At 71.7% G+C, this 113,383-nt stretch carries 101 protein-coding genes and 4 pseudogenes (1 of these 105 running past the window's edge); 33 read left to right on the forward strand and 72 right to left on the reverse strand.

Features of this window, described 5'->3' with window-relative positions; genetic code table 11:
- Positions 1-87 precede the first annotated feature (87 nt).
- Both ACSUPV_RS13825 and ACSUPV_RS13830 read left to right on the forward strand, forming a co-directional pair.
- On the forward strand, positions 88-1,203 hold the full coding sequence (locus tag ACSUPV_RS13825; RefSeq protein WP_037766276.1) for a magnesium and cobalt transport protein CorA: 1,116 nt from the start codon (positions 88-90) through the stop codon (positions 1,201-1,203).
- A 23-nt stretch (positions 1,204-1,226) separates the two neighbouring features.
- Complete coding sequence (locus ACSUPV_RS13830) at positions 1,227-1,742, forward strand: hypothetical protein (RefSeq protein ID WP_037766273.1); 516 nt, start codon at positions 1,227-1,229, stop codon at positions 1,740-1,742.
- A gap of 4 nt (positions 1,743-1,746) precedes the next feature.
- Here ACSUPV_RS13830 and ACSUPV_RS13835 read toward each other — a convergent pair whose 3' ends face one another.
- Complete coding sequence (locus ACSUPV_RS13835) at positions 1,747-2,502, reverse strand: hypothetical protein (RefSeq protein WP_436947571.1); 756 nt, start codon at positions 2,500-2,502, stop codon at positions 1,747-1,749.
- 213 nt (positions 2,503-2,715) lie between these two features.
- Here ACSUPV_RS13835 and ACSUPV_RS13840 point away from each other — a divergent pair, with 213 nt between their 5' ends.
- From ACSUPV_RS13840 to ACSUPV_RS13850, 3 genes are read left to right on the forward strand one after another with little or no spacing between them, the layout of a single operon-like run.
- Positions 2,716-4,002: a magnesium transporter MgtE N-terminal domain-containing protein gene (locus tag ACSUPV_RS13840; RefSeq protein WP_436947572.1), complete on the forward strand. Its 1,287-nt coding sequence runs from the start codon at positions 2,716-2,718 to the stop codon at positions 4,000-4,002.
- Positions 3,992-4,591 (forward strand): DUF1003 domain-containing protein, encoded by a 600-nt coding sequence (locus tag ACSUPV_RS13845; protein WP_382614003.1) that lies wholly within the window; start codon positions 3,992-3,994, stop codon positions 4,589-4,591. The genes ACSUPV_RS13840 and ACSUPV_RS13845 overlap by 11 nt, the downstream gene beginning before the upstream one ends.
- 43 nt (positions 4,592-4,634) lie before the next feature.
- Positions 4,635-5,768, forward strand: coding sequence for an Mrp/NBP35 family ATP-binding protein (locus tag ACSUPV_RS13850; RefSeq protein ID WP_031119152.1), 1,134 nt, complete (start codon positions 4,635-4,637; stop codon positions 5,766-5,768).
- 126 nt (positions 5,769-5,894) lie between these two features.
- On the opposite strand, the gene ACSUPV_RS13855 is transcribed toward ACSUPV_RS13850, so the two are convergent.
- The 5 genes from ACSUPV_RS13855 to sigE form a co-directional block, all read right to left on the reverse strand.
- Positions 5,895-6,566, reverse strand: coding sequence for a hypothetical protein (locus ACSUPV_RS13855; protein ID WP_037766267.1), 672 nt, complete (start codon positions 6,564-6,566; stop codon positions 5,895-5,897).
- A 226-nt stretch (positions 6,567-6,792) separates the two neighbouring features.
- Positions 6,793-7,233 (reverse strand): sec-independent translocase, encoded by a 441-nt coding sequence (locus ACSUPV_RS13860; protein ID WP_031119154.1) that lies wholly within the window; start codon positions 7,231-7,233, stop codon positions 6,793-6,795.
- A 194-nt stretch (positions 7,234-7,427) separates the two neighbouring features.
- Entirely contained in the window at positions 7,428-9,149 is a 1,722-nt protein-coding gene (locus tag ACSUPV_RS13865; protein WP_436949900.1) for a trypsin-like peptidase domain-containing protein, read from the reverse strand.
- A gap of 619 nt (positions 9,150-9,768) precedes the next feature.
- Complete coding sequence (locus tag ACSUPV_RS13870; protein WP_436947573.1) at positions 9,769-10,818, reverse strand: anti-sigma factor family protein; 1,050 nt, start codon at positions 10,816-10,818, stop codon at positions 9,769-9,771.
- Positions 10,815-11,513: an RNA polymerase sigma factor SigE gene (sigE, locus tag ACSUPV_RS13875; RefSeq protein ID WP_037766263.1), complete on the reverse strand. Its 699-nt coding sequence runs from the start codon at positions 11,511-11,513 to the stop codon at positions 10,815-10,817. Before sigE ends, ACSUPV_RS13870 begins: the two co-directional genes overlap by 4 nt.
- A 234-nt stretch (positions 11,514-11,747) precedes the next feature.
- Here sigE and ACSUPV_RS13880 point away from each other — a divergent pair, with 234 nt between their 5' ends.
- Complete coding sequence (locus tag ACSUPV_RS13880) at positions 11,748-12,446, forward strand: O-methyltransferase (protein WP_359786788.1); 699 nt, start codon at positions 11,748-11,750, stop codon at positions 12,444-12,446.
- 118 nt (positions 12,447-12,564) lie between these two features.
- Here ACSUPV_RS13880 and ACSUPV_RS13885 read toward each other — a convergent pair whose 3' ends face one another.
- Both ACSUPV_RS13885 and ACSUPV_RS13890 read right to left on the reverse strand, forming a co-directional pair.
- The gene (locus ACSUPV_RS13885; RefSeq protein ID WP_003966491.1) at positions 12,565-12,732 is read right to left on the reverse strand and encodes a DUF3117 domain-containing protein; all 168 of its coding nucleotides are present in this window, start codon (positions 12,730-12,732) and stop codon (positions 12,565-12,567) included.
- 152 nt (positions 12,733-12,884) lie between these two features.
- Positions 12,885-13,049: a hypothetical protein gene (locus tag ACSUPV_RS13890; RefSeq protein WP_359786546.1), complete on the reverse strand. Its 165-nt coding sequence runs from the start codon at positions 13,047-13,049 to the stop codon at positions 12,885-12,887.
- 67 nt (positions 13,050-13,116) lie between these two features.
- On the opposite strand from ACSUPV_RS13890, the gene ACSUPV_RS13895 reads away from it, so the two are divergent.
- Positions 13,117-13,920: an enoyl-CoA hydratase/isomerase family protein gene (locus tag ACSUPV_RS13895; protein ID WP_436947575.1), complete on the forward strand. Its 804-nt coding sequence runs from the start codon at positions 13,117-13,119 to the stop codon at positions 13,918-13,920.
- A 35-nt stretch (positions 13,921-13,955) separates the two neighbouring features.
- Here ACSUPV_RS13895 and ACSUPV_RS13900 read toward each other — a convergent pair whose 3' ends face one another.
- Complete coding sequence (locus ACSUPV_RS13900) at positions 13,956-14,576, reverse strand: DNA-3-methyladenine glycosylase I (protein WP_051649136.1); 621 nt, start codon at positions 14,574-14,576, stop codon at positions 13,956-13,958.
- Entirely contained in the window at positions 14,573-14,962 is a 390-nt protein-coding gene (locus ACSUPV_RS13905) for a DivIVA domain-containing protein (protein ID WP_359786542.1), read from the reverse strand. Before ACSUPV_RS13905 ends, ACSUPV_RS13900 begins: the two co-directional genes overlap by 4 nt.
- A gap of 162 nt (positions 14,963-15,124) precedes the next feature.
- Between ACSUPV_RS13905 and folP the strand changes: the two are divergent.
- Positions 15,125-15,984: pseudogene (gene folP, locus ACSUPV_RS13910) on the forward strand (dihydropteroate synthase).
- 42 nt (positions 15,985-16,026) lie between these two features.
- Here folP and ACSUPV_RS13915 read toward each other — a convergent pair.
- Together ACSUPV_RS13915 and dapE are read right to left on the reverse strand one after the other, a co-directional pair.
- Entirely contained in the window at positions 16,027-16,785 is a 759-nt protein-coding gene (locus tag ACSUPV_RS13915) for a TIGR00730 family Rossman fold protein (protein WP_037766257.1), read from the reverse strand.
- 119 nt (positions 16,786-16,904) lie between these two features.
- Positions 16,905-17,984 (reverse strand): succinyl-diaminopimelate desuccinylase, encoded by a 1,080-nt coding sequence (dapE, locus tag ACSUPV_RS13920; RefSeq protein ID WP_037766254.1) that lies wholly within the window; start codon positions 17,982-17,984, stop codon positions 16,905-16,907.
- Between the two features lie 85 nt (positions 17,985-18,069).
- Here dapE and ACSUPV_RS13925 point away from each other — a divergent pair, with 85 nt between their 5' ends.
- On the forward strand, positions 18,070-19,050 hold the full coding sequence (locus ACSUPV_RS13925) for a heavy metal transporter (protein ID WP_436947576.1): 981 nt from the start codon (positions 18,070-18,072) through the stop codon (positions 19,048-19,050).
- A 346-nt stretch (positions 19,051-19,396) separates the two neighbouring features.
- A complete protein-coding gene (locus ACSUPV_RS13930; protein ID WP_031119168.1) occupies positions 19,397-19,843 on the forward strand; it encodes a hypothetical protein in 447 nt (148 codons plus the stop codon).
- Positions 19,844-19,920: 77 nt separating this feature from the next.
- On the opposite strand, the gene ACSUPV_RS13935 is transcribed toward ACSUPV_RS13930, so the two are convergent.
- Both ACSUPV_RS13935 and fdxA read right to left on the reverse strand, forming a co-directional pair.
- Positions 19,921-21,012: a bifunctional succinyldiaminopimelate transaminase/glutamate-prephenate aminotransferase gene (locus tag ACSUPV_RS13935; RefSeq protein ID WP_037766249.1), complete on the reverse strand. Its 1,092-nt coding sequence runs from the start codon at positions 21,010-21,012 to the stop codon at positions 19,921-19,923.
- A gap of 129 nt (positions 21,013-21,141) precedes the next feature.
- The gene (fdxA, locus tag ACSUPV_RS13940) at positions 21,142-21,462 is read right to left on the reverse strand and encodes a ferredoxin (protein WP_030929316.1); all 321 of its coding nucleotides are present in this window, start codon (positions 21,460-21,462) and stop codon (positions 21,142-21,144) included.
- A 140-nt stretch (positions 21,463-21,602) separates the two neighbouring features.
- Between fdxA and ACSUPV_RS13945 the strand changes: the two genes are divergently transcribed.
- From ACSUPV_RS13945 to ACSUPV_RS13955, 3 genes and pseudogenes are all read left to right on the forward strand, one after another.
- Positions 21,603-22,619 (forward strand): GNAT family N-acetyltransferase, encoded by a 1,017-nt coding sequence (locus ACSUPV_RS13945; RefSeq protein WP_436947577.1) that lies wholly within the window; start codon positions 21,603-21,605, stop codon positions 22,617-22,619.
- A gap of 30 nt (positions 22,620-22,649) precedes the next feature.
- Positions 22,650-23,501 (forward strand): transglutaminase-like domain-containing protein, encoded by an 852-nt coding sequence (locus ACSUPV_RS13950; protein WP_359786527.1) that lies wholly within the window; start codon positions 22,650-22,652, stop codon positions 23,499-23,501.
- 48 nt (positions 23,502-23,549) lie between these two features.
- Positions 23,550-23,654, forward strand: a pseudogene (locus ACSUPV_RS13955) (DNA-binding response regulator); the annotation flags it as partial.
- Here the strand turns inward: ACSUPV_RS13955 and ACSUPV_RS13960 are convergent.
- From ACSUPV_RS13960 to ACSUPV_RS13980, 5 genes and pseudogenes are all read right to left on the reverse strand, one after another.
- Positions 23,651-23,791, reverse strand: a pseudogene (locus ACSUPV_RS13960) (ABC transporter ATP-binding protein); the annotation flags it as partial. The pseudogenes ACSUPV_RS13955 and ACSUPV_RS13960 sit on opposite strands and share 4 nt — an antisense overlap.
- Before the next feature lie 113 nt (positions 23,792-23,904).
- Entirely contained in the window at positions 23,905-26,703 is a 2,799-nt protein-coding gene (locus ACSUPV_RS13965; protein WP_436947578.1) for a hypothetical protein, read from the reverse strand.
- A gap of 156 nt (positions 26,704-26,859) precedes the next feature.
- Complete coding sequence (locus ACSUPV_RS13970) at positions 26,860-27,270, reverse strand: DUF6113 family protein (protein WP_031119174.1); 411 nt, start codon at positions 27,268-27,270, stop codon at positions 26,860-26,862.
- Positions 27,267-28,127, reverse strand: a complete 861-nt coding sequence (gene mshB / locus ACSUPV_RS13975) for an N-acetyl-1-D-myo-inositol-2-amino-2-deoxy-alpha-D-glucopyranoside deacetylase (protein WP_037757772.1) — start codon at positions 28,125-28,127, stop codon at positions 27,267-27,269. The genes ACSUPV_RS13970 and mshB overlap by 4 nt, the downstream gene beginning before the upstream one ends.
- A gap of 28 nt (positions 28,128-28,155) precedes the next feature.
- The gene (locus ACSUPV_RS13980) at positions 28,156-28,350 is read right to left on the reverse strand and encodes a hypothetical protein (RefSeq protein ID WP_030842840.1); all 195 of its coding nucleotides are present in this window, start codon (positions 28,348-28,350) and stop codon (positions 28,156-28,158) included.
- Between the two features lie 177 nt (positions 28,351-28,527).
- Here ACSUPV_RS13980 and ACSUPV_RS13985 point away from each other — a divergent pair, with 177 nt between their 5' ends.
- A complete protein-coding gene (locus ACSUPV_RS13985) occupies positions 28,528-30,651 on the forward strand; it encodes a prolyl oligopeptidase family serine peptidase (protein WP_436947579.1) in 2,124 nt (707 codons plus the stop codon).
- Between the two features lie 233 nt (positions 30,652-30,884).
- On the opposite strand, the gene ACSUPV_RS13990 is transcribed toward ACSUPV_RS13985, so the two are convergent.
- The 8 genes from ACSUPV_RS13990 to ACSUPV_RS14025 form a co-directional block, all read right to left on the reverse strand.
- Complete coding sequence (locus ACSUPV_RS13990) at positions 30,885-32,033, reverse strand: ABC transporter ATP-binding protein (RefSeq protein ID WP_037757765.1); 1,149 nt, start codon at positions 32,031-32,033, stop codon at positions 30,885-30,887.
- A complete protein-coding gene (locus tag ACSUPV_RS13995; RefSeq protein ID WP_031119178.1) occupies positions 32,026-33,084 on the reverse strand; it encodes an ABC transporter ATP-binding protein in 1,059 nt (352 codons plus the stop codon). Before ACSUPV_RS13995 ends, ACSUPV_RS13990 begins: the two co-directional genes overlap by 8 nt.
- Before the next feature lie 11 nt (positions 33,085-33,095).
- On the reverse strand, positions 33,096-34,058 hold the full coding sequence (locus ACSUPV_RS14000) for an ABC transporter permease (protein WP_031119179.1): 963 nt from the start codon (positions 34,056-34,058) through the stop codon (positions 33,096-33,098).
- Positions 34,051-34,980 (reverse strand): ABC transporter permease, encoded by a 930-nt coding sequence (locus ACSUPV_RS14005; protein WP_031119180.1) that lies wholly within the window; start codon positions 34,978-34,980, stop codon positions 34,051-34,053. Before ACSUPV_RS14005 ends, ACSUPV_RS14000 begins: the two co-directional genes overlap by 8 nt.
- A 131-nt stretch (positions 34,981-35,111) precedes the next feature.
- The gene (locus ACSUPV_RS14010; RefSeq protein WP_031119181.1) at positions 35,112-36,725 is read right to left on the reverse strand and encodes a peptide ABC transporter substrate-binding protein; all 1,614 of its coding nucleotides are present in this window, start codon (positions 36,723-36,725) and stop codon (positions 35,112-35,114) included.
- A gap of 637 nt (positions 36,726-37,362) precedes the next feature.
- Positions 37,363-39,270: a translational GTPase TypA gene (gene typA, locus ACSUPV_RS14015; protein ID WP_037757763.1), complete on the reverse strand. Its 1,908-nt coding sequence runs from the start codon at positions 39,268-39,270 to the stop codon at positions 37,363-37,365.
- Positions 39,271-39,414: 144 nt separating this feature from the next.
- Positions 39,415-39,624 carry a hypothetical protein gene (locus ACSUPV_RS14020; RefSeq protein WP_436947580.1) on the reverse strand — a complete coding sequence of 70 codons (210 nt, stop codon included), beginning with the start codon at positions 39,622-39,624 and terminating at the stop codon, positions 39,415-39,417.
- Between the two features lie 105 nt (positions 39,625-39,729).
- Positions 39,730-41,910 (reverse strand): ABC transporter family substrate-binding protein, encoded by a 2,181-nt coding sequence (locus ACSUPV_RS14025; protein WP_359794847.1) that lies wholly within the window; start codon positions 41,908-41,910, stop codon positions 39,730-39,732.
- A gap of 288 nt (positions 41,911-42,198) precedes the next feature.
- Here ACSUPV_RS14025 and ACSUPV_RS14030 point away from each other — a divergent pair, with 288 nt between their 5' ends.
- From ACSUPV_RS14030 to ACSUPV_RS14045, 4 genes and pseudogenes are all read left to right on the forward strand, one after another.
- Positions 42,199-42,489 carry a hypothetical protein gene (locus ACSUPV_RS14030; protein ID WP_020277543.1) on the forward strand — a complete coding sequence of 97 codons (291 nt, stop codon included), beginning with the start codon at positions 42,199-42,201 and terminating at the stop codon, positions 42,487-42,489.
- 55 nt (positions 42,490-42,544) lie between these two features.
- A complete protein-coding gene (locus ACSUPV_RS14035; protein ID WP_436947581.1) occupies positions 42,545-43,381 on the forward strand; it encodes a hypothetical protein in 837 nt (278 codons plus the stop codon).
- A gap of 16 nt (positions 43,382-43,397) precedes the next feature.
- Positions 43,398-45,337 (forward strand): annotated as a pseudogene (locus ACSUPV_RS14040) (fumarate reductase/succinate dehydrogenase flavoprotein subunit).
- Positions 45,334-46,110 carry a succinate dehydrogenase/fumarate reductase iron-sulfur subunit gene (locus tag ACSUPV_RS14045; protein ID WP_031119185.1) on the forward strand — a complete coding sequence of 259 codons (777 nt, stop codon included), beginning with the start codon at positions 45,334-45,336 and terminating at the stop codon, positions 46,108-46,110. The pseudogene ACSUPV_RS14040 and the gene ACSUPV_RS14045 overlap by 4 nt, the downstream one beginning before the upstream one ends.
- On the opposite strand, the gene ACSUPV_RS14050 is transcribed toward ACSUPV_RS14045, so the two are convergent.
- A complete protein-coding gene (locus ACSUPV_RS14050) occupies positions 46,085-47,146 on the reverse strand; it encodes a phosphotransferase family protein (protein ID WP_359794849.1) in 1,062 nt (353 codons plus the stop codon). The two genes, ACSUPV_RS14045 and ACSUPV_RS14050, sit on opposite strands and share 26 nt — an antisense overlap.
- On the reverse strand, positions 47,143-48,252 hold the full coding sequence (locus ACSUPV_RS14055) for a glycosyl hydrolase family 18 protein (RefSeq protein WP_037757751.1): 1,110 nt from the start codon (positions 48,250-48,252) through the stop codon (positions 47,143-47,145). Before ACSUPV_RS14055 ends, ACSUPV_RS14050 begins: the two co-directional genes overlap by 4 nt.
- A 204-nt stretch (positions 48,253-48,456) precedes the next feature.
- Between ACSUPV_RS14055 and ACSUPV_RS14060 the strand changes: the two genes are divergently transcribed.
- The 6 genes from ACSUPV_RS14060 (at position 48,457) to ACSUPV_RS14085 (ending at position 54,749) form a co-directional block, all read left to right on the forward strand.
- A complete protein-coding gene (locus ACSUPV_RS14060) occupies positions 48,457-51,294 on the forward strand; it encodes a hypothetical protein (RefSeq protein WP_436947582.1) in 2,838 nt (945 codons plus the stop codon).
- Between the two features lie 2 nt (positions 51,295-51,296).
- Entirely contained in the window at positions 51,297-52,154 is an 858-nt protein-coding gene (locus tag ACSUPV_RS14065) for an immunity 49 family protein (protein WP_436947584.1), read from the forward strand.
- Positions 52,155-52,234: 80 nt separating this feature from the next.
- A complete protein-coding gene (locus tag ACSUPV_RS14070; RefSeq protein ID WP_436947585.1) occupies positions 52,235-52,468 on the forward strand; it encodes an Imm49 family immunity protein in 234 nt (77 codons plus the stop codon).
- Positions 52,469-52,559: 91 nt separating this feature from the next.
- Positions 52,560-53,300, forward strand: a complete 741-nt coding sequence (locus ACSUPV_RS14075; RefSeq protein ID WP_436947586.1) for an immunity 49 family protein — start codon at positions 52,560-52,562, stop codon at positions 53,298-53,300.
- A 123-nt stretch (positions 53,301-53,423) separates the two neighbouring features.
- Complete coding sequence (locus ACSUPV_RS14080) at positions 53,424-54,215, forward strand: immunity 49 family protein (RefSeq protein WP_436947587.1); 792 nt, start codon at positions 53,424-53,426, stop codon at positions 54,213-54,215.
- Between the two features lie 105 nt (positions 54,216-54,320).
- Positions 54,321-54,749: a toxin-antitoxin system YwqK family antitoxin gene (locus ACSUPV_RS14085; RefSeq protein ID WP_436947588.1), complete on the forward strand. Its 429-nt coding sequence runs from the start codon at positions 54,321-54,323 to the stop codon at positions 54,747-54,749.
- A 427-nt stretch (positions 54,750-55,176) separates the two neighbouring features.
- Here ACSUPV_RS14085 and ACSUPV_RS14090 read toward each other — a convergent pair whose 3' ends face one another.
- From ACSUPV_RS14090 to ACSUPV_RS14215, 26 genes are all read right to left on the reverse strand, one after another.
- Positions 55,177-55,614, reverse strand: a complete 438-nt coding sequence (locus tag ACSUPV_RS14090; RefSeq protein ID WP_436947589.1) for a hypothetical protein — start codon at positions 55,612-55,614, stop codon at positions 55,177-55,179.
- Between the two features lie 25 nt (positions 55,615-55,639).
- A complete protein-coding gene (locus tag ACSUPV_RS14095; RefSeq protein WP_436947590.1) occupies positions 55,640-56,218 on the reverse strand; it encodes a GNAT family N-acetyltransferase in 579 nt (192 codons plus the stop codon).
- Between the two features lie 74 nt (positions 56,219-56,292).
- Entirely contained in the window at positions 56,293-58,932 is a 2,640-nt protein-coding gene (locus ACSUPV_RS14100) for a SpoIIE family protein phosphatase (protein ID WP_037757747.1), read from the reverse strand.
- A 252-nt stretch (positions 58,933-59,184) separates the two neighbouring features.
- Positions 59,185-59,592: an ATP-binding protein gene (locus tag ACSUPV_RS14105; RefSeq protein WP_031119608.1), complete on the reverse strand. Its 408-nt coding sequence runs from the start codon at positions 59,590-59,592 to the stop codon at positions 59,185-59,187.
- A gap of 158 nt (positions 59,593-59,750) precedes the next feature.
- On the reverse strand, positions 59,751-60,182 hold the full coding sequence (locus tag ACSUPV_RS14110; RefSeq protein WP_037757745.1) for a (deoxy)nucleoside triphosphate pyrophosphohydrolase: 432 nt from the start codon (positions 60,180-60,182) through the stop codon (positions 59,751-59,753).
- A gap of 111 nt (positions 60,183-60,293) precedes the next feature.
- Complete coding sequence (locus ACSUPV_RS14115) at positions 60,294-60,491, reverse strand: SPOR domain-containing protein (RefSeq protein ID WP_436947591.1); 198 nt, start codon at positions 60,489-60,491, stop codon at positions 60,294-60,296.
- Positions 60,492-60,832: 341 nt separating this feature from the next.
- Positions 60,833-61,585: a GntR family transcriptional regulator gene (locus tag ACSUPV_RS14120; protein ID WP_031119611.1), complete on the reverse strand. Its 753-nt coding sequence runs from the start codon at positions 61,583-61,585 to the stop codon at positions 60,833-60,835.
- Positions 61,586-61,732: 147 nt separating this feature from the next.
- A complete protein-coding gene (locus ACSUPV_RS14125) occupies positions 61,733-62,881 on the reverse strand; it encodes a DUF4190 domain-containing protein (protein WP_436947592.1) in 1,149 nt (382 codons plus the stop codon).
- A 109-nt stretch (positions 62,882-62,990) separates the two neighbouring features.
- Positions 62,991-64,361 carry a CHAT domain-containing protein gene (locus ACSUPV_RS14130; protein WP_359792710.1) on the reverse strand — a complete coding sequence of 457 codons (1,371 nt, stop codon included), beginning with the start codon at positions 64,359-64,361 and terminating at the stop codon, positions 62,991-62,993.
- A 3-nt stretch (positions 64,362-64,364) separates the two neighbouring features.
- On the reverse strand, positions 64,365-68,690 hold the full coding sequence (locus tag ACSUPV_RS14135) for a hypothetical protein (RefSeq protein ID WP_436947593.1): 4,326 nt from the start codon (positions 68,688-68,690) through the stop codon (positions 64,365-64,367).
- A gap of 199 nt (positions 68,691-68,889) precedes the next feature.
- A complete protein-coding gene (locus tag ACSUPV_RS14140; protein WP_436947594.1) occupies positions 68,890-70,470 on the reverse strand; it encodes a S8 family peptidase in 1,581 nt (526 codons plus the stop codon).
- Positions 70,471-70,664: 194 nt separating this feature from the next.
- Positions 70,665-71,495: an oxidoreductase gene (locus ACSUPV_RS14145; protein WP_436947595.1), complete on the reverse strand. Its 831-nt coding sequence runs from the start codon at positions 71,493-71,495 to the stop codon at positions 70,665-70,667.
- A gap of 222 nt (positions 71,496-71,717) precedes the next feature.
- Positions 71,718-74,003, reverse strand: a complete 2,286-nt coding sequence (locus ACSUPV_RS14150) for an ATP-binding cassette domain-containing protein (RefSeq protein WP_031119619.1) — start codon at positions 74,001-74,003, stop codon at positions 71,718-71,720.
- Positions 74,004-74,056: 53 nt separating this feature from the next.
- Positions 74,057-74,539 carry a glutathione peroxidase gene (locus ACSUPV_RS14155; RefSeq protein WP_037757871.1) on the reverse strand — a complete coding sequence of 161 codons (483 nt, stop codon included), beginning with the start codon at positions 74,537-74,539 and terminating at the stop codon, positions 74,057-74,059.
- A 158-nt stretch (positions 74,540-74,697) separates the two neighbouring features.
- Positions 74,698-75,528 carry an ABC transporter permease gene (locus ACSUPV_RS14160; protein WP_037757733.1) on the reverse strand — a complete coding sequence of 277 codons (831 nt, stop codon included), beginning with the start codon at positions 75,526-75,528 and terminating at the stop codon, positions 74,698-74,700.
- A complete protein-coding gene (locus ACSUPV_RS14165; protein ID WP_031119622.1) occupies positions 75,525-76,514 on the reverse strand; it encodes a daunorubicin resistance protein DrrA family ABC transporter ATP-binding protein in 990 nt (329 codons plus the stop codon). The genes ACSUPV_RS14160 and ACSUPV_RS14165 overlap by 4 nt, the downstream gene beginning before the upstream one ends.
- 75 nt (positions 76,515-76,589) lie before the next feature.
- Positions 76,590-77,573 (reverse strand): dTDP-glucose 4,6-dehydratase, encoded by a 984-nt coding sequence (gene rfbB, locus ACSUPV_RS14170; RefSeq protein WP_359792695.1) that lies wholly within the window; start codon positions 77,571-77,573, stop codon positions 76,590-76,592.
- A 22-nt stretch (positions 77,574-77,595) separates the two neighbouring features.
- Complete coding sequence (locus tag ACSUPV_RS14175; protein ID WP_359792692.1) at positions 77,596-78,876, reverse strand: activator-dependent family glycosyltransferase; 1,281 nt, start codon at positions 78,874-78,876, stop codon at positions 77,596-77,598.
- A gap of 34 nt (positions 78,877-78,910) precedes the next feature.
- Positions 78,911-80,161 carry a cytochrome P450 family protein gene (locus ACSUPV_RS14180; protein ID WP_436947598.1) on the reverse strand — a complete coding sequence of 417 codons (1,251 nt, stop codon included), beginning with the start codon at positions 80,159-80,161 and terminating at the stop codon, positions 78,911-78,913.
- A gap of 143 nt (positions 80,162-80,304) precedes the next feature.
- Positions 80,305-81,354, reverse strand: coding sequence for an acyltransferase domain-containing protein (locus ACSUPV_RS14185; protein WP_382612595.1), 1,050 nt, complete (start codon positions 81,352-81,354; stop codon positions 80,305-80,307).
- Positions 81,351-82,385 (reverse strand): ketoacyl-ACP synthase III family protein, encoded by a 1,035-nt coding sequence (locus ACSUPV_RS14190; protein WP_436947599.1) that lies wholly within the window; start codon positions 82,383-82,385, stop codon positions 81,351-81,353. Before ACSUPV_RS14190 ends, ACSUPV_RS14185 begins: the two co-directional genes overlap by 4 nt.
- Positions 82,382-83,626 carry a ketosynthase chain-length factor gene (locus ACSUPV_RS14195; RefSeq protein WP_436947601.1) on the reverse strand — a complete coding sequence of 415 codons (1,245 nt, stop codon included), beginning with the start codon at positions 83,624-83,626 and terminating at the stop codon, positions 82,382-82,384. Before ACSUPV_RS14195 ends, ACSUPV_RS14190 begins: the two co-directional genes overlap by 4 nt.
- Positions 83,623-84,891 carry a beta-ketoacyl-[acyl-carrier-protein] synthase family protein gene (locus ACSUPV_RS14200; protein WP_436947602.1) on the reverse strand — a complete coding sequence of 423 codons (1,269 nt, stop codon included), beginning with the start codon at positions 84,889-84,891 and terminating at the stop codon, positions 83,623-83,625. The genes ACSUPV_RS14195 and ACSUPV_RS14200 overlap by 4 nt, the downstream gene beginning before the upstream one ends.
- Positions 84,888-85,223, reverse strand: a complete 336-nt coding sequence (locus ACSUPV_RS14205; protein ID WP_031119631.1) for an antibiotic biosynthesis monooxygenase family protein — start codon at positions 85,221-85,223, stop codon at positions 84,888-84,890. Before ACSUPV_RS14205 ends, ACSUPV_RS14200 begins: the two co-directional genes overlap by 4 nt.
- Before the next feature lie 116 nt (positions 85,224-85,339).
- The gene (locus tag ACSUPV_RS14210) at positions 85,340-86,317 is read right to left on the reverse strand and encodes a hypothetical protein (protein WP_436947603.1); all 978 of its coding nucleotides are present in this window, start codon (positions 86,315-86,317) and stop codon (positions 85,340-85,342) included.
- 116 nt (positions 86,318-86,433) lie between these two features.
- Positions 86,434-86,997, reverse strand: a complete 564-nt coding sequence (locus tag ACSUPV_RS14215) for a PadR family transcriptional regulator (protein ID WP_031119633.1) — start codon at positions 86,995-86,997, stop codon at positions 86,434-86,436.
- Between the two features lie 246 nt (positions 86,998-87,243).
- Here ACSUPV_RS14215 and ACSUPV_RS14220 point away from each other — a divergent pair, with 246 nt between their 5' ends.
- The 4 genes from ACSUPV_RS14220 (at position 87,244) to ACSUPV_RS14235 (ending at position 91,649) form a co-directional block, all read left to right on the forward strand.
- Complete coding sequence (locus ACSUPV_RS14220; protein WP_031119634.1) at positions 87,244-88,536, forward strand: activator-dependent family glycosyltransferase; 1,293 nt, start codon at positions 87,244-87,246, stop codon at positions 88,534-88,536.
- Between the two features lie 73 nt (positions 88,537-88,609).
- Complete coding sequence (locus tag ACSUPV_RS14225; protein WP_031119635.1) at positions 88,610-89,236, forward strand: dTDP-4-dehydrorhamnose 3,5-epimerase family protein; 627 nt, start codon at positions 88,610-88,612, stop codon at positions 89,234-89,236.
- A complete protein-coding gene (locus ACSUPV_RS14230) occupies positions 89,203-90,207 on the forward strand; it encodes an NAD-dependent epimerase/dehydratase family protein (protein WP_031119636.1) in 1,005 nt (334 codons plus the stop codon). Before ACSUPV_RS14225 ends, ACSUPV_RS14230 begins: the two co-directional genes overlap by 34 nt.
- Positions 90,204-91,649 carry an NDP-hexose 2,3-dehydratase family protein gene (locus ACSUPV_RS14235; RefSeq protein ID WP_051648283.1) on the forward strand — a complete coding sequence of 482 codons (1,446 nt, stop codon included), beginning with the start codon at positions 90,204-90,206 and terminating at the stop codon, positions 91,647-91,649. The genes ACSUPV_RS14230 and ACSUPV_RS14235 overlap by 4 nt, the downstream gene beginning before the upstream one ends.
- A gap of 86 nt (positions 91,650-91,735) precedes the next feature.
- Here ACSUPV_RS14235 and ACSUPV_RS14240 read toward each other — a convergent pair whose 3' ends face one another.
- From ACSUPV_RS14240 to ACSUPV_RS14250, 3 genes are all read right to left on the reverse strand, one after another.
- Entirely contained in the window at positions 91,736-92,845 is a 1,110-nt protein-coding gene (locus ACSUPV_RS14240) for a DegT/DnrJ/EryC1/StrS family aminotransferase (RefSeq protein ID WP_382612608.1), read from the reverse strand.
- Positions 92,842-93,570 carry a class I SAM-dependent methyltransferase gene (locus ACSUPV_RS14245; RefSeq protein ID WP_031119639.1) on the reverse strand — a complete coding sequence of 243 codons (729 nt, stop codon included), beginning with the start codon at positions 93,568-93,570 and terminating at the stop codon, positions 92,842-92,844. The genes ACSUPV_RS14240 and ACSUPV_RS14245 overlap by 4 nt, the downstream gene beginning before the upstream one ends.
- Before the next feature lie 70 nt (positions 93,571-93,640).
- Positions 93,641-94,420 (reverse strand): cyclase family protein, encoded by a 780-nt coding sequence (locus ACSUPV_RS14250; RefSeq protein ID WP_031119640.1) that lies wholly within the window; start codon positions 94,418-94,420, stop codon positions 93,641-93,643.
- A gap of 148 nt (positions 94,421-94,568) precedes the next feature.
- On the opposite strand from ACSUPV_RS14250, the gene ACSUPV_RS14255 reads away from it, so the two are divergent.
- Together ACSUPV_RS14255 and ACSUPV_RS14260 are read left to right on the forward strand one after the other, a co-directional pair.
- Positions 94,569-95,006, forward strand: a complete 438-nt coding sequence (locus ACSUPV_RS14255; RefSeq protein ID WP_051648278.1) for a nuclear transport factor 2 family protein — start codon at positions 94,569-94,571, stop codon at positions 95,004-95,006.
- 24 nt (positions 95,007-95,030) lie between these two features.
- Positions 95,031-95,762 carry an SDR family NAD(P)-dependent oxidoreductase gene (locus ACSUPV_RS14260; protein WP_031119643.1) on the forward strand — a complete coding sequence of 244 codons (732 nt, stop codon included), beginning with the start codon at positions 95,031-95,033 and terminating at the stop codon, positions 95,760-95,762.
- Between the two features lie 87 nt (positions 95,763-95,849).
- Here ACSUPV_RS14260 and ACSUPV_RS14265 read toward each other — a convergent pair whose 3' ends face one another.
- Genes ACSUPV_RS14265 through ACSUPV_RS14285 form a run of 5 tightly spaced genes read right to left on the reverse strand, consistent with a single transcriptional unit; the run spans position 95,850 to position 101,778 of the window.
- Positions 95,850-97,208 (reverse strand): nuclear transport factor 2 family protein, encoded by a 1,359-nt coding sequence (locus ACSUPV_RS14265; protein WP_382612613.1) that lies wholly within the window; start codon positions 97,206-97,208, stop codon positions 95,850-95,852.
- Between the two features lie 8 nt (positions 97,209-97,216).
- On the reverse strand, positions 97,217-98,002 hold the full coding sequence (gene fabG / locus ACSUPV_RS14270) for a 3-oxoacyl-ACP reductase FabG (RefSeq protein ID WP_031119646.1): 786 nt from the start codon (positions 98,000-98,002) through the stop codon (positions 97,217-97,219).
- A gap of 7 nt (positions 98,003-98,009) precedes the next feature.
- Positions 98,010-99,311, reverse strand: coding sequence for a lipopolysaccharide biosynthesis protein RfbH (gene rfbH, locus ACSUPV_RS14275; RefSeq protein ID WP_037757701.1), 1,302 nt, complete (start codon positions 99,309-99,311; stop codon positions 98,010-98,012).
- Positions 99,312-99,322: 11 nt separating this feature from the next.
- A complete protein-coding gene (locus tag ACSUPV_RS14280; RefSeq protein WP_031119649.1) occupies positions 99,323-100,642 on the reverse strand; it encodes an activator-dependent family glycosyltransferase in 1,320 nt (439 codons plus the stop codon).
- A complete protein-coding gene (locus ACSUPV_RS14285; protein WP_436947604.1) occupies positions 100,639-101,778 on the reverse strand; it encodes a hypothetical protein in 1,140 nt (379 codons plus the stop codon). The genes ACSUPV_RS14280 and ACSUPV_RS14285 overlap by 4 nt, the downstream gene beginning before the upstream one ends.
- 162 nt (positions 101,779-101,940) lie before the next feature.
- On the opposite strand from ACSUPV_RS14285, the gene ACSUPV_RS14290 reads away from it, so the two are divergent.
- Positions 101,941-102,975 carry a Gfo/Idh/MocA family protein gene (locus tag ACSUPV_RS14290; protein ID WP_359795097.1) on the forward strand — a complete coding sequence of 345 codons (1,035 nt, stop codon included), beginning with the start codon at positions 101,941-101,943 and terminating at the stop codon, positions 102,973-102,975.
- A gap of 256 nt (positions 102,976-103,231) precedes the next feature.
- On the opposite strand, the gene rdmE is transcribed toward ACSUPV_RS14290, so the two are convergent.
- The 5 genes from rdmE to ACSUPV_RS14315 are packed head-to-tail and all read right to left on the reverse strand — an operon-like array spanning position 103,232 to position 108,100.
- Positions 103,232-104,827 (reverse strand): aklavinone 12-hydroxylase RdmE, encoded by a 1,596-nt coding sequence (rdmE, locus tag ACSUPV_RS14295; RefSeq protein ID WP_359795099.1) that lies wholly within the window; start codon positions 104,825-104,827, stop codon positions 103,232-103,234.
- Between the two features lie 43 nt (positions 104,828-104,870).
- Positions 104,871-105,620, reverse strand: a complete 750-nt coding sequence (locus tag ACSUPV_RS14300) for a class I SAM-dependent methyltransferase (RefSeq protein WP_382612624.1) — start codon at positions 105,618-105,620, stop codon at positions 104,871-104,873.
- On the reverse strand, positions 105,617-106,513 hold the full coding sequence (locus ACSUPV_RS14305) for an alpha/beta fold hydrolase (protein WP_382612627.1): 897 nt from the start codon (positions 106,511-106,513) through the stop codon (positions 105,617-105,619). The genes ACSUPV_RS14300 and ACSUPV_RS14305 overlap by 4 nt, the downstream gene beginning before the upstream one ends.
- Before the next feature lie 4 nt (positions 106,514-106,517).
- Positions 106,518-107,621 carry a methyltransferase gene (locus tag ACSUPV_RS14310; RefSeq protein WP_436947606.1) on the reverse strand — a complete coding sequence of 368 codons (1,104 nt, stop codon included), beginning with the start codon at positions 107,619-107,621 and terminating at the stop codon, positions 106,518-106,520.
- A 41-nt stretch (positions 107,622-107,662) separates the two neighbouring features.
- The gene (locus ACSUPV_RS14315) at positions 107,663-108,100 is read right to left on the reverse strand and encodes an ester cyclase (protein ID WP_359795103.1); all 438 of its coding nucleotides are present in this window, start codon (positions 108,098-108,100) and stop codon (positions 107,663-107,665) included.
- A gap of 187 nt (positions 108,101-108,287) precedes the next feature.
- Here ACSUPV_RS14315 and ACSUPV_RS14320 point away from each other — a divergent pair, with 187 nt between their 5' ends.
- A complete protein-coding gene (locus ACSUPV_RS14320; RefSeq protein WP_037757689.1) occupies positions 108,288-109,145 on the forward strand; it encodes a class I SAM-dependent methyltransferase in 858 nt (285 codons plus the stop codon).
- 86 nt (positions 109,146-109,231) lie between these two features.
- Here ACSUPV_RS14320 and ACSUPV_RS14325 read toward each other — a convergent pair whose 3' ends face one another.
- Positions 109,232-110,119, reverse strand: coding sequence for an AfsR/SARP family transcriptional regulator (locus tag ACSUPV_RS14325; protein ID WP_435850633.1), 888 nt, complete (start codon positions 110,117-110,119; stop codon positions 109,232-109,234).
- A gap of 152 nt (positions 110,120-110,271) precedes the next feature.
- Positions 110,272-110,526, reverse strand: coding sequence for an acyl carrier protein (locus tag ACSUPV_RS14330; protein ID WP_031119660.1), 255 nt, complete (start codon positions 110,524-110,526; stop codon positions 110,272-110,274).
- A 286-nt stretch (positions 110,527-110,812) separates the two neighbouring features.
- Between ACSUPV_RS14330 and rfbA the strand changes: the two genes are divergently transcribed.
- A complete protein-coding gene (gene rfbA, locus ACSUPV_RS14335) occupies positions 110,813-111,688 on the forward strand; it encodes a glucose-1-phosphate thymidylyltransferase RfbA (RefSeq protein WP_078650605.1) in 876 nt (291 codons plus the stop codon).
- Positions 111,689-111,749: 61 nt separating this feature from the next.
- Here rfbA and ACSUPV_RS14340 read toward each other — a convergent pair whose 3' ends face one another.
- Complete coding sequence (locus tag ACSUPV_RS14340; protein ID WP_436947607.1) at positions 111,750-112,604, reverse strand: aldo/keto reductase; 855 nt, start codon at positions 112,602-112,604, stop codon at positions 111,750-111,752.
- A gap of 26 nt (positions 112,605-112,630) precedes the next feature.
- Positions 112,631-113,383, reverse strand: the end of a protein-coding gene (locus ACSUPV_RS14345) for an FAD-binding oxidoreductase (protein WP_078650604.1). It continues 858 nt past the right edge of the window; the window shows 753 of its 1,611 coding nt (coding positions 859-1,611); its start codon lies beyond the right edge, outside the window; the stop codon is at positions 112,631-112,633.

The raw sequence follows: 113,383 nt of genomic DNA on the forward strand, positions 1-113,383 counted from the left end.
CAAACATCCCCAGTCACAACGTCCTCATTCCGGGTAGCTCCACCCGACGCCGGCGTCTTTCGTTGCCCGCCCGCGAAGGAGCCCGCCATGTCGATGATCCGCGACCTGCGCGCCGTCGTCCGCCCGTCCCGCGTGTCGCTCCGCAAGGACAGTGGGACGTACGACGCCACCCGCAGCCCCGCGACGGCGTCCGCCGTCGTCGACTGCGCCGTCTACCGGGACGGCCGCCGCATCGAGACCGAGACCCCGCTGACCCCGCACGAGGCGGTGCGCCTGGTGCGCCGCGACGGCGGCTTCGTGTGGATCGGCCTCCACGAGCCGACCGAGGCCGAATTCTCCGGCATCGCCAGTGAGTTCGGGCTGCACCCGCTGGCCGTGGAGGACGCCGTCCAGGCCCACCAGCGGCCCAAGCTGGAGCGCTACGACGACTCCCTCTTCACGGTCTTCAAGACCATCCACTACGTGGAGCACGACCAGCTCGACGCCAACAGCGAGGTCGTCGAGTCCGGCGAGGTGATGTGCTTCACCGGTCGGGAGTTCTTCATCACCGTCCGGCACGGCGGGCAGGGCTCCCTGAGGGCCCTCAGGCACCGTCTCCAGGACGACCCGGAGCTGCTCGCCAAGGGCCCCTCCGCCGTGCTGCACGCCATCGCCGACCACGTCGTCGACGGGTACATCGCGGTCGCCGACGCGGTGCAGGACGACATCGACGAGGTCGAGACCGAGGTGTTCTCCCCGGGCCGCAAGGGCGCGCCGCGCGGCACGGACGCCGGCCGGATCTACCAACTCAAGCGCGAGGTGCTGGAGTTCAAGCGGGCCGTGTCGCCGCTGCTGCGCCCCATGCAGCTGCTGAGCGAGCGGCCGATGCGGCTGATCGACCCGGACATCCAGAAGTACTTCCGGGACGTCGCCGACCACCTCGCCCGCGTCCAGGAGCAGGTCCTCGGCTTCGACGAACTGCTCAACTCCATCCTCCAGGCCAACCTCGCGCAGGCGTCCGTGGCGCAGAACGAGGACATGCGGAAGATCACCTCGTGGGCCGCGATCATCGCCGTGCCGACGATGGTGTGCGGGGTGTACGGCATGAACTTCGACCACATGCCGGAGCTGCACTGGCGGTACGGCTACCCGGCGATCATGGGCATCACGGTGGTCATCTGTCTGGGCATCCACCGCACGCTGAAGCGGAACGGCTGGCTGTGAGCGGCGCGGATAGGCTGGTGCCCATGACAAGCGAGCTGCTCGACCGGGCCCTCGTCGAGGAGGCCACGAAGAAGTCCGGCCTCGTCTGGGTCCAGGGCCCGGACGCCCCGGCGCGTGCCCTCTGGCACGTGTGGCACGAGGGTGCCGCGTGCCTGGTCGGCGACGGGCCGGGCGAGCAGCCGCTGCCGGGGCTGGCCGACGGTGCCGAGGCCCGGGTGACGGTCCGCAGCAAAGACAAGGGGGGCCGGCTGGTCTCCTGGACGGCGCGGGTCACCCAGCTCGCGCCGGGCACCGAGGCGTGGGACGCGGCGGTCGCCGAGCTGAAGGGCAAGCGGCTGAACGCGCCCGACGGCGAGGCCATGACCGACCGCTGGGCCCGTGAGTGCCGGGTGCTGCGCCTGGAGCCGACCGGGGCGACGGCACCGCTGCCCGACGACTCGCTGTCCGAGCCCCCGCTGCCGTCCCCGGCCATCACCCGCCGGCCGATCCCGGCGGGTCTGCCCCGCCTGCTGCTGAAGAAGCGCAAACGCGGGCGGTGACGCCTCAGGACGTCGGCAGCTGCTTGCCGTAGTCCACCGTCTCGTTCCTCTCCGGCTCCCTGAGGGAGAAGTCCTCCCCCCAGGCGGAGAACGTGAGGGTGCCCGCACCGCCGGCCCGCTCCAGGCGCAGCGGGTACGGCTTGCCCTCCAGGGAGACCTCCAGGGTGCCGCCGGAGCCCTTGTCGCCGGTGACCCGGATGGTGCGGACGCCCGCCTGCTCGTCGTGGCCGTCCGTGGCGAGGGTGCCGTGCAGGGTCAGCAGACCGTCGAGGAGGACCGCCTTGTCCGTGAAACCGCTGAACTTCTTGTACGAGGGGTCGCCCTGCGGCACCTTGACGAACTTGCCGCCGAGCTTGAAGGCCGCCGCCGCGTCCCCCGTGCCGCCCTCGCCCTGGCCGCTGCCGTGACTCCAGAACTCCGCACCGGCCTTGACGTAGAGCTGCTCGCCGATGCGCAGCAGCTCGAAGGTCGCGCCCTGCGTGGTCACCGAGCCGGTGCCGCCGTCGTCCTTCAGCCGCATGTCGAGCGCGTACGTCCGTCCGCCGCTGACGACGTTGCCGTGCACGCGGACCGCCCCGGCGGACTCGGCGGCCGCGCGGGTCTTGCCCTGGATCTTCTGGGCGGGCAGCCGGCCGACGCCGTTGGTGCCCTCGTTCGGATCCTCCGCGCAGCCCGTGAGCACCGTTCCCGTCACGAGCAGTGCGCACATCGCGCTCGCGAGCGCGGCACTGCGGCTACGGCCCTGGCGAATCGGAGTCACAGGTGGGGCTGCCTCTCTGACGGGAGACCTGAACGGCGTACGGCAGGGTACCGGGGTCGTGGCGGCCGATCGGAGCCGGTCCGTCCGGACCGGCCGCCGACGCAACCCCGATCGGGACGGGCTAGCCTGAAGCCCACCCGAGCGGGCAATTCGGAGAAGACAGGCACAAAGGCAAGCAACAGGAAACACCCCGCACGTAAAGGAGCCGCGGCCATGGCAGCGGGCGCCCCCCGGATCTTCGTATCGCACCTCTCCGGTGTCGCCGTCTTCGACCCCGCCGGCGACCAGGTGGGGCGGGTGCGCGATCTGGTCGTCATGCTGCGGGTCGGCCAGAAGCCGCCGAGGCTGCTCGGTCTCGTCGTCGAACTCGCCACCCGCCGCCGCATCTTCCTGCCCATGACCCGGGTCACGGCCATCCAGTCCGGCCAGGTCATCACCACCGGCGTGCTCAACGTCCGGCGCTTCGAGCAGCGGCCCACCGAGCGGCTGGTCTTCGGGGAGCTGCTGGACCGGCGCGTCACGCTCACCGAGACCGGCGAGGAGGTCACCGTCCTCGACCTGTCGGTGCATCAGCTGCCCGCCCGCCGGGACTGGGAGATCGACCGGGTCTTCGTCCGCAAGGGCAGGAAGGGCGGTGCCTTCCGGCGCGCCAAGGGCGAGGCGCTGACCGTCGAGTGGTCCGCCGTCACCGGCTTCTCCCTGGAGGAACAGGGGCAGGGCGCCGAGAGCCTGCTCGCCACGTTCGAGCAGCTGCGCCCCGCCGACCTGGCCAACGTCCTGCACCACCTCTCCCCCAAGCGCCGCGCCGAGGTCGCCGCCGCCCTGGACGACGACCGGCTGGCCGACGTGCTGGAGGAGCTGCCGGAGGACGACCAGATCGAGATCCTCGGCAAGCTGAAGGAGGAGCGCGCCGCCGACGTCCTGGAGGCCATGGACCCGGACGACGCGGCCGACCTGCTCGGCGAACTGCCGACGGACGAGCAGGAGCGGCTGCTGAGCCTGATGCAGCCGGGCGACGCGGCCGACATGCGGCGCCTGATGTCGTACGAGGACCGTACGGCGGGCGGTCTGATGACCACCGAGCCGATCGTGCTGCGCCCGGACTCCACCGTCGCCGACGCCCTCGCCCGGATCCGCAACCCCGACCTCTCCCCCGCCCTGGCCGCCCAGGTGTACGTGTGCCGGCCACCGGACGAGACGCCGACCGGCAAGTACCTCGGCACGGTCCACTTCCAGCGCCTGCTGCGGGAGCCACCACCCGCCCTGGTCAGCTCGATCGTGGACAGCGACCTGCAACCGCTCGACCCCGACGCGGACCTGCCCGCCATCGCCGGGTTCTTCGCCACGTACGACATGGTCGCGGCGCCCGTGGTGGACGAGGCCGGGTCGCTGCTGGGCGCGGTGACCGTGGACGACGTGCTCGACCACATGCTCCCGGAGGACTGGCGGGAGACGGAGTTCCAGATGGACGAGGAGGAGGTGGCGACCGATGGTTCCTGAGCGCGAGAGCCTGCGCGAACGCACGCCGGCGGGTGCCACGGCGGCTTCCCGGCCGCGCACCGCCCGCCTCGACCAGCCGGGTGTGCCGAGGCGCCGCATCCTGCCCGAGTACGACCCGGAGGCCTTCGGGCGGCTGTCGGAACGCATCGCGCGCTTCCTCGGCACCGGGCGGTTCCTGGTCTGGATGACGGCCGCCATCATCCTGTGGGTGGCCTGGAACACCCTCGCCCCGCGCGACCTGCGCTTCGACGAGTACCCGTTCATCTTCCTGACCCTGATGCTGTCCCTCCAGGCCTCCTACGCCGCCCCGCTGATCCTGCTCGCGCAGAACCGGCAGGACGACCGCGACCGGGTCAACCTGGAGCAGGACCGCAAGCAGAACGAGCGGTCGATCGCGGACACCGAGTACCTGACCCGCGAGGTCGCCGCGCTGCGCATCGGCCTGGGCGAGGTCGCCACCCGCGACTGGATCCGCTCGGAACTCCAGGACATGGTCAAGGAACTGGAGGGACGGCAGAACGGCCACCGTCACGACGCCGTCGTATTCCCGGCGGAACGGTCACGGGGACGTGACGCAGACGACCGCTGACGGGCTTTCCTACGCACCGGTACGGCGCCGTACCATCGTCCTTATGGCTACGGAAGACGCGGTGCGCGAGGCACTGGCGACGGTGAACGACCCCGAGATCCACAAGCCCATCACCGAACTCGGGATGGTCAAATCCGTGGAGATCGGCGCGGACGGGGCGGTCGCGGTCACCGTGTACCTCACGGTCTCGGGCTGCCCGATGCGGGACACCATCACGCAGCGCGTGACCGAGGCGGTCTCCCGCGTCGAGGGCGTCACCCGCGTCGACGTCACGCTCGACGTGATGAGCGACGAGCAGCGTCGCGAGCTGGCCTCCGCCCTGCGCGGCGGCCAGACCGAGCGCGAGGTCCCCTTCGCCAAGCCGGGCAGCCTGACCCGCGTCTACGCGGTCGCCTCCGGCAAGGGCGGCGTCGGCAAGTCCTCGGTGACGGTCAACCTGGCCGCGGCGATGGCGGCCGACGGCCTGAAGGTCGGTGTCGTCGACGCCGACATCTACGGCCACTCGGTGCCGCGCATGCTGGGCGCCGACGGCAGCCCGACCCAGGTCGAGAACATGATCATGCCGCCGTCGGCGAACGGCGTGAAGGTCATCTCCATCGGCATGTTCACCCCGGGCAACACCCCGGTCGTCTGGCGCGGCCCGATGCTCCACCGCGCCCTCCAGCAGTTCCTGGCGGACGTGTACTGGGGCGACCTGGACGTCCTCCTCCTGGACCTGCCGCCGGGCACCGGCGACATCGCGATCTCCGTCGCCCAGCTGGTCCCGAACGCCGAGATCCTGGTCGTCACGACCCCGCAGCAGGCCGCTGCCGAGGTCGCCGAGCGCGCCGGCTCCATCGCCGTCCAGACCCATCAGAAGATCGTCGGCGTGGTCGAGAACATGTCCGGCCTGCCCTGCCCGCACTGCGGCGAGATGGTCGACGTCTTCGGCACGGGCGGCGGCCAGGCGGTCGCCGGCGGCCTGACCCGCACGACCGGCACCAACGTCCCGGTCCTCGGCAGCATCCCCATCGACGTCCGCCTCCGCGAGGGCGGCGACGAGGGCAAGCCGGTCGTCCTGACGGACCCGGACTCCCCGGCGGGCTCGGCCCTGCGCGCGATCGCGGGCAAGCTGGGCGGCAGGCAGCGGGGGCTGTCGGGCCTGTCGCTGGGGATCACTCCGCGGAACAAGTTCTAGATCCCTTGGGGCAGCGTCCCTCAGGGGCGCGGGGAACTGCGCGAGCAACCACAGACGGCCCGCAGCCGCCCGACGGCAGGATCCCCCACGGCGAAGGGGCGCCGAAAACCCGGCGCCCCAGGGAACTCACGCGTACGCGGCGATGTCCTTCACCACGGCGAAACCGAGCCCGTACGCGCTCATGCCACGCCCGTACGCACCCACATGGACCCCTGCCGAAGTCGACCCGGCCAGAACCCAGCCGAACTCCGACTCCCGGTAGTGGAACGCCGTCGGCACCCCGTCCACGGGAAGCGACAGCGTCGACCAGTCGGCCCCGTCGAGGTCGTCCGCCAGCACCCACGCCGTCTCGGTCTGCTGCTCCAGCCAGTCGTCCCGCAGCGCGTGGTCCATCTGCCCGGGCCAGGTGAAGGACAGCAGCCCCACACCGGCGAGCCACGCCGCGGACGACACCGACGTGGCCTCCAGCAGCCCCGTGCCGTCGGCACTGCGTCGTGAGGGATTCGCCGCCACGGTCACGACGACCGCGAACTTCTCCTTGGCTTCCTGATCGCCCCCGGCGGCATGCTCGTTGCGCACCGTGGGCTCGTCACCGTGCCCGATCGACCCGTGTTCGACGGCCCCGTCGGCCGTCATACCGACCTGCATCAGCCAGCGCGGCCCCGTGAAGGCCTCGTCGAGGCCGTACCACGGGAAGGGCGCGCGCAGGTAGCCGTCGACCGTACGCCGGGCGGAGGGGACCTGCTGTCCGCCCTCCGCGGCCGACGCCTGCGCGACTGCCCGACTCGTCGTCTCCATGTGCCCGGACGCCTCCTCGCTCTAGTCGGACCGGAGCGGCCCGCCCCCCATCGGGCGTACTCGTCCCGTCCGCACAACAACTCGGCAGCATAGCCACACCGCTGCGAGCAGCAGGGAAACCGCCCGGCGCGTGGGCCGCACGGGCGCCTTGTTCAGGCCGTACACAGCCCGACCGGAGTATGAGACGCGTCACGCGCGCCGGGGCGCGCACCCCGGGGCGTGTCGCTCAGGTGGCGTCGGCGTCGAAGGGCGGCCGGTCGTCCCGGTCGGGCGTCTCGGGCTTCTTGGTCATGTCGATCCGGCCGCCGGAGGAGCCGGACGACGAGGAGGACGAGGTGTCCGAGTCGCGGCCGTGGACGGCGTCGGTGACCTCGGCCATCTCCTTCTTCAGGTCGAAGCCGTTGCGGATCTCCTTGAGCCCCAGGTCCTCGTTGTCCAACTGCTTGCGGATGAACGTCTTGGGGTTGAGGTCCTCGAACTCGAAGTCCTTGAACTCCGGGCCGAGTTCCTCCCGGATGTCCTGCTTGGCGCTCTCCGAGAACTCACGGATCTTCCGGATCGTGCGCGTCACGTCCTGGATGACCTTGGGGAGCTTGTCCGGACCGAAGACGAGCACGGCAAGGACGATGAGCGTCACCAGCTCGAGTGGTCCTATGTCATTGAACACCTGAAGCTCCTTGCGATGTCCTCGGTCCTCGGCCCTCGGTGGTCGGTGCGGGTGTTGCCGTGGTCCGGGCCGGCTCCACGGTACCCGGCGATCCTGTCCGACCGGTACCGTCCCGAGACCTCCGAGTGCGGCCGGTGGGAGCGCTTTCCCGATTGTTTGCCTTGTTCGTCCCTGTAAGCCCCGGTCATCACGGCTCAGTCCCCGCCGGAGGAGCCGAGGACGAGCGACACCGTCCGCTCCTTGCCGCCCCGCTCCAGGGTCAGCTCCAGCCGGTCGCCGGGGCGGTGCGCACGGGTCTTGACGATCAGTTCCTCGCCGGAGTGGACGCGCTGGCCGTCGACCTCGGTGATGACGTCACCGGCCTTGATGCCGGCTTCGGCGCCCGGGCCGCCCGCGGTGACCGGCGGCCCGCCCTCGCTGCCCCGGGCGGCGACGCGGGCACCGTCGCCGCCGTACTCCATGTCCAGGGTGATGCCGATCACCGGGTGAGTCGCCTTCCCGGTGTTGATCAGCTCCTCGGCGACGCGCTTGCCCTGGTTGATGGGGATGGCGAAGCCGAGGCCTATCGAGCCGGACTGTCCGCCGTCCAGGTCGGAGCCGCTGTCCGCCGAGCGGATCGCCGAGTTGATGCCGATGACCCGGGCCTTGGCGTCGAGCAGGGGGCCGCCGGAGTTGCCGGGGTTGATGGGCGCGTCGGTCTGCAGCGCGTCGACGTACGACACGTCGCTGCCGTCGCCCTTCTCGCCACCGGCCGTGATGGGCCGCTCCTTGGCGCTGATGATGCCGGAGGTGACGGTGCCGGCCAGGTCGAAGGGGGCGCCGATGGCCACGACCGGGTCACCGACCTGCACGTTGTCGGAATTGCCGAGGGGCAGGGGGGTGAGTCCGCGGACGCCCTTCACCTTCACGACGGCGAGGTCGTAGCCGCTGTCCCGGCCGACGAGCTCGGCCTGGGCGGTCTCCCCGCCGTTGAAGGTCACGGTGATCTCGCCGCCGGATCCGGCGGGCCGCACGACGTGGTTGTTGGTCAGGATGTGCCCGCGGGTGTCGAGCACGAAGCCGGTGCCGGTGCCCTGTTCGCCGGAGCCGCTCACGTGCAGGGTGACCACGCTGGGCAGGGCCCGCCCGGCGATCCCGGCCACACTGTCCGCGTCCCGCCCGGCGGCCTCCTTCCCGGCCTGCGGCAGCTCGACGGTCCCGACGCCCCCGTTGCGCTCCAGATACGTCCCTATGGCACCCCCGATGCCCCCCGACACGAGCGCGAGCAGCACGGCCCCGCCCACCAGGGCCTTCCGGCCCCGCTTGCGCCGCTGTTCCGTGGTGGGGACGGCGGCGCCGTTCTGCTGGAGCGGGGCGAGGCCCCCGGGCGGCGCGGGAGCGGCCCAGGGGTCGTAGCGCTGCCAGGGGTCGGGGGCGGGTGCCGGGGGCGGGACATCGGCGTGGACCGGGGCGGCCGGCACCGGTGCGGGGACGCCGGGCGCCTGCGGCTGCGGCTGCGCAGCGGGGACGTGGGAGGACTGCGCCGGTACCACCGGCGGGGCGGGCGGGCCCGGGGCGCTCGCCTGCCCTGGCACCGCCACGCCCTGCGTCGCCGTCGCGGCCGGGTGCTGAACCGGCGGCGCGGGCGCCCAGGGACCGGGTTCACCGTAGGGCGGTGTGCTGTACGGGTCGGGATCGTGCAGGGGCTTGGGCGCGACGTCGACCGGCACGGCGGGCGGTCCGGACGGGGCGGAGGCGGAGGCCGGAACGCCGCCCCTGGGCTCGGCGGAGGCCGTCTCGATACCGGCATCCGCGGCACTCCCGGCGACGGAAGCCCCGGCGGACGCGCCCGCGTCGACCCGCGCAGCGGGCAGTCCGGACGGAGCGGAGACGGAAGCAGGAACGCCGCTCCCGGCCTCGGCCGAGGCGGAAGCCATCCCGCGGCCGGCATCCGCGGCACTCCCGGCGACGGAAGCCCCGGCGGACGCGCCCGCGTCGACCCGCGCAGCGGGCAGTCCGGACGGAGCGGAGACGGAAGCAGGAACGCCGCTCCCGGCCTCGGCCGAGGCGGAAGCCGTTTCGACACCGGCATCCGCGGGGCTCGCGGCGGGCGAAGCCGTCTCGGTGCCGGAGCCCGTGGCGCTCGCGACGACGGGAGCACCGGCCGGCGCATTCTCGGCCGCCGCCTCCTCGGGGCGCCTCAGCTCGTAGTCACCGGCGTCGTCCTGCTGCCGTACGGCGGGCCGGGCCAGCTCGAAGTCCCCGTCGGTGTCGACGGAGGTCGGCGGGGGCGTCGCCCGCCCCGCGGCCTCGGCCGGCTCCGCCGCCACGGGCCCGTCCGTGCTCTCCGGCTCCCCCGACGGGCCCTGCGGGCGTGGACGGCTCCACCACTTCGCTTTCGTGGGCTTCCCCTCGTTCATGCTCTCCCCACAGCACAGCCGCGGCACGGCTCGTCGGCGGTGGCCGCAGTTCGTCGAATCGGCGCCCGGCCGGCCCTCGGCCGGGGCGCCACCCCCGGGATTCAATCAGGTTCGCGGGCCGGTGCGCAGAGGCCGGTCAGCGGGCCGCGTGCGAGGAGGAGGGCGGAGAGGGGGACGAGGTGGTGTCCGGGAGGGGCACGGCGAGCAGGGGCGCCGTGATCTCGGGGACCGCCGCCCATGAGTGCAGGGGGGCCGGCGGGGCCGCATCCAGCGGGCGTATCAGCGGGGACATGACGGCCGCGCCGGCCACCACCGGGGCGGTCAGCGCGTGCACCACCTGGTGCCGGGCGGCGGAGTGCGGCACTCCGGGCAGCAGGGGCGCGGACACCTCGGTCGGCGCGGCGGCGGTGTCGCCGAGCGCGCTCTGGCCGTGCACCTGCCCGAGCAGCGGCGCCACGGCCCGGCGCCGCTGGGATTCGGGCGCCGTGGCGGCGCCCGTGCCCGGCGTGCGCATCGGGGTCACGTTGCTTCCCGTGCCGGAGCCGCCGCGGGCTTCCGCGTCGGTCGGGCTGCCGGTGGTGACGCCGCCGAGGGCGATCGCCGCCAGGGACACGGCCCCGGCGGCCACGAAGGCGAACCGCAGCCGCGAGGAGGATCGGTCCGTCTCGTGCCGGCCGACGTCGTGGATCCGGAAGCCCCGGCTTCCCGACGGCAGGCCGCGCTGGTCGGAGGGGAGGCCGCGGTCGCCCCCGGGGCGGCGCCCGTCCCCCGCGGAGGACGGCAGCACGGGCAGGTGCGGCCGGGACGGGGCGTACCCGAACTCGAACCGGTCGCCGCGCTTCACCCCGAAGGCGCCGGACGATCCGAACCGTCCGGACAGTCCACCGGGCAGCCCTCCCCCGCCCGGCGGCAGGTCGTCACCGTCCGGGCCGCCGCCCGCGGGTAGTCCCTGCAGGCGGGCCAGGAAGCTTTCGGAGGGAGGCGGCGGGGCCGCTTCCGCGAAGACGTTCTTCAGCCGGCGCTGGGCGTCCACCTCCGCCTTGCACTTCGGGCAGGTGGCCACGTGCGCCAGTACGCGCTCACGCGCGTCATGACCGAGCTCTCCGTCCACCAGGGCGGAGAGTCGGTCTCCCAGGTGCTGCTCTGCGAGGTGTCCCTCGGAAGCTTTCGGCCGTGATCCGCTCACGCGCTCGCGCCCCCTCCTCCCAGGGCGGGAACACGCGGCACGAAGGAGCGGCGCTCGGCGCGCGCCTCCGGGGAGCGGTGCGCGAGGGCCTTGCGCAGCTGGGAGCGGCCGCGGTGGATCCGCGAGCGGACCGTGCCGAGCTTGACGCCGAGGGTCGCGGCGATCTCCTCGTACGACAGTCCTTCGATGTCGCACAGGACGACCGCGGCGCGGAACTCGGGGGCGAGGGTGTCGAGGGCCTGCTGGACGTCCGCGTCGAAGTGCGCGTCGTTGAAGACCTGCTGGGGCGTGGGCTCCTTGCTGGGCAGCCGCTCGGCCGCGTCCTCGCCGAGCGCGTCGAAGCGGATGCGCTGCTTGCGGCGGACCATGTCCAGGAACAGGTTCGTGGTGATGCGGTGCAGCCAGCCCTCGAAGGTGCCGGGCGTGTACGTCGACAGGGAGCGGAAGACGCGGACGAAGACCTCCTGCGTGAGGTCCTCCGCGTCGTGCTGGTTGCCGGTCAGACGGTAGGCGAGCCGGTAGACCCGGCCGCTGTGCGTGCTGACGATCTCCTCCCACGTGGGCGGAGTCCACGCCTGCCCGTCCGCGTCGGTGGTGAAGGTCGCGGTCTGGGCGAAGCCGGCGGCGTGGTGGTCAGCAGCGGTGTCGTTCACGGATGTCGGCCTGCCCGCTGATCCGAGGAAGCGCCGGAGCACTCCTCCGCGATCCACAGGCGCAGCCGCACCTCCCCTGTCAGCTCTGGTGGTGTCCAGTGGAGCCCCTACCATAGCCACCTCGCCCGTTAGGACCGGATAAGCGGTTTTACGAGAATTTGATCTGGGCTGATACGCCTCGTACTGCTGCGTCGGCACTTGCTCGGCGTCCTGATCCACTGCCTGCCCCCCGTCCCGGCCCGCGCCGCTTGCTCATCCCTCTAAACGACCGGTCCCATCTGCGGGTTCCCGGGCCCAACGGATACAGTCACGCCCAGGCATTCACGGGGACAGGAGAGGGTCATTACCGGCAACCGGCAGACGAGCTGGGCGTTCGCCGACGCCTATGTCGCCGAGGACGAAGCGCTGCGCTGGGCCCGGGACCGGGCCCGTGAGGCAGGGCTGCGCTCGGTGTCGCCCGGCACGGGCGCCGCGCTGCGGTTGCTGGCCGCGTCCGTCGACGCGAAGGCCGTCGCGGAGATCGGGACCGGCTGCGGCGTCTCCGGCATCCACCTCCTGCACGGCATGCGGCCCGACGGTGTGCTGACGACCGTGGACCCGGAGCCGGAGCACCAGCAGTTCGCCCGCCAGGCCTTCCGCGCCTCGGGCTTCGCCAGCAACCGGGCCCGCTTCATCCCGGGCCGCGCCCTGGACGTGCTGCCCCGCCTGGCCGACGCCGGCTACGACCTCGTCTTCTGCGACGGCGACCGCCTCGAGGTGATGGACTACCTCGCTGAATCGTTGCGGCTGCTCCGCCCCGGTGGCCTGGTCGTCTTCGAGGGCGCCTTCGCGAACGGCCGGACCGTGGACTCCGGCCCGCAGCCCACCGAGGTGCTGCGACTGCGGGAGCTGCTGCGCGCGGTGCGCGAGAGCCAGGAGCTGGTGCCGTCGCTGCTGCCGGTGGGCGACGGTCTGCTGTGCGCGGTGAAACGGTAGCCCGCGGGCACGTTAGCGGAACGCAAGCCGGGGCAGGCGAAAGTCAGCGGTGAGAAAACAGCCGCCCCGGCACCTCATGTGATGCCGGGGCAGCTGAAAGGGTATGGTCGCTTGCGCGTCAGCCGACGACCTTCTTGAGGGCGTCGCCCAGGGCGTCGGCCTCGTCCGGGGTCAGCTCGACGACGAGCCGACCGCCGCCTTCGAGCGGAACGCGCATGACGATGCCCCGCCCCTCCTTGGTCACCTCGAGCGGGCCATCGCCCGTCCGCGGCTTCATGGCCGCCATGCTCGTTCCCCTTCCTGAAACCCAGCTCATCGTCAAAGCCGACGGCCCTGAGAAGGGCACACGTGCGGTCCTTGTGGCAGGACACGCGACACCGGCATCGAACACATTGCTTCCAAGCCATTATCCCGCATCGCAGGACCCGATGACCAACATCAGTAGGCATCGCTTGGGCAACGCACGCGAGCAAAACCACTCAATTCGGCGATGAGACTGCGATACTCCGCCGCCGTGCTCACATCCACCGAACGGATCCGGGTGAGAATTCTTTGACGCAGGTCACACGTCCGGTCCGGTCCGCGGTCGGCGATCTCCGTCATGCTGTCCTGCAGACCCGGGACGTACCGGCCGGTACGTCCCCGAGCCGCGACACGGAGGGGATACGCCATGGCCGACACCGTGCTCTACGAGGTGAGCGACGGACTCGCGACGATCACGCTGAACCGCCCGGAGGCGATGAACGCGCTGAACGTGGCGGCCAAGGTCGCCCTGCGGGAGGCGGTCGAGTCCGCGGCGGGCGATCCCGCCGTACGGGCGGTGCTGCTGACCGCCGCCGGTGACCGGGCGTTCTGCGTCGGACAGGACCTCAAGGAGCACATCGGCCTGCTGGTCCAGGACCGGGAGACCGGCTCGGGGCAGACCATGAGCACGGTGCGGGAGCACTACAACCCGATCGTGCGGGCACTGGCCGGGGCGGCGAAGCCGGTCGTCGCCGCGGTGAACGGGGTGGCGGCGGGGGCGGGCTTCGGTTTCGCGCTCGCCGCGGACTACCGGATCGTGGCGGACACGGCGGCGTTCAACACATCGTTCGCGGGGGTCGCCTTGACCGCGGACTCCGGGATCTCCTGGACGCTGCCCCGGGTCGTCGGACCGGGACGCGCCACCGACCTGCTGCTTTTCCCGCGGAGCATCAGCGCGCAGGAGGCGTACGACCTCGGTGTCGCGAACCGGCTGGTGCCCGCCGGTGAGCTGCGGGCGGAGGCCGAGAAGGTGGCGTGGGCGCTGGCCGAGGGGCCGACGGTGGCGTACGCGGCGCTGAAGGAGTCGGTGGCGTTCGGGCTGACGCACTCCCTGGAGGAGGCGCTGGAGAAGGAGGACGAGCTGCAGACGCGGGCCGGGTCCTCCGAGGATCACGCGATCGCCGTGCAGGCCTTCGTCAACAAGGAGAAGCCCAAGTATCTGGGCCGGTGAGCTCGGGGCCTTCGCGTCGTGGGGAGCTGCGGGTGCTACGGGGTCGATCGCGCAGTTCCCCGCGCCCCTGAAAGGGCGCTTCTCGCCACGCATGCTGCCAGGTGATCGTCGACCAGGCCGCACGCCTGCATCAGGGCGTACGCCGTCGTCGGGCCCACGAAGCGGAGGCCTCGCTTCTTGAGGGCCTTGGACAGGGCCGTCGACTCCGGGGTGACGGGCGGTACGTCCGCGAGCGTCTTCGGGGCCGGGCGGGTGGCCGGGTCCGGGGCGTGGGACCAGATCAGGGCGTCCAGATCGCCGGGGGACCACTCGGCGAGCACGCGCGCGTTGGCGAGGGTCGCGTCGATCTTGGCCCGGTTGCGGATGATGCCGGCGTCGGCCAGGAGGCGCTCGCGGTCCTCGTCCGTGAAGGCGGCCACCGAAGCGATCTTGAAGTCGGCGAAGGCGACGCGGAAGCCCGGCCGACGGCGCAGGATCGTGATCCAGGACAGACCGGACTGGAACGCCTCCAGGCTGAGGCGCTCGAACAGCGCGTCGTCGCCGTGGACCGCGCGGCCCCACTCCTCGTCGTGGTACGCCACGTACTCCGGGGCGGACAGGGCCCAGGGGCAGCGCAGCGCGCCGTCCGGGCCGGCGAGGGCGGCGCCGTCGCTCACGGCCGGTCCTCCTGCCTCGGGGCGGGCTTGTCCATGGAGACGTGGTGCTCCCCGGACGCGTGCATCGGGCCGTGGGCGGAGGCCGCTCGGGCGCCCGCCAGGGCCGACTCCAGGTCGGCGATGCGGGCGTCGCGTTCGGCGAGCTCGGCGCCCAGGCGGCTGAGGGCGTCGTCCACGTCCGCCATGCGGTAGCCGCGGGCGGCGAGCGGGAAGCGCAGGCCCTCCACGTCCGCGCGGTCGACCGGGCGGTCCGGCGGCAGCGGGTCACGCAGCCGCTCGGGGGCGGCCTCGGGCAGCGGGCCGTTCTCTCCGCCGCCCACCACGGCGAGGGTCACCGCGGCGACCACGACGGCGAGCGCGACGACCAGGAACAGGAACATAACCATCGCGGGGCCCCCACGGTCGGATGGATCGGACTCCACGGACTCCTCGAAGCCCTCGGAGTCCTCCGAGTCGGATGTTGTCAGGCTCCGATCGTGCCATGCGACTCCGACAGTTAGGGTCGCAGGCGGCGGAAGACGGGGACGTACCAGGAAAGGTCACAGGGAATGCTCAGGCTGGGCAGGCGGGAATTCGGGCCGCACGAGCCGGTGATCATGGCGATCGTGAACCGGACCCCGGACTCCTTCTACGACCAGGGCGCCACCTTCCGCGACGAGCCGGCCCTCGCGCGCGTGGAGCAGGCCGTGGCCGAGGGCGCCGCGATCATCGACATCGGCGGGGTCAAGGCGGGGCCGGGCGAGGAGGTCACGGCCGCGGAGGAGGCCCGGCGGACGGTCGGGTTCGTGGCGGAGGTACGGCGGCGGTTCCCGGACGTGATCATCAGCGTGGACACGTGGCGGGCCGAGGTCGGCCAGGCCGTGTGCGAGGCCGGGGCGGACCTGCTGAACGACGCGTGGGGCGGGGTCGACCCGGGGCTCGCGGAGGTCGCCGCGCGCTACAAGGTCGGGCTCGTGTGCACGCACGCGGGAGGTGCGGAGCCGCGGACCCGGCCGCACCGGATCGAGTACGACGACGTCATGGCCGACATCCTTCGGGTGACGGTCGGGCTGGCCGAGCGGGCGTTGGCGCTGGGCGTGCCACGGGAGTCGATCATGATCGACCCCGGGCACGACTTCGGGAAGAACACGCGGCACAGCCTGGAGGCGACGCGGCGGCTGGACGAGATGGTCGCCACGGGGTGCCGGTGCTGGTGTCGCTGTCCAACAAGGACTTCGTCGGGGAGACGCTGGACCGGCCCGTGAAGGAGCGGGTGGTCGGCACGTTGGCGACGACGGCCGTGTCCGCGTGGCTGGGGGCGCAGGTGTACCGGGTGCACGAGGTCGCGGAGACGCGGCAGGTGGTGGACATGGTCTCGGCGATCGCGGGGCATCGGGGTCCTGCCGTCGCCCGGCGCGGGTTGGCCTGACCGAGTACCAGGGGGCTCCATCCCCCCCGGGGCCCCGGGCCCCTACCTGCCCGCCTCCTTCGACACCAGCGCCACCGCCTCGTCCACGTCGTCCGTCACGTGGAACAGCAGCAGGTCCTTCTCCGCCGCCTTGCCCTGCGCGATCACCGTGTCGCGGAGCCAGTTCACCAGGCCGCCCCAGTACTCCGTGCCGAAGAGCACGATGGGGAAGCGGGTGACCTTCTGGGTCTGGACGAGGGTGAGGGCCTCGAAGAGTTCGTCGAGGGTGCCGAGGCCGCCGGGCAGAACGACGAATCCCTGGGCATACTTGACAAACATCATCTTCCGCACGAAGAAGTAGCGGAAGTTGAGGCCGATGTCGACGTACGGGTTCAGCCCCTGCTCGAACGGCAGCTCGATGCCCAGGCCGACCGAGATGCCGCGCGCCTCGACGGCGCCCTTGTTGGCCGCCTCCATCGCGCCGGGGCCGCCGCCCGTGATGACCGCGAAGCCCGCGTCCACCAGCCCTCGCCCGAGCCGGACCCCGGCCTCGTACTCGGGCGAGTCCGCCGGCGTCCGGGCCGAGCCGAACACGCTGATCGCGGGCGGGAGTTCGGCGAGGGTGCCGAAGCCCTCGATGAACTCCGACTGGATGCGCAGTACGCGCCAGGGGTCGGTGTGGACCCAGTCGGAGGGGGCCCGCTCGTCCAGCAGCCGCTGGTCGGTCGTGCTGGCCTGTACCTGATCCCGCCGCTGGAGGACCGGGCCCAGGCGCTTCTCCTCCGGCGGCTGCTTCTTCCCCTCGGGGTTGCCGGTCGCCATGTGCGCTCCCTCCGTCGTGCCTGTCGTTCCACCTCAGCGTAGATCTACGCGGGTTACGAACGAGGGACGTGAGCATGTCCGCGATGAAGCGCCGTAAACACGATGGCGTCCCGGCGAGGTCAGGCGGTCAGCCAGTTCCGCAGCCGCTCCTCGCCCGCGAGGATCTTCGCGACCTCCACGCGCTCGTCCCGCTTGTGCGCCAAGTGGGGGTTGCCCGGGCCGTAGTTGACCGCCGGGACGCCCAGGGCCGAGAAGCGGGAGACGTCGGTCCAGCCGTACTTCGGCATCGGGGTGCCGCCGACCGCCTCGATGAACGCCTTGGCCGCCGGGTGGGACAGGCCGGGCATCGCCGCGCCGCTGTGGTCGACGACCTCGAACTCCGCCACCCCGCAGTCCGCGAAGACCTCCCGGACGTGGGCGACGGCCTCCTCGGGCGTGCGGTCGGGCGCGTAGCGGAAGTTGACGGTGACGACGCACTCGTCGGGGATGACGTTGCCGGCCACTCCCCCGGTGATACCGACCGCGTTCAGGCCCTCGCGGTACTCCAGGCCGTCGATCACCGGCCACCGGGGCTCGTAGGAGGCGAGGCGGGCCAGGATCGGGGCCGCCGCGTGGATCGCGTTGGAGCCCATCCAGCCGCGTGCCGAGTGGGCCCGCTCGCCCGTGGTCTTCAGCAGCACCCGCAGCGTGCCCTGGCAGCCGCCCTCGACCTGGCCGTCCGACGGCTCCAGGAGGACCGCGAAGTCGCCCTCCAGCCACTCGGGGTGCGCCTCGGAGACGTGCTTGAGGCCGTTCAGCTCCGCGGCGACCTCCTCGTTGTCGTAGAAGACGAAGGTCAGGTCGCGGTTCGGGGCCGGGACCGTGGCCGCGATGCGCAGCTGCACGGCGACGCCCGACTTCATGTCGCAGGTGCCGCAGCCCCACAGGACGCCGTCCTCGTCGAGCCGGGAGGGGACGTTGTCCGCCACGGGGACGGTGTCGATGTGTCCGGCCAGGATCACCCGCTCCGCGCGGCCCAGGTTCGTGCGGGCCACGACGTTGTTGCCGTACCGGTCGACCGTCAGGTGGGGCAGCGCGCGCAGCGCGGTCTCGATCGCGTCCGCGAGCGGCTTCTCGGTGCCGCTCTCGGAGCGGAAGTCGACGAGCCGGGCGGTGAGCTCCGCGGCGTCCAGCGTGAGGTCAAGCGAGGTGTCGGCCATGCCGTCGACCCTAACGCGCCATGCCCGGTGCACACCTTCCCCACCCGGCACATGGCACTCCGTACTCTCCAGTACCTTGTACGGCGTGCCAGAGCCGTCCTCTTCCAAACGTCGTGGCCGCCTCTTCCGATGCGGGTCCGCTTTCGTGATCCTGCTCGCGGTCGCCGGTTACCTCGTCGTGCAGTACGTCACCGGGGGCACGGGCGAGCCGGGCTGCAAAGTCGTCTCCGGCAAGGGCGACGGGGCGTCGTACGCCTTCACGCCCGAGCAGGCCGTGAACGCGGCGACGATCACCGCCGTGGGCACCGCGCGCGGCCTGCCGGAGCGGGCCGTGACCATCGCGCTGGCGACCGCGCTCCAGGAGTCGAGCCTGCGCAACATCGACCACGGCGACCGGGACTCCCTCGGCCTGTTCCAGCAGCGGCCCTCGCAGGGCTGGGGAACGCCGAAGGAGATCATGGACCCGACGTACTCGGCGGGCGAGTTCTACGAGCACCTGGTCAAGGTGCCCGGCTACACGCGGCTGCCGCTCACGGTCGCCGCGCAGCGCGTGCAGCGCAGCGGTTTCCCGCAGGCCTACGCCAAGCACGAGCCGGACGCCGCGCTGCTCGCCGCGGCCCTCACCGGGCAGTCCGCGGCCACGCTGACCTGCGAGGGCCGCCCGGCAGCGACCCGGGCGACGGGCCCGGACGGGGTGCGGGCCGCACTCGCGCGGGACTTCGGGCGCGATGTGCTGGAGCCGGCCGGCGCCGAGGTGGGCACCTCCTCGGCGGCCACGCCGTCGCCGTCGCCGAGCCCCGCGGAGGGGGACGGCGGCCGGACGGTGACGCTGCCGGTGGCGTCCGACACGAGTGCGGCCGGCGGACGGAGCCTGGACCAGCGCGGCTGGCAGCTGGCGCACTGGGCCGTGGCCAACGCCTCCGAGCTGCACATCGCGCGGGTGACGTACGCGGGCCGGGAGTGGGTCGCCGGGAACACCGCCAGCGAGTGGCGGGACGCCCCGACGAAGGGCACCGCGGGATCGCAGCGCAACGCGGACGCGGTCCGCATCGTCACGATGGGCTAGCTCGCGCAAGGGTGCGGGGACTCACCCGGGAGGGTCAGTCGCGGGGCTCGGCGGCGACGGGGTGCGCGGGTTTGCGCCGTCGCGTCAGGACATCCGTGAGAACCCTTGGGAACAAAGGGCTGGAAGGATTCGGCGGGCTCCCCTGAGGGATTCTCTTTGCCCGTTTTCATCCGCAGCCGATAATGCGACGCATTACCAACTCTTTACGTTGCGGCGCCGCAACCTTCGCGGGCTTCGAGCGGTAGTCACTGCGTCCGAGCCGGGGCGATCAACAGCCAGTCGATCAACTCCCGAACCCGGTCGGACACCTCACGATGCTCACTGTTCTCTCCGTCGAAGGAGCACCATGTCCCTCCCCCTGACCCGCCGGATCGCCCGTGCCGCGCTGATCGTCGCTGCGGGAGCGGCTGCCGGGGTCGGTGCGGCCGGCTCCGCCAGCGCGGCCCCAGAGCTGCCGGCCACCCCGAACCTCGGCGGGCTGACCGCCCTGGACGGGGCGAACGTCGGCAACACCGTCGACGGCGCCGCGCAGAACGTCACCGAGTCCGCGGGTGACACCGACGGCAAGGCCGTCAAGAAGGCGGTGCCGGCCGCGGGCAAGACCGGCGGCAAGGCGGTCAAGAAGACCACGCCCGTCACGCAGAAGGCGGCCGGTGACGCGGCGGGTTCCGCCGGGCAGCTCGTCGGTGACGCGGCCGGTTCGGCCCAGGGCGGACTGCCGACGGACGGCCAGACCAAGGGTGGTGTGCCGTCCGCCGACTCGCTGCCGGTGAAGGGTCTGCCGGTCGGCTGACGCCGGTTTCCGAGGCCCGAAGGGGTCCAGGGAGCTTCCCTGGACCCCTTCGGCATGCCCGGGCACCGCGGCAGCGGTCAGAGGCGCCGTACCGCCGCCGCCACCCGCTCGTCCGTCGCGGTCAGCGCCACGCGGACGAACTCGGCGCCCGCGGGTCCGTAGAAGTCGCCCGGGGCCACCAGGATGCCCCGCTCCGCGAGGTGGGCGACCGTGTCCCAGCAGGACTCGCCCCGGGTGGCCCACAGGTAGAGGCTGGCCTCGCTGTGCTCGATGCGGAAGCCGCGGGCGAGGAGCGCCTCGCGCAGCAGCTCGCGCCGGGCGGCGTAGCGCTCGCGCTGCACGCGCACGTGCTCGTCGTCGCCGAGGGCCGCGATCACCGCCGCCTGGGTCGGCGCGGGCGTCATCATGCCGCCGTGCTTGCGGATCTCCAGGAGCGGGCCGAGGACGGCCGGGTCACCGGCCAGGAAGGCCGCCCGGTAGCCGGCGAGGTTCGAGCGCTTGGAGAGGGAGTGCACGGACACGATGCCGTCGTACGAGCCGCCGTTGACGTCCGGGTGCAGCACCGAGACCGGGTCGGCCTCCCAGCCCAGTTCCAGGTAGCACTCGTCGGAGAAGAGCAGGACGCCGTGCTCCCGGGCCCACGCGACGATCCGGGTCAGCTCCGCCTTCGACAGGACCTTGCCCGTCGGGTTGGACGGGGAGTTCAGCCACAGGAGCTTCAGGCCGGCCGGGTCGAGCGCGGTCGGGTCGTCGTAGACCTCGTACTCGGCCCGGGCCAGGCGGGCGCCGACCTCGTACGTCGGGTAGGCCAGGCGCGGGTGGGCCACCCGGTCGCCGGGGCCGAGGCCCAGCTGGGTCGGCAGCCAGGCGACGAGCTCCTTGGAGCCGACGACCGGCAGGACGTGGCGGTGGGTGACGTCCCGGGCGCCGAGGCGGCGCTCCACCCAGCCGGTGATCGCGTCGCGCAGCTCGGGCGTGCCCCAGACGGTCGGGTAACCCGGGGAGTCCGCCGCGGCGACCAGGGCTTTCTGGACCAGCTCGGGGACCGGGTCGACCGGGGTGCCGACGGACAGGTCGACGATGCCGTCCGGGTGGGCGGCGGCCGTGGCCTTGTACGGCGTCAGCTTGTCCCAGGGGAAGGTGGGGAGGCGGTCGGAGACTGCGGACACGGGTTCTGGCTCACTTTCTGGTACGTACGAGCCGAGTGGTCGCGGCAAACGCCTCGGCCCCGCACGGCGATCGGGCGTGATCGGGCCGTACGGGACCGAGGCGGCACGGAGTGCGGGCCGCTGACGGGATTACTCGGCCTGCGGCGGCAGCGCGGCGATGAACGGGTGATCGCGCTCGATCAGACCCAGCTTGCTGGCGCCGCCCGGGGAACCGAGCTCGTCGAAGAACTCGACGTTCGCCTTGTAGTAGTCCTTCCACTCCTCGGGAGTGTCGTCCTCGTAGAAGATGGCCTCGACCGGGCAGACCGGCTCACAGGCCCCGCAGTCGACGCATTCGTCCGGGTGGATGTACAAGGACCGCTGGCCCTCGTAGATGCAGTCGACCGGGCACTCCTCGATGCACGCCTTGTCCTTGACGTCGACACAAGGCTGCGCGATGACGTAGGTCACGCTGTCGTTCCTCCTCGATAGGGCGCTGGCGGGCCTCCTCAGGCTCCGCCGCCTGGCGCGCGGGAGCGCGGCGTCGTCGATGCCCGCCCCTAGTATCTCCGTTCCTGGGCATGATCCGAACAGGAGGGGTGAACCGACCTGTGGAAATCTCTGCCGCCGGGCGACTCGAGGTCCGTATCACCGCTGCTGACGTGGGCAAACGGGTCTCCGTGCGGAGCTTGATCGAACATGGTCCCCCGGGTGAGAAGTTCACCGATACGGTCGGTGTTCTCACATCATGGGACAAGGGTGTGCTGCTGATCACACGCAAGAGTGGCGAGAGCGTCCGCATCGCGGAATCAGCGCTGGTCGCGGGCAAGATCGTCCCCGCCGCCCCGGCGCGTCGCCGCGGTCCGGCCGCCTCCTACGAGGAGCTGGCCCGGGTCGCAGCGCGGGCCTGGCGGCCCGTGGAGAGCGAGCGACTCGGGGACTGGGAGCTGCGGGCCGCGTCCGGCTTCACGCGCCGGGCCAATTCGGTGCTGCCGCTCGGCGCCCCGGGCGTGCCCCTCGACGATGCGCTCGACGCGGTCCGCAGGTGGTACGGCGAGCGCGGACTGCCCGCCTACGTCCAGACCGCGACCGGCGCCGAGAGCACGCAGGAGCTGCTCTGCGCCGAGCTGGACGAGCGGGGCTGGGTGCGGGAGGTGACGGCCGAGCTGTGGGTCGGGGCGCTGGCGCCGGTCGCCGACCGGGGCGATCCGGCGGTGGTCGAGCTGTCCCGGGAGGCCGGCGAGGGGTGGCTGGCCCGGTATCAGCGCAAGGGCGTGAGCGAGGTGGCACTGCGGGTGCTGGGGTCCGGGCCGTCGGTGTGGTTCGCGACCGTGCCCGGTGCGGCGGAGGGGGCGCCTCCGGCGGCCATCGGGCGGTGTGTCGTCGACGGGCGGTGGGCCGGGTTCGCCGCGGTCGAGGTCGATCCGGAGCTGCGTCGGCAGGGGCTGGGGACGGCCGTGATGGCGGCGCTGGCCCGGCAGGCCCTCGACGAGGGCGCCTCGGCCGCGTGGCTCCAGGTGGAGGCCGACAACGCGGAGGCGCGGGCGCTGTACGCCGGCATGGGCTTCGCCGCGCACCACGCCTACCACCACTACCGGGCGCCGGACGCCGACGGCACCGGCCGGTAATCGATCGTCGTGAGAGGGCACGAGCCAGCTATGCGTCCCCCGTACCCACCGCCCCCGGAGCGTTCCGCCGAGCTGCGGCGGCGGTTCGCGGAAGAGGCCCGGTCCGAGCGGCCCGATCTGTCGGCGCTGTGCCTGCTGGTGGGCGCGGAGGCGGACGGGGCGCTGGACGAGGCGGGCATCGACGCCGCGCAGGTCGAGCTGGACCGGCTGGCCGGACTGGTGCCGTACCGGCCCGGCGGGCCGCGGGCGTGGGCGGTCGCCCTGCGGGAGCTGCTCGGTGACCGGATGGGCTTCCACGGCGCTCCTGCCGACTACCAGCGGCTGGAGTCCTCGCTGCTGCACGAGGTGCTGACGCGGCGCAGGGGGTTGCCGATCCTGCTGTCGGTGGTGTGGATGGAGGTGGCCCGGCGGGCGGGGGCGCCGGTGTACGGGGTGGCTCTGCCGGGTCATTTCGTGGTCGGGTTCGGACCCGAGGAGGGGCAGGTGCTGGCGGATCCGTTCGACGGGGGGCGGGTGCTGAGCGGCGCGGACGCGGAGCTGCTGGTGGCCGGGGCGACGGGGGCGCGGCTGGACGCGGCGATGCTGCGGCCGGCCGATCCGCTGGACGTGGTGCTGCGGATCCTGAACAACGTGCGGGCGTGGGCGGCGGCCCGGCCCGAACGGTCGGATGTGGCGTTGTGGGCGGTCGAGTTGTCGCTGCTGCTGCCGTCGCATCCCGCGCGACTGCGGTACGAGCGGGCGCGGTTGCTCGTTCAGCGGGGGGATTTCGTGGGTGGGGCCGCGGAGTTGGAGGCCTATGCGGAGGTGGTGGAGGCCGTGGACGAGGCCGCGGCCGGGCGGGTGCGGGGGGAGGCTTCGGCGGCGAGGGCGATGCTCAACTGACGCCCCTCGCCGTAGCGGCACGTGTGGGATCGCGGGTGCGGGTGCGTCGCCGCCCAACTGGCCGAGGCGATCCGCAAGGTCCTCACCGGCGAACGCGTCATCGACCCGACGCTCACGGCAGCGGCCCTGGCGGAGGGCGCCAACCCGTTGACGTAGTGGGTGGCGAAGAGGACGGTCCGGCCCTGGTCGGCCTGCTCGCGCATGGTGGCCCAGAAGGCCTGGCGGGTGGTGACGTCCATGCCGGTGGTGGGCTCGTCCAGGACGGTGAGGTCGCTGTCGCCCGCGGTGGCCGGGCTCGGCGGAGGACCCGGGCCGCCTTCCGCGGCGCGTTCCGCTTCGGACGCCCTCCGCACGCGAAAGGGCGCCCCGGCCGTCGACCGGGGCGCCCTGCGAACCGCTCGCGCTAACTGGGATTCGTCTCGATCACGGCGACGCGGTCCGCCGCCGTCTTGCCGAGCAGGGCCTGGCGCATGGCGCCGATGACGTCGTCGGGCGTCACCGGGGTCTTCTTGCCGTTGCCCCGGGTGATCAGCACGCTGTCCCAGGCTCCGCCGTACAGCTCCTTCAGGGCGGGCTTGTCGTAGTACTCGACCAGCTTGTTGCCGACCGGCTTGACGGCGAGGAACTTCCAGAGGGAGTTCTGGGGGCTGAACTTGACCTCCACGCCGCCCGCCTCGACCGTGACGATGCCCGACATCGCCGGCCTGGCGAACGTGTTCATCATCCGGTCGACCTCGGCGTTGGAGATCTTCGGCTGCTGGGTGGTCGTCGGGACGTCGACCGTCGTGGCCGTACCGGTCTCCACCTGGGCGCGGTACGCCTCCTCCACCGCCGCGGTCGACTTGTCGAGGTCGATGCCCTTGCCCGCCTTGCCGTAGACGGCGACGGCCTTGCCCGGCTCGAACTTGATCGTGCCCTCGGTGACCGAGCCGGCACCGCCTGCCGCGCTCTCCAGGGACGCGTGCAGCTTCTCCTCGTCGACGGGCATGACGGGCGTGACGACCCGGTGGTTGCCGAACAGCGAGCCGATCACGGAGACCGGGTTGTAGTCGCTCTTCGCCGCCGCGTCGGCCGTGGCGTCCATGTCGAACTGGAGGCCGGCGTTGTCCGGGTCGAGGGCGACGGTCTTGCCGCCCACCGACAGCTTCAGCTCCTTGCCGACGCGGCCGTCGAAGGCCTCGTCCAGCTTCTTGACCGCGTCGTCGCGGGTGCCGCCGCCGATGTCGACGCCGAGCACGGTGGTGCCCTTGGGCACGTCGGTGCGGTTCATCAGCAGGCCGGCGCCGTAGACGCCACCGGCCAGGACGACCACGCCCGCGGCGAGCAGCACGAGCTTGTTGCGCCCCTTCTTCTTGGGCGCCTTCGCGGAGCTCGCCGGGGGCGGCGAGACCGGCTCGGGCAGCTTCGGGGCTGTGTGCGGCACCGGGCCGTCGCCGGGCGCGCCCGGGCCGAACGGCGAGGCCGTGCCGGGCGGTACGACGGGGATGCCGCTGGTGACCGTGTGCCCGGAGACGTTGTCGTGGCGGGGGGCGTAGCCCTGGCCGTCGGGCGGCTCGGGGGCCGGCTTCTGCGGGGTGAGGATGGCGGTGTCATCACTCATGCCGCCACCAGGGCCTGCGGCGCCGTGGCCTGCGGCGCCCCGGCCGGTGGGGGCGCCGCCCCCGGGGCCTGCGGGGCCGCCCGGGCCACCGGGACCACCCGGCCCGCCCACGGTTGCGTGGCCGCCCGTGGCCGCGGGGCCGCCAGGGCCTCCCGCACCGGAGGGGCCGCCGGGTGTGCCGGGCGCGCCGGGCGCGCCGGGCGCACCCGGGCCGCCTATGGCGCCGGGACCGGCGGGTGCGCCGGGGCCTCCCGGTCGGCCGGGGTCGTTGAAGGCGCTCGGAGCACCGGGCGTACCAGGGGTGCCGGGCGCGCCGGGGGCCCCAGGGCCGCCCGGGCCACCGGGTCCGCCGAAGGCGCCCGGACCGCCGGGACCGCCGCGCTCGTCATATCCACCGGGGCCGCCGGGGCCACCGGGAGCACCACCGGGGCCACCACCGGGTCCACCGGGAGCGCCGCCAGGGCCGCCGGGCTCGTTGAAGGCGCCCGGACGACCGGGGCCACCGGGGCCACCCGGCTCGCCGAAGGGGTCAGACCCTCCGGGGCCACCCGGTTCGTTGTATGCGCCAGGTCCGCCCGGGCCACCCGGACCGCCCGGCTCACTGAAACCACCGGGTCCGCCGGACCCGGGACCGCCCGGACCGGGCTCGGCGAAACCGCCGTGCCCGTTCCGCTCGTGGTAGGGGCCACCGGCCGACGGCACCATCGGGCCGTCCCCGGTGACCGGGCCGCCGGTCGGGCCGGCCGGGCCCTGCGTGCGGGGGCCGCCGTTCCCGGCGAAGTCGCGGGACGCGCCCGGGTCGTCGTAGCCGCCCTGGCCGTTCCGGCCGCCGCCGTTGTCCGAGAAGTACGGCAGGTCGTCGCGGCGCGGTTCGCCGCCGTTGCCCGGGGCGGGACGCGAACCGTTGCCGAGCGGGCCCGCCGCCAGCGCCTCGGTGACGTCGAAGGAGCCGGTGCCGCCGCCGTGCCCGGGCGCGACGGGTCCGCCGGTCGCGCCGCCCGGGAGCCCCGCGCCGTTCGTACCGCCGGACCGGGAGCCGCCCGGCGCGCTCATGGAGCCGACGACGCCTCCGGGCCGCCCGGCACCGGGCCGTGCCCCACCGGGCGCGCCCGCGCCGGATCCGGACGCCGCCGGACCCGAACCGCTCGGCAGACCGGCCCCGTTGGTGGAGCCGCCGCCCTGACCGCCTTTGCCGCCGCCGGACTTACGGGGTGCGAACCAGTCGCTGGCCGGCTTGTCGTCGGTGGACTGAGCCGACTCGGCGGGAGACTCGGCCGTGCCCGTGCCCGTGCCCCGGGACGCCGTGCCCCCCGGCGCCGTCGGCGCTTCACCGCGCGTGTCGGTGTCGCCCGAGCCGTCCGCTTCCGCGACGGGCTTGCGCACGACCACCGGCGGAATGGGCCGCGACCCGGGGATGTTGATCCGGATCCGGGTCGTCAGCGTGGTCTCGGTCTTGCGTTCCTCCGGCCGCGCGGCCGAACGGTCCGCGCCCGTACCGCCGTCGGAGACCGCCGGGGTCCCGTACGGCGGCGTACCCGACGGGTAGGCGGCTCCGCCGCGCCCGTTGGGCCCGGAGGACGGAGTGTCAGTTTCACGACTCAAGGCAGGTTCTCCCGGTTGGCTCCGCCGCCCGACACAACCTCACGCGGGCAGCTCGGCGGCGCGCACCACCATACTGGCCACTTCTCACCCGTATCCCCGGACCGCCATGGAAACCCACACCGGACCCCCACGCGCAGGTCCTGGCGAAGTGGTACGTCACTTGCCAAGTCGGACGGGACCGCCGTCAGGTTGCCGCACCCGGGCGAAGGTGGCACACATCACAGCCACGCCGATGCCGCCGAGCAGGAAGAGGTAGGAGCCGCTCCCCGCGGCGAAGAGGAAGTCGCCTTCCGGGCGGCTGGCGGTGAGCAGGACGACGGCGAGCATCCAGCCGGCGGCGGCCGCGACGCCCCCCGCCCGGCCGCGCGTGACCTGGGCGGCGCCGAGGACGAGCCCCGCCTCACCGGCCAGGGCGAGGAGCAGCCCGCCCGGGAACCAGCCGGGCTGCACGAGCGCCCCGGCCGCCCCGACGACGGCCCCGAGCAGGAAGAAGCCCAGGCAGGCGACGGCCCGTCCGAGGGAGGGCGGCCGGATCGGCTGGGCGAGCATCGGCGTCCGGTCGCTCATGAGGCCTCCTCGACACCGGCGAACAGGTCCGTCTCCCGCTCCCCGGGGCCACGCCCGCCCCGCACCAGCTCGTAGTACTCGGTGGTGAGGATCGGCTGGGCGAGTTCGTTGGACAGCACGAAGTACGGCTCCGCCACGGTGATCTGGGTGGCGTGGGCGCGCATCGCGGCGGCCTTGGCGGCGCCGTGGGCGGTGCCGTCGATCACGGTGGTGATCCGCTCCTCGGCCACGACACCGGGTACGTCGTCGACCTCGGCCGTCTTGGTGAAGGGGGTGCCGGACAGGTCCTCCCGGAGCCGGGCGAAGGATTCCTCCACAACAGGCCGGGGGACCCGGTTCCAGTAGATCTTGGGGATCTTCCAGCCGGTCTCGGCGGACAGCTCGGCGGCGCGCATGGCGACGCGGTGGGCCTGGATGTGGTCGGGGTGGCCGTAGCCGCCGTTGTCGTCGTACGTGACGAGGACCTGGGGGCGCACCTCGCGGATCACCTCGACGAGGTGGGCGGCGGCCTCGTCGACGTCGGCCTGCCAGAAGCAGGCGGGGTCGTCGTTGTCGGGCAGGCCCATCATCCCGGAGTCGCTGTAGCGTCCGGCGCCGCCGAGCAGGCGGAAGTCCTGGACGCCGAGCTCGGCCATGGCGGCGGTGAGCTCACGGCGGCGGTGCTGCCCCAGGGCGGCACCGGTCAGGTGCGCGAGCTCCGGCGGGATGACCTCGCCGCGCTCGCCGAGGGTGCAGGTGACGAGCGTGACGTGGGCACCCTCGGCCGCGTACCTGGCCATGGTCGCGCCGTTGTTGATCGACTCGTCGTCCGGGTGCGCGTGCACCAGCAGCAGACGCCGGGAGGGCTGTTCCGTCATGGGCCCACCCTACGAGGTCCCGCGACGGTCAGAACTTGATGCTGCCGATCATGCCCGCGATGTTGGTCGTCAGCTCGTTGATCGTGGGAGCGACGGTCGAGGAGGCGAGGTAGAAGCCGAGCAGCATGCACACGATGGCGTGCCCCGCCTTCAGCCCTGACTTCTTGATGAGCAGGAAGACGATGATCGCCAGCAGCACCACCGCCGAAATCGAGAGTGCCACGGCGGCTCACCTCCAAAGATCCACAGGGGCGCGGGGGGTCGGACTATGGGGGCATTAAATCCGTACAGCAGCCAGCAGGTTCATACCCACTATGCGACATTGATCATAACTATCCGTCCGTGCGCATCGATCGGCGCACGGCCGCACAAGGGGGCGCATGGCCAATATGGTCAGGGCATGACGACCGAGCCTGACTCCTTCCCCCGACGGCACGCCCGTACCCAGCGCTTCACGCTCGGCGCGCCGCGTTCGTTCACCGTGGCGCCCGACGGTTCGCGTGTCGTGTTCCTGCGCTCCGGTTCCGGCACGGACCGGGCGAGTTCGCTGTGGGTCCTCGACACGGAGGAGGGCGGGGAGCGCGTGGCCGCCGACCCGCGCGCCCTGCTGGGCGGTGCCTCGGAGGACCTCTCGCCGGAGGAGCGGGCCCGGCGCGAACGCAGCCGTGAGGGCGGCGCCGGCATCGTCGGGTACGCCACTGACTCGGCCGTCGAGTTGGCCTCTTTCGCCTTGTCAGGGCGGCTTTTCACGGCCGAGCTGCGGGCCGGGACGGCGCGTGAACTGCCCACTCCGGGGCCGGTGATCGACCCGCGTCCGTCGCCCGACGGGCGGCATGTCGCCTACGTGGCCCAAGGCTCGCTGCGGGTGGTGGGCGCCGAGGGGGAGGCCGACCGGGCGCTCGCCGAGCCGGAGTCGGAGAATGTCTCGTTCGGACTGGCCGAGTTCATCGCGGCCGAGGAGATGGGGCGGGCGCGCGGTTTCTGGTGGGCGCCGGAGTCGGACCGGCTGCTCGTGGCGCGCGTGGACGACACGCCGGTGGAGCGGTGGTGGATCGCCGACCCGGCGCATCCGGAAAGGGAGCCGCAGCGGGTGGCGTATCCGGCGGCGGGCACCGGCAACGCGGATGTCCGGCTGTTCGTGATCGGCCTGGACGGGGCGCGCACGGAGGTGGCCTGGGACCGGGCGCGGTACCCGTATCTGGCCCGTGTGCACTGGTCAGGGGCGGGTGCGCCGCTGCTGCTCGTGCAGTCGCGCGACCAGCGCGGCCAGCTGATCCTGGCCGTGGATCCGGACTCGGGCGCGACACGGATGGTGCACGCCGACGAAGATCCAACATGGCTTGAACTTTTCGCCGGGGTGCCGTGCTGGAGCCCGTCCGGGCAACTGGTCCGGATCGCGGACGAGGGCGGTGCGCGGGTGCTGGCGGTCGGGGAACGGCCGCTCACCGGGGCACAGTTGCACGTCAGGGCCGTGCTGGACGTCTCCGACGACGACGTGCTGGTCTCGGCGTCGGCGGGCGAGGAGGCGGCCGAGGCGGAGACGGGCCAGGTGCATGTGTACCGGGTCAACGAGCTGGGCGTGGAGCGGGTGTCCCAGGAGCCGGGCGTGCACACGGCGGTGCGGGCCGGGGGTGTGACGGTCCTGGTCTCGGCGACGCTCGACCGGCCGGGTTCGCGGGTGCAGGTCCTGCGCGACGGAAAACCGACCGCGACTGTCCGCTCGTACGCCGAAGATCCTGGTATGTCCCCCCGCGTGACGCTCACCGAGGGGGGCGCACGCCGCATCCCGTGCGCCGTGCTTATGCCTCGGGACTACGCCGGTGACACCCCCCTGCCGGTGCTCATGGACCCCTATGGGGGCCCGCACGGCCAGCGGGTGGCCGCGGCCCACAACGCGCACCTCACCTCGCAGTGGTTCGCGGACCAGGGCTTCGCGGTGGTGGTCGCGGACGGCCGCGGCACCCCGCACCGCTCCCCCGCCTGGGAGAAGGCGGTCCACCACGACTTCACCGTGTCGCTGGACGACCAGGTGGAGGCGCTGGAGGACCTCGCGCGGCGGTATCCCCTGGATCTGTCCCGGGTGGCGATCCGCGGCTGGTCCTTCGGCGGCTGGCTGGCGGGCCTGGCGGTGCTGCGCCGCCCCGACGTCTTCCACGCGGGGATCGCGGGCGCGCCCGTGACGGACTGGCGGCTGTACGACACGCACTACACGGAGCGCTACCTCGGCGTCCCCGCGGAGCACCCGGAGCCGTACGCGACGAGCTCCCTGGTCACCCCGGACGGACTCTCCTCCCCCGCCGAGCCGCACCGCCCGCTGATGATCGTGCACGGCCTCGCCGACGACAACGTGGTGGTCGCCCACGCCCTGCGCCTGTCCTCGGCCCTGCTGGCGGCCGGTCGGCCGCACGAGGTGCTGCCGCTGTCCGGGGTCACGCACATCACCCCCCAGGAACAGGTCGCCGAGAACCTGCTCCTGCTCCAGGTGGACTTCCTGAAGCGCTCCCTGAGCCTCCCGCGCACCTGAGCACGGCAACGGGCCGGGGCGACATGGCGCGCCCCGGCCCGTTTACGGCACCCGCACGGCCGTACGCTGAACAGCCTGACGCGTCCGTATATCGGGACCGGGTCGGCCAAGTTGCCTGCGTGTTAACGCGATTGCTGCGCATGTGTGCGCTTATGTCACGCGCCGGTCCGCATGCCGAAAGGGCCGGCCCCCGAGGCGAAGCGCCACGGGAGACCGGCCCTGAGACCCGGGGGTCAGGCCGCGTGGACCACGTCCTTCTCCTCCGCGAAGTGGCAGGCCGACTCGTGGGCCGCCGGGGAGTCCGAGCCCTGGAAGCGCTCCGGGATGGCCAGGAGGGGCACCTCCTGGGCGCACTTGTCCTGGGCCTTCCAGCAGCGGGTGCGGAAGCGGCAACCCGAGGGCGGGTTGGCCGGGGACGGGACGTCGCCGGTGAGGATGATCCGCTCGCGCCCCTCGCGGGACTCCGGGTCGGGAACCGGGACGGCCGACAGCAGCGCCTGGGTATAGGGGTGCGTCGGGTGGTCGTAGATCTCCGTGTCCGTGCCGATCTCGGCCATCTTGCCGAGGTACATCACGCCCACCCGGTCCGAGATGTGCCGGACGATCGACAGGTCGTGCGCGATGAAGAGGTAGGAGAGGTTGAACTCGTCCTGCAGCTTCTCCATCAGGTTGATGACCTGCGCCTGGACGGACACGTCCAGCGCGGAGACCGGCTCGTCGCAGATGATGATCTCGGGGTTGAGCGCGAGGCCGCGGGCGATGCCGATGCGCTGGCGCTGACCGCCCGAGAACTGGTGCGGATAGCGGTTGATGTACTCGGGGTTGAGGCCGACCACGTCCAGGAGTTCCTGGACCTTGCGGCGGCGGTCGCCCTTCGGCGCCACCTCGGGGTGGATCTCGAAGGTCTCCCCGATGATGTCGCCCACCGTCATACGGGGGTTGAGCGAGGTGTACGGGTCCTGGAACACCATCTGGATGTTCCGGCGGACCGCCTTCAGCGCACGCCCGGACAGCTTGGTGATGTCCTGGCCCTTGTAGAAGATCTCGCCCGCGGTCGCCTTCTCCAGCATCATCAGCAGCTTGGCGACGGTGGACTTGCCGCAGCCGGACTCGCCCACGATGCCGAGCGTCTCGCCCTGGTAGAGGTCGAAGGAGACCCCGTCCACGGCCTTGACCGCACCGACCTGCTTCTTGAAGAGGATGCCCTGGGTCAGCGGGAAGTGCTTGACCAGGTTGCGCACCTGCAGGATCGGCTCGCCGCGCTCGACCGGGGCCTGCATGGCGGCCACGGCCTCCTCGTCGGTGGCGGCGTCGACCGTCTCCACCTCGGTGACGTTGGGGGTGGCGTCCATGGACTCGTCCGTCTTCTCCAACTCAGCCATGGATCGTCTCCTTCCAGAAGTGGCAGGCGCTGCCGCGGCCGGCCAGCTCGCCGCCGTCCCGCTCGGTGACCTGGTGCAGCGGCGGGACGTCCGTACGGCAGATGTCCTGCGCCTGCGGGCACCGCGGGTTGAAGGCACAACCGGACGGGATCCGCGTCAGGTTGGGCGGCAGACCCTTGATCGCGTACAGGTCCTGGCCCTTCTGGTCCAGGCGCGGGATCGAGTCGAGCAGGCCCTTGGTGTAGGGGTGCGCGGGCCGCTTGTACAGCTCGTGCACCGGGGCGGTCTCCACGATCCGGCCCGCGTACATCACCGCGATCTTGTCCGCGACGTCGGCGACCACGCCGAGGTCGTGGGTGATCAGGATCAGGCCCATGTGGTACTCGCGCTGCAACTCCGCGAGCAGGTCCATGACCTGCGCCTGGACCGTCACGTCGAGGGCCGTGGTGGGCTCGTCCGCGATGATCAGGTCCGGCTCCAGGGCGAGCGCCATCGCGATCATGATGCGCTGGCGCATACCGCCCGAGAACTGGTGCGGGTAGTCGCTGACGCGCTCCTTCGCGGCCGGGATCTTCACGCGGTCCATCAGCTCGATCGCCTTGGCCTTGGCGTCCTTCTTGGACAGGCCCTGGTGGACGCGGAACATCTCGCCGAGCTGGTAGCCGACGGAGAGCACCGGGTTCAGCGAGGACAGCGCGTCCTGGAAGATCATCGCGATCTTGCTGCCGCGGATCTTCCGGCGCTCCTCGTTGGACATCTTCAGCATGTCCTGGCCGCGGAAGAGGATCTCGCCCTTGGGGATGCGGCCGGGCGGCATGTCGAGGATGCCCATGATGGCCTGGGCGGTGACGGACTTGCCGGAGCCGGACTCGCCGAGCACGGCGAGCGTCTCGCCCGCGGAGACGGAGTAGTTGACGCCGTTGACGGCCTTGGCGACCCCGTCGCGCGTGCGGAACTCCACGTGCAGGTCGCGGACTTCCAGCAGCGGGCGGTCCGCGCCCCCCGAGCCGTCGGGGGCGGGACTCTCGGCCACTTCATCGATGATGGTCACGTACGCCTCCCTCAGCGCAGCTTGGGGTCGAGGGCGTTGCGTACCGCATCGCCGAACATCAGGAACGACAGCACCGTGATCGAGACCATCACCGACGGGATGATCAGGGTGTGGGGCGCGATACGGAGCTGCTCACGTCCTCGCGCGACGTCGCCGCCCCAGGATACCGCCGAGTCACCGAGACCCACGCCCAGGAAGGACAGGGTGGCCTCGGCCGCGATGTAGCCGCCGAGCGCGATGGTCGCGACGACGATGATGGGCGCGAGCGCGTTGGGCAGGATGTGCCGGAACAGGATCCGGGACGTCGAGGCCCCGAGCGCCTTGGCGGCCACCACGTAGTCCGACTGCTTGATGGTGATGACGGCACCGCGCGCGACGCGGGCGATCTGGGTCCAGCCCAGGAAGGCGAGGGCCATGATGACGACCCAGACGGTGCGGTCGTCGAAGGAGTTGAGCACCACCAGGGCGCCGAGCAGGAACGGGATGCCGAGGAAGATGTCGGTCACCCGCGACAGCAGGGTGTCGGTCCAGCCGCCGAAGTAGCCGGCGATCATGCCGATGATCGTGCCGAGGATGGTGACGGCGACGGTGACGCCGACACCGACGGTGATCGAGGCGCGGGCACCGTAGACGACACGGGCGTAGATCGAACGGCCCTGGACGTCGTAGCCGAGCCAGTCCGGGGCGAAGAAGTGCCCCCAGTTCGGCTTGCCCAGGTAGTGCTTGGCCAGGTCGGCGTCGCGCGGCGAGGCGCTGGTGAACAGGCCCGGCCAGATCGACATCACCAGCAGGAACGCGATCAGCACGGCCGAGATCAGGAACAGCGGGTTGCGCCGCAGGTCGTGCCAGGCGTCGGACCAGAGGCTGCGCGCCTTGTCGGGGGCCGGGCCGGAATCGGCCACGACCACGCCCGCGGTGCTCACGGTGTCACCGGGAAGGGCGTCGACCTTCTTCTCGACGGTCTTGTCAGGCATACCGGATCCTCGGGTCCAGGACCGCGTAGAGCAGGTCGACGATCAGGCTGGCGGCGAGGTAGATGAGCACCATCAGCGAGGCGATTCCCACGACCGTGGCGCCCTCACGCCGACTGAGCGCGTCGTAGATCTCGATGCCGATGCCCCGCACGTTGAAGATGCCCTCGGTCACGATGGCACCGGTCATCAGGTTGCCGAGCTCGATGCCGAGGAAGGTGACCACGGGGATCAGCGAGTTGCGCATCAGGTGGACACCGATGACACGGCGGCGGGGCAGCCCCTTGGCCACGGCGGTGCGCATGTAGTCGGAGCGCAGGTTCTCCGCGATCGACGTGCGGGTCAACCGGGCGACGTAGGCGAGCGAGAGGGACGCCAGCACGATGGCGGGAAGCATGAGTTGGGAGAAGTTCGTCGAGTCCGTCACCGTGGGCGTGGTGATCGACCACTGGAACGCGAACAGGTACTGCAACAGGAAGCCCAGCACGAAGGACGGCATCGAGACGAGGACCAGCGTCAGGGTCAGCAGTCCACGGTCCCGCAGCGTGTCGGGGCGCAGGCCGGCGACGACACCGAGGCCGATGCCCACGAGGGTGACGAAGGTGAAGGCGAAGAGCGTCAGTCTGAGCGTCACCGGGAACGCGTCGGCGATGATGTCCGCGATGGGCCGCTGGCTGGCGATCTGGGTACCGAAGTCGCCCTGGAACAGCCCCATCATGTAGTTCGCGTACTGCTGAAGGAGCGGCTGGTCGAGGCCGAGTTCCTTCTTGATGCCCGCGACCACTGTCGGGTCGTACGCCTGATCTCCCATCATCGCCCGGACGGGATCGCCGGGCAGGGCGTACATCATGCAAAAGATGATCAAGGTTGACCCGATGAACACCGGGATCATCTGGAGCAGTCGTCGTGCGACATAGCGCCCCATAGGTGCCTCCGTGAGGGGTTAACGCAGGTACGGGGGCCGTCTCCTGGTGACGAGACGGCCCCCCGAACCTCCCACCGCCACCTGGGCGGCGGCGGGCTTACGGCCGAGTGGGAAGAGCCCGCAGGCTCCTCTTACTTGGTGGTGACGCCCCAGACCTCGAGGTCACCGTGGAAGTCGACGTTGACGTTGTCGACGTTCTTACCGTGGCCGCCGTTGATGCGGTAGTACCAGAGCGGGATGGCCGGCATGTGGTCGACCAGCTTCTTCTCGACCTCCTGGAAGGCCTTCACCGACGCGTCGAGGGACTTGGCGTTGTCGGCCTTGTTCATCAGGCCGTCGATCTCCTTGTTGGAGAAGCGACCGTTGTTGGCCTCGGCGGTGGTGTGGTACAGCTCCTTCATGAAGTTGGCGTTGACCGGGTAGTCGGCGACCCAACCACCGCGGTACATGCCCTTCACCTGGTCGTTGTCACGGGCCTCGAGGTCCGTGGCGAAGTCCGGCTTCGGGTCGCCGACGCAGTCGACGCCGGTGGCCTTGCGGATGGACTCGCAGACCGCGGTCACCCACTCCTTGTGTCCACCGTCGGTGTTGTACTGGATGGTGAACTTGTTGCCCGGGACGCCGCCACCCTCCTGGATGAGCTGCTTGGCCTTCGCCGGGTTGTACGTGAACACGTCCGTGTCCAGGCTCTGGTAGCCCTTGACGCCCGGCGGCGTGAAGCCCTGGGCCGGCGTGCGGGTCTTGTTCAGAACCGTGTCGGTGATCGTCTTGCGGTCGATCGCCATCGACAGGCCCTGCAGGACCTTCGGGTCGATGTCCTTGAAGGTCTTCGAGTAGAACGCCGGGGTCAGCGTCTGAAGGGCCGCGTACGGCTGGTCGATGGCGCCGTCGCCCAGGTCCTGCTTGTACTTCGGCAGGTCGGTCGGGCCGACCTGGCGGATCATGTCCAGGTTGCCGGAGACGACGTCCTTGTAGGCGGCTTCGACCGTCGTGTAGTTCTTGAACTGGACGCCCTTGTTCTTCGCCTTGTTCGGGCCCTGGTAGTCATCCCAGGCCTTGACCTGGATGAGCTTCTTGTGGTCCCACTTCTCGAAGGTGTAGGGACCGTTGCCGACCGGCTTCTGGCCGAAGGCCTTCGGGTCGTCGTAGAAGACCTTGGGCAGCGGGGCCCACGTGGTGTAGCCGAGCTTGTAGTTGAAGTACGGCATCGTGTACTTCAGCTCGATGGTGAAGGTGTGGTCGTCCACGGCCTTCAGACCGGACATGGTCTCGGCCTTCGGCTCGCCCTTCTCCGGGTGGACATCGTCGTAGCCCTTGATGTCCTGGAACCAGAACGAGTTCTGCTGGTTGTTCTTGATGTTGGCGTACCAGTTCCAAGCGTCGATGTACGACTTGGAGGTGACTTCTTCGCCGTTGTGGAACTTCCAGCCCTTCTTGAGCTTGACCGTCCACGTCTTGGAGTCGTCGGTGGTGACCGACTCGGCGTTCGTGTAGACGATCTCGCCCTTGGCGTCGAAGTCCAGCAGCTGCGTGAACAGAGCCTGGATGACGTACGAGCCGTTGGTCTCGTTGGTGTCAGCCGGGATCAGCGGCTTCTGCGGCTCGCCGACGTCGATCGAGACGTATCCCGCAGGCCCGGAACCCTTGTTGTTCCCCTCGTCATCACCGCTGCCGCCGCAGGCGGTGGCGGCCAGGGCGACGACTATCGCCCCCGCGACCCACTTGGCGCTCTTGGCACCGCGCATGGGTTCCTCCTATGAAGTCATTGGTTCACCGCAAAGGGAGCACAGGACAGACCACCGCCACCGCCCGTCGCCGGTGCCGGAAATCGTCAGGTGCCCCCGCGCTCGTGAGTCGGCGCCGCTGCCGGCGAGTGACCCTTCATCCGAGCTCTACGCGCCTAACTATCTGCCAAACGCCAGGAGCGAACCACACTCTCGAGGTCTCGGTTCGATCACAGCTCGCGTATACATCTTCCAAAATCCGGACAAAGGGTTTGGTGAAAGATCCCTGCGAAACGGACTTGTTACACATCTATCGGTGGCGACTGTCCGCATTCCGGACGCGAGAGTGAGATAAACCGCTTGCGACTGCCGTGGCTCCCGTGCATGGGGCCGCCGACGGTTGTCGCGCGCTCAAGAGGGCGTTGCCACAAGGCCGTTGCCGCAAGGCCGTTGCCCGGGCTCGGGGCAGGGCAGAGCAAGGCGTTCCGCAGCAGGGTAGTGGGAGCGGGGCGTTCCGGACGGCCGTCCCCGGCAAATCGAGGGTTTTCCCTAACCCTTCCCTCGGCGTTGCCCCTCCTTTGGGAACGGCAAGGAACAGCAGCGAACAGCGCCGGGCACCCCGCCGGAAAGCGGGGTGCCCGGTGCTGTTGCGGGACCGTCAGCCGTGCTTGGCGCGGCTCGCGGCGCGGGCGCGCTCGCGGGCGTCCAGGTTCACCTTGCGGATGCGCACGGCCTCCGGGGTGACCTCGACGCACTCGTCGTCACGGCAGAACTCCAGGGACTGCTCCAGCGACAGCTTGCGCGGCGGGACGATGGACTCCGTCACATCGGCCGTCGACGACCGCATGTTGGTGAGCTTCTTCTCCTTGGTGATGTTGACGTCCATGTCGTCGGAGCGGGAGTTCTCGCCGACGATCATGCCCTCGTACACCTCGGTGCCCGGCTCCACGAAGAGCACGCCGCGCTCCTGGAGGTTGGTCATCGCGAAGGCGGTGACCGCGCCGGAGCGGTCGGCGACCAGGGAGCCGTTGTTACGGGTCTGGAGGGCGCCGAACCAGGGCTCGAAGCCCTCGTGGATGGAGTGGGCGATGCCCGTGCCGCGGGTCTGCGTCAGGAACTCCGTACGGAAGCCGATGAGGCCGCGGGAGGGCACGACGAACTCCATGCGGACCCAGCCGGAGCCGTGGTTGGACATGTTGTCCATGCGGCCCTTGCGGACGCCCATGAGCTGCGTGACCGCGCCCATGTGCTCCTCGGGCACGTCGATCGTCATGCGCTCGACGGGCTCGTAGACCTTGCCGTCGACGTCCTTGGTGACGACCTGCGGCTTGCCGACGGTCAGCTCGTAGCCCTCGCGGCGCATGGTCTCGACGAGGATGGCCAGCGCCAGCTCGCCGCGGCCCTGCACCTCCCAGGCGTCCGGCCGCTCGGTGTCGAGCACGCGGAGGCTGACGTTACCGATCAGCTCGCGGTCGAGGCGGTCCTTTACCTGGCGGGCGGTGACCTTGCGGTCCTTGACGGCCGCCTTGTTGTCGGCGCCCTTGCCGGTGGCGCCACGGCCGACCAGCGGGGAGGTGTTGGTGCCGATGACCATGGAGATCGCCGGCTCGTCGACGGTGATCAGCGGCAGCGCGACCGGGTTCTCCGGGTCGGCCAGGGTCTCGCCGATCATGATGTCCGGGATACCGGCGACGGCGCAGATGTCACCGGGGCCCGCCTTCTCGGCGGGCTTGCGGGTGAGCGCCTCGGTCATCATCAGCTCGGAGATGCGCACGTTCTGGACGGACCCGTCGCGCTTCATCCACGCGACCGTCTGGCCCTTCTTCAGCTCGCCCTGCTGCACGCGCAGCAGCGCGATACGGCCGAGGAAGTTGTCGGCGTCCAGGTTCGTCACGTGCGCCTGGAGCGGGGCCGACTCGTCGTAGGTCGGGGCCGGGATGTGCTCCAGGATCGTCGAGAAGAACGGCTCCAGGCTGGTGGAGTCGCCCGGGACCGTGCCGTCGGCCGGCTTGGTGAGGGAGGCGACGCCGTCACGGCCGCAGGCGTAGACGATCGGGAACTCGATCTGGTCCTCGTCGGCGTCCAGGTCGAGGAACAGGTCGTACGTCTCGTTGACGACCTCGTCGATCCGGGAGTCGGGGCGGTCCGTCTTGTTGATGCAGAGGATGACGGGCAGCCGCTGCTGGAGGGCCTTGCGCAGCACGAAGCGGGTCTGCGGGAGCGGGCCCTCGGAGGCGTCCACGAGCAGGACGACGCCGTCGACCATCGACAGACCGCGCTCGACCTCGCCGCCGAAGTCGGCGTGGCCGGGGGTGTCGATGATGTTGATGGTGATCGGGTCCCCGCCGTCCTTGGGGTGGTACTTCACCGCCGTGTTCTTGGCGAGGATCGTGATGCCCTTCTCACGCTCCAGGTCGTTCGAGTCCATCATGCGGTCGTCGACGGAGTCGAGCTGGTGGGCGGCGAAGGCACCGGCCTGCTTCAGCATGCCGTCGACGATGGTGGTCTTGCCGTGGTCGACGTGGGCGACGATGGCGACGTTGCGGATGTCGTGGCGCGTGGCCATAAGAAGGCGTACTCCCGGAGTGGTGAGGAATGCCCTGCGCGTACGTCGGTGGTGCGCGGGCCCTGCCGGGCTCAACATGCCACGGCCTCACCCCATGGTACGGGTCCGCTCCCGCTGGGGTGAGCCGGGATACGTCGGTGCAGGTCAGGCCCTTGTTCCGAGGTGCTCGGCGTCGGTGCCGGGGCCCTGCCGGGGGCTGCCGCCCCCGGCGTACTGGTGGAGCTCGCCCGCCGCGCGCGGCGTGACGCGGTCGGTGCCGTCGCCGTCCGTGTTCCCCGTACACGCCGTCGTTCCCGCCACCGGTGCCCCGACGACCAGACCGGCCGCGCGGGCCCGCCGTGCCGTGCCGCGCATCCGCCGGCTCCCGTCCCCCGCGTACGGACGCCCGGCGCCCGCACCATGATCACTGCTGGGTTCGTGGTGCGGGCGCCGGGCGGGAACGGCAAGGGAGCTGCCGGGTCACCGGTTCGTCGCGGAGGGGCCGGACGCCGGCTTCGCACCCTTCTTCAGGAAGCCCATGTCCTCGAAGACCGGCGTGCCGAAGCCGAAGGCCCCGGTGTTGACCAGGTTCTTGCGGGCCGCCATGAGCTGGGGGCGCTGGAAGAGGGGGATGGAGCCGGCCGCGGCCCAGATGCGGGAGTCGGCCTTGCGGATCAGGGAACGGGACTCGCCCTCGTCGAGGGTGGCGACGGCCTGGTCGAAGAGCTGGTCGACCTGGTCGGTGCCGACGCGGGTGTAGTTCTGCTCGATGCTCAGGGAGCCGTCGGCGGCCGGGACCGGCTTGGCGTAGACGGGGCGGGCGTCGGTGGCGGGGAAGGCCGTGGCGGGCCAGGAGTACAGGGCGAGGTCGTACTGGCCGGACGCGATGTGGTCCTTGAAGTAGGACTCGTCGGAGACCTTGGAGATCTCGGTGCGGATGCCGACGCGCTCCAGCATGCGGGTGATGCGGTCGGCGACCGTGCGCAGCGTCTGGGAGCCGGGCCCGGAGGGGAGCACGAAGCGCAGGGTGAGGGCCTTGCCGTTCTTGGCGAGCGGGGCGGCCTCGCGGTTCGCCGGGGCGGCGGTGCCCTTGGGGGCGTACGCGCCGGGGGCGCCGCCGTTGTGGGGGTGCTTGTGCTGCTTGCCGTCCTGGGCGAGGTGGTCGGCGGGGTCCGGGCCGCGGTGGGCCTTGTTGTCCTCGCCGACGATGTACGTGCCGTCGTCGTCCGACTCGGTGCCGGAGGACGTGCCCGCCTGCTCGCCCTCGGGGCCGGCCGCCTTCTCCTCCTTCTTCTTCGGCTCCTTGACGGGGCCGCCGCGCACCCAGCCGGCGTCGGCCAGCAGGGCCTGGGCCTCCTTGGTGTCCTGGCCGCCGAGGGCGCCGCTGTTGTCGGCGTAGTGGGCCTGGCCGGAGAGGGCCAGGTGGCTGCCGACCGGGACGGCGGGCAGGCCGAGGGGCTTCAGGACGACCTCGGCGAGTTCCTTGCGGTCCAGGGCGCGGGCGACGGCCCTGCGGACGCGCTCGTCGGTGAGCGGGCCCTCGGCGCCGTTCAGGGCGAGCTGGGTGAAGGCGGGCTCCAGGGACTTGCGGACCTCGAAGCCACGCAGGGCCTGCTGCTGCCGGGCGTACTTCGCGGCCGCCTTGCCCAGCTTCTCGCGGGCGACGGTCTCCTCGTCGGCGGCGTCCTCGTCGGAGCCGTTGGCGACGGCCCAGGAGTGCAGGTCGTCGGCGGCGGTGCGGTCGGCGCCCGGGCCCATCAGCGGACTGGTGGCGCTCTGCGGGCGGGCGGCGACGGTGATGCGGCGGGCCGCCGAGGGGTCGATCTCGGCCAGGTCGAGGGTGCCGGCGGCCAGCTCGGAGGTCCGCTTGTCGCGCGGGACGGTGCGCAGCACGATCTCGGAGAGCTTGGCGGGCTCGCCCCACCAGCGCGGGTTGCGGGCGAGGGTGATCTCCTCGTCCTTGGCGTCGACCTCCTTCACCGTGAAGGGGCCGGCGGTGACCTTGAGCTTCTTGCGGGCGCCGTCGTTGAAGGAGTCCGGGGTGCCCATGACGTCCTTCGGGTACAGCGGCGAGAACAGGGAGCGCCAGTCGGCGTAGGGGCGGCTGAAGGTGACCCGGACCTCCAGGGCGTTGTCCCCGCGCTCGATCTTCTGGATGCGCTCGTAGCCGGCGTTGCGGGCGGTCCAGTAGGCCGTGTCCTTGCCGGACAGGGCGCGCCACTGGGCGGCGAAGTCGGCGGCGCCGATCTCCCGGCCGTCGCTCCAGACGGCCTGCTGGTTCAGCTTGTACAGGACGACCTGCTGGGGCTCGGTCTCGACGACCTTCGCGGACTCCAGGTAGGCGGGGTTGGGCTCGGGGCGGCCGGAGGCGTTCATCCGGAACATCGACGGCAGGACGGCCTGGGCGACGCGGGTGGTGGTGGCGTCGGCGTCCGACTGGAAGGTGTTCAGCGTGTCCGGCACGGAGTCGACGGCCCAGCGCAGGGTGCCGCCGTCGGCGATCCTGTCGCGGGCGGCGGGCTGGATGTCCTGCCCGGCGAGCGGCTTGCCGGCCGGGTCCTCGGAGCCGCATCCGGCGAGCGCGGGCACCGCGAGCACGCCCGCGGTGAGGAAGGCGACCGAGCGCGTGACCGCACGCGGGCCGACGCCGTGCTGGGACATCTGTGCTACCTCCGGGAAGCCGCGGGCGTTATGATCACTTTTGGCGGTATTTGGAGTTCATCTGATGTATGCGGCCACTGAAGAGGAAAGGGTTCGGCAACACAGGGCGACACGGCGGTCACGGGCGGGAAGCCACCCGTGCGGCGCAACGCACCGCACGGTGCACCCACACGCCTCGGCCAATCGATGCACATCCCTTCACAGCACAAGGTGTGACGCGCAACACTCGCAGGCGCATGAACGTTGCCGCCTTGGGCCTCGAAGGACCCGCGGAAGTGAGGGCAAGTCATGTCCGTTCACGACGAACTGACGTCAGTCCAACGCAGCCTCGACGAGTTGTTCCGCTCGCTGGGGCGCCTGGAGAAGCAGCTCGGCACCGGCGGCCTGGAGATGCGCCGCGTCCGGGCCGACGCCAACCACCTGCGCGAGAGCGTCGCCCTGCTGCGCGACGCCGCCGCCACGCCTGCCGCACCGAAGCGCCCCGACCTCGTCACCATCTCGGACGCGCCGTACGACCCGTCGCTGTGGGTCGACTCGGACGACGAGGGGCTCGGCGCCCGGGACCGGCGCGCTCCCTGACCGGGAGCGCGTCGAGCGACCGGCACCTCCACCTGAACCCGACCGGAGTCGTCACGTGGCCACTGGTACGGAACCCCCCGCCACCGAACCCCATCCGAGAAGCGGCGGCGTGCGGGCGGGCACGCGCGCCGCGATCGCCGCCCCGCACCTGCGCACCGACCGCTGGTGGCTGGCCCCGGCCGGCACGGTCGCCGGCCTGCTGGGCTTCATCGTCTACTCGACCTGGCGGGCCTTCGCCGACGCGGACTACTACGCGGCGCCGTACGTCTCGCCCTTCTACTCCCCCTGCCTGGCGGAGCGGTGCGAGCCGATGAAGGCCGGCCCGAACTGGGAGATCTTCGGGAGCTGGTGGGGCCTCTCGCCCGCGATCATCATCCTGATCTTCCCGCTGGGCTTCCGGCTGACCTGCTACTACTACCGCAAGGCCTACTACCGCGGCTTCTGGGCGTCCCCGCCGGCCTGCGCGGTCGCCGAGCCCCACAAGAAGTACACCGGCGAGACCCGCTTCCCGCTGATCCTGCAGAACATCCACCGGTACTTCTTCTACGCCGCGCTCCTCGTCGCCGCCATCCTCACGTACGACACCGCGCTCGCCTTCCGCGACGAGCAGTACGAGTGGGGCCACATGGGCCTCGGGACGCTCGTGTTCCTGGTCAACATCGTGCTGATCTGGGCGTACACGATCTCCTGCCACTCCTGCCGGCACATCGTCGGCGGCAAGCTCAAGCACTTCTCCAAGCATCCCGTGCGCTACCGGATGTGGCAGTGGGCGGGGAAGCTCAACGCCCGGCACATGCAGCTGGCCTGGGCGTCGCTGGTGAGCGTGGCGCTCGCCGACCTCTACGTCTACCTGGTCGCGTCCGGTGCCTTCGACGATCCGCGATTCTTCTGATGAGTGAGGCCTTCTGATGTCCGTGGTCGACCGGCAGGAATGGGACGTCGTCGTGGTGGGCGCGGGCGGTGCCGGGCTGCGCGCCGCCATCGAGGCCCGTGAGCGGGGCGCCCGTACGGCCGTGATCTGCAAGTCGCTGTTCGGCAAGGCGCACACGGTGATGGCCGAGGGCGGCATCGCCGCGGCGATGGGCAACGTCAACGCGGGTGACAACTGGCAGGTCCACTTCCGCGACACCATGCGCGGCGGCAAATTCCTCAACCAGTGGCGAATGGCCGAGCTGCACGCCCAGGAGGCGCCGCAGCGGGTGTGGGAGCTGGAGACTGGGGCGCGCTGTTCGACCGCACCAAGGACGGCCGGATCTCCCAGCGCAACTTCGGCGGCCACGAGTACCCGCGCCTCGCCCACGTCGGCGACCGCACGGGCCTGGAGCTGATCCGCACCCTCCAGCAGAAGATCGTCTCCCTCCAGCAGGAGGACTTCCGTGAGACCGGCGACTACGAGTCCCGGCTGAAGGTCTTCCAGGAGTGCACGGTCACGCGCGTGCTCCAGGAGGACCGCCGGGTGAGCGGCGTCTTCGGCTACGAGCGCGAGTCGGGCCGCTTCTTCGTCCTGGAGGCACCCGCCGTCGTGATCGCGACCGGCGGCATCGGCAAGTCCTTCAAGGTGACGTCGAACTCCTGGGAGTACACCGGCGACGGCCACGCGCTGGCCCTGCTCGCGGGCGCTCCCCTGCTGAACATGGAGTTCGTGCAGTTCCACCCGACCGGCATGGTCTGGCCGCCGTCGGTGAAGGGCATCCTCGTCACCGAGTCGGTGCGCGGCGACGGCGGCGTGCTGCGCAACTCCGACGGCAAGCGGTTCATGTTCGAGTACATCCCCGACGTCTTCAAGGACAAGTACGCCGAGACGGAGGACGAGGCCGACCGCTGGTACGACGACCCGGACCACAACCGCCGCCCGCCCGAGCTGCTCCCCCGCGACGAGGTCGCCCGGGCCATCAACGCCGAGGTGAAGGAGGGCCGCGGCTCCCCGCACGGAGGCGTGTTCCTCGACGTGTCGACGCGGATGCCCGCCGAGGTGATCAAGCGGCGGCTGCCGTCGATGTACCACCAGTTCAAGGAGCTGGCCGACGTCGACATCACCGCGGAGCCCATGGAGGTCGGGCCCACCTGCCACTACGTGATGGGCGGGATCGCGGTCGAGTCCGACACGGCGGCGGCGCGCGGGGTGCCCGGGCTGTACGCGGCCGGTGAGGTGGCCGGCGGCATGCACGGCTCCAACCGGCTCGGCGGTAACTCCCTGTCCGACCTGCTGGTCTTCGGCCGCCGGGCGGGCTGGCACGCGGCCGAGTACGCGGCGGAACTGGCCGGGGCGCGCCCCGTCGTGGACGACGTGCAGATCGACGCCGCCGCCGCCGAGGCGCTGCGGCCCTTCTCGGCCGAGGCGGAGATCGAGGAACCGGCGGGCGGCCCGCCGGAGAACCCCTACACGCTGCACCAGGAACTGCAGCAGACGATGAACGACCTGGTCGGCATCATCCGCCGCGAGACGGAGATGAAGCAGGCCCTGGAGAAGCTGGCCGAGCTGCGGGTACGGGCGCGCCGGGCCGGGGTCGAGGGGCACCGGCAGTTCAACCCCGGCTGGCACCTCGCCCTGGACCTGAGGAACATGCTGCTGGTCAGCGAGTGCGTGGCGCGGGCCGCGCTGGAGCGCACCGAGTCGCGCGGCGGACACACGCGGGAGGACCACCCGGCGATGGACCGCAAGTGGCGCCGGATCAACCTGCTCTGCGCGCTCACCGACCCGACGGGCGGGCTGGCGGCGACGGACCCGGTCCGCGGCCAGATCACCCTCACCCGCGAGACCACCGAACCCGTCCGTGCCGACCTGCTCGCCCTGTTCGACAAGGAGGAGCTGGTCAAGTACCTCGCCGAAGAGGAGCTGTACGAATGAGCGGCTACACGGCCCACTTCAAGGTGTGGCGCGGGGACGTGGGCGGCGGCGGCCTGGAGGACTTCGAGATCGAGGTCAACGAGGGCGAGGTGGTGCTGGACATCATCCACCGGCTCCAGGCCACCCAGGCGCCCGATCTCGCCGTGCGCTGGAACTGCAAGGCCGGCAAGTGCGGTTCCTGCTCGGCGGAGATCAACGGCCGCCCGCGGCTGATGTGCATGACGCGCATGTCGGTGTTCGACCGCGCGGAGACCATCACGGTCACGCCCCTGCGCGCCTTCCCGGTGATCCGCGACCTGGTCACGGACGTCGGCTTCAACTACCAGAAGGCCCGGGAGGTTCCGGCCTTCGTCCCGCCGGCCGGACTCGCCCCGGGCGAGTACCGGATGATGCAGGAGGACGTGGACCGGCCTCAGGAGTTCCGCAAGTGCATCGAGTGCTTCCTGTGCCAGGACACCTGCCATGTGGTCCGTGACCACGAGGAGAACAAGCAGGCGTTCGCCGGCCCCCGGTTCCTGATGCGGGTGGCGGAACTGGACATGCACCCGCTGGACGCGGCGGCGGAGACGGGCCTGGACCGCAAGACCACCGCCCAGGACGAGCACGGCCTGGGCTACTGCAACATCACCAAGTGCTGCACGGAGGTCTGCCCCGAGGGCATCAAGATCACGGACAACGCGCTGATCCCCCTGAAGGAGCGGGCGATCGACCGCAAGTACGACCCGCTGGTCTGGCTCGGCTCGAAGATCAGAAGGCGCTCCTCAGCAGGCTGAGCGTCTCCTGGAGGTTGTGTTCGGCGATCTCCCGCATCCGCTCCGGGTGCGGGAAGTCGCCCTCGACGAGGGTCAGCGGGCCCGAGACCAGCCCGATGTGCATCGACAGGCGGTACAGGCGCATGCGGGCCTCGTCCAGGCCCGGGACCCGCAGTGCGTCGTAGTGCGGGCCGAAGCGGAGCCGGAGAAAGACGTGCTCGTGCTCCACGTCGAAGTACATCAGGCCCTCGATGTCGATGAGCGCGGGCTGCCCGTCGGGCGTGAGCAGGACGTGGTCCGGCCCCAGTTCGCCGTGGACGAGGGTGTGGCGGTCGCGCGGGCGGACCTCGGCGGCCAGGGTGTGGACGGCCTCCTCCAGTTCCCGGCGCACGGCGGCGGCCCGGGGCTCGCGGCGGGCCGCTTCCGCGATGGAACGCAGGGCGCTCTCGGCGACCCACTGCTCGCAGGTGGCGGCGTGAGAGGTACCGCCGCTGTCGACCAGGGCGACCTTCCCGAGGCGGGGGCCGGTGTGGGCGTGCAGGGTGGCGAGGAGTTCCGCCATCCGCTCCATGGCCTGAGGCGCCTTGTGCGGGTCCCGGGCCAGGAGATCCTCCAGGCTGCCGCCGGTCAGGTCCTCGACGACGGCCGCGTCTGCCGCGAGGTGCGTGTGCGTGGCGTCGGCGTACAGCAGGCGGGTGGTGCGGACGCCGGCGGCGGCCAGCCGGTCGTGGGCCGCCGTGAACAGGTCGAGGCCCGTGCCGTGGGAGAAGGGGTCCCGTGGGTCGGGGTCCGGCTGGTCCCAGTAGTCCTCGTCGGCCGACCAGACGTAGGCGACGGCCGTGGAGTCGTCGTCGAGGGTCAGTCGGTAGACGCCCTTCTTGGTGCCGCCGCGCAGGCGCTCGACGCCGGTGAGGGTGCGGTTGGGGCCGAGTGCCGCGCGGGCGAGGGGGGCGAGGTCGGTACGGGTGAGGGGGCGTCGGGGGTGGGGGTGGCGACTGTCGGTGAAGGGGCGTCGGGGGTGGGGGTTCCGGCTGTCGTTGCGCGGGGCTGGAGTCACCGCACCCAGTCTTCCTTGTACGCCCGCCAGTCCGCCTCGGTCGCGGCGAAGTCGATGTACAGCGCGACGCCGAAGCGGGCCCGGTCGGCGTCCGTGCGGGACAGGCCCAGGCGGACGCCCCGGACTGCGGCGGGCACGGTCTCGGCATGGCCCCAGTGGTCGAAGTTGCTCTCCCAGTAGAAGGGCAGGCCCATCAGCAGGTCGGTGGAGGGCGGGGTGACCTCCAGGGCGAGGGAGGTCTGCTGGGCGACGTAGCCGCCGTAGGTGCCCTCCAGCGGCTGCGCGGTGTCGTACGACATCACGGCGATCTGGTCGACGCGGCGGGCGACCTGGCCGAAGAACTCCTGCGACCACCACTTGGGGTTCTCGGTGAAGAGGCCGAACACGGTGTGCAGGTTCGGGAGCGGGTCGATCTGGTGGGCGGCCACGGAGAGTTGGGCGCCCCGGGAGCGGGTCTCGCGGCGCAGGGCGTCGAGCAGGGTGAGGAAGGCGCGGTTGCCGGACGGCATGGGCTCCAGGTCGAGGTGGATGCCCTCGTAGCCGGTGTCCAGGACCTGTCGGGCGGAACGCAGCACGGCGGCGCGGGTCTTGGGATCCTCCACGCGCATGCCCTCGGCGCTCTCGGTCGCCAGGACGTCACCGAGGAAGGCCTGGACGCGGATGCCGGGGAGCTTCTCGTGCACGGCGTCGATGAACCAACGCGCCCTCGGATACACCGACTCCGGGAGCGTGCCGTCGTGTTCCAGCGGCCCGGAGTGGACGTACAGGTCGCGGATGCCGGTGCCTTGCAGGCGGCGGGCCAGGGCGGTGACGTCGGCGTCCTTCTTACGGCCGTCGACCCAGGCGTGGCCGAGCCAGAGGGCGTCGCGGTCGCGGGTGTGGGTGCCCGGTGCGGGGTCGCCGGTGTAGTTGACGTAGAGGGCGGTTTCGGCGGTGAGGAGGGGGAGGAGGGCGATGAGCAGGGTTAAGGCTGCGCGTTTGAGCCAGCGGTGGCGGCGTGGGCGGGCGGCACCGGGTTCTGGGTCGGTCTGAGGCTCGAGTTGGTTTGTGGGTCGGGGCTCGGCGGAGTCGTTCGCGTCCCGGGCTGTGCTCTCCGTGCGGTCCATGCCGTCTCCCCTCGTACCGGTGGTGCAGCTCCACCCTGGTGGTGACAGAGGTGACGAGCGGAACGGACGTTCGGTTGCGTGTGGGGGTTCGGTAAGGGGTCACAGACCACACCCGTGACTATTCCTATGATGATCTGACTGACTGAAGCTCGGAGGGGCTAGGTCCTGAGCAGGCGTCAACAGGCTTACGGGGGTTGGGAAAGCGTGATCCAGCCGGAGAAGATCCCACAGTTCACCGGAAATCTGGAGCAGCTGGAGACGGACTACGCGGATCTGAAGAAGGACGCGGGTCATGTCCGGGATGCCGGTGGTGACATCCACTCGCGGTTCCAGGGGTTGTCGGCGTTCTACCACGCTCCCGAGGCGGAGCAGCTGTTCGCGACGACGAAGCCGGTGAAGGAGAAGGCGGACGCCTTCGCCGACGACCTGGAGAAGGTCTCGGGCGCGCTGTCGTCGTACGCCACCGAAATCCGTCCGCTGGTGGCGAAGCTGAAGCAGCTGAAGACGGACGCGGCGGCCTTCGTCTCCTCCGTTAAGGATGATGACGAGTGGGAGTACGACGAGGACAAGGTCGACGAGCACAACAAGCTGCGTGATGAGATCACCGCGACGGTCGCGGCGTTCTGGGCGGCGGAGCGGACCTGCCACAACAAGATCACTGCGTTGTGGGGCGGGACGCAGATGGTGGCCGGGGATGGTTCGGACAAGAAGAACCAGTACGGCTTCAACGCCGAGGACATGAAGAACGCCAAGCTTCCCTGGGGTGACCCGGTGGAGGAGAAGCACCACTGGTACGAGGTCGGCCACTGGGTGAAGTCGTTCGTGTGGGACGGCCTGATCGTGGACGGTGTCTGGGGCACGATCAAGGGCCTGGGCACGCTGGTGGGCTTTGGCGGCTGGGAGGCGATGGGGCAGGCGTGGAAGGGCCTGGCCCAGCTGGCGACCGGTCTGGTCATCACGGCGATTCCGGGGGCGCAGGCGTGGTTCTGGACGGCGTCGGACAAGGACATGCCGTCCTGGCTGCGTGACTCGCGCACGGCGATGAAGGAAACCGGCAAGGCACTGGTGGCGTGGGATGAGTGGGGCAAGAACCCCGCCCGCGCGGCCGGTGCGGTCACCTTCAACGTCCTGACGACGGTGTTCACCGGTGGTGCGGGTGCGGCGGCCTCGGGTGCGGGCAAGGCGGGCGCGGTCGCCAAGGCACTGTCCGTGGCGGGCAAGGCGGGCCGGGTGATCGACCCGATGACCTACATCGCCAAGGGCGCGGGCGCCGGTCTGTCGAAGATCGGCGACATCACCAAGGGCCTGAAGGGCGTCGGCAACATCGACATCCCCGCCCTGCCCGAGAACGCGGTCACGCTGCCCGAGGGCACGGTCAGGCTCCCCGACGGCACGGTACGCCTGCCCGAGGGCGCGGCGATCCCGGACGGTGCGACGAAACTGCCCGACGGCAACGTCCGGCTGCCCGACGACGCCCCGGTCCTGCCCGAGGGCACCACGAAACTCCCCACCGAGGACGGCGCCCCGGCGCGCTACTACGACCCGGACGGCAACATCCTCGACGAGCACGGCAACGTCCTGCAGAAATCCGCCGACGGCCCCGGCGACGTCGTCGACCAGCCCCACATGCCCGACACGAACTCGCCTGCTTCCGGTGCGGACACGCCCCGCGTGGACTCCCCGGCCCAGCAGCCGGCCCTGGTCGGCGCGGGCACCCACACCGCCGAACAGGCCGGCCAGCACATCCGCCTGGGCAACAGCCTCGACGACAGCCTCGGCGACATCGGCCGGGTAGGCGACGACCTGCCCGCAGGCAGCCACCCGGACACCACGCCGGGCGGCGCCGCAGGCCAGACGCCCGGCGGCCACGCGGGCGACCACATGCCCAGGAACGACCTCAACGGCCCGCTCCACCAAGGCGACGGCAACACGCCGTCCACGGGCAGCAGCCACTCGGACACGCCTTCAGGCGCTGGCCACACCGACGGCACCGGCCATTCGGACGGTCCGTCCGCGAGCAGCCCTCACACCGACGGCCCGGGTTCCGGCAGCAGCACCCACGCATCCCCTTCGACGGGCGGTGCCCATCCAGGCGGTCTGGAGGACGCGGCCCACTCGGGCGATGACGCGGCCACGAACCAGCCTCCGCGTCCCGGCGATCTGCAATACGGCGCAGGCAGCACGGAGTGGGTCCAGCGCACCCCCGAGCAGATGAAGTGGTGGCACGACGAGCATGTCCGGCTCGCCAACGAGAATCCTGAGTGGTTCCACGAGCACTACGACGCACGTGGGCACCGCAGGACCGCGGATAAAATCGTTGATGGTCAGTTCCTTCCGAAACTGACAGAAGGAACCAACCCGAGGTGGTTGGCAACCGACAATCTGCCCTCCGCGGACCGCGAGTACTACCGTCTGCCGCCGAAGTCCTTGGGCTTGGACTCGGTGCCGTCCCACGTTGGTCCCAAGCTGGATGAACTGGCCGACACGCACCAGAAGTACCTGGATCTCGGTGATGCCCAGCGGGCCTACGACAAGGCACCCACGGCCGAAAACCTGGAGGCGCTCCAGGCTGCTCGCGACGCCCTGGCGGGCCACGCGAACAACACCAAGATCGGAGAGGCTCTCGGCGAGGGCGCGTCGAAACTCCACGCAATCCCCAAGGAGTTCGAAAGCGCCCAGTGGGTGGATCTCATGGATACCGGCAACGGCGCCAGGAGATTCGATCAGTTGTACCGTCTCGACAACGGGACAGGCGACTTCCTCATCGTTGAGGCGAAGGCTCCGGGTGGTGAGCTCGACTGGCGCATGGGGGCTGGCGACCATGCTCGTAAGAGGGTCAAGCAGGGCACGATCGAATACGTCCACACGATCCTTGAAGAAATGAAAGCCCGCGGCGGTACGGACAAGGCCATTGCCGAGGAGGTGGCTCGGGCCCTTCGCCGTCAAAAGGTCCAGTATGTAATGGTGCAGGCCAACAAGCACACGGGCTCCTATGCTGGAGCGGAGCTCAGTTACTTCGATCTCTACAGGGAAGGACGCTAGTGGTGCTCTCTGTTCCCCGCCACACCTTCGGCAGGGACGACATCCCAGGTCGTGAACCCGTTCTCAGCCGGGGCATCGTCTGGGCTCTGGAGGACCTGCAGGAGTCCCCGATGGCAGTGAGGGAAGCCATGTCCGACTCGCTGCTGCTGGCGCAGGAGCGGGGGGCGGCGGATCCCACGGCGGAGTGGCTGGAGACGTGGGAGGTGTGGGTAACCGCCATGCAGTCCGGTTCGGCGATGTTCACCGCGGCGACCACAAGCGAGCCGAGCGTGGCGTGCCTCATCCACCACGAGGTGCGGTCCATTCCCGCTTCGGGACCGCAGCCGTGGGTGGATGCCGGCAACTGGATCACCGTGTTCATGCTGTCAGTGATCTGCCGCGACAAGGAGCGACTGGATTCCTTGTGCCAGGTTCCGCTGTCCCTTCTGCGGGAGTCAGGTGCCGAGTACGACGCCTACGTCTATCCGTGGGTCGAGACGCTGCAGGCGTACTGGCTGAGCCGACCAGAGCTCGGCGATAAATTGGTCGAGGCGGCACAAGGTCTTGCGCCCGAAGCGGCGCCGATCGCCGGGCCCGAGGCAGCCACGAAAATCATCTGGCCGGTCGTCGACCTGTTCCACCGATTCGTCACAGCCGACCACGAGCGGTTCAACCAGTCCCTGGCCAACGCCCTCACTCTGCACAAGCAGTACTGGACTGCGGACGAGGGACGCATGAACGACGCGCGAGGGCTTGTCGCCGTCGGCCCCTTGGCCATGGCGTGCCTGGCGTACGACGCGGGCTTCCCCATCGAGGTCGAGTCCGACTACCTCCCCAAGCACCTTCTCAAGGGCACCTGGGTGGGCGAGTTCGGCACCTAGCGAACTCTCCTTCCCACAAGCCCTCGCAGCAGGTTCATGCGACATGGCGTGTGCCGGGTCACAGCCATCGACTCCTGTGCATGTGGGGAGCAACTCTGCGCCTCGATCCACCGCATGCATTCTGGTCACGGGTATCGGGCAAGCAATATTGGAGCGAGGAAGACCGGGCCCTCAGCATCCCGGGGCTCGTGGCCTTGGCCCCACTCGCCATGGCCTGCCTCGCCCATGACGCAGGCATCCCTGTCGAGGTCGAGTCCGAGTACCTGCCCGCGGTTCTCATCGACCGCAATTGGTGCGGTGAGTTCCCCACCTGATGTGGCCCTCACCATCGGCCGACATGGGGCACCCGTCCCTCGTCCAAAAGCCGGGCCAACGCACGCGGAGCAGGCAGTCCGGGGAGAGCAAGTGGTCACCCGCATTCCCCGCCATGAGTTCCGCGCGGACAACGCGGCCGAGCTCATGGCACCCATCATCAAGAGCACCAAGGACGTACTCGACCACGTCGAGACCTCGGAGGACGACCGATACGACGCACTGTCGGCCACACTCACTCTGGCGAAGTGGCGCTGTCTGACGGATCCCACAGCAGGTGAGTTCCCGGCCTGGGAGTCCTGGGTCACCGCCATGCAGATCGGCTGCGGGCTCTTCGCCGCCGGTACGGCCACCGAGGGCACCGTGCCGTGCCGCGTCGGCAGCACGGGTGAGGTCAAGCACCTGCCCGCCACCGGCCCACAGGACTATCTCCACGCGGGCAACTGGCTCACTTCCTTCTACCTGGCCGTGATCTGCCGCGAGAACGACCGGGTCAACCAACTGGCCCAGGTACCCATCTCCTTCCGGCGTGAGTCCGGCGCAGAGTTCGACGAGTACATACCATCGAGTATGTCCGCACGATTCGTTCCGAACGCTTCCGAGGCGTACGCGTTGGTCTCGACGGTCTCCCGTCACCACTTCCCCACGGGGAACGCGGAAGCAGGCCTCGCCGTCCTACAGCGAAACGCCCAGGAGGAGATCGAGGGGCTGGAGGCGGACTCGACCAGTCTTGGCGATGCCCTGGGTACCCGGCCCGTCGGCGACTCGAAGAGATTCGACCAGCTGTGGCACGACGATCAAGTCCTTGCAGTACGTCCTCGTCCAGGCCACTGAGAACACCGGTAAGTATCCTGGGGCCGAGCTCAAGCACTTCAAGATCTTGCAAGGACAGACGCGTTGGTCTCGATCATTCCCCGCCCTCCGTTGCCTACGGGGAACGCGGAAGAGGGTCTCGCTGTGCTCCAGAAGAACGCTCGGCAGCTGATCGACGGGCTGGAGGAACGCTCCACGAGGCTTGGCGACGCCCAGCGCGTCACGCTCAATCTGGCTCAGTCGCGTTGCCTGATCGATCCCCGGGCGGCAGAGTTCCCCACGTGGGACGCCTGGGTCACGGCCATGCAGATCGGCTCCGCAGTCTTCGCGGCGGCGACCACGACGGACGACCAGGTGCAGTGCCGCATCGCGCACAAGAACCTCACTCTACAGGCCACCGGTCCGCAGTGGTACGTGAATCCCGGCAGCTGGCTTTCCGCGTTCTACCTGGCCGTGATCTGCCGTGAGAGGGACAGGATCACCGCTCTGTGCCAGGTCCCGCTGTCCCTTCTGCGGGTGAACGGCGGGCAGTTCGAGGAGTACCACTACGCCTGGATCGACACCCTCCAGACTTACTGGCGCGGTGGCCAGGACCTGGTGCCGAAGCTCGTCGCCGCGGTCGGCGGCACCGAGCCGGAGGCCGTCGCGGACCCGGAAACGGTGAGCAAGCTGCTGTATCCGCCAATGGAGGTCTTCCACCGCTTCATCCGCAAGGACCTCGAGACCTTCGACCAGGCGCTGGCCCGGGCGCTCGAACTGCACAAGCAGTACTGGAGCGAGGAGGCCCGCGCCTTCCAGGCCTCGGGTCTCGTCGCCCTGGCCCCGCTCGCCATGGCCTGCTTTGCCCACGACGCGGGCCTGCCCGTCGAGGTGGAGTCCGAGTACCTGCCGGCCGTGCTGATCAGCCGCAACTTGTGCGGCGAGTTCCCCACCTGATTTGGATGGGGTGGCTGGACACGCCGACAGGGGAACGAACTCCGTGGAGCCCTCGTCGCCGGATCCGTCACCAAGGCAGCACCTTTCTGCGCGAATTGTGCCAACATGCTGCAAGAGGTACCGAGCCCCTTCGGGCGCTTTACCGACTTCCCTCCCAATGCCGAAAAACAAGCTCCCGTGGTAGTGGACATGCGACGTATTGACATCGACGACGACGAGGTCGACATCGGCTTCGATCACCGGTTGCTCTATGCCGGACAGCCCTATACAGGGGAGGCGGTGGAGCACTTGGCTGGGCGCCTAGTGAGCCTTGCGACTTACACGGAAGGGCTCAAGGACGGCCCTTACCGTGAGTGGTACAAGGACGGCAAACTCCGGGCCGAGGGAATGATGCACATGGGATTCGTGTCAGGAGAATTCAAACGTTGGCACCCAAACGGAGTCCTGGCAAAGCGCGTGATCAATAGCGAGGACGGAAAATTTCCTCTTGCTGAATACGAGTGGGATGAGGAAGGTCGCCCCACGCGCTCTTGAGAGCACAGGAACCGCAATCAGTGAAGTAACGCGGTGAATTAACCTCGATTGTTGCAGAGAATCTCACAAGCACCCGCTGAACACGGAATCGATGAGACCGCGGAGTGGGTGCTCGGGGAGTTGGAGGAGCCGTCCGGCGTCGGACGCGGGCAGGCTCTCAACACGTTAGTGACCGCCGCCCAGTCTCAATGCCCACTCGACCCCGAGGCGGACAAGTTCGAGACATGGGAGGCATGGGTGACGGCCATGCAGGTCGGGCTGCGCCCTCTTCGAAGCGACTACCGCAAGGGAAGGCACCGTCCCCTGCCCTGCCGCCCACGACGCAGGCATCCCCATCGCGGTCGAGTCCGAGTACCTGCCCGCCGTGCTCATGAGTCGCAACTGGTGTGGTGAGTTTCCCACCTGACTTGCCGCCAGTTCCGGTGCCCTACGGCAGGTGCCGGGAGATGCTCGGGTTCGCTTCCCGCAGTGGCATCTTGACCAGCGTTCCCGACCTGTTGATCAGGAGTTCGGGGATCTCGTCCTCGTAGAAGCGGACTTGGCCGATGACTCCGTCGGTCCTCGCGTTGAACGCGAGCATCTCCGCCAGTGCGACCAGGTCGGGGAGGAGTTCCGCGTGGATCTCCTGGCGGGCCGTCAGGGACCAGTGGGTGGGGCCCTGGTGGAGGTGACCGGTGAGTAGGCCGCCGATGTGTGTCGCCGGGCCCCGGTCCGCGAGCAGGGGGACGAAGTCCGGCCAGTCCGCCTCATCGTTGTCGTCGTCCGTGCTGTCGCCCTCCATGTGCAGGCGGAGGTGCGCGAGTACGGCCTCCGGCACGGTCGGCGACAGGTCGAGGGCCAGGTCCACGGCGAAGACGTCACTCATGTGAGCTGAGTCTAGGCAGTGTGGGTCAGGACGGCGGCGGCGCCTGTCGGATGTGGACGTGGCCGTTTCGGGGCCATCCGGGGGGTGCCGCCGGGAGGAGGCCGGAGAGTAGATAGCCGCTCTTTTCCGCGACCCGGCACGATGCCGTGTTGTCCACCTGGTGCCGTAGTTCCAGCCGCGTCAGGCCGTCGGGGGCGAAGGTGTGGAAGGCCCAGTCGGTCAGTGCGCGCAGGGAGCGTGGTGCCACCCCCAGGCCGCGGGCGTGTGCCGCGGTCCAGTAACCGACCTCGGCGGTGGCGGCGTCCGGGGTGTTCCGGGTGAGGACCACGTGTCCCACCAGGGGGCCCTCGGGTCCGGGCGTCCCGGGCTGTTCGACGGCGAACGCGAAGCGGGTCCCCGCCTGCCATGCCCGTCGCTGCTCGGCCAGCCATCGCGCGGCGCCCGCCTCGTCGTCCAGGTGGGTCCGGAGCCAGCGGCGCAGCGCGGGGTCCCGGTGCAGTCGGACCAGCCGCACGGCGTCCTCGGGGGCCCAGGAGCGCAGGGTGAGCGCGGGGGCCGACCCGGTGGGGCCCGTGGCCAGTCGGGTCGCGGTGATGTCGGGCATGGAGGTGAGCCTACGGGCCCGCCGCCCCGCGAGCCCGGCGAGCCCGGCCGTGACGGCCGCGGCTCACCGGCCGGCTAGAACAGGCTCAGCAGTGCCTCCGCCGGATCCGGCAGGCCGTTTCCGCCGTCCGGGAGGGGGAGTTCGAACCAGACCGTCTTGCCGCGCGGCGTGCGGCGGGAGCCCCATGCCGCGCTGAGGAGGCCGACGAGCTGGAGGCCGCGGCCGCCCTCGTCCGTGTCGCGGGCGCGGCGGCGGCGCGGCTGGACCAGGCCGGAGTCCCAGACCTCGCAGACCAGGGTGCGGTCGAGGAGGAGGCGGAGGCGGATCTCGCCCTCGCCGTAGCGCAGGGCGTTGGTGACCAGCTCGCTGACCAGCAGCTCCGTGGTGTCGACCAAGGGCTCCAGGTCCCAGCTGAGCAGCTGGGCGCGCGCGTACTCGCGGGCCCGGCCCACGCTGCGCGGCTCGCGCGGCAGCGTCCAGTCGCCGACGGACTCGGTGGGCAGGCCCTGTACACGTGCCATCAGCAACGCGATGTCGTCCTCGCCGTGGTGGGTGTCCAGGGTGTTGAGGACGTGGTCGCAGACGTCCTCCAGCGGCTGGGTGGGGTCCGAGAGGGCGCTGACGAAGGCCTGGAGGCCCTCGTCGAGGGGGTGGTCGCGGCTTTCGACCAGTCCATCCGTGTAGAGCGCGAGCAGGGCGCCCTCGGGCAGTTCGACCTCGACCTCCTCGAAGGGCTCGCCGCCGACGCCGAGCGGCATGCCCGGCGGCACGTCCAGCATCAGCGCCGGCTCGCCCGGTTCGACCAGCACGGGCGGCAGATGGCCCGCGTTGGCGAAGGTGCAGCGCCGGGTGACCGAGTCGTAGACGGCGTAGACGCAGGTGGCCAGGTAGACCTCGGAGAGGTCCGCCTCGCGGGGGCGGCGGGCCGCCCTGGTCGCCTGCTGGACGCCGCCGGGGGCGCCGAGGCCGCGGGCGATCTCGTCCAACTGGGAGAGCACCTCGGCCGGTTCCAGGTCGAGCTGGGCCAGCGTCCGGACCGCCGTGCGGAGTTCGCCCATGGCGACGGCGGCGCGCAGGCCGCGGCCCATGACGTCGCCGACGACCAGCGCGGTGCGGTGTCCGGGGAGTTCTATGACGTCGAACCAGTCGCCGCCGACCTCGCTGGGCCGGCCGGTGTTGGCGTTGCCGGGCAGGTAGCGGCAGGCGATGTCGAGGCCGGAGGCCTCCGGGTCGCCGGGCGGGAGCAGGGACCGTTGCAGTATCAGCGCGCGTTCGTGCTCGCGCCGGTAGAGGCGGGCGTTGTCGATGCAGACCGCGGCGCGCGCCGCCAGCTCCACGGCGAGGTCGCGGTCCCGGTCGCCGAACGGCTCGCTGCCCTTCGTACGGGCGAACTGGACCAGGCCGACGACCGTGTCGTGGGCGACCATCGGCACGGCCAGCGTGGACTGCACCAGGCCGCCGTCCTCGCCCGGCACCGTCTGGGGGCGGGCCGTGCGCAGGGCGTCCGCGCAGGGCGAGTTGAACGGGTAGTGGTGGACGGCGCCGACCGCGACGGGCACGCCGGTGCCGGCGAAGGGCGCGTCGGAGACGGCGCTGGCGAAGGCCACACGGCGCAGCTCGGCGCTGCCGTCGGCGAGTCCGGGCGGGGTCTCGTCGCCCACCAGCAGGCCCTGGTAGAGGTCGACGGTGGCGAGGTCGCAGAAGCCGGGGACGACGACGTCGAGGAGCTGGCGGGCCGTGGTCTCCAGGTCCAGGGAGTTGCCGATGCGGGCGCCCGCCTCGTTCAGCAGCGCGAGGTTGCGCCGGGCGGCCGCGGCCTCGCGGGCGGCGGCGCGGCGGGCGGTGATGTCGATGCCGAGCCAGGCGATCCCGATGGGGCGGCCCGAACCGCTGTGCACGCGGTAGAGGTTGACGGACCAGTGGCGGCGTTCGTCGGAGCCGGGGACGAAGCCCGTGACGTGCATGTCGGTGATGGAGCTGCCGGTCTCCAGCACCCGGCGCAGCGTGGCGGCGACCCGCTCGGCCTCGCCGCGCTGGAGGTAGTCGTGGACGCCCTTGCCGCGGTGGTCGTCGGACGTACCGCCGAAGACGGAGGCGAACCGCTCGTTGACGCGGCGGACCCGCAGGTCGGGGTCGATCAGCAGGAAACCGAACGGGGATTGACTGAAAATGGCCTGCGAGGCGGCGAGGTCGGTCTCGATGCTGCGCAGGGTGCGCACGTCGACGACGATGCAGACGGCGGCCTTCTCGCCGTCCTCGGTGCGCGTCGGCATGACGTACACCTCGGCGAGTCCCTCGTGGCCGCACTCCCCTTCGCCCGCGTCCTTCGGCATCCGGAAGGGCACCACGCCGGTCCATTCGCGGCCGTCGAGGATCTCGGCCATCTTGCGCATGCCCCGCTCGCGGTGGCGCGGGTCGATGAAGGTCTCGATGGGGTCCATGCCGAGGGCGCGTTCGGCGGGGATGCCGAAGAGGTGCTCGGCGCGCAGGCTCCACTGGTCGACGAGCCCGTCGGGGCCGATGGAGAAGGAGGCGACCTTGATGTAGTCGTAGATGGATCCCGGGGGACTGCTCTGCCACATGGCGTCCCCGGGCTGCACGCCGTCGGCCGCGAGCGCACCTCCCACCGCGGAGGCCAGGCCGTCCGCGGCCCTCGCCCTCGCGCCCTCCGACGGGTCCTCGGACTCCGTGGCCTTCGCTGGTATCTCGCTCACGCGAACCGTCCCCTCCAGCTCACCGCGTCCGGCACCGGTCACCGGGGGCGGCTGCCCGCAGTATCCAGCACTACGGTGCCGCACAACACGGTGTTCACGATCACAGCACGGTCCCGATGGTTTTCGGTCCGGACCGTGAGAACACTTCCAGTCTTCTAACCAGGGGACACGTCGTCGAATCACGTCCGATGGCAACCGCCACTGGCCTGAACCAATCGCTCGACAGCGGTAGGGCGTACGTACACCGATTTTTCACTCCCGGACCGCGAGTTCGAACCACACCGTCTTGCCGGCGTCCCCGGGCCGGGTGCCCCAGCGGCGGGCGGAGGACGCCACCAGTTGCAGTCCGCGTCCGCTCTCGTCCTCGGGCCGGGCGGCGCGTTCGCGGGGCGGGGCCGGGAGCGGGTCGGAGACTTCGACCCGCAGGACGCCGTCCAGACCCGAGGGGCGGACCAGGCGGACGCCGATGGGGCCCGTGGCGTGTCGCAGGGCGTTGGTGACCAACTCGCTGACGAGCAGCGCCGTGAGGTCGGCGAGGCGGTCGAGGTCCCAGCCGCGGAGTTGGCCGCGGACGGCCTGGCGGGCGGTGCGCACGGCGCCCGGCTCGGCGGGAAAGGTCCATTCGGCGCGGTCACCTTCGGTGTCGATCACGCCGATCACTTCCCAGCAGCGGGCCCACCCATGTCCGGTTTCGTGGGGCTAATAGGCACATACCCGACATTCGGGGCGGAGTACCGCGCGACGCGGCGCACCGTGGCACGAAAGGCGTACGGGCGCCCATATCGCGGTCGCCTTGCTCCGCGCGCCCCCGGTCGGCCTCAGGCGCCGGACACTTCCCCCGCGTCGGCGTCGAGGCCGCCCAGGTGCGCGAGGGTCTGCCGCACGGCCGGCACGTCCTGGTCGAGCCAGTCCACGTCCCAGATCTCGCCGGGGCCGAGCCAGCGCAGGTCGTCGTGGTCCTCCAGGGCTTCGGGAGCGGGGGAACCGGGCCGCAACCGCGCGGTCCACACGTGGAGCACGTACGGCGGCTTCAGGGGCCACTCCCCCGGGACCCGGCCGCCCGCCTCGGCGTCGACGCCGAGTTCCTCGCGCAACTCCCGCACGAGTGCGGCTTCGGCCGTCTCGCCCGGCTCGACTTTGCCGCCGGGCAACTCCCAGCGCCCGGCCAGCTCGACGGGCGCACTGCGCCGGGCAGCCAGCAGCCGCCCACCATCGAGCAGCGCGGCCCCTACGACGATCCGCTCACTCATGCGGGGGAGCCTACGGGAGGCGGCGCGAACACGTGATTCGGCCGGCGGGCACGCCTGATTCGGTCCGCGGGCGCGCCTGGCCGGGGCCCCTTCCCCGGGCCCCCGCGTGAGTCAGTCGTGGGTCGCCGCGGCCGAGCCGTTCTGGCCGAGCCGCTCGACCCAGTAGAGCTGCTTGTGGCCGCGGCCGTCGAGGCTGTCCGCGATCTTCTGGGCCTCGGCCCGGGTCGCGTACCGGCCCACGCGGTACCGGTTGCCGTTGTCGTCCTCGCGTATCACGAGCCAGGGAAGAGTGACCGTGCTGTCGTTCATCGCGCCCCTCCACTTCCCACCCGCGGCCTGTGCCGTGCCCCACCCGATAAGGAAACCGCAATGCGCATATGCCTGAGCCTACGCCTAACCTTCACGCAGCGAATACGGGATTTCACTAAGAGGTACGCAACCAGCCAGAACGCAGGGGGCGCACGCCGAAAAACGCGCCGCCCGCACACCCCGATGCATCGAGTCGGAGGCATACCGCATACACCGAGAGCGATCTGCGGAAACGAGGACCGGCGAGGGAGCGGGGACCGCTCCGGCCACCGGTGACGGGCAGGGCGGCCGTGTGAGCGGGGCGCGTGGGGAGCGCACTCCGGGGCGGATGGGAGCGTTCGCTACTTGACCGGAAGGTGGTAGGCGACCCGGTACCGATCGGCCGGGATGACCACGTCGGCCGTCTCGACCGGGCGGCCCGAGGCGTAGAACGTCCGCTGGATGACCAGGACCACATGGCCCGGGACACCGCCCAGGACGAGCAGCTCCTCGGCGAGGCCGGGGCGGGCACCGACCTCCTCCGTGACGTTGTCGACGATCACGTCGATGGCGCGCATGCGCTCGACGACGCCCATGCCGCCGAGCGGGCCTTCCTCGGGCAGCATCACGGGCGTACGGCCCGTCACCGCGAGCGGCTCCCAGGAGGTGGAGAGCATCATCGCCTCGCCGCTCTCGCGGTAGAGGTACCTCGTGCACATCACCCGGTCGCCCGGCTCGATGCCCAGCCGCTCGGCGACCGCGACACTCGCCTCCGACTGCTCGCTGCTGGACTCCCAGGTGCCGCGCCCCTCGCCGTCGGCCTGCTCCTGGCGGAACGGCGTGGCCCCGCTGGTCGGGCGGTAGCCGGACCGGGAGATGCGCCGGGGCACGGGCCGCTCCCGCACATACGTCCCCGAGCCGGAGCGGCCCTCGACCAGGCCCTCCGCCATGAGCACCTTGCGGGCCTCCAGGGCGACGGTGTCCGAGACGCCGTACTCCTGGCGGATTCTGGCCTGGGAGGGGAGGCGGGTGTGCGGTGGCAGCTGACCGTCGACGATCTTCTTGCGGAGATCACCCGCGACACGCAAGTACGCCGGCTGCTCACCGAATGTCACTGGCCGCTCCCATCAGGTTGTACAGACAGCAACAGCGTGGCAACCGTAGGTTGTGCCGTGCAAGCAAAGGCCAGAGAATCACTCGATGTGATGACATGCTGGCCCTGAGGGCTTTACGCAGGCACTTTCTCCCCGCTATGGCGGCCGTCACACCTCCGCTTCCGACGCTCCGCTCTCGTCCTCCTCGTACGTCGGCGGGGTGGTGGCCAGTCCGAGGGCCTTGCGCGCCGTGACCGTCGCCGGACCGTCGACGTACGCGTAGGCCTTGTCGTAGTGCGCGTAGTAGGTGTCCGCGTCGGCGGCCTCGCTCGCCTTCGCCCACTCCTCCCGGGCCTCCTCCAGGTCCGCGACCAGGGCGCCGACGGGCCCTCGGGCGCCGGACGGCCAGGAGTGGCCGCGCAGGGCCTCGATGTTCTCGCCGAGCACGTCGTGCACCTGGGCGGCCCAGGCACGGTGGCCGGCGAGGTCGTCCTCGGGGGTGTCCTCGGGCTCCTCGTACAGGGCCGTGTCGAGGGCGTTGGCCGTGGAGAGGAAGACGACCTGGTCCGCGTCGAAGGTCGTGGGGTCGCCGCGCAGCGATCCGGTCAGCCCGGCCCTGGCCTCGGTGTTGCCGAAGACGCAGGTGATCGCGCGGTCGCCGAAGCGCCAGCTGTCCCGGGACGGCATGAGGTAGTACACGTCGACGTCGGCGGGCATCGCCCAGGTGTCCATGGCGTACTGGTCCTGCAACGCGTAGCACTTCTCGTCGGCGATGTCGGTGATCTCGGCATCGCCCGGGAAGGAGCCGCCCGGCAGCGTGACGACCGCGAAGACCTCGCCGTCGTGCCTGCCTTCGCAGGACACCCGGTCGACGTCGTAGGTGTCGCCCTCCAGGCCCCCGGGCGCGTCGAAGCAGTCGCCCTTCTCCAGCGAAAGACTCTCGTTGCCCTGCGCGCTGTCCTTGAAGCCCTCCCAGGCGTCGGAGGCGGCGCCCGTGGCCAGCACGGCCGTCCACAGCACGATCCCGACGGACGACAGCACCGCACCGGCGATCGCCAGGCCCCGGCCGCTCTGGCCGGACCGCTTGATCTGCCGCAGCGCGATCAGGCCCAGGACGAGCCCCAGGGCGGGCAGGAAACAGAGCACGCCGAGCACGAGGGCGGTGACGGCGAGCGCGTTGACGGAGACCGGGGTGCCGTACGGGCGGCCCGCGGGGCCGTACGGGGCGTAACCCTGCGGTCCCTGGGCCCAGTTCGCCGGCGGCGGGCCGTACGGGTCCTGGGGCGGCTGGTTCCCGGGGGGCGGGGGTATCGACACGGGTACGGTGCTCCTGGCTGGGGCGGTGGGCGGGGGTGTGCGGAGCCGTCGTACGGCTGGCCGCATCGTAAGCGGCGGAGGGACGGAGGCGGAACGCGGGCGGCGCCCGTCACCTGGTCGGGGACGCGGACGGGCCGGGCGGGATGCTCGGGGACGCGATGGCCTGGGACGGTATGGCGGCCGCCGGGCGGGCGGAGCCGTCCTGGTGCGTCGCGAGCAGCGGTCGTGTGGTGGGCGGTCGGGTTTCCAGGCGGCTGTCGATGCCGCAGTGCAGCGAGTAGGCCAGCGCAAGCGGGTTGCGCAGGTCGTCGAGGAAGTGGCGGACCAGCCGGTGGCAGATCTCGCCCGCGGTCTCGTCGCCGTACAGGTACCGCTCGATGAACGCGTGCGCGTACTCGGCGGCGAAGACCTGCGGGATCTCGATCTGCGGGCCCAGCACCCCGTCCGCGCCGTTCTCGATGAACGCGTTCCCGAGGTACTCCAGCTCGGCCGTGGCCGCCGCCTCGCCCGCGTGGCAGGCGTTGAGCAGCACGAAGGGGCGGAAGGCGGCGCCGGGTGAGTCGCGGCACTCCTCGCGGTACCGGTGCACCGCGTCCGCGTCGATGAGCTTGCCGTCGGAGAGCCGGATCCCGACCGTGCGGTGGGCGCCGCGCTCGACGAACATGCCGTGGCACCAGAAGTACATGAGGTCCTCGTCGAAGTGCGGGCTGCGCAGCGACTTGAAGAGTTCCTCGGCGGTGGTGCGGACGGTCAGGTCGGACGCCACCCGCAGCAGGTCGTACACGGCGTCGGAGCGGCCGACGCCGTCGAGGCTGGTGTCGGTGTTGAGGCTCGTCGCGGGCGTGGAACGGGTGGCCGGCGGCGCCTGGTACGGCGCGTAGGGGGCGCCGGTCTGCTCGATCTGGTGCCGGTGGCCCAGGAAGGAGGGCGGCCCGCCGGCTCCGTCGGGGCGCACGGCCAGCATCGGCCAGGGCAGGTACAGCTCGGAGTCGAAACTGACCCGCAGGCCCTCCCGCCCCAACTCGCCGAGCAGGAAGGCCCGGAACGGCTCCAGCTCGTTCCCCGCGCCCGCGAGCAGCTTGTCCAGCACCCGCTTGCCCTGCACGGCCAGCTCTTCGAGCAGCGGGTCGACGGTGTCGCGGTGCGGTCGCAGGTCGCAGGCGTCGGCGAACGTGTACGGGCCGCGCGGCATACCGTCGGCGTCGACCGGCCGGTGGTGGACGACGTTCTCCGACCAGAACTGCCGCAGCCGGTCGGCCTCGGCGCGGATGGCGGAGGCGGACGTATGGAGCCAGGCGCGGTGGACACGGGTGCGGGGCGCGCGTCGGCCGCTCGGGTAGGCGTGGATCAGCACCCGGTCGTCGGTGCAGACGCTGAGCGTGACCGTGAGGTCCAGCGGCCGGTGCCCGTGGTCCGAGGGCCAGCGGGTGTACTCCCCCGACGGGTCGTGGACGATGTCGGCGTTCAGCTCGACGGCCATGGGTCACGACCTTCCGAGGGGTTCCGGGGCCGGGTCGGGGACCGGCAGGGTGGTCTCCAGGACTTGCAGCGCCCTGCCGTAGTCCGGGTCGTACACCGTGAAGCGCAGGCGGTGTTCGCCCGGGTCGCGGGCGGTGAAGACGAACCGGGCGGGCCCGGCGTCCGTCACGCAGTCGGCCGCGGAGGGCTCCAGGGTCGCGGCGGACCGGGTGGTGGCGATCACCAGGACGCTCTCCGGAGCGCTCGGGGGCGCCTCCGCCGGTCCGACGGTGGTCAGCCGGAACTCGATCGTGGCGGGCACGCCGGGCCGTACGACGTCGTCCACCAGGGTCAGCCGGGGACGACGGCGGGGCCGGCCGGGGGGCTTGGGGGCGGCCGGGCGGCCGGAGGGGTCCGGGGCTGCGGCGGGCGGGGGGACGGGGGCCGGTGCTGACGGTGGCGGGGGAACGGAGGCTGGGGCTGACGGTGGCGGGGGGACGGGGACGGACGGCGGCGGGATGTCCGGGTCGCGTGGGGCCGCGGGTGCCGGGGCGGCCGGTGTCGAGGGCTCCGGGTCGGGTGAGGCAACAGCGGGAGCCGGGCGGGCTGGTGCCGAGGGGTCCGGGTCGCTCGGTGTCGCGGAAGCGGACACCGCCGGAAAGCCGGACGCCGGGGAAGACCCGGAGGACGGCGACGGGCCGGATGATGGCCACGGGCCGGACGATGGCCACGGGCCGGACAGCGGCGGCGGCCCGGACGACGGCACAGGCCCGAACAACGGCGTAGGCCCAGACAACGGCACAGGCCCAGACAACGGCACAGGCCCAGACGACGGCAAAGGGCCGGACGACGGCGAAGACTCGGACAGCGGAGACGGCCCAGGCGACGGCGAAGGCCCAGGTGACGGCGAATGCCCGGACGACGGCGAAGACTTGGGTAGCGGAGACGGCCCAGGCGACGGCAAAGCCTCGGACGACGGTGAAGCCTCGGACGACGGTGAAGGTCCCGACGGCTGAAGGGTGTTGGCCGCGGTCGGCTGGGGGCGGTGGAAGCCCTCGGCGACCTGGACGGCCAGGTCGAGGTACGCGCGGCGGGTCTCCGAGCGGAGGCGGGTCAGGTCGAGGCCGGCGCCGGTGGCCAGGTGCTCGTCGAAGGGCACGCGGACGACGCCCCGGCAGCGCTGGGCGAAGTGCTCGACGATGCGGTCCGTCCGGACCAGGGAGGACCCGGCGTGCACCCCGGAGAGTACGACCAGCGCGCGGCGGGCCGACTCCGCGTGGCCGTGCGCGGAGAGCCAGTCCAGGGTCACGGAGGCGACCTCCGCGCCGTCGACACTCGCGGTGGCGACGACGACCAACTGGTCGGCGAGGGCCAGGACACCCCGCATGGTCTCGTGCATCAGGCCGGTGCCGGAGTCGGTGACGATGATCGGGTAGGCGCGGCTCAGCGCGTCGACGACCCGCTGGTACTGCTGTATGCCGAACGGCACGGACAGCGCCGCGGCGACGTCCTGTGCGAGGACCTCCAGGCCCTCCGGGCCACGGGCGGTGAACCCGCGGATGTCATCGGGGCCGTGGAGTTCCGGCAGCGCGTGGAGCAGGTCCTGGACGGTCGAGCCTTTCTCGCGGCCCACCCGGTGGCCGAGCGTGCCGCCCTCCGGGGACGCGTCCACCGCGATGACCGGGTCGTCGCGCAGGCCCGCCAGCGTGGCGCCCAGCGCGGCCGCCGTGGTGGTCTTGCCCGTGCCGCCCTTCAGGCTGATCACCGCGATGCGGTGGCAGCCGGCCAGGGGCGAGCGCAGGACGTCGGCCCCGGATCGCTGCTCGCGGGCCTCCGGTCCGCGCCTGGTCAGCCGTAGGCGCAGCCGCCGGGCCCAGGACGGTTCGAGCAGCAGCCGCTCGGCGGAGAGGGCGGGCAGGGCGGCGGGGCCGACTCCGTCCGACCCGGTCTCGGCGGAGTGCACGGGCGGTGCCCAGAACCCCGGGTCCGGCTGCTGCGCGTGTGCCGGCTCGGGCACCGGGCTCACCGGGGCCCGGGCGGCGGCCGCCGCGTCGGCCGCGCGGTTGCGCCACTCGGTCAGCCGGTCGCGGGTGTCGAGCACGGCGGGGTCGTTCACGCCGAAGACGCGGCCCATGTCGTCGAGGAGTTCGGCGTAGGCGGCCGCCGCACCCGCCGCGTCACCCGCCGTGCCGCGCCAGAGCGCGATGTTGTGGCGGGTGAGGAGGGTGTCGCGGTGGTCGGGTCCGAGCACGCGCAGCCGGTCGGCCAGCAGGTCGGTGTAGGCCGCCGCCGCGCGCGCCGGGTCGCCCGCGACGCCCTGCCAGAGGGCCAGGTTGTCCCGGACGGTGAACACGTCGGGGTGGTCGGGGCCGAGGACGCGGACGAGGTCGTCGAGGAGTTCGCGGTAGGCCGTGACGGCTCCGGGCGCGTCCTGGGACGCGCCGCGCACCCGGGCGCGGTGGCCGCGGGCGGCGAGGGTGTCGGGGTGGTCCGGGCCGAAGCGGTGGTGCAGGGCGGCGTGCAGCCACTCCCAGCGCACCCGGGCCGCGCGGACCATCCCGGCGGCGATGAGGTTCCGGCCGGCCTGGAAGAGCACGGGGTGGCACTGCGGCTGCCAGAGGGCCTCACGCGCGTGCCCGGCGAGGACGTCGGTGGCCGACCGTAACGCCCTGCACAGCGGGGACCGCGGCGCGCCCGACGCCGTACGCCACACCGCGCGCAACGCGTCGGCCGCGCTCAGGGCGAGCGCGTCCCGGTCCTCGGGCGGCACCGCCGCACGGACGGCGTTCTGCACCAGAGTGCTCAGGCGTACCGTCGGGTGCTCGGCGTCGCCGCCGCGTTCGACCAGCCGCAGACGGTGCAGCACGTCGAGGGCGGTCAGGGCGTCCGAGGGGGCGATCCGCGGGGAGCCGCCGTGTGACGGGGCCCGGCGCCGTGCGAGGTACTGGAGGGCGGGTCCGCTGGTGAGGACCGCGACCGGCACGCCGTGCGGGTCGAGCACGGCGGCCAGTTCGAGCAGGGGACGGGCGAGGCCGGCGGCGTGCCGGTCGGCCGTCGTGACGGACAGCCACCAGCAGGCCGTGACCAGGTCGGGGCCCGGTCCGCCGGAGGTCTCGGCGCCGGGCGGCGCGGTGCGGCCCGACGGGTCCGGCAGGCTCGGGGCCGGCTCTTCCGGTACGTCGCGGAGGGCCTCGCGGAGGGCCTCGCGGTACGCGGCGCACTCCAGGCCGGTGTACGCCAGGTGGGCGGCGGCCATGGACAGCGCCAGCGGGTGCTGCCGGAGGTCGGCCGCCACGACGGCGATCCGCGCGGGGGCGTCCGTCCGTCCGAGTTCGGCGAGTTCGCGCGTCAGCTGGTCGGCGGCGGCCGTCTCGTCCCACGGCCCGAGTTCCAGGCGTCTGCTGCCGTCCGGCAGGGACCCCGCGTGGCCGGTGGTGACGAGGACGCGGCCGTTGGGCCGTTCCGGCGGCCACAGGTGGTGCAGTTCGGCGGAGCCGGGCAGCCCGTCGAGCACCACCAGCCAGCGCCGGTCGGTCCAGCTCAGCCAGGAGCGGAACGCCTCCGCCGCGTGCTCGGGCTGGTCGCTGCCCTGCCCGGCGACGGCCTCGGCCGCCTCGGCGTAGCCGCAGACGACCGCGTCCTCGCTGGTGGCGGTCATCCACACGACGAGATCGGCCGCCCCGTCCCGCAGCACCCGGCGGGCCAGCTGCGCGGCGAGCCGCGTCTTGCCCACCCCTGGGGGCCCGACGAGGGCCCAGGTGGCCGAGGGCTCGTCCCACAGCCCGTCCGGCAGGCCCGCGTCGGGCCGCTCGCGGAACGGCCCCGCCACGGTGGGGAGTTTGCCGACGAGCACGGGAGCGTGGACCGTGCCGTCGGGTCCGGACGCCTCGGCGGTCGGGGAGGGCGCAGGCGGCGGAGGAGCAGAAGGCGGCGGAGGAGCAGAAGGCGAGAGGGACGGAACCGGTGACGGCGGCACGGGCACGGCGGGCGCCGTCGACGACAGTCCGGGCTGCGCGGCGAGGGCGTAGCGGCCGTGCCCGAGCACCACCAGTTCCCCGAGTCGCGCGAGGAGTTCCGTACGCTCGCTGTCCGCCGCCCCGTCCAGCAGCATCTCGAACCGGGTCTGCCAGGCCGACTCCAGCCGGATGCGCAGCCGTTCGTCGTGCGCTTCCAGCAGGGCGGTCATGTCGCGGTCCAGGCGCGCCAGATGCGTCTGTTCGTCGCCCGGGGTGCCCCGGCCCAGCAGCCGCGCCACCGCGGCGCGCACGGCGGGCCATGCCTCGGTGCCGACGGCTTCGGTCACGGCCGTGCCGGCGGCCGCGGCCACGGACAGGGAGGCGTCGTCCAGCATTCAGCGGATCCCGTCCTTCGCGCGTCTCCCTCTGCTCATTCCGCACCCATACAAGCACAACCATCCCGTAGTGGACCCGGATGCGCGAGAACCCCGGGAGAGACGAACTCGCCCTCGTGGCGGGCCGGGTCGGGGACCCGGGGCCCTGCCGCGAGGGCGAGGACGCCTGGCTGCCGGTCAGATCAGTCGGCTTCCCGGCTCAGAACTGGAGTGCCCAGGCGTCGATCCGCCCGGTGTCGAAGTTCGCGTTGTCGCTGACCCGGAGCTTCCACGTGCCGTTCGCGGTCTCCGAGGAGGCGTTCACGGTGTAGGTGGTGTCGATGTTGTCGGCGCTGCCGCCGGTGCCGTACGCCTTCAGCGTGTACGCCGTGCCGTCGGGGGCGATCAGCTGGACCTGGAGGTCACCGATGTAGGTGTGGACGATGTGCACCTCGACGGCCAGGGCCGAGGGGGCGTTGCCGGAGACGCCGGAGACCGTCACCGGGGACTCGGCGGTGGCGTTGTCGGCGATGGCCTGGTCGGCGGTGTTCTCGAAGCGCGGGCCGGGCGGGGTGGTCGTACCGCCGCCGACGTTCAGGAGCCGGTTGGGCGAGCCGCTGCCGGGGCTGGTGACGACGCCGGTGGTCGCGGCGGACGTCAGCGCGGCGGAGACCTGCGCGGGCGTGGCCGTGGGGTTGGCGGCCAGGTGCAGGGCGGCGGCGCCGGCGACGTGCGGGCTCGCCATGGAGGTGCCGGAGATGGTGTTGGTCGCGGAGTCGCTCGTGCTCCAGGCCGAGGTGATGGACGAGCCGGGGGCGAACAGGTCCAGGACGGAGCCGTAGTTGGAGTAGCTCGCCTTCGCGTCGCTCGACGTCGTCGCGCCGACCGTGACGGCCTCGGTGACGCGGGCCGGGGACCGGGTGGAGGCGTTGGTGGACTCGTTGCCGGCCGCGACCACGAAGGTGACGCCGGAGGTGATGGCGTTGCGGACGGCCGTGTCGATGGCCGTGTCGCCGGGGCCACCGAGGGACATGTTGGCGACGGCGGGCTTGACCGCGTTCCGCGCGACCCAGTCGATGCCGGCGACGACCTGCGCGGTGGTGCCCTGGCCGGAGTTGTTCAGCACGCGGACGCCGACGACCTTGGCCTTCTTGGCGACGCCGTAGGCGTTCCCGGCGACCGTGCCGGCGACGTGCGTGCCGTGGCCGTGGCCGTCCTGGGCGGTGTTGTCGTTGTCGACGGCGTCGTAGCCGTAGGAGGCGCGACCTCCGAAGTCGCCGTGCGTGATGCGGACGCCGGTGTCGATGACGTACGCCGTGACGCCCTCGCCCGCCGAGTCGGGGTAGGTGTAGGAGCTGTTCAGCGGCAGGTTCTTCTGGTCGATGCGGTCCAGGCCCCAGGAGGGCGGGCTGGGCTGCGTCGCGGTGATGGAGAACGTCCGGTTCTGCACGACGGAGGCGATGGCCGGGTCGGCGGCGAGACGTTTCGCCTCGGACGCGGAGGCCTCGACCTCGTAGCCGTTCAGGGCCTTGGTGTACGTGCGCTCGATGTCGGCGCCGTACTTGTGCGCGAGGGCGCGGCCCGCGGCGGAGCCGGCCTTCTCGGTCTTCAGGGTGACGATGTAGCTGTCGGCGACGGCGTTCGCGGCGCCCTCGTACTGGACGCGTCCTTCGGCGGCGGCCGGTGCCGCGCCGGCGGGGAGGGCGGAGACGAGGCTCGCGACGAGCGCCGCGGTGGCCGTCGCGCCGAGCGCGGCCAGTCTTCGCCGGGTGGGTCTGTGGGGAGTACGCATCACTGCCATCTGAGGGGTCCTCCTCAATCGGTGGTGCGCTGTGGGGTGTGGTGCACGCCCGTGGGAGCACCCGGGAGTCACGGCCGAGAGTCATGACCATGCCAACCAGGGGATGACTCCTGTGCGTCAGCCGAAAGATTGAGGCCTCCACAGGAATTGCACAAGGGCCCTGCACGGACCGGCAGGACCCTTGTGACGGGTCGTCAGTCGTCGAAGCCCGTGCTCCGGCTCCGCTTCTCCCAGGCCAGCACCTCGTCCCGCACCCGGTCCAGATGCCCGAGCACCGCGCTGACGCCGTCGTCGCCGAGCGGCAGGCGCAGGGGCGTGGGGTCGGCCTCCAGCGCGGCGAGGATCAGGGCCGCGGCCTTGGCCGGGTCGCCCGGCTGCGTGCCGTCGCCGCCCGCGACCAGGCCGCGGGTCTCGCTCACCTTGCCGTACACGCCGCTGTCCTGGCTGGCGCCGACCCGCCCGGTCTCGAACAGGCCGGTGCGGAAGGCGCCCGGCTCGACGATCAGCACCTTGATCCCGAACTCGGCCACCTCGTCCGCGAGCCCCTCGGACATGCCCTCCAGGGCGAACTTCGTGGCGCTGTACGCCGAGAAGCCCGCGAAGGACAGCTGGCCGCCCATGCTGCTCATCTGCACGATCGCGCCCGAGCGCCGCTCGCGCATGTGCGGCAGCACGGCCCGGGTGAGGGCGGCCGGGCCGAAGACATGCACCTCGAACAGAGCCCGCAACTCCTCCTCGGTGGTCTCCTCCAACGCCCCGACGTGCGTCCGGCCCGCGTTGTTGACCAGGACGTCGATCCGCCCGTGCCGCGCCACGACGTCCCGTACCGCGGCCGCGGCGGCGCCCGTGTCGGCGACGTCCAGGCGCAGTGCCTCCACCCGGCCGGGGTGGGCGGCGACCAGGTCGTCCAGCGCCTCGGGGCGGCGGGCCGCGCCCACCACGACATCGCCCGCGGCGAGGGCGGCCTCGGCGATCGCCCTCCCGAAACCACTGCTCGCGCCCGTGATCAGCCAGACCTTGTCCATGACCGCTCCTCGTGTCGTGATGCCGTGTCGTGTCGTGGTGCCGTGTCGTGCCGCGCCTTCTTGCTGGTGCGTCAACCACCCTTGCCCTTCGGGCAGTTGTCTGTCCAAGGCATTTGGTGACAGCCGGCGGCCATGACAGGCGGAGGGCGTTGGCGGGACGCGCGTGCGGCGGACGGCGGCCGCCCCGTCCGGGCCGGTCCGCCGTCCGCCGCCTGGGGCGTCCTACTGGGCCAGGTAGAGGCTCAGGTGCTGCCCGGTGTGTGAGTGCGCCGCCCGGGCCAGGTCGGCCGGGGTGCCCGTGAAGACGATCTCGCCGCCGGTGTTGCCGCCCTCCGGACCGAGGTCGATGACCCAGTCGGCCTGGGAGATCACGGCCAGGTCGTGCTCGATGACGATGACGGTGTTGCCCCGGTCGACGATCCGGTTGAGCAGGCCGACGAGGTTGTCGATGTCGGACAGGTGGAGGCCGGTGGTCGGCTCGTCGAGGATGTAGACGGTGCCCGAGCCGGAGAGCCGGTCGGCGAGCTTGAGCCGCTGGCGCTCACCGCCGGACAGGGTGGCCAGGGACTGGCCGAGGCCGAGGTAGCCGATGCCGGTCTCGATCAGGGCGTTGGCCTTGGCCCGCAGCGGTCCCGAGAGGAAGAACTCCCCCGCCTCCTCGGCGGACATCTCCAGCACGTCCGCGATGTTCTTGCCGCGCACCCGGTGCTGGAGCACCGACTCCTTGAAGCGGCGGCCCTCGCAGACCTCGCAGTGCGTGGTGACCGGGTCCATGTAGGCGACCTCGGTGATGAGCAGGCCGCGCCCCTCGCACTCCTCGCAGGCGCCCTTGGAGTTGAAGCTGAAGAGGCTGGCGTCCTCGCCGCTGGCCTTGGCGAACAGCTTGCGGATCGGGTCCATCAGCTTGAGGTAGCTCGCCGGGGTGGACCGCGAGGAGCGCGGGATGGGCGACTGGTCGACGAACACGGCCCCGGGGTACTGGGCGCGGAAGGCGTGGGCGATCAGGGAGCTCTTGCCCGCGCCGGCCACTCCGGTGACGGCGGTCAGGACGCCGGTGGGGATCTCGGTGGAGACGTTCTTCAGGTTGTTCGCCGTCGCGTTCACGATCGGCAGGGTGCGGCCCCACGGGCGGGGGTTCTCCTTGATCCCGCCGGTGCGCCGCAGCCCCTGCCCGGTCAGTGTGTCCGCGGCGCGCAGTTCCTCGTGGGAGCCCTCGAAGACGATGGTGCCGCCGTGGACGCCCGCCCGGGGGCCGATCTCGACGACGTGGTCGGCGACCGCCATGACGTCCGGGTCGTGCTCCACGACGAGGACCGTGTTGCCCTTGTCGCGCAGGGCACGCAGCAGGTCGTTGAGCCGGCTGACGTCACGGGGGTGCAGGCCCACGCTGGGTTCGTCGAAGATGTAGGTCAGCCCGGTCAGTTCGCTGCCGAGGTGGTTGACGAGCTTGAGCCGCTGGCCCTCGCCGCCGGAGAGCGTGGAGGTGGAGCGGTCCAGGGTGAGGTAGCCGAGGCCGATGGCCTGGATCTGCTCCAGGGTCTCGATGATGGTGGTGACGAGCGGCGTGTCGAGCCGCTCCCGCAGCGTGGCGACGACGCCGATGAGGTCGCTGACCTGCATCTGGGACCAGTCGGCGATGTTGTGGCCGTCGATGCGGGTGGCGAGTGCCTTCTGGTTGAGCCGGGCGCCCTCGCAGGTGGGGCAGACGCCCTCGGTGAAGAACTCGGCCGCCTTGTCGCGCGCGGCCTTGCTCATGCCGCCCGTGTCCCGCTTCAGGTGGCGGCGGACGAAGCTGTCCACCAGGCCCTCGTAGCGCAGGGACAACACGTTGCCGTTGGGGTAGGTCACCTCGACCGTGCCGCTGCTGCCGTGCAGCAGGGTGTGCATCTCCTCGTCCGTGTAGTCCGCGAGCTTCTTCTCGGCGTCCAGGCGCTCGTAGTTGGCGTAGAACTGCCAGTTCGCGCTGCCGACGGTGTAGCCGGGGAGGAGGATGGCGCCCTCGGCGATCGACTTCCCGCGGTCGATCATCAGCTCGGGGCTGACGCGCCGGGCGCGGCCGAGGCCCTCGCACTCGGGGCACATGCCCTTGGGGTCGTTGAAGGAGTAGAGCCAGGTCTGGCCGAGGCCGTCGTTGCCGTGGTTGGCGAAGAGCACGCGCATCACGGTGTAGACGTCGGTGACCGTGCCGACGGTGGAGCGGGCGTTGCCGCCGAGGGGCCGCTGGTCGACGACCACGGGGGTGGTGAGCCTGGTGACCGCGTCGACGTGCGGCCGTTCGAACTTGGGCAGGTCGTGCCGGATGTTCCAGGGGAAGGTGGCGTTGAGCTGCCGCTGGGCCTCCACGGCGACGGTGTCGAAGACCAGGGAGGACTTTCCGGAACCGGAGACGCCGACGAAGACGGTGATGCGGTTCTTGGGGATGACGAGGGAGACGTCCCTCAGGTTGTTCTCTCGGGCACCGACGACCTGAATGCCCTCGTCGGTTGCGGTGACCGGCGTCTGGTTCACGAATCATCCTCTCTGCGTCGGGTGAGTCGTCGAGGCGGTGTGACGCGTCGAGCTCACTGCACCTGCGCGCGGACGGCGCGCAGGAGTTCGGGGTCCTGCGGTTCGACGGTGGGGCCGAAGCGCCCCACGCAGTGGCCGGCGGACGAGACGAGGAACTTCTCGAAGTTCCAGCGCACGTCGCCGGTGTGGCCCTCCGCGTCGGCGAAGGGCGTCAGGGCGGCGTAGAGGGGGTGGCGGCCCGCTCCGTTGACGTCGGTCTTCTCGGTGAGGGGGAACGTGATCTGCTGGACGGCGCAGAAGTCGGCGATCTCCTCGGGGGTGCCCGGTTCCTGCTCGCCGAACTGGTTGCAGGGCACCCCGATGACGCTGAGCCCGTCCTCGTGGTGGCGGCGGGCGAGTGTCTCCAACCCGGCGTACTGGCCGGCCAGGGCGCAGCGGGAGGCGACGTTGACGATGAGCAGGGTCCGGCCGCGGTGGCGGGACAGCAGGTCGGGCTTGCCGTTCAGGTCCGCGATGGCGATGTCGAAGACGGTCATGCCGTGCACGCTAGGTTCGTCCGCTCCGGACGCGGTCGACGTCGCATCGTGGGGTCCTCGCGCTCCGCTCGACGGATCGCCCGCCGGGAGGCGGGCAGGCTGAGGGGGTGTGAGCCGACCCGGGGGATTAGCCGGCTCACACCCCGGTACAGGGGCCCTTACCTGCTCAGGGCCCGGTACTTGCGGACGGCCAGCGGGAAGAACACCGCGAAGATCGCGAGCGGCCAGACGAAGGACATGAGCATCGCGTGCTCGGCGATCCAGGAGGTGCCGCCCACTCCGGGGTTGCCGAACAGCTCACGGGTGGCGTGGGCGGTGGACGACAGCGGGTTCCACTCGGCGATGGCCGCCAGCCAGCCCGGCATCATCTCCGGGGAGGCGAAGGTGTTGGCGACGATGCCGAGCGGGAACAGCAGGGTGTAGACGGCGGAGGCGGCCTCCGGGGTCTTGATGATCAGGCCGAGGTAGATGCCGACCCAGAGCAGGGCGAAGCGCAGCAGGAGCAGGAGCGCGAAGGCGCCGAGCGCCTGCATGAACCCGTCGTTCCAGCTCCATCCGGCGATGACCCCGCAGCCCATGAGGATCATCAGGACCACGGTGCTGTAGAGCATGTTGACGATGCTCTGCCCGATGACCACGGAGGCGGCGGACATGGGCATGGAGCGGAACCGGTCGGTGACGCCCTTGGAGGCGTCGGCGGTGACGCCGGCCATGGTCTCGCCGATGCCGAAGGCCATCGACATGACGAACATGCCGGGCATCAGGAAGTCCATGTAGTCCCCGCCGCCCTCGACCTGCATGCCGCTGCCGAAGATGCCGCCGAACAGCAGCACCATCAGGATCGGGAAGGCGAGGCCGGCCAGGATCTGGGTGGGGTTGCGGGCCCAGTGGGACAGTCCGCGGAGCGTGAGCGTCCAGGAGTCCGCGAGGACCCAGCCCAGTTTGGCCAGCGGGTTCCTGGGCAGTTCGGGCGCGATGATCGCGGTCATGACTGGGCGACCTCCTTGAGGCTCTGCTCGGCGGACGTGGCCGCCCCGTTGCCGGTCAGGTTCAGGAACACCTCGTCGAGAGTGGGCCTGCGCAGGGCGATGTCCTCGGCCTCGATGCCGGCGTCGTCGAGTTCGCGGGCGACGGCGGTGAGGGCGGCGACCCGGTTGTCGACGACGACGCTGATGCGCCGGTTGTCGGCGTCCGTCTCGGGCTCGGAACGCAGCAGGGTGCCGATCGTGTGGGTGGCGCGTTCGAGGTCGTGGGCGCGGCGGAGGACGACGTCGATCCGGTCCCCGCCGATCTTGTTCTTGAGCTGGTCCGGGGTGCCGGACTCGACGACCCTGCCGTTGTCGATCAGGGCGATGCGGTCGGCGAGCTGGTCGGCCTCCTCCAGGTACTGGGTGGTCAGCAGGACCGTGCGGCCCTCGGCGATCAGGCCTCGGACGGACTCCCAGACGTCGTTGCGGCCCCGCGGGTCGAGCCCGGTGGTGGGCTCGTCGAGGAACAGCACGGACGGGGCCAGGATGAGGCTGGCGGCGAGGTCGAGCCGCCGGCGCATACCGCCGGAGTACTGCTTGGCCGGCTTGCCGGCGGCCTCGGTGAGGCCGAAGCGCTCCAGCAGTTCGTCGGCCCGGGCCTGGGCGTTGCGTTTACCGATGTGGTATAAGCGCCCGAACATCACGAGGTTCTGACGGCCGCTCAGGTCCTCGTCCACCGCGGCGTGCTGGCCGAGGAGTCCGATGCTGTAGCGGACCTGGGCCGACTGGGTGGCGACGTCGTAGCCGGCGACCCGGGCTGTTCCCTCGTCGTACTTCAGCAGGGTGGAGAGGATGCGGACCGCGGTGGTCTTTCCGGCACCGTTCGGGCCGAGGAGCCCGTAGACGACACCTCGGGGTACCTCCAGGTCGAGTCCCGCGAGGGCCTCCTTGTCGCCGTATTTCTTCTTCAGAGCTTCGGTCTGGATCGCCAGGTCGGCGCCGCCCATGCCCGCCCCTTCTTTCGGGTGCTCAAATTTGTGTACCCGGCGAGCATAGAGGAGGGCGGCCCGGATATTCAAGTTTTAGTACCCCTCGTCGGCGCCTTCCTCCCGGGCGTCCCAGTGGTCACGGTGGGCGGCGTACCACTCGACCGTCTCGCGCAGCCCGTCCTCGAGCGACCAGCGGGGCGCGTAGCCCAGTTCGCGGCGGATCTTGGAGTCGTCCACGGCGTACCGGAAGTCGTGCCCCTTGCGGTCCTCCACCCGCCGCACGAGGTCCCAGTCGCGTCCGCAGAGTGCGAGGAGGCGGCCGGTCATCTCCTTGTTGGTCAGGTGGGTGCCGCCGCCGACGTTGTAGACCTCCCCCGGCCGGCCCCGGTCCAGCACCAGCCGCACCGCGTGGCAGTGGTCGTCCACGTGCAGCCACTCGCGCAGGTTCGAGCCGTCCCCGTACAGCGGGACCGGCTGCCCGTCGAGGAGCCGGGTGACGAACAGCGGGACCAGCTTCTCGGGGTGCTGGCCGGGGCCGTAGTTGTTGGCGCAGCGGGTGATGCGCACGTCGAGGCCGTGGGTGCGCCAGTACGACCGGGCGATGAGGTCGGCCGACGCCTTGGACGCCGCGTAGGGCGAGTTGGGCAGCAGCGGCTCGTCCTCCGTCCAGCGCCCCTCGGCGATGGAACCGTACGTCTCGTCCGTGGAGACCTGGACGAAGACGCCGATCGCGTGCCGCAGCGCCGCTTCGAGCAGGGCCTGCGTGCCGAGCACGTTGGTGCGGACGAAGGCCTCGGCGCCCGCCACCGAGCGGTCGACGTGCGACTCCGCGGCGAAGTGGACGACCGCCTCGTGGCCCGGGAACACCTTGTCCAGCAGGGTGGTGTCGCAGATGTCGCCGTGCACGAAGGTCAGCCGCGGGTGGTGCGCCGGCAGGTTGTTCAGCGTCCCCGCGTAGGTGAGCTTGTCCAGGACGGTCACCCGGTCGTCCTCGTGCCCGGGGTACCCGCCGCTCAGCAGCGTTCTGACGAAGTGCGAGCCGATGAAGCCGGCCGCACCGGTCACCAGGATGTTCACGGTTCTCCCGTCCTCGTCTCAGTCAGCGGGCCGCGGCCACCGGGCGGTGACGTGCCGTCAGTTTCTCGAGTGTGGGCACCACTTCGTTGGGGCTCGGCGCCGACAGCATGGCCAGGCGCAGCCGTCGGGCGCCTTCCGTGAACGAGGGGTCGTCGAGCACCCGCACGAGCTTGTCGCGCAGGACCTCGACGGTCAGGCCCTCGGAGTGCAGGTGCAGCCCCGCCCCCAGCTCCTCCACCCGCTGCGCCCGGTAGATCGCGTCCCACATCCAGCCGAGCGCCACCTGCGGCACCCCGTACGCGGCGGCGGTCGCCCACGTCCCGGCACCGCCGTGGTGGACGATCGCCGAGCAACTGGGCAGCAGGGCCAGCAGGGCCACGTGGTCGACCACCCGCGTGTTGTCCGGCACCCGCGACACCTGGGCGAGTTCCTTCTCGCTCAGCGTCGCCACCACCTCGACGTCCAGGTCGGCCAGCGAGGCGAAGACGTCGTCGACGTCGACGGCGTTGGGGAACTCCGTGTCCCGGATGGTGAGCCCGAGGGTGAGGCAGACCCGGCGGCGCTCCGGCGGCCGGCGCAGCCAGTCCGGCACGACGGCCGGACCCGGACCGTTGTACGGCACGTAACGCGTGGGCACCGTCGGCAGCCCCAGCTCCATCCGCACGCCGGGGGGCATCTGGTCGACCGACCACTGCCCCGTGACCACGTCGGGGTCGAAGGCGGCGCCGTGCCGGTCGAGGGTGTACGCCAGCCACTCCTCCAGCGGGTCGTCGCGCAGTTCCGCGGGCAGTTCCGCCTGCCGCCGGCGCAGCGTCAGGTGGGTGTTCGCGAACAGGTCGGGGAAGGCCAGGAGCCGGGCGTGGGCGGCCCCGGTCGCCTTGGCGGCGACGGCGCCGGCGAAGGTGAAGGGCTCCCAGAGCACCAGGTCCGGCTGCCAGAACCGGGCGTAGTCGACGAGCGCGTCGATCATCGAGTCGTTGTTGATCTGCGCGTAGAAGGTCGCCGTCAGCATCGCGTTCGACGCCCGCAGGAAGTCGAGGCTCAGCCGCTCCGGGCGGTTCTCCAGGTAGTCGCGGTCCAGGTGGTGCATGAGCATCCCGGGACCGACGGTGGGGATGACGGCGTCCATCCGGTGGTCGTCGCCCACCGGCACGGCCGTCAGACCGGCCCGGGTGATGCTCTCGACCGCGGCCGGCTGGCCGGCCACCCGGACCTCGTGCCCGGCGGTCCGCAGCGCCCAGGCGAGCGGAACGATGCCGTTGAGATGGGCGTCCTGTGCGAAGGCTGTCAGCAGTACACGCACCGAGGTGCTCCTCCCCTGGTGATGGTCGGTCCGGTCATGCGACCGGGAAGCGCAGGACGCCGCGCAGCACCGCCGAGCGCATGCGGTGCAGCACCTCGGCGCCCGTGCGCAGGCCGGGCCGCAGCTCGGCGAGGACGCGCACCGCGGCTTCCGTCTGGAGGCGGACCAGCGCCTCGGTGACCGGGGCGGCGGGACCGCCGAGCAGGGTGAGCGACCGGTCGCCGTCGGCGCGGCCGGGGACGAAGGCGTCCGGGTCGGCGAAGGCCTCCGGGTCGCGGTTGGCCGCGTCGACGAGCACCACGACGCGCCGGCCCTCCTCGACGGTCTTGCCGTCGAACTCGGCCTGCTCGCGCGCGATACGGCTCTCGAACCGCAGCGGCGGGGCCAGCCGCAGGGCCTCGCGGACCGCGGCGCCGGCCCGTTCGGGCTCCCGCCCGATCCGCTCCCACTCCTCGCGGTGGTCCAGGAGGACCCGCACCGCGTTGCACACGGCGGTCGCGGTGACCTCGACGCCCACCACGACGGCGAGCGTCCCGACGGCGACCGCGTCCTCGGGCGACACGCCGTCGAGCGCGGCGAGGCCGGTGGCGCGGCCGCTGCCGACCAGGCGGGTCAGCTCGGTGGAGAGGTCCGTCACGGCCGTGAACAGCGCCCGGGCGGCCGCCAGTTGCTGCGGGCAGTGGCCGGCGTCCAGGGCGGTGGCGAGACCCGCGTGCAGTTCGGGCAGGCGCTGCCGCGTCTCCTCGGGCAGGCCGAGCACGTCGGCCACCACGCGCAGCGCGGCCGGGACGGCGACGTCCCGGTACAGGTCGAACCGTTCGCCGGTCGCGGCGAGCGCCTGGCGGTAGGCCGCCTCGATCTCCGGCAGCCGCGCGGCGAGCGCCTCGGCCGACAGCAGCGGGGCCGCGGCCCGGGCCAGCGCGCGGTAGTCGGCCGGATCGCGGTTGAGCTGGGCGTCGTCGAGGGGGACGACGTGGCACAGCAGGGGGTTGTCCCAGACGTCGACACCCGGGTGGGCCTGCGGCCCCTCCTCGGCGTGGCGCGGGGAGAACCGCTCGTCGCCGAGGATCCGGGCGCCGAGCTCGCGGTGCGCGGTGACCCACGCGCCGATGCTGCTCTCGTGCAGGCCCTGTTCGCGGGCGCGCGCCCCGTGGTCGAGGGGGTCGTCGTCCCCGGCGCGCAGGATCATGGCGAAGGGGTCGCCCTGGGCGCCGAAGATGAACTGGACGCCTCGGATGGTCAGCAGATGCCGGCCCAACTCGCTGTTGGTCTGATCGGTCAGCATGACACCGTCCTTGGGAGAAGAGTCCTGACAAGGTGAGGGAGGCCCGCGGATCCGGCGGAGGGCCGTGGATCCGGCGGACGAGGAAGGGGCGAAGCGCCACGGGCGACGCTAGGCCGCGTGCCTACAAAGGCACTCGACACGCGCTACACGGGCCGCGCGTCCGGTACGCCGGCGCGTTCCCGTAGCGCCGCGGCGGCGGCGCGTACGGCGGTCACGTCGTCCTCGGCGGTTCCCGGCCGGGCCGGCAGCAGCGGGACGACGGCGGAGCGGCCGGAACGCACGGCCGGGTGGCGGCGGGCCAGCTGCGACAGCCCCTGCCCCGGACCGGCCTCCACGAGCACCGGGTCGCCCTGGGCGAGGAGGGCCTCGAGGGCGGGCCAGAACAGCACCGGCGCCACCGGCTGCCTGCTCCAGAAGGCCGGGTCCTTCGCCTCCGCGGGCGTCAGGAACCGGCCCGTGTACCCGGACATGACCGGGATCCGGGGCTCGCCGACGGGCAGGGCGGCGATCCGCTCGTCGGCACCGCGCATCGCCGGGGCGAGGGCGGGGCTGTGGAACGCCGTGGAGGCGGGTACGCGCTGGAGCACGAACCCGGCGTCGGCCAGTGCCGCCGTGACGGTGCGCAGCGGGCCGTCGAGTCCGGCCAGGACCGTCTGCCGCGGGGCGTTGACGGCGCCGACGACCACGCCGTCGGTGAGGAAGGGCGCCACCTCCTCCCGGGTGGCGGCGACGGCGACCATCCCGCCGGGCGGCGCGTCCGCCAGCCGGGCGACGCGGTCGTGCACCATGGCGGCGGCGTCCGGCAGCGTGAAGACGCCGGAGAGGACCGCGGCCGCCACCTCGCCGATGCTGTGGCCGAGCAGGGCGACGGGCCGCACGCCCCAGCCGAGCACGAGCCGCCCGATGGCGTAGTCCACCGCGAAGAGCAGGGGCTGGGAGCGCGTGACGTGGTCCATCAGCGCGGTGTCGCGGGACCCGAGCCAGTCCTCGCGCAGGCCGGTGCCGTGGCCGCCCGGCCCACCGGCGTCCGCCAGGGCGGTCAGGGCCTCGTCCATCGCCTCCGCGAAGACGGGCTCGGCGGCCAGGAGGCCCGCTGCCATGCGCGGGTGCTGTGCTCCCTGGCCGGGCAGCAGCAGGGCGACCGGGCGCGTACCGCCGTCCCGCCCGTCCGCTGCCGTGCGGACGTCGTTCATCGGTCCCTCCAGGAAGGTGCGTCGAGGATCTCGACAACGGCGCAGGACCAGCTGAAGCCGGCGCCGACGCCGAAGAGCAGGCACGTGTCACCCGGGCCGAGCTCCCCGGCGGTGACCAGGTGGTCGAGCCCGGCGAAGGGGTCTCCGGCGCCCAGGTGCCCGATCGTCCGGCTCCAGGACCAGGTGCTGCGCGCGGGGTCGATGCCGAACTTCGCGAAGTACGCGACGTGCAGGCGGCGGTGACCCAGGTGCGGCAGGACGAACCGGTCGATGTCCGCGAGGCCCAGCCCGGCGTCGGCGAGCGCCTGCTTGACGACGGCCTCCTGCGCCGCGGCGACCCGGGCCACGGTCGGCGCCACGCCGTGGCGGGCCAGGAAGTCCCGCTTGTGCGCGTCGAGGTCGACGACGTCGCGGTGACTGAACGGGGCGGGCCCGAACGGGTCGTCGCCGCGGTGCATGCCCTCCAGGTCGGGTGCGGACACGGTCGCGATGCTGCGGACCCGGGCGAACCCGGAGTGCCGCGACACCACGAGGGCGGTGCCGCCGTCGCCGTAGACGGTTCCCGGGTCGCTGCGCCACCGGTCGAACCCCGGCGGGCAGAACCGGTCCCCGGTGGTCAGCAGGGCCGCCACCCGGGCCGGGTCGGCGGCCAGGTAGGCCCAGGCCAGGTCGAGTGCCGCCATGCCGCCGTTGGAGACCTGCCGGATCTCCATCGCCGGGCACTGGTTGCCGACGGCGGCCCGCTGGACGTACGAGGCGGGGGCCCACAGGTCGAAGCCCTGGTAGTAGAAGCTGGCGTGCAGCACCAGGTCGATGTCGCCCGGTTCGGCGGCGGCCCGCTCCAGCGCGGTCCGGGCGGCCCGGGCCGCCATCTCGGGGGCGGGCTCGCCCGCGGAGACCGTCACCGACTCCATCCGGGTGGAGCGGGCGACGGCGGCCTCGCAGCGCCCGTCCGCGACCGCGTCCGCGACCCGTTCGGCCGAGGGCAGCCACGTCCCGGTGGCCCTGATGTACAACGCGCCGTCGTTCACGCCGCCGTCCTCTCCTCGGGCCGGTGCGCGACGGCGTCGCCGGGCGCGGGGGCCCGGACGACCAGGGCGCTGTTGAAGCCGTGGTGGCCGCGGGCCAGGACCAGGGCCGCCGTGCCGGAGACCGGCCGGGGCCGTCCGAGGACGAGGTCGAGGCCGTACGTGTCGGGCACCCGCGAGACGTTGACCGTGGGCGGGGCGATCCCGTCGCGCAGGGTCAGCAGGGCGGTGACCACGTCGAGCGGCCCGGCACCGGAGTAGAGCCGGCCGGTGGCCGTCTTGGGCACCGTGACCGGGACTCCTCCCGGGCCGAAGACCTCGGTGAGCGCCGCGGCCTCGGCCGCGTCGAGTTCGGGCACGCCGGCACCGTCGGCGAAGACGACGGCGATGTCCTCCGGCGCGGCTTGGGCGTCGGCGAGCGCCTGCTCGACGGCCCGGCGCAGGGCCGGGGGGCGCCCGGACCCGGGGCGCGGGTCGAAGGTGGCGCCGAACCCGGCGATCTCGCCGTAGTGACCGCGTCCGCGCGCCCGGGCCCCCTCGGCGCTCTCCAGGGTGAGCAACGCCCCGCCCTCGCCGGGCAGATGACCGGAGGCCCGGTCGTCGAAGGGCAGGTAGGCGTCGGCGGTGAGCCGTCCGCCGGCCAGCTGGGCGGCCATGCCGTACGGGCACAGGGAGCAGTCCATGCCGCCGGAGATCATCAGCCGGGCCCCCGCGCGGATCTGGCGCCGGGCGTGGGCGAGGGCGTCCAGGCCGCCGGCCTGCTCGCCGACGAAGACGCCGGTCGGCCCGTTCATGCCGTGCCGGATGGAGATCTGGCCGGTGTTGACGGCGTAGAACCAGGCGAAGGACATGTAGGCGCTGACCTTCTTGGGGGACTCGCCCCACAGGTGCTGGAGTTCGCGCTGGCCGAAGCCGAAGCCGCCGGAGGCACCGGCCGTGACGACGCCGCGTTCCAGCGACGGCACCGCGTCGAGGTCGATGCCGGCGTCGGCGACGGCCCAGTCGGCCGCGGCCAGGGCGAACTGGGTCATGCGATCGGTCTGCGGGATCAGCCGGCTCGGCAGGTGGTCGCCCGCCTCGAACCCGGTCACCTCCCCGGCCCGGCGGGTCGGATAGCGGCTGGGGTCGAACGCCTGCACGCGCCGGATGCCGTCGTCGCCGCGCAGGGTCGCCGCCCAGTAGGCGTCGAGTCCGATGCCGGTGGGGGCGACGACGCCGATGCCCGTGACCACGACGGGGGTCATGCGGCCCGCCCCTCGGGCCGGCGCAGCACCACCGCGCTCTGGAAGCCGCCGAAGCCGCTGCCCACGGTGAGCGCGGCCGACATGGTCCGCTCCCTGGCGTGCAGGGGGACGTAGTCCAGGTCGAGTTCGGGGTCGGGGTCGGTCAGGTTGGCGGTGGGCGGGATGACGCCGTGTTCGAGGGCCAGGGCGGTGGCGGCGACCTCGATGGAGCCGATGGCGCCGAGCGAGTGCCCGATCATCGACTTGATGGAGCTGACCGGGACGCGGTGGGCGTGGGAGCCGAGGCTGCGCTTGAGGGCCGCCGTCTCGTGCACGTCGTTCTGCTTGGTGGCGGTGCCGTGGGCGTTGACGTACCCGAGTGCCTCGGGGGCGAGCCGGGCCTCGTCGAGGGCGGCGTCGACGGCGGCGGCGAGCTCGCGTCCGTCGGTGCGCAGCCCGGTCATGTGGTACGCGTTGCCCCGGGAGGCGTAGCCGGCGATCTCGGCGTACACGTGGGCGCCCCGGCGCCGGGCCGCCGTCAGCTCCTCCAGGACCAGGACGGCGGCGCCCTCGCCGAGGACGAAGCCGTTGCGGGTGCGGTCGAAGGGGCGCAGCGCGGTCGCCGGGTCGTCGTTGCGGGGCGAGGTGGCGCGGATGGCGTCGAAGCAGGCCACGGTGATCGGGGAGATGGGGGCGTCGGTGGCCCCGGCGATCATCACGTCGGCGGTGCCCTCGCGGATGAGGGCGGCCGCGTGCCCGACCGAGTCGAGGCCGGAGGTGCAGCCGGCGGAGACGACGGTGCAGGGGCCTTCGGCGTCGGCCTCCCAGGCGAGTTCGGCGGCCATGGAGCTGGGCACGAAGTGGTCGTAGAGGTGCGCGCCGGCGGCGGTGTGGTCGACGAGCCACTCCTGTCCGCCGCCGCTCAGGGCGACGTACTCCTCTTCGAGTTTCTGGGTGCAGCCGACCGCGCTGCCGAGGCTGACGCCGGTGCGGTGGGCGGTGTCGGGGTCGGGCTCCAGGCCGCTGTCGGTGACGGCCTCGCGCAGCGCGACCAGGGCGAACTGCGCCGCTCGGTCGAGCCGTTCGACGTCCTCGGGGCTCAGGCCCTGCTCCGCGGCGTCGAAGTCGCACTCGGCCGCGATCCGGGAGCGGAACGGGGCGGGGTCGAACAGGCTGATGGTCCGGGTCGCGGTGCGGCCGCCGGTGACGGTCTCCCAGAACTGCTTGGTGCCGATGCCGCCGGGGGCCACCACCCCGATGCCGGTGATCACGACCCGCCGGGTCATCGCGCCTCCCCGGTGGCGCTGCGCCGCTCCAGGTAGAGGTTGGAGCTGCTGGTGCTGATCGCCCGCAGCGCCTCGGCGTGCGGCCGGAAGTCGCTCTGGCCGACCGCGGCGCGGAAGGAGGCGACGTCGGCCCAGCGGGCGATGTTGACGTAGCTGTGCGGCTGTTCCAGGTGGCGTACGAGGGTGTAGCCGAGGAAGCCGGGCTGGCGCTCCATGAAGCGTGCCGTGCGGGCGAAGACGTCCTCGAACTCCTCCGGGGTGGTGCGGAGGGTGAAGCTGTTGACGAAGGTGGCCGGGCCGCCGGAGGCGGGGCCGGGCTGATCGGCTGACATGGGATCGGTGCTCCTCATCGTCCGGGCGTCCGGCGACGCGTACGCCGAGGTCGGACTGAAACCCTCGGTGGCGTGCCTCGCGGTGCCCTAGAAGACGACTGGATCCCGCGCCCGGGTCAGGGACTGCCGCGCCCCAGCCGCACGGGGGTGCCGACGTCCCGCCGCCAGGCGTGGCCGAGTCCTGCGGCGGCGGCGATGGCGCTCCAGCCGGCCAGTTCGGCGCCCTGGTAGTGGACGATGTCGGAGCCGCTACGCCGGGGCAGCGCCCGGCCCGCGACGATCTCGGCGAGGGGCAGGGGTTCGTGCCGGGTGTCCTCGGCGGGACCGCGCGGAGGGACGAGGCTGACCTGCCGGACGGCGGGACCGCGCGGGGGCACGAGGCCGACCTGCCCGACGGCGGGGCCGGCGGCGGTCGGCGCGGCCGTGGCCGCCGTGGTGGCCGTGGTGGCCGTGGCGGTCTGGTCGATCAGGAGCGCCCCGGCCGCGAGCCATTCGGCGCGGACGCGCGGGTGACCGCCGGTGGTGGCGACGACGTCGGCGCCCGCTGCGGTGGCGCGGGCGTCCTCGGACGTGCGCACCCTGAGGCCGGTGCGCAGGGCGGCGGCCGTCGCGAGGTCCCGGGCCTGGGCCGGGTCCCGGCCGACGACGTGCACCTCGGAGAGCGAGGGCAGCGCGTGGTGCAGCACGAGCAGGCAGGACCAGGCCGGTTCGCCGGAGCCGAAGAGGCCGAGCAGGGAGGGGGCCGGCGGGGCGAGGTAGCGCGCGGCGAGCCCGGAGGGGATGGCGCTGCGCCAGCCGTCCAGGGCGCCGGCGTCGACCAGGCCGAGGAGTGATCCGTCGTCGGCCAGCAGCAGTTCCACGCGCGGGGCGGACTGGTCGGCGCCGGGGTCGAGGCGGACTGCGAAGCAGCGGCCGAAGGGGCCGGAGGTGTGGGGTCCCACGGTCAGCCGGCAGTGCGTGGCGGGGAGCAGGACCGGGGTCTCGGGGCCGAGCGCCGGCCCACGGCCGAGGAGCAGTCGCTGGACGTCGGAGAACCGCTCCTCCATGAAGGCCTCGTCGTCGAAGGCGTCGTCCACGTCTTCGGAGGTCAGCATGATCGGCACAGCGGTCGTCCTCTCGGGACGGGCACGATGGGTATGCAAACTTGAGTATCACGGGGCGCGCGCGGTCATCCACCGAACTCCCGTCAACGGCCGGAAGGGCCCGCCCGTCAGGCGCCCTTCTCCTCCCCCGCCATGACGTAGGCGCCCGCCTCCAGGCGCTCGATCAGTGCCTCGGTCCAGGCGGCCTGGCTCGCGGCGCTGTGCTCCCAGAGGCCGAGGAGTTCGCGGATGTGGGCCCGCTGCGGCCGCTCGCCCGCCGTCTCGTCGACCTTCGCGATCAGCTCACCCTGCTCCGCCGAGAGCGACGCGATGCGCTCCCGCAACAGGGCGATCGCCTCCTCGCGGCTGAGCGCCGGCAGCAGGACGAGCGCCGCCCCCAGCATGTCCGGTCGGTTGTTCCCCTGGCGCAGCGCGTCGCGCAGCAGCCGGAAGAACTCCTCCTCGCCCGGGGGCGCGATCTCGTAGTCGACGCGGCCGGGCCAGTCGGGGATGTCGGTCGACTTCAGCAGGCCGTCCTTGGCCAGCTGCCTGAGCGCGTGGTAGATCGAGCCGAACTTGATGTGCGCCCATTCGTCGGCACCCCAGGACAACAGCTCGGAGCGGACCAGATAGCCGTGCGCCCGGCCGTGCATCCGCACGACCCCCAGGACGAGCAATCGCGTGGCGGACATCGTCTCCCTGCTGAATCTCCCTCACGGCACGGACCGGTATCCGGTGCTCCGCGCATCGGCCGGACCCCGCCGGCTGATCCCACGGTAGTACACGACCTGCTGTTCTCCGCGAGGGCGGGAGGCACCGACCGCGTCCGGCCGCCCCGCGTCGAGCGCCGCTGCAACGACTCTCGACTCCCGCACGAGGTCACGGCCCGAGGGTGGAGGCCCATCGCATACGGGTCGTTCGCCGGAACAGGGGTTGGGATGCGGGTACTCTTCACCACCTTCGCCGCCAAGTCGCACATGCACGCCCAGGTCACACTCGCCTGGGCCCTCAAGGCGGCGGGCCACGACGTCAGGATCGCCAGTCACCCCGATCTCGCCGACGAGATCACCCGTACCGGGCTGACCGCCGTCGGGGTCGGGGAGGAACTGCATCTCGACGAGCAGATGCAGGAGACCCAGGAGAACATCGGCCAGGACGTCGACCAGCTGGAGAGCCAGGCACAGGTCGGTCTCGACATGAGCGAGACCCGCCCGGAGCGGCTCACCTGGGACTACACACTCGGTGTGTTCACGGCCATGACCTCGGTCGTCTTCCAGAACTGCTGCTCCGACCAGATGGTCGACGAGCTGGTGGAGCACTGCCGCTCCTGGAAGCCCGACCTGGTCCTGTGGGACACCATGACCTTCGCGGGCGCCATCGCCGCCATGGCCACGGGGACGGCGCACGGCCGGCTGCTCTTCGGGATGGACCTGGCGGGCAAGATGCGCGAGACCTTCCTGGAGCAGCTGGCGGCGCGTCCGCCGGAGCTGCGGGACGACCCGCTGCGCGAGTGGCTCACCTGGAGCCTGGAGCGGCACGGCGCCTCCTTCGAGGAGGCCGCGGTGACGGGCGACTTCACCGTCTGCCCGCTGCCGGCGTCCATGCGGTTCCCGCTGGACCTGCACTACGTGCCGATGCGGTACGTGCCGTACAACGGCCAGTCCACCGTGCCGCAGTGGCTCCAGGAACCGCCGAAGCGGGGCCGCCGGGTGTGCATCACGCTGGGTGTGGCGCACCGCGAGGTGCTGGGCGCCGACCGGGCGTCCATCGGCGACCTGCTGGAGGCCGTCGCGGGGCTCGACGACGTCGAGGTCGTCGCCACGCTCAACGAGAACCAGCTGAAGGACTTCGACACCCTGCCGGACAACGTGCGGGCCGTCGACTTCGTCCCGCTCGACGCGCTGCTGCCCACCTGCGACGCGGTGATCCACCACGGCGGGTCGGGCAGCTTCGGCACGGCGATGATCCACGCCGTGCCCCAGCTCATCGTCGTCGACGGCGTCTGGGACACCATCAACAAGGCCCGCTACCTGGAACGGCGCCAGGCCGGGCTCTACGTGCCCGGCAAGCTCAGCGCGAAGGGACTGCGCGAGCTGCTCGTCCGCCTGCTCGAGGAACCGGTCTTCAAGCGCAACGCCGAGGCCCTGCGGCGCGAGGCGCTCGCCGCTCCCGCCCCCGCGCAGGTCGTCCCCACGCTGGAGCGCCTGGCCGCCGAGCACCGCCGCCGGTGACCGGCGCGAGACACCCGCACCGGGGCCACCGGCCCTGCCGTACCCCCCTACCTCCCGGACGGTGAACAAAGCGATGCAGATCCGTAAGCTCAAGGTCGAGGGTGCCTACGAGTTCACCCCCCGTCAGTTCCGCGACCACCGCGGGCTGTTCGTCTCGCCCTTCCAGCTGGAGGCGTTCCAGCAGGCGCTGGGGCGGCCGCACTTCCCGGTCGCGCAGACCAACCACAGCATCTCCCGGCGCGGCACGGTCCGCGGCATCCACTTCACCGTCACCCCGCCAGGTACCGCGAAGTACGTGTACTGCGCGCGCGGCCGGGCCCTCGACATCGTGGTCGACCTGCGGGTCGGCTCGCCCACCTTCATGCAGTGGGACGCGGTCGAGATGGACCAGGTCCACTTCCGTGCCTCGTACTTCCCGGTCGGCGTCGGCCACGCCTTCGTCGCGCTGGAGGACGACACCGTCATGTCCTACCTGCTCACGGGCCCGTACGTGGCCGAGAACGAGCTCGCCGTCGACATCTTCGACCGGGAGCTGGGCGTGCGGCTCCCCGCCGGTCTCGACACGGTGCAGTCGGAGCGGGACGCCGCGGCGCTGTCCTTCGCCGCGGCCCGGGCCCAGGGGCTGCTGCCCGACTACGCCGAGTCCGCGGCGGTCGAGGAGCGCCTGTGGCAGCCCTCCGGCATCGGCGCCTCGAGCTGAGCACGGCGATGTCCACCACCACGCAGGGCGGGGCGGCCGTCGGCACCGTGGCCGTGCTCGGCGCCACGGGGTGCGTCGGCCGCAGCGTCTGTGACGAACTGTCGCGCACCGGTCACCGGGTGCTGGCGGTGGCCCGGCACCCGGCGCCCCACACCCGCCCGCACGCCTTCGTCCCCCTCGACGTCGCCGGGACCGCGCCGGAGCGTCTCGCCGCGCTCCTCGACCGGTACGGCGTCACCGCGGTGGTCAATGCCACCGGCGGCTGGGGCACCACCGTCGAGGAGATGCGCCGGGCCCACATCGACCTCCTGGAGCGCCTGGTCGACGGCTGTGCCGCGACCTCCCGGCGGCTGCGGGTCGTCCAGCTGGGGTCGATCCACGAGTACGGGCCCGTGCCGGACGGCGTCCTCATCGACGAACACCGCGAGCCCGGCCCGCTCACCCCCTACGGACTGACCAAGCGCACCGGGTCCGAGCACCTGCTGGCCCAGACCCGGGCGGGCCGGGTGGACGGGGTGGTGCTGCGCGCGGTCAACGTGTGCGGGCCGCACACCACGACGGCCAGCTTCCTCGGCGCCGTCGTGGCCCGGCTGCGCGCCCTCGGCCCCGGCGACGAGCTCAGCCTCGACGTCGCCGACGCCCGGCGGGACTTCGTCGACGTGCGGGACCTGGCCCGGGCGGCCGTCGCCGCGGTGCACGCGCCGGTCACCGGCCTGGTCGTGAACATCGGGCGCGGCGAGGCGGTGCCGATGCGCGACCTGGTGCAGGCCCTGTTCGACGCGGCCGGCGTGGACGCCTCGTCGGCGCGGCTCAACTCCGCCGAGGTCGCCAGCAAGGGCGGCGGCTGGACCTGCGCGGACATCCGGTTCGCCGCCCAGGTGCTCGGCTGGCGGCCCACGATCCCGCTCGGCGCCTCGGTCCGGGCGATGTGGGAGGCGGCAGCCGGCACCACCCCCCTGGAGGTCTCATGAGCGACTCCCGTGCACTCACCACCGACTCCCCGACCCGGGACCCCGTCGAGCGGCGGATCGACGCCTCGGCGCGGCTGCGGACCGGCCCCCTCGGCGACCTCTCCGACTTCACGGACTGGTTCGCCGACTACGGCCGGCGGGCCTACACCCATGTCGACCGGGTCCCCCTGGAGGACCTGGAGGGCTGGGAGACCGACCCGGACACCGGCGATCTGCGCCACCACACGGGCCGGTTCTTCACCGTGCACGGACTGGAGGTCGACCACCCGGGCGCGCCGGTGCCGCAGTGGACGCAGCCCATCATCAACCAGCCGGAGATCGGCATCCTGGGCATCCTCACCGCCCCCGTCGACGGGGTGCTGCACTGCCTGATGCAGGCGAAGGTCGAACCCGGCAACGCCGAGGGGCTCCAGCTCTCCCCGACCGTCCAGGCGACCCGCAGCAACTACACGCGGGTCCACCAGGGGCGCCCGGTGCCGTACCTGGAGCACTTCCTGGACATCCACAGCCGCCCGGGGGTGCTCGCCGACGTGCGGCAGTCCGAGCAGGGGTCGTGGTTCTACCGCAAGCGCAACCGCAACGTGGTCGTCGAGCTGGCGGAGCCGGTGGAGGCCCTCGACGGGTACCGCTGGATGACGCTGGGCCAGATCCACGAGCTGCTGGGGCGCAGGGACACCGTCAACATGGACGCCCGGACCGTGCTGTCGTGCCTGCCGTTCACCGGTGCGGGCGTCGACCGGCCGGACGGCGACGACTTCCGGTCGGCGCTGCTGCGCTCGGGCGACCCAGGGGCGGCCAGTGTGCACAGTGCGCGGGAGATCCTCGGCTGGATCACCGACCGGCGCACGGGCAGCGACATCGCGGTCCGCCGGGTCGCGCTCGGCGCGCTGCGCGACTGGAGCCGCACCGACGACCGCATCCGGCACGACGCGGGCGCCTTCTTCGACGTCATCGGGGTACGGGTGGACGCCGGCGGCCGCGAGGTGCACCGGTGGAGCCAGCCGATGATCGAACCGGTGGGAGAGGGCGTCATCGCCTTCCTCGTCCGCCGGTTCGAGGGGGTGCTGCACGTCCTCGTGCACGCGCGCGTGGAGCCGGGTTTCGCGGACGTGGTGGAGCTGGGCCCGACCGTGCAGTGCGTCGCGGAGAGCCACGCGCGGCTGCCCGGCGGGACCACGCCGCCCTTCCTCGACGAGGTGCTGCGGGCCCCCGCGGAGCGCGTCCGGTACGACACGGTGCTCTCCGAGGAGGGCGGCCGTTTCTTCCACGCGCTGAACCGCTACCTGATCGTGGAGACCGACCAGGACGTGCCCCGCGACCACCCCGACTACCGCTGGATGACGCTGCACCAGCTGTCGGACCTGCTGCGGCACAGCCACTACGTCAACGTCCAGGCCCGCAGCCTGATCGCGTGCCTGCACAGCCTGTACCACGGGGCCTGACGGCAGGGGGCGTGAAACGCCGTGTCCCGGTGAGGCGGTCGGCCTCACCGGGACACGGCGTTTCGTCGCGCGCCCGCGCGCCGGCGTCAGAGCCCGGCGATCACCTCGCGGAGCGCCTCGATCACCTTCTCCTGGACGTGCTGCGGCAGCGAGGGGTACATCGGCAGGGAGAAGATCTCCTTCGCCAGCCGCTCGGTCACCGGCAGGTCGCCCTCGCGGTACCCGAGGTGCGCGAAGCCGCTCATCGTGTGCACCGGCCAGGGGTAGCTGATGTTCAGCTCGATGTCGTACGCCCTGAGCCGCTCGATGATGCGGTCCCGCTCGGGGTGGCGGACCACGTGGACGTAGTGGACGTGATCATTGCCCACCGCGTTCGAGGGAAGGACGAGGCCGGTGTCCGCCAGCCCCTCCGCATAGCGTCGCGCCACGCGCCGCCGGCCCTCGACGTAGGTGTCGAGGCGCCGGAGCTTGCGGCGGAGGATCTCGGCCTGGACCTCGTCGAGGCGGCTGTTGTGCCCGGGGGTCTGGACAACGTAGTACCGGTCCTCCATGCCGTAGTAGCGCAGCCGGCGCAGGTTCGCGTCCGTGCCGTCGTCGCGGGTGACCACGGCGCCGCCGTCGCCGTACGCGCCGAGCACCTTCGTCGGGTAGAAGGAGAAGGCCGCGGCGTCGCCCATGGTCCCGGCCAGCCGGCCGTGGTGCCGGGCGCCGTGGGCCTGGGCGCAGTCCTCCAGGACCTTCAGTCCGTGGCGCTCGGCGAAGGCGGTCACGGCGGCCATGTCGACGCACTGCCCGTACAGGTGCACGGGCACGATGGCCGCGGTGCGCTCGGTGAGCGCGCCGGCGAGCTGGTCGGTGCGCATGAGGTAGTCCTCCTCGCGCACGTCGACGAAGACCGGCCGGGCGCCGACGGCGTCGATGGCCAGCACGGTGGGGGCCGCCGTGTTGGAGACCGTGATCACCTCGTCGCCGGGTTTCACCCCGAGGGCCTGCAGGCCGAGGACGATCGCGTTGGTGCCGTTGTCCACGCCCACGCAGTGCGGCTGCCCGTGGTAGGCGGCGAACTCCTGCTCGAAGCGGGAGACGCTCTCGCCGAGGACGAGCTGACCGGACTGGAACACCGTGTCGACGGCGTCGAGGAGTTCCTCGCGCTCCTCGGCGTACTCCCGCAAGTAGTCCCAGACGTAGGTGGTCATCGCCCGGACACCTCCCGCTCCTTGACTCCGACGAAGAGACCGCGGCCCGTCGGCGGGCCCGGCCGGTACGCGACGGAGCAGCCGGCGTCCCGGAACGCCTGCTCGTACTCGTCACGCGTGAAGAGGGTCAGTACGTCGATCTCGGTGAAGGTCCGGATGCCCGACGGCTCCCCGACGAGGAAGCGGACCTCCATCCGGGTCGCGCGCCCCTGGAGGGTGGAGTGGGAGATCCGGGCCACGGTCCGGTCGCCCTCGCGGGCCAGGTCCCCGGCGACGAACCCCTCCTTGAACTGCTCCGGGAACCACCAGGGTTCGATGATCAGCGCGCCTCCCGGTTCGAGGTGGCGGGCCATCGAGGCCACGGCGGAGCGCATCTCCTCGACGCTGCCCAGATAGCCGATGGCGCAGAACATGCAGGTGACGACGGAGTACCGGCGGCCGAGGTCGAAGTCGCGCATGTCGCCCTCGTGGATGGTCAGGCCGGGCCACCGCTCGAGCGCCAGGTCGCGCATCGGCGCCGCGATCTCCAGGCCCTCCGCCGTGGCGAAGAGCTTGCTGAACGGGCCGAGATGGGCGGCGGTGCCGCACGCCACGTCGAGCAGCGCGTCGGCGCCCGGGGCGTGCCGGCGGGCCAGGGCCGCGATGTCCTCGGCCTCCGCCGCCCAGTCCTTGCCCCGGCTGCGGTACACCGTCTCGTAGACCTCGGCGAGGTCCGTGCTGTACATGGTTTCTCCTCGGGTCGGCTGCTGTCCTGTGCGCCAGGTGGCGGTGGGTCGGGCGCTCCCCTGTCGGGTCCTAGTCGTCGACGAGGGCGACCGCCCGCGCCCAGCCGGCGCCGGCGCCGGCGATCTTCACCGGGAGGCACGACACCTGGAAGCCGTACGGCGCGGGCAGGTTCTCCAGTCCCGAGAGCCGCTCGATCTGGCAGTACTCCCGGTGGCGTCCGGCGACGTGGGCCGGCCAGAGCACGGCGGGGTCCCCGGTCCGCCGGTACTCGGCGATGATCGTGCCGAACGGCGCGTCCAGGCTGAACGCGTCGGTGCCGACCACCCGGATGCCCGCGTCGAGCAGGAAGGCGATGGCGCTCGCGTCGAGACCGACGAAGTCGGTGAAGTACCGGCTGGTGCCCGACCACGCGGCGGCGCCGGTGTGCAGGATCACGATGTCGGACGGGGCGAGCGCGTACCCGATCCGGTCGAGCTCCTTGCGCAGGTCGGCCGCGTCGACCGTGCCCGCCTCACGGCCCCGGACGTCCAGGACCACCCCGGGGGCGAGGAACCACTCCAGCGGCATCGCGTCGATGTGCCGGGGCACGCCGGTGCCGTACGTCGTCCTCGAGCCGTAGTGCGAGGGCGCGTCGACGTGCGTGCCGGTGTGGGTGGTCAGACTCAGCCGGTCCAGCGAGAGGAACTCGCCGTCGGGCAGGACGTCGGGGTCGAACTCGATGCCGAAGTGCTCCCGCATCTCGTCGCGCATGTGCAGCGCGCCCTCACGCGGGGACATCACCTCGTGGACCACCGGGTCCGGTTCGAACGAGCCGGAGTCCACCGGCGAGGACAGGTCAATGATGCGCACGGTCACCTCCTGGACGACCACGCCAGCCTGGCCGCAGCCGCTCGGAAGGCATTGGAATCCGGCTCGACGACCGCGCGGCCGTCTCGACCCGGATTCGACACGGATGCGTCAGGGTCGGGCGTGCAGACCGTCGTAGGGGAGGCCGTTCATGGACAGCACGGACATCCAGCAGTTCTACGCCCGCCACATGCAGCTGCTCGACGGTGGCGAGGCCGGGGCGTGGGCCGCCACGTTCACGCCCGACGCCACGTTCGCGTCGCCGTCGATGACGGAGCCGGTCCGGGGCCGGGAGGGCATCGCCGCCGGCGCGCGGGCGGCGGCCGAGGGGCGGGCGGCCGCCGGGGAGGTGCACCGCCACTGGGTCACCATGACGACCGCCCGGAGCACCGCCGACGGGATCGAGGCCGTCTCCTGCGTGCAGATCCTGGCGACCCCCCGGGGCGGCGCCCCGCGGGTGCACCTGTCCTGCGTGATGCGCGACCGGCTGGTCCGGCGGGACGGCGAACTGCTGGTGGCGGAGCGGCACATCACCCGGGACGACCGGCCGGACGAAGGGGTCGACCGCGCTTCGAGCGGTCGTCAGTAGCGTCCGGGCATGACTCCTAGGACTGTGATCATCACGGGTGGCGGCACCGGAATCGGCCGTGCGACGGCCCGCCGCTTCGCCGGGCAGGGGGACCGTGTGCTCGTCGTCGGCCGTACCGCGGCCGCCCTCGACGAGACGGCCGAGGGCCACGACGGCATCCGCACTCTCGTGGCCGACGTCACCGAGCCGGGGGCCGGCGAGGCGGTGGTGGAGGCGGCGCTGCGGGCCTTCGGACGCGTCGACGTGCTGGTCAACAACGCCGGGACCGGCACGTTCGCGCCGCTCGCCAAACTGGACCGGGCCGCGACCGAGCACCAGCTCGCGGTCAACCTGCTGGCGCCGGCCTTCGTCGCGCAGGCCGCCCTGGACGCCCTGGAGGCGACCGGCGGCACCATCGTCAACGTCAGTTCCGCGGGCTCGCTGGGCATCCAGGGGTTCCCCGACAACTCGGTGTACTGGGCCACGAAGGCGGCGCTGAACCACTTCACCCGTACCTGGGCCGTGGAGCTCGCGCCGCGCGGCATCCGCGTGGTGTCGGTGGCTCCGGGTGTGACGGACACCGGCATCGGCGAGCGCGTCGGCATGTCCGCCGAGGAGTACCAGGGGTTCCTCGGGCAGATCTCGGAGCGCATCCCGCTCGGGCGGGTCGCCACCCCCGAGGACGTGGCCTGGTGGGTCACGGCGCTGGCCGATCCCGGGGGCCGCTACATGACGGGCGCGGTCGTCCCGGTGGACGGCGGTCTCTCCCTCACCTGACCGCCGCGGCAGCCCGGCCGCGCACGCCTGCGGGCCGCACCGTCACCGGTGCGGCCCGCCGACGTGTGGGCCCGTCGGGGCCGCGGCTCAGCCGCCGTCGTGCTCGACCCTGCGGTGGCGGACCAGCCAGTCGTCGCCGTCCGGTACCAGTTCGTCCTCGCACACCGCGCTCAGGTGCAGCCTGCTCTGCCCCCCGGGCGGGGTCGCCAGGACCTGCGCGTAGCAGCGGGTGTGGAGGGAGCCGCCGGGCCCGGGCACCACGGTGAGCATGGAGAACACGTGGCGCCGCTGCTCCGGCGTGTCCGCCGTCCGCGCCAGGTTCCGGCGTACGGCGGCGGCGACGGCCTCCCGGCCGCGCAGGGGCTCGGGGGCGGTGTTCTGCGCGAACACGCCGTCCTCGGTGAAGGTCCGCGCCCACTCCTCGGCCCGCCGCTCGTCCAGCAGCCGCATCTGCCGGGCGTAGAACTGCTGCACGGCGACATACGTCTGCGCGGAGACCGGCTCGGTGCCGCCCCGCCGCTTCGCGTGCTCCGCTGCGTGCCGCAGCGTGGCCAGGCTGTTGCGGCCGAGCGCCTCCCGGATCATGGTGCGGGCGGCGGCCACGTCGGCCTGCGGGCCGAGGACGGTGGTCACGGCGTCCGGTTCGATCCGCACGGTGTGCCGGGAGGTGACCGTGCAGCCCCGCTCGTCCTCCTCGAAGATCCACTCGCCGGTGTGCGCGGCCATCAGCGCAGGGGTCCGGATCTGCTTGTAGACGATCCGCTCGGCGGGGAAGCAGACCCGCACCGAACGGGTGGTGTGGGTCTCGCCGTCGGCGGTGAGCGTGTCCATCTCCAGGATCTGCTCGTTCGGGGTGTCCTCGGTGAGGACGACCCGGGCGACGTGCGGCAGCCGCTCCGTCCAGCGGTCCGCGGCGCGGATGAACTCGTAGGCGTCCTTGGCCGATCCGTCGACGCGCACGCTGTCGTCGAAGGTGAAGGTGAGGCCGGCGTCCGCCTCCTCCGCGCCCCGGCGCAGCGCCTCCAGCTCCGACGCGGTGTTGGTGTCGATGGCCCGGTTGATCCACTCGACGTGCTCCGGGGCGTCGTCGACGGCCGTGAACGTGTGGGTGAAGCGCACCCGGGTCCGCTCCGGGCCGAGCGGCTCCAGCCGCCACTCCCCGCTCATGCTCCGCACGGGCGCCCGGGACTCCTCCTGGCGGAACGCCACGCGCAGTCCGGTCCGGTCGAGTTCACGGCGCGAGGTCCAGCTCTTGACCTCGCCGTTGGCCGTGGCCCAGATCCGCAGCCGCTCCTGGCGGTCGTCGCCCTCCAGTCGCTCGACGTGGACGCTCGGCGGGAAATGCACCGGCCAGCGGGAAGCCTCGGCGACGAGGTCGAACACCGCCTCGGCGGGCGCTCGCACGTCGATCTCGTGGACGGTGTGGTGCGCGGTCTCGTCCGACATGGCTCTCCTCAGTAGTTGCCCAGCCCGCCGCAGACGTTGATCGCCTGCGCGGTGACGGATGCGGCCGCGTCGGTCAGCAGGTAGCCGACCATGCCCGCCACCTCGTCGGGCGTGGTGTAGCGGCCGAGCGGGATCTTGGCCTGGAACCGGTCGAGGACCTCCTCCTCCGTGGTGTCCCAGGCGGCGGCGTAGCCCTGCCGGACCCGCTCCGCCATGGGGGTCTCCACGTAACCGGGGCAGACCGCGTTGACCGTGATGCCGGTCTTGGCCAGCTCCAGGCCCAGGGCCTTGGTGAAGCCGACGACGCCGTGCTTGGAGGCGGAGTAGGGGGCGCCGAGCACCACGCCCTGCTTGCCGCCGGTGGAGGCGATGTTCACGATCCGGCCCCAGCCGCCCTCCCGCATGCGGCCGGTGGTCAGGGCGGCCCGGGTGACGCGGAAGACGCTGTCCAGGTTGGTGGCCATCACGTCGTCCCACAGCTCGTCGGTGATCGTGTGGGTCGGTCCGCCGCCGCTGCGGCCGGCGTTGTTCACGAGCACCTCGACGGGCCCGTGGCGCTCCACGGCGGCGGACATCAGGGCCTCGATCTGCGCGACCTCGCGCACGTCGCAGGCGGCGCCGTCCACCTCGTGGCCCTCGGCGCGCAGTTCCTTGACGGTGAGCGCGACCCGGTCGGCGTCCCGGGCGCAGAGGTACACGCGGTGGCCGGCGGCGGCCAGCGACCGGGCGACGGAGAGGCCGATCCCGCTGGTGGCACCGGTGACGACGGCAACCCGGCTGGGTTGTGCGGACATGGTCTGATCAGCCCCTTCGCGTGCAGAACTCGGTGATGGTCTCGATGACGTAGTCGAGCATTTCGCTGGTCAGCCCCGGGTAGACGCCGATCCAGAAGGTGTCCTCGGTGACGGTGTCGCAGTTGGTCAGCTCGTCCACGATCCGGTAGCGCACGTCCTGGTAGGCGGGGTGACGGGTGATGTTCCCGCCGAACAGCCGTCGGGTGCCGATCTTCCGGCCCTCCAGGAAGTCGACGAGGTCCCTGCGGGTGAAGCCCGCGCCGGGCAGCACGGTCAGGGCGAAGCCGAACCAGCTGGGGTCGCTGCCCGGGGTGGCCCGCGGCAGCAGCAGTCCGGGCACTGCGGCCAGTCCGTCGTGCAGCCGCTGCCAGTTGCGGCGGCGGGCCGCGACGAAGTCGTCGACCTTCTGCAACTGGCTGAGGGCCAGGGCGCCCTGGAGGTCGGTGGCCTTCAGGTTGTAGCCGACGTGGGAGAAGATGTACTTGTGGTCATAGCCGGCCGGGAGGGTGCCGAGCTGGTAGTCGAACCGCTTCAGGCAGGTGTTGTCGGTGCCCGGTTCACACCAGCAGTCCCGGCCCCAGTCGCGCATCGACTCCACGATCCGGGCCAGTTCCAGGCTCGCCGTCAGGACGCAGCCGCCCTCGCCCGCGGTGATGTGGTGGGCCGGGTAGAAGCTCACCGTCGACAGGTCGCCGAAGGTGCCGGTGAGTTTGCCCTGGTAGGTGGAGCCGACGGCGTCGCAGTTGTCCTCGATGAGGAACAGGTCGTGCCGGCGGGCGAGTTCCGCGACCTCGGCGACGGGGAACGGGTTGCCGAGGGCGTGGGCGATCATGATGAGCCGGGTGCGCGGGGAGATCGCCGCCTCGATCTGCGCCAGCGAGGCGTTGTAGGTGCCCAGTTCCACGTCCACGAAGACCGGCGTCAGGCCGTTCTGGACGAGCGGGTTGATCGTGGTCGGGAAGCCGGCGCCCACCGTGATGGCCTCGTCGCCGGGGCGCAGCCGCAGGTCCTTCAGCTTCGGCGAGGTGAGCGCGCTGACCGCCAGCAGGTTGGCCGACGATCCCGAGTTCACCATGTGCGCCTTGCGCAGCCGGAAGTAGCGGGCGAACTCGCTCTCGAACTTCCGGGTGCGCACGCCGGCGGCGATCCGCATCTCCAGTGCGGCCTCGACCAAGGCGTGCCGGTCCTCCTCGTCGAGGACCGCGCCCGAGGACAGGATCGGCGTGACTCCCGGTTCGAACGCCCGCGTTTCCTGTTCCTTGTGGTACTTGCGCGCCAGTTCCAGCACCAGCGCCTTGGTGTCCGTCACCTCTGAACCCCTCATCCTCGGTGGTGGCCTAACCCGTTCGTGCCGTGCTCCGCCGTCGCGGCCCCGGGGGCGCCGCGGTGTTCGGCGACCAGCCGTTCCAGCACCGGGACGACCTCGTTGGGGCTGGGCACGGCGAGCAGTTCCTCCTGGAGCCGTCGGGCCCCGTGGGCGAACGACGGCTCGCTGATCAGTCGCTGGACCTGCTTGCGCAGCACGTCGGGCAGCAGGCCGTCGCTCGGCACGCACAGGCCGGCGCCGATGTCCTCCAGCCCGCGGCCCATGACCTCGGTGTCCCAGCCGAAGGCCAGGATCAGCTGGGGCACGGCGTGCAGTTCGGCCGTGGCCTTGGTGCCGACGCCACCGTGGTGGACGACCGCGTCGCAGGTGGGCAGCAGGTCGTTGAGCGGGACGAAGTCGACGAGGCGTACGTTGTCCGGCAGGTCCTTCGCCGCTTCGCGGGTCGCCTCGTCGACGGTGGCGACGATCTCCGCGTCCAGCTCCGCGAGGTGCGCGAGCAGTTCGGCCATGTCGACGCCGACGTCGGAGGCCGAGGAGCCGAGCGTCACGCAGACGCGGCTGCGCCCGGGGTGGCTCCGCAGCCACTCCGGCACGACCGCGGGACCGTTGTACGGCACGTGCCGCACCTGGACGGTCGGCAGGTCCAGGTCGAGCTGGGTGCTGGGCGGCGTGGTGTTGACGGTCCACTGGCCGGTGACCATGTCCTCATCGAAGCCGGCCGCGCAGCCCAGCCGCCGCAGGGTGCGCTCCAGCCACTCGGCGGTGGGGTCCTCGCGGTGCTCCGGCTCCTGCTCGGCGGCCAGCCGCAGGAACTCCTTGCGGGCCCGCACGCTGATGTCGGGGCCGGAGACCAGCCGGCAGTGGGCCGCTCCCGTCACCCGCGCCGCGATGGCCCCGGCGAGGGTGAAGGTCTCCCAGACGACGAGGTCGGGCTGCCAGGAGCGGGCGAAGTCCACCAGGGCGTCGACCATGGTGTCGTTGTTGAGGGCGCCGTACAGCGTCGGCACCATCACGTTCTCCAGCGCGAGCAACTGCTCGTACGTCCAGGGGTGTTCGCCCCGGGCGGCGTAGTCGAAGCCCTGCACGTGGGCCGAGGCCTCGTCGTGGAGCTTGCCGAGCAGGCCGAGGTCCTCCAGGGCGCCGAGCGACCACTCGACGGGGACGGCGGTCAGTCCCGTGCCCGTGATGACGTCGGTCAGCTCGGGCTGGCTGGCGATCCGCACCTCGTGGCCCGCGGTGCGCAGCGCCCACGCCAGCGGCACGAGTGGGTAGTAGTGGGTGTGGTGGGCCAGTGAGGTGAACAGAACCTTCATCGCGTCTCCTCCTCGCCGAGTCGGGCCGGCAGCCTGACCAGGCGCCGGGTCAGGGGCGCCCGGCGCAGGCGCACCGGGTCGCCGTCCGGCCGCAGCAGCTCGAACCGCGCGCCCAGTGCCGCCAGCGCCTGCTCGGCCAGCGCGGTCGCGGCCGGGAGCAGGGCGGCGCAGGCGGGCACGGGCAGCGGGGCCGGGCCGCCGCCGGTCCCGGTGATCACGACGGTGACGGTGTCGCCGGTCTCGATGCGGGCGCCGGCCACCTCGGCCGGGGCGAGGGCCACCAGGGGGAGAGCCCGCCACAGCGGCCGGCCGCGCAGGGCCTCCTCGACCAGCCGGGCCGCGTGCGCGGGGTCCGAGCGCAGCAGCGCCCAGTCGTGCGGCCGGTCGAGGAGCATGTGCAGGGCGTTGCCGAGCAGGTCCGCCGCGGCCCGGGCCCCGGCCACGGCGAGCAGCAGGTCCGCCTCCGCCCGGTCCCGCCCGGCGAACAGCTCCCGCAGTCCTCGCACGCCTGCCGCCAGGCGCCGCGTCACCTCCAGCGTCTGCGGGCAGAGCAGCGCGTCCACGGCCGGTGCGGTCCCGGCGAGGCCGGCGGCGAACGCCGCGTGCCGCTCCTCGGGCACGTCCAGGAGGACGGCGTACGCCACCGCGGTCAGCGGCTCGGCGAAGTCGGCCATCAGGTCGACGGGGCCCGGCCCGAGCCGGGCCGCCGCCCGCGTGGCCTGTTCCCGCAGCGCTCCGGCGTGCCCGCGCACGGCCCTCGTGCCGCCCCGCAGTGCCAGGTCCCGGACGAGCGCCGTGGTGCGCTGGCGCGCCGGGTCGGGCAGCCACGCCTCCGCCTGCGGAACGGCGGCGGACACCGCCAGGTCCCGGCTGCCGGACAGTTCCCGGAGCGCCCTGGGGCCGGTGACGACCCAGGTGTCGAGCCGGCTGCGCCACACCGGCCCTCGCTCCGCGACCGACGCGAGGAGCCCGCCCGCGTCGTCCGCGCGGTCCTCGCCGCTGTCGAATCCCCGTACCAGCCGCGCGTACGGGTCGCCCTCCCCCGGCACGAACGGCTCGCCGTTGATCGCGTAGAGCCATTGCGCCGCGTGGACGAGTTGTAGTTCGCGCCCCAGGGCATTCGTCGCCGCCGTCACCCCGCCACCTCCGTCATCCGATTCCCTCGGCAAGGTACGGGGCCGTATTAGAAGAACACTCGAACTGCCTTTTTCCGCGTCCACCGTTCCTCAAGCAGTGCTTGATCTCCCGGTCCTACGGTGGGGAAGCCACTGGACTCCCGCGAGGTGATGAGGATCCCTATGCCAGAGCACCGTCAGCAACGGGCGCTCCGAATGGGCGTGATCGGAACGGCGAACATCGCGATGCGCCGGATCATGCCTGTTCTCGCCGCGCACGACCATGTGGACCTCGTCGCGGTGGCCAGCCGGGACAAGGCGAGGGCCGAGCGGGTGGGAGCCGCGTTCGGCTGCCACGGCGTGGGGGATTACGCGGAGCTCGTCGAGCGGGACGACCTGGACGCCATCTATATTCCGCTGCCACCGGCCATGCATCACGAGTGGGCGCTACGGGCTTTGCGGTCGGGAAAACACGTGCTCGTCGAGAAACCGATGTCGGACACGTACGAGAAGACGCTCGAGCTGATGTCGACCGCGTCGGAACTCGGACTCGTGCTGGCCGAGAACTTCATGTTCCTGCACCATTCCCAGCACGCCGCGGTGCGCGCGATGCTCGACGAGGCCGTGGGGGAACTGCGGCTGTTCTCCGGGTCGTTCGCCGTGCCGCCGCTGGCCCCGGAGTCGTTCCGGTACCAGCCGGCGCTGGGCGGGGGCGCGTTGCTCGACGTCGGGGTGTACCCGCTGCGCGCGGCCCAGCTGTACCTGGCCGGTGAGCTCGAGGTGCTCGGGGCGTGTCTGCGCGTGGACGAGGCGACCGGGGTGGACGTGGCGGGCAGCGTGCTGCTGAGCGACGACCGGGGGGTGACGGCCCAGCTGGACTTCGGCTTCGAACACTCCTACCGGTCGACCTACGCGCTGTGGGGCAACCGGGGGCGGGTGAGCGTCCGGCGGGCCTTCACGCCGCCGGAGCAGTTGAAGCCGGTGGTCCGGATCGAGCAGCAGGACGTGGTGACGGAGCGGTCGCTGCCCGAGGACAACCAGGTGTTCAACGCGATGGACGCGTTCGTCCGCGCGGCCCTCACGGGCACGGGCCCCCTCACCGACACGTCCGTGATCCACCGCCAGGCCCTCCTGGTCGACCGCGTCCGCCGCGCGGCGACGCTCGTCGGCGACCCGAAGACCCGCCCGAGCGACGTCCTGGCGGAGGACCTAGCCTGAACGGAGACAGACGGAGGACCTGCGCCCCGGCCCGGACGTGCCCCGTCCGGGCCGGGGCGTGACAGTTGAGCCTGGCCGGCGTCGTCCGGTCCTTCCCGTTCCGGCACGCCTTCGACGAGGCACGCGCTCCGGGCAGCGCCGGGCCCCAGGACCGCGGCTCCCCTGGCCCCCAGAACTCCGCACGGCCCGCCCCCGCACCCCGCCGGGCAGCCCGGCGGGGTGCGGGGGCGGCGCGCTGCCCGGCCGCGGGACGGGATCAGCGGGAGAGGACCTTGCGCAGGGCTCCGCCGAGGGCGTCCGCGGCGTCGGACGGCGGTTCGTCCGTGCGCCAGGCGACGATGCCGTCGGGGCGGACCAGACTCGCCCCCGCCTTGCCGATGCCGTACCGGTCGGCCACCGCGGCCTCGGGATCCGTGAGGCCGGCACCGATCCGGTACGCCCGGACCGGGACCCCCAGTTCCGCCGAGACCGTCTCCGCCGCCGCGACCCAGTCCGCTCCCAGCTCACCGGCGAGCAGGGTCCAGCCGTCGCCGAACAGGTCGACCGTGGAGATCCGTTCGCCGTGCCGGGTCACCGGGACGTGCGGTCCCCGGAAGCCGGGGCGGCCGCTCGGGGTCATCGGGTTCTCCACCCGCGCCGGGTCGTCGTCCGTGGCCAGGACCGCCGAGGAGCGGTAGCGGAAGCCGAGCAGCGTCTCGGGGTACCCCACCGACTTGTCCCACACGTCCGCCATGTGCGGCGCCATCCGCTGCGCGTAGATCGCCAGCGCCTCCGCCACGACCAGCTCCGCGGCGACCTTGCGCTCGTCCTCGTACGTGCCGAGGAGTCCCGGCCCGGCCTGCCCGTGCAGCACCGCCGCCAGCTTCCAGGCCAGATCGAACCCGTCGGCGACGGCCGCGTTGCCGCTCATGCCGCCGGTCGGCGGCGTCACCTTCGCCGCGTCCCCGACGAGGAACACCCGCCCTTCGCGCCAGCGTTCGGCGATCCGGGCCGCCATCTCCCAGCCCTGGATGTCGACCAGCTCGGGCCGCACCTCGGGAGCGTCCAGGGCGAGGCCGATCAGCTCGACGCAGCGCTCCGGCGTGAAGTCCTCGGGGCGCTCGCCCTCGTCGGGGTCGTACTCGACGAAGAGGGTGTGCCGGTCGGGCCGGTCCGTCGGCCCGAACGTGCCGGTGAACTGGGGGTGGTGCAGGTAGTACCAGCCCGTCGTGCCCGGCTCCATGATGCCGGAGAGGTCCGCGTCGAAGATGACCCCGACCATGTGGGTCAGCGTGCCGTGCCCGTACCGCCCGATCCCCAGCGACTCCCGGACCAGGCTGCGGTTGCCGTCGGCGCCGACGAGGTAGCCGGCGCGCAGGTCGTACTCGCCCTCGGGCCCCTGGAGCCGGGCCGTGACACCGTCCGCGTCCTGGTCGAACGACACCAGCCGGGTGTCGAAGCGGATGGCGCCGCCGTGCCGCTCCGCCTGCGCGAGCAGGATCGGCTCCAGCTTGTCCTGGGACAGCATCGCCCAGCCGGCCGGGGTGCACGGCCGGGTCGCGGCCACCATGTCGTCGAAGCTCTCCGAGACGGTCCGCAGGATCTCGCCCCGCACGCTCTGGGCGAGCCGGATGACGAAGTCCCCCTGGACGCCGCGGATGTCGTTGGCCCGGGTCACCTCGTCGGCGACGCCCCCGATGCGCAGCAGCTCCATGGTGCGCGGGTTCTGCCCCGCGGCCCGCGGATAGGGCGAGAGGCCGGACCTGCGCTCCACCACGAGCACGCGCACCCCCTGCCGGGCGAGGAACATCGCCGTCGACAGGCCACCGAGGCCCGCACCCACCACCAGAACGTCGACCTCGTGGTCGTTCATGTCGTTCCTCTCTCGTCGTTGCTTGCGGGTTCCCGTCGCCGCTTCACATCCGGACGCCGACGAACAGGCCGCGGCCCGACGGCGCGTCGGGCAGGTACTCGACCGCGAAGCCGGCCTCGCGGAACGCCTGTTCGTACTCGGCGCGGCTGAACAGGGAGATGATGTGGGTGTCGACGAAGTGCCGGGCGCCGACACCGGGTTCGGCGACCACGAAGTGCACGTCCATGTGCGAGGTGCGGCCGCGGCGGGCGGAGTGCGAGACCCGGGAGACGGTGACGCCGTCGACGGTCACGACGTCGGCCGAGACATGACCGTCGGCGAACGTCTCGTAGAACCACCACGGGTCGACGACGGCCACCCCGCCGGGCTTCAGGTGCCGGGCGAACACGGTGAGCGCCCGGCCCAGTTCGGCCACCGACGTCATGTAGCCGATGGATCCGAACATGCAGGTCACCACGTCGAAGGTGGTGTCCAGGCGGAAGTCGCGCATGTCGCCGCGGTGCACGGTCACCCCGGGCAGCGCGGCGCGCGCCGCCTCGGCCATCGGCGCCGACAGCTCCACCCCCTCCACGTGCGCGAACAGCTCGGTGAAGTGCCGCAGATGGCCGCCGGTGCCGCACGCGATGTCGAGCAGCCGTCCGGCGCCGGGCCGGCGCTGCCGGGCGGCGGCGGCGACCGCCTCGGTCTCGGCGCGGTAGTCCTTGCCCCGCTCCCGGTGCACGAGGTCGTAGACCCGGGCGAGGTCCGCCCCGTACATCGTCTCCCCCGCCCGCTGTTCGTCCGCCACGGTCATGACGCCCCTCGGGTGTGGGCGAGGATGGCCTCGGCCACCGGCCCGTGGACCGAGGACGGCAGGGCGTGCCCCATGCCGGGGATCTCCACCAGACGGGCGGTGGGGATGAGTCCGGCCAGGTGCTTGCCGTGCGGCGCGGGTGCGATGGGGTCGTGCTCGGCCTGGATGACCAGGGCCGGCACGGTGACGTCGCGCAGTTCGGCGGCCCGCTCCGGCGGCGGCAGGGTCAGGGAGTAGTGCGCGTACGGCTCGGTGAGGACACCGCCCGCGTGGTCGATCGCCCGTTCCTCCCACCGCGCGTACTCGGCGTCGTCGAACGGCACACCGGTCCCGGAGAGGATGCGCCACTTGCTCACCCGCTTGGCCACTTCGGCGGCGCGCCCCTCGGCCGGCTGCTGCATCAGGGCGAGCGCGTCGAGGAACGGCTGCTGCGGCCCGGGCAGGCCGTCCGGCGTGGGTTCGCCGCGCATCACGCGCTCGATGTTGGCGTCGAAGTCGATGTCGAGCCCGCCGCCCAGCATCATGGTCAGGCTGCTCAGCCGGTCGAGGTGGTCGAGCGCGATGACCTGCGCGATGGTCGCGCCCATCGACAGGCCGACGACATGGGCGCGGTCGACGCCCCAGCCGTCGAGGACGGCGACCGCGTCGGCGGCCAGTTCACCGAAGCCGTAGGGGTGTTCGGCGAAGTCGCGGGTGGTGGAGCGGCCGGTGTCGCGGTGGTCGTAGCGGATGACGTGGAGGCCGCCGTCGGCGAGCCGCCGGGCGAACTCGTCGGGCCAGCCCAGGGCGGAGAGGTTGCCGCCCATGACGAGCAGCAGCGCCGGGTCCGCCGGGTCGCCGAAGTCGTCGCTCCACAGCTCGACGTCCCCGCTGGGCACGATGCGTTCGGACATGGGTCTACTCCTGTGCTGGGAGGACGGGGGCGGCCCCCTCGGGGGCGGCGGTGAACTCGAGGATCGAGAAGTCGAACGGGAGGGTGGCGGAGCCGCTGGTGCGCTCCGACGCCAGGGCGAGTCCGGCCGAGCCGGCCAGGGCCACGACCTCGTCCCGGGTGCGCACCCGACCGCCCATGAACGTCAGCATCCGCAGGTCGAGCAGGGTGCTGAAGAACCGGTCGGCGCCGTCGCCCTCGACGTCGGCACGGTCCAGGACGAGGATCCTGCCGCCCGGTTCGAGGGCCTGGACGCAGCGCCGCAGGATCGTCAGCGCGTCCTCGTCGGACCAGTTGAGCAGGACGAAGGAGAGCAGGACGAGGTCGGCGGTGACGGGCAGCGGCTTGAAGAAGTCTCCCTCCGCCACGGTGACCCGGTCGTCGACCCCGGCGTCCTCGAACCTGCGCCGGGCGCGCTCGGCCGGGCCCGCCAGTTCGACGAGGGTGCCCCGGACGTGCGGTGCCCGCAGGGCGATCGCCGCGAGCAGGCCGCCGTTGCCACCGCCCACGTCGAGGACGTGCCGCACCGCCGACCAGTCGTAGGCGTCGGCCGGGGCCTCGAAGGCCAGGTCCTCGTCGCAGGACATGAGCGCGTCGAACGAGTCGGCCAGCGCCCGGTCCGCCGAGAGGTCCTCCCAGAAGGGCCGCCCGTACCGCCCGGAGTAGGCGGGACGGCCGGTGCGCACCACGTCCAGGAGGCCGGTGAAGGCCAGGTCGGCGTGGGAGACGGCCCCGTTCAGGTCCAGCCAGGCCCGCTGCTGTGCCGGATGGCCGTCGGCGAGGAGCAGCCCGAGCCGGGTGGGCCGCAGGGGCCGGCCCGGCTCCCCGCCCTCCAGGACGCCGACCACGGTCAGGTGGCGGACCAGGCGGGCGAGTGCCTGGGGGTGGCTGTCCGTGCGGGCGGCAAGGTCGGCGACGGTACCGGCCCCGGCCAGCAGGTGGTCGACGAGGCGGAGCGTCGCGGCGACCCGGACGGCCATCGGGGTCACCAGGTTGCCGAGGTTCTTGAGGAGTACGTCGAGGTCCTGGTCGGTCGGTTCCGGGTGTTCGCCGGGTGAGGAAGAGCTCACCGTGTTCCTTCCCTTGGGCGTGGGTGTGCCGGACGCGCTGCTCAGGGCCGCCAGCCCTCCTCCGTGGGCCAGGGCTCGCCGAGCTGGCGGTAGGTGCCGAGGTAGTCCGGCCAGTCGCGGTGGTCGCGGATCTTGCCGTCGACGATGCGGATGAGGTGGATCTGCTCCCCGGAGAAGCGGCGTCCGGTGGCGGGCATCCCCACGAGTTCGCCCACCTGGCGGCCGTACAGGGCGAGTTTCGCCCGCACCCAGCTGCCTTTCTCCTCGTAACCGATCTCCTCCAGGTACGCGTCCTCGGAGAACGTGAGCTTCAGCCACTTCACCGCGAGTGCGAACGCCTCGGGGCCGCGCAGTTCCGGCATGTGCTCCAGGGCACCGGGATTGAGGTACTCCTCGTGAATGAACTCGGCGACGTCATCCGTTTTTCCGGTGTTGTAGCTGTTCACCATGCGGCGCACAATGTCGATGTGGTCACTCACGGTCGGCACTCCTTGTCGGTCGTCGATGAGTTCATCCTGACTTCCGCGGCTCTTCTCAACAATGCTTTTCGGTACCGGCTCGACCCGTCGACAAGCCGGTTTCGAGCGGCCACCGAGCGCATTCCGACCCACATTGCAGACGGACCGTCCAGGGTGGTCGGGTCGGCTTTCGCCACCTGGAGGACCCATGGACAAGACGATGTACAAATCGACGGTCACCGAGGCGTTCAACAATGCCGCGGCGACGTATGACCAGTTGGGCGTCGAGTTCTTCACACCGATGGGCCGGCGACTTGTGGAAAGGGCCGATCCGCAGCCCGGGCAACGCGTTCTCGACGTCGGGTGCGGGCGGGGCGCGTCCCTGTTCGTGGCGGCGGAACGGGTGGGCCCTTCCGGCCATGTGCTCGGCATCGACATCGCGCCCGCGATGGTGGAGGAGGCCCGGCGGCAGGCCGGCGCGCTCGGCGCCCGGCACGTCGAGGTCCGGGTCATGGACGGCGAGCACCCCGACCTTCCGCCCGCCTCGTTCGACGTGGTGACCGGCAGCTACAGCCTGATCTTCCTGCCCGACGCTCCGGCCGCGCTCCCCCGGTACGCGGCCCTGCTGCGGCCGGGTGGCCGGATCGCCTTCACCAGCCCGGTCTTCACGGAGGACACGTTCCCCTTCCTGCCGCCCGTGTTCACGGACCTCATCCCGGAGCGGCTGCTGCGCAACCTGCCGGCGGACTGGCGCCCGGACGCGCTGAAGCGGCGGTTCAACAGCTGGCTGCAGGACACCGACGACCTGACCCGGACGATGGTGCGCGCCGGGTTCGACGACGTGGAGATCGCCGACGAGCACATCGATCTGCGCGCGCCGGACGGGGAGACCTGGGTCGACTGGTCCCACACCCAGGGAATGCGGTTGCTGTGGCAGCACCTCCCGGAGTACGAGAACCGGCAGCTGCGCCACCGCCTGACCACGGAACTGGACCGGCTGCGCGGCGACGGCCCCCTTCATCTGCCCACACCGGTCCGGTTCGTCCACGCCTCGATCGCGGGCTGAACCGACCCACGGGCACACGCCCGCCGCCGCACCACCGACCGCGTGGAGCCCGGTCCGCCGCCTCGGCCGGACCGGGCTCCACCGGGTCAGTAGACCCGCACCGCGCCGGAGGACGACATGCGCACGATGTCCCCGGTCGGCCTGCGGAGGTTGCCCTGGGCGTCGATCGACTCCGCGTTGAGGATGGAGCGATGGAGTTCCTGGGCCATCGGTCCGGGTTCCAGACCGAGGTGGTTCACCAGGTTGACGCGCAGGCGCTGGAAGAGCTCCAGGGCCTGCGCCCGCCGGCCGTTGAGGTACAGCGCCCGCATGTACTGGGCGTGCAACCCCTCGTGGTACGGGTTGTCGGCCGTCAGCGCCGCGAGCTCGGTGAGCACCTCCCGGTACATGCCGAGCCGGAGCTGGGTGTCGACGAGGTACTCGAGGACGACGAGCCGGGACTCCTCGAACTGCTGGCGGCGCCCTTCGAGGATCCGCCCGGCGACGACGTCGACGAGGGCGGGTCCGCGCCACAGTTGCAGCGCGCTGGAGAGCGTGGACAGCGCGGCGTGGTCGTCCCCCGACGACAGCGCCCTGCGTCCGTCCGCGACGAGCTGGTGGAACCGGTGGACGTCCAGGTCCCCCTGGGTGGTCCGGAACAGGTACCCCCCGGACCGGGTCACGAGAATCTCCGCGGCGACCTGACGGGCGGTCATTCCCGTCGCGGACGCCAGCAGCTTGCGCAGGTTGAGGATGTAGGTCTGCAGCGTGGTCAGGCAGCTGACCGGAGGCTCCTCGTCCCACAGTTCGCGTATCAGTGACGACACCGGTACCACCTGGTCGGCGTGTACCAGCAGTGTGGCCAGAACGCTTCTCATCTTCGGTGCGCTCGGAGTGTGCAGGTCACCTTCGACCTGCACTGAAAGTGGGCCTAGAACACCCAGCTTCACGACGTTCCCCCATAGATCGCAGAAAGCTACTGGTCTACCGAGCATGACGTGTCAGGCCGTTCACGAGTTCCCCACAGAGAAACCCGAATTTCGCCCGATACGGAAAGCGCTGTCGGTACCGGAGTTCGTTGCACAGACAACCAAGAAGTTGCACAATCAACGAACTGACCCGGTCGGGACGAGCACCACCGAATGATTCAAGCCACTTTCAGCAGCGTATTGACAACGGCCAGGAATCCGGCGGGTGTCGTCACCTCGGAGAGGTCCTCTTCCGGGATCTCCACGTCGTACTCGCGCGAGACCCGGGCGGCCGTCTCCAGGAGCGCCAGCGAGTCGTACCCGAGGTCTGTGAATTCCAGGTCAACTGCGTTTTCCGCCCCGATTACGGACTCCTCTTCCCCCGCGCACTCACGCAGGATGGCAAAAAGTCTCTCACTCGTCAGTGCCGCCACGACAGTTCTTCCTCCCCTTGGGGCCGATACCTCTCGTTCCTGCGGTGCCGGCCGACTACTTCGGTTACCGAGCGGATGTCGCATCACCTCGGTCGCCAACGGCCATGAAGTGCACCCTATGCAGATTCGGAAGGGGCAGACTCGAGAACCGATCGAGCGGACTCGATCAGAAGGCGTTCCCGGTGCCCTCACCTCGCAGCACGGTCAATACCGCGAGGACGATTGTTGTCCGCCGGGAGGCTTCCGGCCTACTGTCACAGAGAATGCCCAGACAAAGGAGGAGCCAGTGAAAGGAATTGTCCTGGCGGGCGGCTATGGAAGCCGTTTACACCCGATCACCCTGGCTGTTTCGAAGCAGTTGCTCCCCGTCAACGACAAGCCGCTGATCTACTACCCACTCTCGGCCCTGATGCTGGCCGACGTCCGGGACATCCTCATCATCGCCCTGCCCGGCGACATCCCCCAGCTGCGCAGGCTGCTCGGGGACGGCAGCCACCTGGGGATCTCCCTGACCTACGCCGAACAGCCCGTGCCCAACGGACTGGCACAGGCCTTCCTCACCGGGGCCGAGCACATCGGCGACGACTCGGTCGCCCTCGTCCTCGGTGACAACATCTTTCACGGAAACGGTTTCTACGACCTGCTCGCGGCGCACTCCCGGGACATCGACGGGTGTGTCCTCTTCGGATATCCGGTCACCGATCCCGAGCGCTACGGCGTGGGCGAGGTGGACGAAACAGGCCGGCTCCTCTCCCTGGAGGAGAAGCCCGAGAAACCGAGGTCGAATCTCGCCATCACCGGGCTTTACCTCTACGACAACGACGTCGTGGAGATCGCTCGCCGAATACGCCCGTCAGCGCGCGGCGAACTGGAAATCACCGACGTCAACCGGATCTACCTGGAACAGGACCGGGCCAAGCTCGTCACATTCGGCCGCGGATTCGCCTGGCTCGACGCCGGCACCCCGCAGTCGTTGCTCCAGGCCGGCCAGTACGTGCAGACCCTGGAGGACCGGCAGGGCGTACGGATCGCCTGCTTGGAGGAGGTCGCCCTGCGCATGGGCTTCATCGACGCCGACGCCTGCCATCGGCTCGGGGCGAAACTCTCGCGCTCCGGGTACGGCGAGTACGTCATGGCCGTGGCGAACGAGATGAGCGCCTGACCGGCCGCGCGTCCGGCCGGGCCGGGGACGGTCGCCCCCGGCCCGGCCGTCCCCGGGCTCCTCACTCCTCGTCGAGCAGGGCCACCTGCTCGTCGTCGAGGGCGATGTCCGCCGCCGCCATGTTCGCCCGCAGATGGGACAGGGACGCCGTGCCCGGGATCGGCATCACGACCGGCGAGCGGTGCAGCAGCCAGGCGAGCGCCACCTGCGTCGTCGTCGCCCCCGCCTGCGCCGCCACCCGGGCGAGGGCGCTGTCCGGGGCCGGCCGGGCGGTACCGGCGAGCGGCTTCCAGGCGATGAAGGCGATGCCTTCCCGCTCGCAGTGCGCCAACTCCTTCTCGTAGCGCCGGTCGTAGAGGTTGTACTTGTTCTGCACGCTCGCGATGCGGGCCACACCGCGGGCCTGCTCGATCTGCTCGACCGTCACCTCGGAGAGCCCGATGTGGCGGATCTTGCCCTCGTCCTGGAGCTGTTTGAGTGCTCCGACCTGGTCCTCCAGTGGCACCTGGGGGTCGACCCGGTGCAGCTGGAAGAGCTCGATCCGCTCCAGCCGCAGCCGGCGCAGGCTCAGTTCGGCCTGCTGGCGCAGGTAGTCGGGCCGGCCGAGCACCCGCCACTGGTGCGGGCTCGGCCGGACCTCGCCCGCCTTGGTGGAGACGACCAGGCCCGGCGGGTAGGGGTGGAGCGCCGTGGCGAGCAGTTCCTCGTTGGCCCCGAGTCCGTAGACGTCGGCGGTGTCGATGAACGTCACGCCGAGTTCGACCGCGCACCGCGCCACCTCGGCGGCCTTGTCCGGCCGGGTGGGCGGACCCCAGTGGTGGGGTCCGGTGAGCCGGAGCGCCCCGAAGCCGAGCCGGCCCACGGTGAGGTCGCCTCCCAGGGTGATGTGTGTACCGACGGCTCGGCCGGGTCGCACGGTGACGGTTTCCTTTCAGCCGGGGATCAGGGGAGCCGGACGGAGAGCGGGTGGCGGAAGACCCCGCGCGGGTCCCACTTCGCCTTGACCTGCTGGAGGCGGCGGTATCCGTCCTTGTAGTAGAGGGTGTGCCAGGGCACGCCGGAGGTGTTCCAGCGCGGGTCGGCGAGATCGGTGTCGGGATAGTTGATGTAGCAGCCGTCGTGCTCGTCGTTGGGCACGGGGACGCCGCCGGTGTCGCGGAAGACGTCCCGGTACAGCTCGCGGATCCAGTTCAGGTGCTGGTCGTCGAGGGCCGGATCCATCCAGGTGGCCGAGAACCAGGCCTTGAGGATCGAGTCCCGCTGGGGCACGGCCGTGGCACCGGGCGCCACCGTGTTGACCTTCCCCCCGTAGGAGTAGAGGTCGACGGCGCCCCAGCCGTCGAACGCGGGGTCGGTCAGGTGCTTGTGGACGGTCGCGATGCGCTCGGGGGTCCAGGTCCGCCGGAGGTAGGCGCTCTTGGACTTGTGCCGGTCGTACCCGCCCGTGTCGAAGCGCGCGCCGAGGGTGGCCTGGAGCCACAGGTCGTCCTGGTGCTCGATGGCCGGTTCCAGGCCGGTCCCCGCGTTGACGGCGGCGACGTAGCGCTCGATCAGTTCGGCGGCGTCGGCGCGGCCGCCGTCGAAGCGGGCCTCCAGTGACACGGAGCCGACCGCGTGGGTGTTGAGGTGCAGGGTGCTGTAGAGGCTGCCGTACCGGGGGTCGGCGTGGTTGGCCTCGTACCACTTGCCGAAGTT

Source organism: Streptomyces sp. SudanB52_2052 (assembly GCF_964272415.1).
Classification (GTDB): domain Bacteria; phylum Actinomycetota; class Actinomycetes; order Streptomycetales; family Streptomycetaceae; genus Streptomyces; species Streptomyces olindensis.

Bases quoted from the DNA above. Each gene is read 5' to 3' on its own strand.
- ACSUPV_RS13825 (WP_037766276.1), top strand. From the start codon at position 88: ATGTCGATGATCCGCGACCTGCGCGCCGTCGTCCGCCCGTCCCGCGTG.
- ACSUPV_RS13830 (WP_037766273.1), top strand. From the start codon at position 1,227: ATGACAAGCGAGCTGCTCGACCGGGCCCTCGTCGAGGAGGCCACGAAG.
- ACSUPV_RS13840 (WP_436947572.1), top strand. From the start codon at position 2,716: ATGGCAGCGGGCGCCCCCCGGATCTTCGTATCGCACCTCTCCGGTGTC.
- ACSUPV_RS13845 (WP_382614003.1), top strand. From the start codon at position 3,992: ATGGTTCCTGAGCGCGAGAGCCTGCGCGAACGCACGCCGGCGGGTGCC.
- ACSUPV_RS13850 (WP_031119152.1), top strand. From the start codon at position 4,635: ATGGCTACGGAAGACGCGGTGCGCGAGGCACTGGCGACGGTGAACGAC.
- ACSUPV_RS13855 (WP_037766267.1), bottom strand. From the start codon at position 6,566: ATGGAGACGACGAGTCGGGCAGTCGCGCAGGCGTCGGCCGCGGAGGGC.
- ACSUPV_RS13865 (WP_436949900.1), bottom strand. From the start codon at position 9,149: ATGGCTTCCGCCTCGGCCGAGGCCGGGAGCGGCGTTCCTGCTTCCGTC.
- ACSUPV_RS13885 (WP_003966491.1), bottom strand. From the start codon at position 12,732: ATGGCGGCCATGAAGCCGCGGACGGGCGATGGCCCGCTCGAGGTGACC.
- ACSUPV_RS13890 (WP_359786546.1), bottom strand. From the start codon at position 13,049: ATGACGGAGATCGCCGACCGCGGACCGGACCGGACGTGTGACCTGCGT.
- ACSUPV_RS13895 (WP_436947575.1), top strand. From the start codon at position 13,117: ATGGCCGACACCGTGCTCTACGAGGTGAGCGACGGACTCGCGACGATC.
- ACSUPV_RS13905 (WP_359786542.1), bottom strand. From the start codon at position 14,962: ATGGTTATGTTCCTGTTCCTGGTCGTCGCGCTCGCCGTCGTGGTCGCC.
- ACSUPV_RS13915 (WP_037766257.1), bottom strand. From the start codon at position 16,785: ATGGCGACCGGCAACCCCGAGGGGAAGAAGCAGCCGCCGGAGGAGAAG.
- dapE (WP_037766254.1), bottom strand. From the start codon at position 17,984: ATGGCCGACACCTCGCTTGACCTCACGCTGGACGCCGCGGAGCTCACC.
- ACSUPV_RS13930 (WP_031119168.1), top strand. From the start codon at position 19,397: ATGTCCCTCCCCCTGACCCGCCGGATCGCCCGTGCCGCGCTGATCGTC.
- ACSUPV_RS13950 (WP_359786527.1), top strand. From the start codon at position 22,650: ATGCGTCCCCCGTACCCACCGCCCCCGGAGCGTTCCGCCGAGCTGCGG.
- ACSUPV_RS13970 (WP_031119174.1), bottom strand. From the start codon at position 27,270: ATGAGCGACCGGACGCCGATGCTCGCCCAGCCGATCCGGCCGCCCTCC.
- mshB (WP_037757772.1), bottom strand. From the start codon at position 28,127: ATGACGGAACAGCCCTCCCGGCGTCTGCTGCTGGTGCACGCGCACCCG.
- ACSUPV_RS13985 (WP_436947579.1), top strand. From the start codon at position 28,528: ATGACGACCGAGCCTGACTCCTTCCCCCGACGGCACGCCCGTACCCAG.
- ACSUPV_RS13990 (WP_037757765.1), bottom strand. From the start codon at position 32,033: ATGGCTGAGTTGGAGAAGACGGACGAGTCCATGGACGCCACCCCCAAC.
- ACSUPV_RS14000 (WP_031119179.1), bottom strand. From the start codon at position 34,058: ATGCCTGACAAGACCGTCGAGAAGAAGGTCGACGCCCTTCCCGGTGAC.
- ACSUPV_RS14005 (WP_031119180.1), bottom strand. From the start codon at position 34,980: ATGGGGCGCTATGTCGCACGACGACTGCTCCAGATGATCCCGGTGTTC.
- ACSUPV_RS14010 (WP_031119181.1), bottom strand. From the start codon at position 36,725: ATGCGCGGTGCCAAGAGCGCCAAGTGGGTCGCGGGGGCGATAGTCGTC.
- typA (WP_037757763.1), bottom strand. From the start codon at position 39,270: ATGGCCACGCGCCACGACATCCGCAACGTCGCCATCGTCGCCCACGTC.
- ACSUPV_RS14020 (WP_436947580.1), bottom strand. From the start codon at position 39,624: ATGCGCGGCACGGCACGGCGGGCCCGCGCGGCCGGTCTGGTCGTCGGG.
- ACSUPV_RS14025 (WP_359794847.1), bottom strand. From the start codon at position 41,910: ATGTCCCAGCACGGCGTCGGCCCGCGTGCGGTCACGCGCTCGGTCGCC.
- ACSUPV_RS14030 (WP_020277543.1), top strand. From the start codon at position 42,199: ATGTCCGTTCACGACGAACTGACGTCAGTCCAACGCAGCCTCGACGAG.
- ACSUPV_RS14045 (WP_031119185.1), top strand. From the start codon at position 45,334: ATGAGCGGCTACACGGCCCACTTCAAGGTGTGGCGCGGGGACGTGGGC.
- ACSUPV_RS14055 (WP_037757751.1), bottom strand. From the start codon at position 48,252: ATGGACCGCACGGAGAGCACAGCCCGGGACGCGAACGACTCCGCCGAG.
- ACSUPV_RS14070 (WP_436947585.1), top strand. From the start codon at position 52,235: ATGTGGGGAGCAACTCTGCGCCTCGATCCACCGCATGCATTCTGGTCA.
- ACSUPV_RS14085 (WP_436947588.1), top strand. From the start codon at position 54,321: ATGCTGCAAGAGGTACCGAGCCCCTTCGGGCGCTTTACCGACTTCCCT.
- ACSUPV_RS14090 (WP_436947589.1), bottom strand. From the start codon at position 55,614: ATGAGTGACGTCTTCGCCGTGGACCTGGCCCTCGACCTGTCGCCGACC.
- ACSUPV_RS14095 (WP_436947590.1), bottom strand. From the start codon at position 56,218: ATGCCCGACATCACCGCGACCCGACTGGCCACGGGCCCCACCGGGTCG.
- ACSUPV_RS14110 (WP_037757745.1), bottom strand. From the start codon at position 60,182: ATGAGTGAGCGGATCGTCGTAGGGGCCGCGCTGCTCGATGGTGGGCGG.
- ACSUPV_RS14115 (WP_436947591.1), bottom strand. From the start codon at position 60,491: ATGAACGACAGCACGGTCACTCTTCCCTGGCTCGTGATACGCGAGGAC.
- ACSUPV_RS14130 (WP_359792710.1), bottom strand. From the start codon at position 64,361: ATGGCCGTCGAGCTGAACGCCGACATCGTCCACGACCCGTCGGGGGAG.
- ACSUPV_RS14135 (WP_436947593.1), bottom strand. From the start codon at position 68,690: ATGCTGGACGACGCCTCCCTGTCCGTGGCCGCGGCCGCCGGCACGGCC.
- ACSUPV_RS14140 (WP_436947594.1), bottom strand. From the start codon at position 70,470: ATGGCAGTGATGCGTACTCCCCACAGACCCACCCGGCGAAGACTGGCC.
- ACSUPV_RS14145 (WP_436947595.1), bottom strand. From the start codon at position 71,495: ATGGACAAGGTCTGGCTGATCACGGGCGCGAGCAGTGGTTTCGGGAGG.
- ACSUPV_RS14155 (WP_037757871.1), bottom strand. From the start codon at position 74,539: ATGACCGTCTTCGACATCGCCATCGCGGACCTGAACGGCAAGCCCGAC.
- ACSUPV_RS14160 (WP_037757733.1), bottom strand. From the start codon at position 75,528: ATGACCGCGATCATCGCGCCCGAACTGCCCAGGAACCCGCTGGCCAAA.
- ACSUPV_RS14165 (WP_031119622.1), bottom strand. From the start codon at position 76,514: ATGGGCGGCGCCGACCTGGCGATCCAGACCGAAGCTCTGAAGAAGAAA.
- ACSUPV_RS14180 (WP_436947598.1), bottom strand. From the start codon at position 80,161: ATGCTGACCGATCAGACCAACAGCGAGTTGGGCCGGCATCTGCTGACC.
- ACSUPV_RS14185 (WP_382612595.1), bottom strand. From the start codon at position 81,354: ATGAACGACGTCCGCACGGCAGCGGACGGGCGGGACGGCGGTACGCGC.
- ACSUPV_RS14195 (WP_436947601.1), bottom strand. From the start codon at position 83,626: ATGACCCCCGTCGTGGTCACGGGCATCGGCGTCGTCGCCCCCACCGGC.
- ACSUPV_RS14200 (WP_436947602.1), bottom strand. From the start codon at position 84,891: ATGACCCGGCGGGTCGTGATCACCGGCATCGGGGTGGTGGCCCCCGGC.
- ACSUPV_RS14205 (WP_031119631.1), bottom strand. From the start codon at position 85,223: ATGTCAGCCGATCAGCCCGGCCCCGCCTCCGGCGGCCCGGCCACCTTC.
- ACSUPV_RS14210 (WP_436947603.1), bottom strand. From the start codon at position 86,317: ATGCTGACCTCCGAAGACGTGGACGACGCCTTCGACGACGAGGCCTTC.
- ACSUPV_RS14215 (WP_031119633.1), bottom strand. From the start codon at position 86,997: ATGTCCGCCACGCGATTGCTCGTCCTGGGGGTCGTGCGGATGCACGGC.
- ACSUPV_RS14220 (WP_031119634.1), top strand. From the start codon at position 87,244: ATGCGGGTACTCTTCACCACCTTCGCCGCCAAGTCGCACATGCACGCC.
- ACSUPV_RS14225 (WP_031119635.1), top strand. From the start codon at position 88,610: ATGCAGATCCGTAAGCTCAAGGTCGAGGGTGCCTACGAGTTCACCCCC.
- ACSUPV_RS14235 (WP_051648283.1), top strand. From the start codon at position 90,204: ATGAGCGACTCCCGTGCACTCACCACCGACTCCCCGACCCGGGACCCC.
- ACSUPV_RS14240 (WP_382612608.1), bottom strand. From the start codon at position 92,845: ATGACCACCTACGTCTGGGACTACTTGCGGGAGTACGCCGAGGAGCGC.
- ACSUPV_RS14245 (WP_031119639.1), bottom strand. From the start codon at position 93,570: ATGTACAGCACGGACCTCGCCGAGGTCTACGAGACGGTGTACCGCAGC.
- ACSUPV_RS14255 (WP_051648278.1), top strand. From the start codon at position 94,569: ATGGACAGCACGGACATCCAGCAGTTCTACGCCCGCCACATGCAGCTG.
- ACSUPV_RS14265 (WP_382612613.1), bottom strand. From the start codon at position 97,208: ATGTCGGACGAGACCGCGCACCACACCGTCCACGAGATCGACGTGCGA.
- fabG (WP_031119646.1), bottom strand. From the start codon at position 98,002: ATGTCCGCACAACCCAGCCGGGTTGCCGTCGTCACCGGTGCCACCAGC.
- ACSUPV_RS14280 (WP_031119649.1), bottom strand. From the start codon at position 100,642: ATGAAGGTTCTGTTCACCTCACTGGCCCACCACACCCACTACTACCCA.
- ACSUPV_RS14290 (WP_359795097.1), top strand. From the start codon at position 101,941: ATGCCAGAGCACCGTCAGCAACGGGCGCTCCGAATGGGCGTGATCGGA.
- rdmE (WP_359795099.1), bottom strand. From the start codon at position 104,827: ATGAACGACCACGAGGTCGACGTTCTGGTGGTGGGTGCGGGCCTCGGT.
- ACSUPV_RS14300 (WP_382612624.1), bottom strand. From the start codon at position 105,620: ATGACCGTGGCGGACGAACAGCGGGCGGGGGAGACGATGTACGGGGCG.
- ACSUPV_RS14305 (WP_382612627.1), bottom strand. From the start codon at position 106,513: ATGTCCGAACGCATCGTGCCCAGCGGGGACGTCGAGCTGTGGAGCGAC.
- ACSUPV_RS14320 (WP_037757689.1), top strand. From the start codon at position 108,288: ATGGACAAGACGATGTACAAATCGACGGTCACCGAGGCGTTCAACAAT.
- ACSUPV_RS14325 (WP_435850633.1), bottom strand. From the start codon at position 110,119: ATGCTCGGTAGACCAGTAGCTTTCTGCGATCTATGGGGGAACGTCGTG.